Below are 115,343 nucleotides of genomic sequence, written 5' to 3' on the forward strand. Positions count from 1 at the left end.
CGTAAGTAATGCGTAATTATGACAACTTTATGAACGTAAATATTACAGTTTTGTTACAAATGCACTTCGATATATGTATTTTAGGGCGTTAGTTACACTATATAGTGACGGATAAAATTTTTTCGCAAGATACTTACCTTTTATGACCGTTTGTATCCTATATAGTAGAAGGATTTGCGGAAATGTAAAAACCTTCGTTCCGATACGCAACGAGACGACCGTTAGCTATACTATTATATGAAGGTTTATCACAGATACACTAAATGGTATTTATTCAGCCTCTTAACGTGAGATGGCTGTAATTCCTCCCGTTCACGCAGATTATTTCTCCGTAGAACATTAATTAAGAAGAGTCGGCAGCGCGCCCGGCTCTTTTTTACTTTGGCGATTAATCAAGAATTATCAATACGGATAAAGGAGGTTCAACTGATGAACGCAAGACAACTAAAATTGATCCGTCTATTTAGCGGACTTACTCAAAAGGAATTCGCTCAAGAAATCGGAGTAGCCGAAAACACTCTCGCAAAATGTGAGGCGAGCATTATCGAAGTAAGTACGGCAACGAAGGCGAAGGTGCTCCGTAAGTACGACTTAAGTGATCCAGAGTTTATCGAATTTACTAAACGGATGACAGCAAGCGAAAAGTTGCCGGAGTAGAGTTAGCGTTAATAACGGTTGATAGCGTTCTATAGTAACGGGAATTGTTAACAATTCATGGGGCCTCGCCCTACATTTCGGGAAGAGCGCCCTCAATGCTAATAGTACTTTATGCATATTGCTTTATTGCATATGAATTTCCGATAGGAAGTGATTAGCGCCTTGTAATGAAACGAAGTGGAATGAAGAGGCGCAGGCTTCAGCCTTAAGGGTTTTAGGTATTTATGTAGAACGTATTAAGCGCGGAACTATCGTTCCTACGGAATACGTGACGGATAAATACTGTATTGATTCTTCGCTATAAAAACGTAAGTAAAGATGTACTGATAGGATAAACAAATAGTGACCAAAAGCAATGAGAACTACAATATGTAGTTAAAAAACGTTGGTTTGATGCGGTTTTTCGCTACATGTTGATAAAATTACAATAAAACACATAGGGACGTCAAAGCAGTATAAAGCGCCATATATGGGACGTCAAAGCAGTGTATTTTTTTGAGATGGGGGAATGTATGATGGCAAACGTAGATAGAATTGAAGAAGGAAAAGTATGGGGCGACCTGCACCCGAAAGTTAAACGAGGAGTTTTGGCGATCAAAGAGAACGCAGAATTTAAGGACGCAAACGGGAACGATGCCAGCCATATGTTTGACGTTATGATCCGTACAACGCCGAACCAAGTAAGAGCATTGAAGGCGGTTGACGCACTATCCGAACATGAAATAGAGAACGGAAAGTTTATCTTTGCATTCTTTCAACAGGCGCGGTCAATGGAAGAGCGATTCCCAACGCTTACTAAGCAAGACGTAGCTAGATTAATGTTTATCGGAACCTACGTATCATGGGGAACCAATCGCCTACAATCCGACAACGGAAAGAAACACTACACTAAAAAGGATTTACAGGAGTTAGTCGAAATGTCGGGGAAACGGTTTAACGAGTTGTTTAAACGGTTAAAGGATGAGAACGTCATAAGCGAAGCAGAAACAGGAGAGCTGTTCGTCAATCCTACAATATTTTATCGCGGAGACTTGAAGAAACATGAGTACGATATTAGTAACTTACAGCATACTCGTTTATTTAAGAAAACAGTTCGCGACTTGTACGAGCAGTTTAAAGGGCGTAGGTTAGGGCAGCTGTCAACAATCTACTCAATATTGCCGTTTCTAAACTTCAATACGAATATTGTTTGCTTTAATCCCGAAGAGACTGCCGAAGGTTTAATAAGACCTATGAACCTAGAAAACTTATCAGCGTTGTTAGGCTATCAAGATACGCACAAACTAAAGACAGCTTTAAACGGCATAAAAGTTGACGGGAAGCCAGTATTTACTTTCGTTGAGGATCCATGCGATAGACGCCAAAAAAGAATCATTGTTAATCCGAGAGTTGTTTACGGAGGGAATGGGGAATCGTTGAAAGCAATAAAAGCATTGTTTAATTAAGACGATGTACCCGAAAACCGACCTATTTTTATTTTAGGTGTAGTTTAATAGAACGATAGCAGAGCGCCAGCCAAACGGAAGGCGTTTTTATTATGTCCAAATACATATGAAAGGAGTGTATCGGAGTGGATAGATCGAACGTATTAGCGGTTTACCTCGTAGGCCTTGCAATTCTGCAGCAGAACGGCAAAACCTACGTTAACCGCGAGATTGAAATAGCTATGAAAGAGCTTCAGAAGGAATTGAAGCTAGTAAACTAAACTGAATGGAGCGGATTGGAATGGAATTGGTATTATCGGCAATTTACACTTACGTAACTATATCGATGGTGGTACGAATGGTAAAGGACTTAAAGCAAAGCCTTACTGAACTTGACTCTACGGTGAAGAAAGTGGGTGACGCTCTATGAGTAATGCACTAGAGACGAAGCGGTGTTCAAAATGCCAACAAGTATTAAGTGTTGAGGAGTTTTACGGACAAGAGCGCAGTCAGTGTAAAGCATGCGAGAAGTCGCAAAAGAAGGAATATAACGCAACCTTTAGAGGTAAGGCAGCGCAAGCATTAAACGACTCGCGGAAGGCAGTTCGCAGAGTAGAAGTCGAGTATGGTGTCAAGGTCGAAGACACGTTAACGTTACATGATGTTTTATGGGTACTCTCTGCAGACGAATGCGTGTATTGTGGTCGAGAAGTACCAGAGAGCGAGCGTAGTTTGGATCATATAACGCCGATTCGATACGGAGGTTCAAACAGCTTTAGCAATGTTACTTGCGCTTGTAGGGCGTGCAATAGCGCTAAATGCGATCTCCCAGCGATAACCTATATGCTCCAGTCATGTGACACGTTACAAGCTAGGACGTTAATAGAAGTTATTTCGAGCCGGAGTGTTAAGCCTTTTGAAGAGACGTTCAGAGAGTTGGCGGAGCATGCCAAGACGTACTATGAGACGAAAGCAGCCGAAGCAGTAGAGAGGGCGAAACAAAATGAGCAATAAGTTGTGGAAATTTGAAACGGGTTATATCTGCGGGTATACGGAGGATCGCGATTTAATCCGCCGTATTAAGCGATACAAGTTTAAAAACGATTGGTTGATCATGGCTGATTACTTTCGTGGTAATCGGCTTGTTGGCGTTCAGTTCAAAATACCGATTGAACAAAGACGCCCGGCTGAGCGTATGTTTCAAGTAGAACTAGAGTCGTAGTTTTGCAGATTTACTCGTCAAATACACGTATTTAAGCGCCTTTAATCCGTATGTGAGCAAACACTAGAGGATAGATAGAGAGGCGCCTATTTGGCGTGATTTAGAGCGAAAATCAGTCAAATACACACATAAAAACGAAACAAATTGGAGGAATTGAGATGAGATATAACCAAAATAAGCGGAATGGACGTACTAAACGAAATGACCGAGGTACTAGGAAGCCACGTCAATTAAATAAGAACGGGATTCGGATGGACAATGATAGGCCGCCAAAGGTATTCAGAGTAGCCGATAAAGATGAGTAACTAATCGGAGGTGGCGAGGTCTATGCAGAAGAAGTTTAAGGCGTATATGTTACGGAATGATGGAGATGAAACCGCCATAGGTATCGAGCAGTATGACGAAGAGAGCACGTATTTTATCGCCAGTATATATGTTAATCCGAAGCCGTCTAATAAGGATATATTCGACTTAATCGCCTTTTACGTTATGCAGCAATCGGATCACGGGGAGAACGCTTTACTTCGAATAACTATTCCGATTAGAGCTAAGTATCAATGGATACAGGCGTATAACGGGAGGATATTTGTTAAGCGAGAGTCTACCGCGAATATACCGTTTATGCAAACGAGATTACTGGCAGAGGATGCTTTAAGGCGTAAGACATCGATTATCGAAACGCTTGACGATGGGATTATATACCGGAACGAATAAAACAAAATTAGAGGAGCGATCAGAATGAATGAAATTAGCAGTATGGCGGATCAGCACAAAGTACACGCGTTGATTACGGTAACCGAAAATCCGGAGGCTAGAGGAACTACGGTAACCATAGAGGTAATGTTTGCGGACGACAACGAGTTGATCTTAAGAATGAATTACGAGAGCAGGCTTGCACCAAAGGCAGCTTACGTAGTTGCATCCGATCTGATTCAACGGTTTGTAGAAGTCGAGAATTACCAAATCGAAAATTACTAAGTGAGGCGATAATGATGAAGCTGTTCGGAAAAGGAATCGCTCCAGACGAACCGAGCCAAGACGGCAAAGTACTGGTAAGGATAAGCATCGATAGAGTCGATAGACAGACTCGGAAAGTAAAAATTATCGTTGTAGAGCGAAGCAGTGGGCGCACTATTTATAAACTGCGATATACAACTCAGAAAAGCGATCGACCGGCTTACTTTGAAGCTGAGAACTACGTCAAGCAGTTTGTTATCGATAATGATTACGTGATTGACGGAAGAATCTCGAGTAATGTACAGCTTCCAGTTATTCAGAATGTAAGTACAAGAATGCGCTAGGAATGGCGTAATTAAACTATAAAACTAACTAATGAAAAGGATGATTATTAATGGAACAATATTCGAAGCAAATTGAAGCAGAAGTAGCGAAATTTAGAAAAGGCGTGGAAAAAATCCGCACCAGTGATAACCCGTATTATGCTGATGTTAAAGTACAAGATTATGAGATTCGCAAACTTAGGGAGCAATTAGAGAAAAACGTCGAAGAAATCAAGGCAAAATTTACTACGGAGATTGACGCCAAGATCGCAGAAATGGAGCCAGTAGCAGCGAAAAGTTTCTTTAAGCCAACTGAATCGGATCGTAGATTGGTGGACGAGTACGTAAGCGAGTTCCTAGCCGATGCAAAACTAAGTTATTCCGATTCTGACAAGCTAGACGCCTTTGAACGATTCGAGTACAAGCTTGGGTACCTGGAAGAGAACGGCCTACATGAAGCACGTAAGAGACTGCCGGAAATTGCTGAGAAGCTAAAGGACGACGAGACCTTACAAAAGAAACTGCGAGGTATGAACGCGACTTTTAGAGAGTTACGGACATCTGAGCAATTTAAGCTGGACGAGTTGAAAGAAGCGAAAATTAACGGGGTAGATTCTGCATTCCGTAGGCTACGTCTAACCCACCCGGCCTATTCGGACTACAAGAATAACCGAGCAAATTTTAGATAAATAACGCTATCTCCCGTTCGGACTACGGTCAGCCACTGTAGGAGGGAGCACAGCACGTTTATCAACGAGTAATACTTGGTCTTTGAAGGAACGTCGAGCAATCGGCATATACCTACGGGCGGAGGTTTTATACTTCCGTCCATTTTTCTAATTAACAACGGAGGTTACAGCAGCATGAGCGATTACAACAGAGAGTTTAAGCAATATAACGCCATAGCAAATAGTATCGAAGAGTACCGTCTTTTGGTCGATCAGATTAAAGCCCAGGGCGGGCATGTGATCCATACCTTTACTTTACGTGATAAGGATCGAGGCATATCCGTACAATTTATGATTCCAGTAAAGAGCAATTAGACGAATGAGAACATCAAGGTGTTCCTTAACGAGAGCACCTTTATTGTTTATACATTTTTAATTCTTAGACTCCACTTCAATTTTATAAGTATGTACGAAACCACTAGTTACAACTGAACCGTTTGATTCCCCACAATATGGACAGTTTATTTCCTCACGCTCTTTGCCTCCAGGAACGCGCATATCTGTAACCTCATAATGAAAATCTTTACCACATTTTTTACAAGTTGTTTTGTCCATAAAAATATCCCTCCCAATGTATATTATTTGATAATTTATGAATGAATACGCCTAGTCGTAGTACGACTCCATGCCCAATATAACTATACTATACATTTTGCCTATGCAGTAAGGAATAACGATGTCGCTTAGGGCGATTCTGAGCGAATTAACTTTGATTAGTAAAGTAATTGGTCATTCGATGCAAATTACGAGCGATTCGCAATCAGCTTCCGATAGATGTTCGGCGAACACTTTTCGGAATACTTACGCATTAAGCCAATCGTAAAATAGTCCGTTAGTCTTTGCCTTACGACGTAAAACAGTATGAGTCGCACGTTGCCAGCTGACGAATAAGTAATTACTCATATTTTTAATCTTACCGCGCTTGGCCATTAATACAGTCGCGTTTAATGCCTCGATAAATGGCTCCGGATCGTCCTCAATCATTACGTTACGGTCAACTCGCGTCTTTGCACGTAAGAGAATCCCGTAATACTTATACATATCATCCGCGTTGAAATAGCGAGCCAGTGCGTCATAAATAGGCTTAGGCAACGCATCCTTTAATGCGTTAGAAGGTACGACCGTCTCTAGATATGTATTATTATTATTTGAGTTTAAAGACGGAGTTTCTTCGGTGTGACATTCGGGTGTGACATGCTTGGAACGTTGGTCTGAATCGCTAGTAACTGCTGGCTGAATAATAATTAAATTACTAGTTTGCGCACGGTCGCCTGTAAGACGCATCCGAACACGTTGCGAGATGATTCCGAGTGATTCAAGGCGATTACATACGCGAATAATAGTACGGCGTGACTTGCCTACTAGTTCCGCGATAGTTGACTTTGATAGCCATGAACGGCCGATCTCCTTAACGGAATATTGCGCCAGTACGTCGAGGACAGCTAATTCTGTTGCGTTAAGTTGGTGATGTGATTTATGGGCTTGAACTACTTCATTTAATTCTACGACTGTTTTCATATTTATTTGCTCCTTATAGAAGCGCAGCCCTAAACAAACGTATGTTCGATTAAAAGTGTATGCAGGAACAAACTATTGCATTACGTCCTTTTTTTCGATACAATAGCGTTAAGTTGAGTTTTTGTCGTACTTATCGTGCGACCGGGGCGTTCGGTTGTTGGTAGCAACCGGCGCTTTTTTACTTTGTATTAATTAGTTCTTTCTATTTCGTAAATACTTGCGGATCGGCGAATATTTATTATGCTGCTGTCGTATGTGTTCTTCGTCCATCTGAATATATTTCCGCGTTGTATTGATGTCCGCATGATCGACTATTTTCTGTAAAGTGAATAAATCTCCGCCGTTTAAGATATAGTTACGGCAAAAAGTATGACGGAACATATGTGGGTGAAGCCGAGGTATATCTAGATCCTTCTTCATCCGATTTAATCGCCGTCTAAATGCTTCCGCGGTATAAGGATCGCCGTAAGCATTCATAAATACCTCGTCACATTCTCCGAAATAAAGTCGGCTTTCATCCTGCAGTTTTATTAAGCGTTTAGCTACTTCGCGACTGACTGGAACCTCACGACCCTTCCGATTCTTTGCTTTATTAGGGGGGACATTAATCTCGCAATATCTTAAATTAATCCGATCAATCGTTAGACTAACGGCTTCTTCAATGCGAAGTCCTGTGTCTAATAAAAGTAGACATAATGTCTTATCTCTCCATTGAGCGAATTGTCGTTCGTCATAGTAGTTGAGAATGCGTTCTACTTCTATGTCAGTTAGTCCTGGAACCTCGTCGACCTCATCCGATTTAACCTTCTTAACCTTTTCCGCTGGATTGCTAGAAAGCATTCCTTCTTCATACCAAAACGCGCACATCGTCTTTAATGACCTTAAACGTAGATTGATTGTGTACGGTGATAGTCCTTTTGATTCTCGCGCACGGTTTCCGAACTCCTCGTAAGCTATGCGATCCTTAGAAAGATAAGATATATACTCGCGAATTAATTTCGACGTCAATTCGTCAATACAGAAGGGATCACGGTCGATATATCGCATTAAGTGTCTTGTATGCTCGCGATAGTTTTCAATGCTTCGCGGTCGCAGGCCTTCCGCTTCTTTTGATTGGATAAATACGTCAAGGGCCTCGTCAATGGTATAGCGTTTGTTTACATTTTTAGTTCTCGGGGACGTAGGACTATTTTTAACGTTTCTTTCACCGATAAAGCCTCGTTTCATCGCAATAATCACCTCCGATAAAGTCTTACAAACGCGGAAATTTAGTCTTACATACCTTTTTCGGAATAACGCAAAAAAACCCGTCATATCAGCGCTTATGTCACCGTTGGTTTAACGGCTTAAAACGTTGATATGACGGGTTTTCCCGTGTGTTCTAACGAATATTTTACGTCCCAGAAGGGATTCGAACCCCCGACCTACAGTTTAGGAAACTGTTGCTCTATCCTGCTGAGCTACTGGGACATCGTATGACATTTATATATTATAATCGTTTCTGCTATTTTGGTCAATTCTTTTGAAGGGATTGTGGAAGAAGTTCCTATAATGAAATTAATCTGATATTTCTAACGTCGAAACAATAAAGGAGAGGGAGAATACCTCCCAATCCTCATCGCTTAACAGAAATTAATTTTTCCTGTTTTTCAACAACTTGACCGATAATCCAAGATTCCTGACCGGCTTTTTTTAAGGCTTGGACATATTTTTCAGCATCCTCAGCGTTTATGGCTATCAGCAATCCGCCTGATGTAATCGCATCGCAAAGAATGATTTGTTCTTCAGGTTGAATGTCTTGATAGTCGACATCCTTGTCAAGCCACTTATGATTGGACTTAGATCCTCCTGGCACGACGCCATCCTTCGCTAACTGTAAGGTACCATCTAAGATAGGTACTTTATGATAGTGAATCACAAGTGATACATTGCTTCCGGATGCCATTTCACTGCCATGTCCTAAAAGACCGAATCCAGTTACATCGGTAACAGCACTTGGTGTAAAATCACTAAGTACTTCAGCAGCGCACTTATTTAACATCGCCATTGTTTCAGTCACCAATTTTTCCTGCTCAGGTGTAACAGCGCCGCGTTTGATTCCGGTGGTGAGGATTCCCACTCCAATCGGCTTCGTTAAGACAAGGACTTCTCCAGGTTTTGCACCGACATTTTTCCAGAACTTATCTGGATGGACAATTCCCGTTACAGATAAACCGTACTTTGGTTCCTGATCATCAATGGAATGTCCGCCAACCAGGACCGCTCCAGCCTCTTTTATTTTATCGTTACCACCGCGTAAAATCTCAGCCAGCATGTCGCCGCCAAGCTTTTTCACTGGATAACCGACCATATTCAAGGCAGTTTTTGGCTTGCCGCCCATCGCGTACACATCGCTTAGGGCATTGGCCGCTGCGATTTGACCAAACATATATGGATCGTCTACCACAGGGGTAAAATAGTCAATCGTTTGTATTAATGCAATAGAATCTGTCAATTGATAGACACCTGCATCATCAGATGTTTCACGTCCGACTAAGAGCTCAGGTACTTCCTCTTGTTCAGGTAATAAGCGCAAAACTTGCGCTAAGTCCTCAGGACCAATTTTGCAGCCTCAGCCAGCTTTTGTTGATAATGAAGTAAGACGAATTTTCTCTTGCTCACTCACAGGGCTCACCTCCAAGCTTCAGTATACAAGTTTTTTATATTGTTTGCACATGAATAACGATTATGTAAAAAAATCCTCTTCATGCTAAGAGGATGTTCTTACTTACTATTACGATGAAAGTTCGACAACACGATTTTCGCCTTTACATACAGTATGTTTGGAGATGAAAACTTCCAGAATTCCACTTGAAAAACTGGCAGTTACTTCGTGATTTATGATGGGAAAGGGAAAAGGAATTTTTCGACTTTTCGATTCAACCTTTGGGTTGCTTTTACCAGCCTGAATCCAAACGGCATCTTCTTTGAGAAGTACTTCGATTTCCTCTGCATGATAATTCTGAAGCAAAGCCTCAACAATAAATTCCTCAGCTGTTTCAAAAAGATCGATTCGAAATGTTGTCTCATCTAAATAGGAAGTTAAAGGATCTAAAAAAAATGTTTCAAGCCATTTGTCTATGACACTAAGGTCAAGCGGCTTTTCATCTTTTTCTTGTACCATCATTCTCTGATCCCCCTTACGATATTTTACTGTATGCACGGGCTAATGAAAGGTGAAAAATGCTATAATAAAGAAGCTGCTTAGAAGCGACTTACGTTTTGGAGGGATCTCTTGTGAGACAGTTATTAAAAGCTTTACCTCCCGTTCATGAACTGCAAAAAAATGAGCGGTTTACCCTGATGATGGAGCAATATGGGATTGACAAGCTAAATTTGACTTCCATTTTATCAAGTGTATTAAATGAAATAAGACAGTCAATTTTACAAAATGAATGGTTAGGTCCTGAACTGGGGGATGAACGATTTTTAGAAGACATTTTTTCTAGAATGGAACAAAGTATTGACCGACAATATAGCTACACTTTAAAGAATGTCATTAATGCGACAGGGACTATTTTACATACTAATTTAGGAAGAGCCCGCTTGAGCGAACAAGCAGTACAGCATGTTACGGAGATTGCAAGTCAGTATTCAAACTTAGAATATAAGCTCGATGAAGGTGAACGCGGGTCAAGACATACCCATGTAGAAGAGCTTATTAAGCGGATTACTGGTGCTGAAGCAGCAATGGTTGTAAATAATAATGCGGCAGCCGTTTACATAATATTACGTGCATTAGCCAATGAAAAAGAAGTGATTGTTTCAAGGGGTCAGCTTGTTGAAATTGGCGGTTCTTTCCGGATTTCTTCTATTATGGAAGAAAGCGGCGCTCGTCTTATTGAAGTTGGGACAACCAATAAAACGCATCTGTACGATTATGAACGGGCACTTAATGAAGAAACAAGAATGATTTTAAAGGTACATACGAGTAATTTTAAAGTAATGGGATTTACTGAATCAGTAGGAACTGTGGAATTGGCAGAGCTGGCAGGCAAACATGAACAGGTTATTTTCTACGAGGATTTGGGAAGCGGAGTTTTATATGACTTCCGTAAACATGGCATTGGAGATGAACCAGTTGTCGGTGAAGTATTAAAAATGGGTCCTGATCTTGTTTCGTTCAGCGGAGATAAGCTGCTTGGCGGACCACAGGCAGGCATTATCGCAGGTAAAAAGAAGCTTATTGATCAATTGAAAAAACATCAGCTTGCCCGTGTATTACGAGTCGATAAAATGACACTTGCAGCATTAGAAGGGACTTTGATGCATTACGCAAAAGGAAAAAATGAGCTGACAAACATTCCAGTTGTTAGAGATTTATTAGCCGGCAAAGAAGAATTAAAGCAGCGTACCGAAACTTTCACCGAAAAGCTTGCAAAAGTAAGTGACTCCTATCAATATTCAATTATTGAAAGTACGAGTCAGGTAGGCGGAGGGACGATGCCTGAAGTGGAGCTGCCAACCTATGTAGCTGCGCTAACGCATAAAGAGTTCTCTGCTGAGAAAGTAGCAACATTATTAAGAACGAAGTCAATGCCTTCCATTGTTGTACGAATTCAAAGGGAAGAAATCCAAATCGATTTACGAACAATAAGTCGAGAGGAAGAAGACTTACTTATTAATGCACTGGCAGAGTTAACTTAAGGTAAAGATCTTATTATTATAAAAGGTGTTGGAGTTCCTTATGTGAATTACCAACACCTTTTTTAAATGAAAGGAAAATAGCCTATTGTTAAAGAATATAATATTAATTATTCGTTAGTACAGGGGTGAGGGAGTTGGCTGTTTTTCCTTATAAAGAATATGACGGAATAGGATTAGCTGAGTTAATTAGAAACCGGGAAGTGACAGCAGAAGAAGTCATAGATGCGGCCATTGCAGAAATAGAAAAGAAAAACCATGATGTAAACGCTGTGATTAATAAAATGTATGACAAAGCAAAAGGGAAGGCAGAACAATTTGATTTATCCGGGGAATTCAGTGGTGTCCCGATTCTGTTAAAGAATATTGCTCAAGAAATAAAAGACGGGCCTATTACGAACGGATCTAGAGCGTATTGTCATTATAAGGCAGCAGAGGATTCTACATTTGTTGAAAGAATTAGGAAAACAGGGACTATTTTTATTGGACAAACTAATATCCCTGAGCTCGCTTTAATGGGGATAACCGAACCTGCATTTTACGGTCCAACCAGAAATCCTTGGAATCTGAATTACACTCCCGGAGGTTCGAGCGGTGGATCAGCGGCAGCTGTTGCCTCTGGAATGGTTCCTATTGCTGGAGCGAATGATGGTGGAGGTTCCATTCGTATTCCTGCTGCTTTCACCGGTTTATTTGGATTAAAGCCTACGAGAGGAAGAACACCAGTTGGTAAAAAGGAAGGAAGACATTGGCAAGGGGCAGCAGTTGATCATGTTCTTACGCGAACTGTACGTGATAGTGCTTTGATGCTCGATTTAATTAAGGGCTATGAGAGAAGTGCTGCTTTTCATACTGGCCCATATGAAGTAAATTATTTCGAGGCTGTAAAAACACCTTTTCCCAGACCAATGCGAATAGCCTTTTCAACCATCTCTCCCATTGGTACAGAAGTGGACCCCGAATGTAAGGAAGCAGTATATAAGGCAGTAAAAATATTGGAATCTTTCGGTCATATTGTTGAGGAAAAAAATGCCCCAGTTGATGGAAAAAAATTAGCCAAGAGCTTCATGACTTTGTATTTTGGTGAAGTAGCAGCTTCTCTTAAGGAGATAGAAGAAATGCTTGGCCGAAAGGTGAGAATCGGTGATGTTGAACCATCTACATATATTTTAGGTTTACTTGGAAAAGCTACGACAGCCGAAGATTTTGTCCTTAGTATAAGGGAATGGGATAAAGCTGCCATTCAAATGGAAACATTTCATGATACCTATGATTTTTACGTTACCCCAACTACAGCATATCCACCTTCAAAAATTGGCGAACTTGACATCACTTCATTTGAAAATTATTTAATTCATATTATTGGAACATTACATTTACAAAGGGCTGTGAAGAAATTAGGAATTGTTGATCAAATGATTGAAAACAACTTAAAACGTACTCCGTTTACCCAGATGGCAAACTTAACCGGGCAACCGGCAATGAGTGTTCCTCTTCATGTAACGAATAAAGGACTGCCTGTTGGTGTACAATTTTTATCGGCAAAAGGTAGAGAGGATCTTTTATTTCAAATGGCCGGATTGTTGGAACAAACTGATGCTTGGATAGATGTGAAAAAGAATGAGATGTTCTAATTCGAAACTCAAAAACAGTGTAGACTACAGTATTAGCCTGTAGTCTACTTAAAGTCATTTTATTTTCATTACATATCATGATGTGACTTGCTTTTTTGTCCCGTATGGTTGCGGTTTTTTACTTTATGCGATCCGCTTAACGGTTCAGGCTGACCTGAAGTTTTTGGCTGGTTTCTACGCATATCTTTCCCGTCGTTTTTATTTACCATCTGTCATCCCTCCTCACTGATTAGGATGAGAAATTGGACCGTTTTTATGCTGAATATTTTTCATTATGTTTGCGCAATTTAACGTTACATAATGGGCAAAGGGGGGATTATTCAATATGCCATATCATAAAAACAAGCAGCAGGCATTTCAAGCTGCACAACAGGGTGTAGAACATGCACAAGAGACCTATTTTGACATTGTGAAGGATTCAGCCAGCTATGGAAGCCAGCTAAAGCATTTACAGAAGGAAGTAAATGAAGCTTATCAGCAAATTGAAAATGCAATGGAAGTCGCTTCTGAACATCAGCGAGAACAGTTGGAAAGATTTCAAAATGACTTGCGGAGCATGGTAGATGAAGTAAATGGAACTCTTTAAGAAAACAGAAAACCCCTGCACTGAGGGGTTTTTTTGTTATTGATTTTTCTTTCGCTTTTTATTATTCATTTTTTGCGCTTCTGTCAGCGGTTCATTTGAAAATTCTTCATTATACCCAGTCCCTTTTCCTTGAGCACTAGCAGCATTAGCACCGGGAATGATATGATTTGCCCTTCTTTTCGCCATTGTCTTCACCTCCATGTTTCATTATTATCCCTGCAATTTTTGTCGTTATTCAAAAGAGGACATGCGATTCAGTCTACATAATTAGATAATATTTACATTTTTCCCACAAATCTTAAAAAACTGATATATTATATTAAATAATAATTTAATCTGATTAAAAACATCACTTTCTTGTTATTTACTTATATCGAAGCTTATATTAAAATAAAATCGTTAGAGAAGTTTGGGACAAAAGAAAAAATTCAAACTTTTCGACAAAAGTGCGAAAATTGTATAAAATATTTACGAACAGAATAAAGAAGAGGGGGAAATACATAATGTCAAATAATGATGTTTTTCAAGCCCGTAAGTCATTTGAATTAGACGGGAAGCGCTATAATTTTTATGATCTAAGCGCGTTAGAAAAAGCTGGATTAGGCAATGTATCTAAGTTGCCTTATTCTATTAAAGTATTATTAGAATCTGTACTTCGTCAGTATGATGGACGAGTTATTACGAAAGAGCATGTTGAGAATTTAGCTAAATGGGGAACGGATGAAGTTAAAGAAATCGATGTTCCATTTAAACCTTCACGTGTTATCCTTCAAGACTTTACAGGTGTACCTGCTGTTGTTGACCTTGCATCACTTCGTAAGGCTATGGCAGATTTAGGCGGAGACCCTGACAAAATCAATCCGCTTAAACCAGTTGATCTAGTTATTGACCACTCTGTACAAGTTGATAAATACGGAACTCCAGAAGCTTTAGGACTAAACATGGAGTTAGAATTTGAACGCAATGCTGAGCGCTACCAATTCCTAAGCTGGGCACAAAAAGCATTTAATAACTATCGTGCTGTTCCACCAGCAACTGGTATCGTACACCAAGTTAACTTAGAATATCTTGCTAACGTGGTACATGCTATAGAAAATGAAGACGGCGAATACGAAGCATTCCCAGATACACTAGTTGGTACTGACTCTCATACTACTATGATTAACGGTATTGGTGTACTTGGATGGGGTGTAGGCGGTATTGAAGCAGAAGCAGGAATGCTTGGACAACCTTCATACTTCCCGGTTCCTGAAGTTGTAGGGGTTAAGCTAGTTGGAGAACTTCCAGACGGAGCAACAGCTACTGACCTTGCCTTAAAAGTAACACAAGTTCTTCGCAGCCATGGTGTTGTAGGTAAATTCGTTGAATTCTTCGGTCCTGGAGTACCAGCTTTACCACTTGCAGACCGTGCTACAATTGCCAACATGGCTCCTGAATATGGTGCAACTTGCGGATTCTTCCCAGTTGATGGTGAATCTCTAGAATACATGCGCCTATCAGGACGTTCTGAAGAGCAAATTAAAATTGTTGAAACATACAGTAAAGAAAATGGATTATTCTTTGATCCAGCTTTAGAACCAGTATATACAAATGTCGTTGAAATTAACCTTGCTGAAATCGAAGCAAATCTTTCTGGCCCTAAGCGTCCGCAAGATTTAATACCGCTTTCACAAATGAAGACAGAATTCAACAAAGCGATTACTGCTCCTCAAGGAAACCAAGGTTTCGGCTTAAATGCAGATGAAATTAACAAAGAAGCAGTTGTTACATTTGCTAATGGCGATGAAGTAACAATGAAAACTGGTGCGATTGCGATTGCGGCCATCACTAGCTGTACAAATACATCCAATCCATATGTATTAGTAGGTGCAGGTTTAGTAGCTAAGAAAGCGATAGAATTAGGCTTAGAAGTTCCTAAGTTTGTTAAAACTTCATTAGCACCAGGATCAAAGGTTGTTACAGGATACCTTCGTGATTCAGGTCTTCTTCCATACCTTGAGAAGCTTGGATTTAACACAGTTGGATATGGCTGTACAACATGTATCGGTAACTCTGGTCCGCTATTAGATGAAATTGAAAAAGCAGTATCAGACAGCGATTTACTTGTTACATCTGTTCTTTCTGGTAACCGTAACTTTGAAGGCCGTATCCATCCGCTTGTAAAAGCTAACTACTTGGCTTCACCGCCGCTTGTTGTTGCTTATGCATTAGCTGGTACAGTGAATATCGATCTTCAAAATGAAGCACTTGGTAAAGATAAAGATGGAAATGATGTATTCTTCAAGGATATTTGGCCAACTACTGCTGAAATCAATGAAGTGGTTAAACAAACGGTTACACCGGAATTATTCCGTGCTGAATATGAGAATGTATTTGGTGATAACGCGCTTTGGAATAAAATTCAAACAAGCAATGATGCTTTATATACTTTTGATGAAAAATCAACTTATATTCAAAACCCGCCATTCTTTGAAGGCTTAAAGCCTGATCCAGACGAAGTTAAACCATTATCTGGTTTACGTGTTGTTGGTAAGTTCGGCGATTCTGTAACAACTGACCATATTTCTCCAGCAGGTGCTATTGGCGTAAATACACCAGCAGGTAAATACTTACGTGAAAACGGTGTAGAACCTCGTGATTTCAACTCTTATGGTTCTCGTCGTGGTAACCATGAGGTTATGATGCGCGGTACATTTGCAAACATCCGTATCCGCAACCAAATCGCTCCTGGTACAGAAGGTGGTTTCACAACTTATTGGCCAACTGGTGAAGTAACATCTATCTTTGATGCATGCATGAAGTATAAAGAAGATGGAACTGGGCTAGTTGTTCTAGCTGGTAAAGATTATGGAATGGGATCTTCTCGTGACTGGGCAGCAAAAGGTACGAACTTACTTGGAATCAAGACTGTTATTGCTGAAAGCTATGAGCGTATTCACCGTTCTAACCTAGTTCTTATGGGGGTTCTTCCATTACAATTCAAGGATGGGGAAAGCGCTGAAACACTTGGTTTAACTGGTAAAGAAGTAATCGATGTTCAAATCGATGAAAACGTTCGTCCTCGTGACATACTGAAAGTAACAGCTACTGATGAAGCAGGCAACAAGAAGGAATTCGAAGTGCTTGTTCGTTTTGACTCAGAAGTAGAAATTGATTACTATCGCCACGGTGGAATTCTACAAATGGTTCTACGTGAAAAATTAAAATAAGAATCTTTAAGAAACACCATACAATTCTTTTGTATGGTGTTTTGTTTCATGTACAGGAATAATAATTTCATAATATTTTAATTTTGGGTTACAATATACATAATAATGGCTGGAAAACAAGGGGGATTTTTCATGGTTAAAAAGGTTGCAGCAGCTGTGCTCTTACTAGCAATGATGACTGTTGCGATTGTGCAGGCAATGGAAAAAGAAGAAAAGCCGGACAACCTTCCAGGGTTAAAAATTGGTGTCAAGGCACCTGATTTTGAAGTGAAAAATTTAGCTGGTGAAACCGTCAAACTATCAGATTTTCAAGGAAAAAAAGTCCTGTTAAACTTTTGGGCGACATGGTGTCCGCCTTGTAAGGAAGAAATGCCGGATATGGAAAAGTTTCATAAGCAAGCAGGAGACGATGTTGTGATCCTAGCTGTCAATATCGATCCTCAATACAATGTAAATAAATTTGTAACCGAGATGGGAATCACTTTCCCAATATTGCTTGATGAAAAGGATGAAGTGAATTCGATGTATCAGGTATTAACAATACCAACAACTTATTTTATTGATGAAAAAGGAATCATTCGCCATAAATATATTTCAGCTATGACTGAGGATATTATGAAACAATATGTTGATGAGATGTGAGGTTAAGAACACTGATTGATTGGATCAGTGTTTTTTTTTGCTAACTATTAATAGAATCTTCAAAAAAGGCGGTTGATAATAAAATAATTTTTCAGAAAATACTTTATTTTAAATAAACTTTTCGGAAGAAACATGTTATAATAAAAACAGAAAGAAAATTGTCGAAATCGCTCGTAAAAAGACTAATTTTCGAAAATTTGTAATAATTAGTCCGGATTCAGGACATAATAACCTTTACAATAGTAAATAAGGAGTGTGAAATATAATGAGAAAACCAAGAAAACGTTCTTTTTCAGAACTTGTTAATGAGAATAAACTTCAATTATTACGTGATCAAGCAGCGATCGAGAAAATTGAAGAAAGATTAGAAAAGAAACACTTGAGTAAAGCTGAATAGATTTCGACAAATACTGCTAACAGTCATTACCATTAATGAAACCTTTCATAGAGGGGATACTTTAACATGAGGAGCAACAGCAAATGAAGCGGCTGGTAATAGCATACTCATGAAAGAAAAGCTTCGAGGAGGGAATTCAAATGGGTAATCCAAAAAAAGATAGTAAACATCATGTTCCAGAGGCTTTAGGTACACAGCCAAGAGGCTTTGGTGGAAATAAAGGAAAGAAAATGCAAGATACATCTGGACAACATGCTCAAGTGATTCAAACTAAGGGTGAATAAATAAAAAGAAAAGAGAAATGCCTAAAAAGGTATTTCTCTTTTCTTTTGTTTACATAATAAATTTATGATAAACAAAATTTTGTTCGTTTATTTTGTTTATTTTTTCGTTAAGGAGACAAACTAACTCTGTACTTTTTAATCTTAAGATATGGAGGAATAAAAAATGACGTACAATAACCAACCAAAACCAGACGATCGCAGTGATAATGTCGAAAAACTTCAAGAAATGATTGTAAATACAATTGATAATATGCAAGAGGCTGAGGAAACGATGCAGAATGTAAGCGGCGAGGAGCGTGCGCAAATTGAAGCAAAAAATGATCGCCGCCGTGAAAGCATTGATGCCATGCGCTCAGAAATAAAGGATGAAAATGCTTCTCGTTAATTAGAGATATTAGTTTCTACAAAGTTCCACTGAAAGAGTTGATTCTTTCAGTGGAACTTAAATTTTATCCCCCAATTAAAACACCCGCTGACTATTCCCTTAAAAAAATATGGTAGAATAAGAAGGATTATTTTCAATCAAAATTATATAGATGAAAAAGAAGTGATGTAGATGGAAAGACTGCTGCAGCAGGAACGAGAACAGCTAGTACAGAAGGTACAAATCTGGGAACAAGAACTTCAGGAACGTGGATATACAGAAAATGAAGGCGATATTTTAAAATACCTGCAAAATATGGATTTGAAGGAAGCAAATAATCGGCTGCTGGCTTCACAACTGCTCACAATTCTGGCTTTGTCCGCATTTTCTAAAGGTAAAAAAGGCTCTGTTGTTCTGAATTGGATAGAAAAAGCGAAAGAATTGAACCCGGCAAATACCAGAGCTAACGAGTTTTTAGCCGCTTACGAATGGAAAAAAAGTAAATATTTATTAGAGCCATTAACCTTTCCTCCAATTAGGGAAACGGATAATCGTCAAGCAAAGAAACAAACAATAGAGATATATAAAGACATATGCGGGCAGTTTTTAACGATAGCAGAAGAGGCAATCGAAAAAATCACCTATTATACGCAGTCTGCGAAATACATAACAAATGCTGATACCCTTGATTTGTATGAAAAAATGAAGGATATTTTGGAGGAAGCGATCAAGGAAAGTGCCTCTTTATTAAAGGCAACAAACGAATATGATAGTTCTTTGGTGGGTACCTTTCATACAGCTGTGCATTTAGATGAAATGAAACAGCATCTTTCTGCTATTGAAGAAATAAAACGACAATGGTCTGCCTTGTTTATGGAAGAAGTAGAAGATAATAAAGAGGAAAACAGTTCATTAGAAGAGTTAAATAATATGATTGGACTTGAGGCTGTTAAAAGGAAACTAAATGATTTTTATCAGTTTTTTAAATACCAAAAAATCCGCAAGGAAAAAGGATTTCAGACTAAAGATGAGGTAAGTCTGAATATGATTCTGACGGGCAACCCAGGTACAGGGAAAACAACGCTTGCACGGTTATTTGCAAAAATCTATCATGAACTTCATGTTCTGCCCGGTAAAGAAGTGGTGGAAGTTGACCGCTCACAATTAGTCGGATCCTATGTAGGACAAACAGAGGAAAATGTGCGGAAGGCTGTTGAAAGAGCTCTCGGCGGCGTGCTGTTTATCGATGAAGCTTATAATTTAAAGAGAGAGGGCCAATCAGGGAATGATTATGGCCAAACGGCGATTGATACACTTGTTTCGTTAATGACCGGCAATGAATATGGCGGAAAGTTTGCGGTTATTCTTGCTGGTTATCCGGATGAAATGAGGCAATTCCTTGATGCCAATCCGGGTTTACGGAGCCGTTTTCCTATGTCGAATCATATCTCCTTACCAGACTATTCAAATGAAGAATTAATTATGATTGGAGAAATGATGGCCTCTGATAATGATTATATTCTTACGGACGAAGCGAAAATCGCTCTTGAGGAGCGGATTGAAAAAGAACGGGTGGATGATTCATTTGGGAATGCACGGACTGTTCGTCATTTGATTCTTGATGCGATTTTTCAAAAAGGATCCAGTCAGCCTGTCGAAGAAAAGGATGATATCCTACAGTTTTCATTATTAGACAAACATGATTTTCTGCAGCCAGAGTCAGAATTTAAGGAAGATCCAGAGCAAAAATTAACCGGCTTAGTGGGATTAGAAAATGTAAAGGATGAAGTTCGTTCAATTATTTCGTTTGTGAAAATGCAAAAACTGAGACGAGATCATGGTTTACCTGTTATACCCATTCAACTTCATTCTGTTTTTACCGGTAACCCAGGAACAGGAAAAACGACGGTAGCGAAAATCTATGCAGAACTCCTTAAAAATTGTGGTTTATTAAAAAGAGGTCATTTAATCGTAACAAGCCGTGCTGATTTTGTTGCTGGTTATGTTGGACAAACCGCTATAAAAACGAAACGAAAGATTAAAGATGCCCTTGGCGGGGTCTTGTTTATTGATGAAGCTTATTCGTTGCTGGGACAATCAAGCGGTGATTTTGGTAAAGAAGTGATTGATACTTTAGTAGACGAAATGACCAAGCATAATGAAAACCTTGTTGTTGTCCTTGCGGGTTATCCAAATGAAATGAATCTCCTCTTAGAAAGTAATCCGGGCTTACAATCACGATTTAAAAAATTTCTTCACTTTGAGGATTATTCAATAGAAGAATTATTGCAAATCATGAAATTATATGGAAAGCAATTTGATTTTCACCTGACAAAGGAAGCAGAACAATTTGTCCTTTCAGAGCTTCGTAATCATGTAATTGATGGAAATGGACGATTTGCAACTAATTTAATGAATGAGGCGATACAAGCTCAAGCACGTCGTTTAATTAGCCATGCTTCTCTTCCAAAACTTGAGGAAGCGATTGTGATTGAAAAGGAAGATGTAGAAACAGCGTTGGGTAAGTTAAGTAAAGAATAAAACATAAAACGAAGAAATGGAGAGGTAGAGATGTTTATTTCCACAAAAGAAATTCAACTTTTATATGCAGATACAGATATGATGGGTGTGATTTACCATGCGAATTATTTGAAGTGGTTTGAACTTGGGAGAACACAACTAATTGAAGATCTTGGCTTTAGCTATGTCGGAATGGAGGAGGCAGGGTATTTTGCACCTGTCTATGATGTGAACTGCACATACAAAAAGGCGATTAGATATGGTGAAAGAGCGTTTGTACACACATGGGTGGAATTAAATGATGGTTTAAAAACCGTATATGGATATTCAATTGTTAATGGCAATGATGAAGTATGTGCCGAAGGGAAAACAACACATATTGTTGTCAAAAAAGACAATTTCCGACCTGTTCAGTTTAAAAAGGCATTTCCTGAATGGTTTAAAAAATACGAGGAAGTAAAGAAATAGGTAAGAATAAATGAGGCCAGGGAGGAAGGGGAATGGCTTTTGGAATCAAGCGTCATGAGCTACTTGAATGGAAAAGGAATGTTGATAGAGGGGAGATTGCTTTTCTAACTCACTATTGGCTTGATAGCCGTTTCCCAGGATGTAAAACGGTCACAAAAGTAGGATGTAAGGATATTGAAAAGCTAATCAATTGGGGAAAACAGTACGGGCTGAAGGCGGAATGGATTGATAGACGAAAGAATCGCTACCCGCATTTTGATTTATTAGGTCAAAAGCAAAAAGAAATTTTAGAAAAAGAGGGATTAACAGAGCATCTTTGGTTGTAGGTGTTTAATAAATAATAAAGCAGGTGAGTGATCTCGCCTGCTTATTTACTATACTTAAATTTTTGCTTAAAAGAGTGAAAATGGTATGATTCCACTGACTATCATCCCGATAAAAATAAAAAAGTGACAGATGATGGATGGAACAAGCCTCTTATAGTAAATTGTTATCCATCCATATAAGAAACCGGATAATGCAAACACCAAACAAATTTCAATTGAATAGCCATACATGAGATAGGAACAACCATAAGCAATGCTTGAGAGGGTCAAGGCCATCCAATTATTCGTCAGACTTTGCATTGACTGCATCAATAGACTTCGCCATAGGATTTCTTCTATCATACTGCTGATTGCTGCATATAAAAGCATATAACCTACATACGAAAATGAAAAATGGTATAGGGCTAGTAAAAGAATCAATAGGGAAAGAGCCAGGATAATTAGTAAAAGAAAGATAGCTCTCCTATGTTTGTTTGAAACTTGTAAAATGGAAGTAGAATGGTGAAAGATGGTTATATTCTGCTTGAATTTATAACGAACATATATAATGCACAAAATAGGAAACAATAATAAAAGTTTTTCTGCTATATACACTGCATGTACAGGAAAGTTCATCTCGTTCAAAAAACGATTGGCATATAAATGAAGAAATTCACCGAAAAAATAAGCAATAGAAATCCAAACAAATACTCTTTGTTTTTCTTTCAAAAATGCAACAACAATAAGTAATGTGAATAGTATGAAAAATTCGATTGTAAGACGATTTAATTGAAAACTAACTAGTGCCACCATAAAAAGTAAGATAAAATAAAGATTACTTTGAAACAGTCTGAATTGCAGCAATGGGGGAGATCACCTCAACCTACTATTCTTAATCCATATTTTACCGTTGGATTGAAGGGATTAAAACCCCATATAAGGATAATTATTTTAAAACATGGCAGATAAAATTAAAAAAGGAGATGTTATTACATTGTTTAAAGTTACGGCAGCTGCTCTAACAGTATTGAATCAAGCAATAAAACAAGAACAAGAAGAAGAACAGGAAAAACTGTATGTCCGACTCTCCATGGGTATTGGCTGAGGCGGACCTCAACTTAAGCTGTCTCTGGAAGAGCGGCCTATTACTGGCGATCAAGTACAAACATTTGATCCTGTTGACATTCTAATCAATGAGAAAGACTTTATTTATTTTGATCATACAAAGCTGGACTACACAAAAGATGTATTAGGCAATGGGAAATTTCAGTTAATTAAGATATAGAGTGAGTTACTTCTCATTTGCTGAAAGAGACTGTTCCTGTTCCATGTTTTCAAAAAATGATATTAATTCATCAAAGTTATGAATGGTCGTTTCCGGTACTTGGTCTTCATTATTGTCTGAGCAGGAAAACAATTCTAGTAAAAATTCATCCTGTTCATCTGTTGTGTCTACTGATGTATAAAAAATATAATTTTTATCTTCTTTAATCATATGGATTACCTCCAATTGGTTTAAGTTGTATTTTTATTGTATATCAATTTTTCTTGATTTCTTTCCGAAATTATGGACATTTTTTAACATCAGCATTTTCATGACAATTAATTGAACAGTTAATGGAACGAAAAAAGAGAGTGTCTGAGGACACTCTCTTTTTTCGTTCCATTATTCAATGTAAAGGCAGTGCGATCGAAACTTTACTTCCTTTGTTCTGATCTGTGGAAATGGAAATATGACCTTGATAATGATCGATAATTTCTTTACAGACAGCTAGACCAATCCCCGTCCCCATTGTTTTTGTTGTATAAAAAGGCATAAAAAGCTGATTGATTGTATCATATGACATGCCACAGCCATTATCGATAATATGGATAAAAGCCTGATGATCCTTTATTTCTGTTCGAATATCAATATAACCTGCAGGATTATCACTTTCTTCGATTGCTTCGATGGCATTTTTTACGAGATTTATCAGAACTTGTTTTAATTCGTTTTTATCAATATACACTTGAATGTTCTCTTCTGATAAATGAGTATGCAGCTGTATATTTTTTACCTTTGATTCACTTTCGAAAAATTTAACAAGGGCCATGAGTTGTTCATTTAAAGAAAGTAATTCTTTCTTATGATGAATAGGCTTCATATCGTTCAAGAATTGATTAATAATGTCATTTACTCTATCAATCTCATCTAACGCAATCTCAGCATATTCTCCTCTGCCCATTTCACTTAGACTAGGCTTCAGCAGCTCAAGAAACCCTTTTATCGTTGTCAGCGGGTTGCGTATTTCATGTGCCAATCCGGCAGCATGCTTTCTTACATCAAATAACTGCTCTTTATCTAAGTTGGTTTCACCGATTTCAATTGTCAAAGATTCACGTTGGAAATCATTCGTCCTTATCATTGTTCAATCGCATCCTTTTTAAAAGAATTAATCCATTAGCTAAAAATCGATTAATAAACAGTATGACGAATACTGACAATTTATGATTAAAATATGTAGAATATAGTCAAAATAAGTCAAATTGATTACTTTTCTATAATGATACTAAATGACTGCATCATTATCAAATAGATAAAATGAATTATTTATCGGAAATAATGGTCGTAGATTATAGGGGAAATTAACTGTTTTTAGAAAAAGAAAAGTAAGTACATATATGTACTTACTTGATTTCTTTATTATCCAAGCCATTTTACTTTTGGCTCTGTTTTGTCCATAATTCGTTTAATATTGGCTCTATGTCGATAAACGACAAAAGAGACAAGGATGGCCACTACAATAATGAGTGGAATATCTTGTACAAAAATGGAATAAATCAACGCTACCAGCCCGCCAAACATAGAGGACAATGAAACATATTTTGTTATGTATAAACAAATGAAGAAACCGATGATCAAAATGATAAACATGAGTGGTGCATACCATAGTAAGACACCTGCAGAAGTCGCTACTGCTTTTCCGCCCCTAAAGCCTGCAAAGATAGGGTAGGTATGACCGATAACAGCAAAAATTCCAGCCAGTAAATAATGCATATCAGGCTGAATATAAAGAGGTAATGAAGCAGCAAGCGTTCCTTTTAAAATATCAGCGATCGTCACCATAAGGCCTGCTTTTACGCCTAAGACACGAAACGTATTAGTGCCTCCTAAATTACCGCTCCCATGCTGACGGATATCGACTCCATAAAACTTCTTTCCGATGATCAAGCCTGACGGAATGGATCCGATCAAATATGCAAGAATGACAATGATTCCGTATTCAAACATTCAAACTCTCCTTTTTTTCCGATGAATCAATACTAACAATAACAATGATGAATGCACATAGTTCATACCTATTTTACCATGTAATAATTAAAAGATTCCATTTACCAAATTATTTTATTTTTTTATTACATTTTCCTGCTTTTCAAGCTGGTGACATTTCGCTAGGATAATGATGAGGAGGAACGGCAAAATGTCAAATATCGTCTATAAAACTCGAAAAAATAACACGAAGAAAAGAATACTCCTAGGTTTAATAGGTATCATGCTGCTTATTATTTCTAGTAGTCTAATCATTTTATACCCTTTTGCATCAAAAGAAAAAGTGAATTATTTTAAAGGTGAAAACCCCATTTTATATAATGGGCAGCAGGAAGGTAATGCATTACGTGATGCTGAGGCGGTCTATATCCCGCTTACTTTTTTGAAGGAAAAAATAGATGACGATCTAATGTATGATGAAAAGTCTCATTCAGCCATTGTCACGACAAAGAGCAAAGTGATTCAAGTACCAATAGATTCCCTTGTCTATTATATTAATCAAAAGCCTGTTCCGTTGTCTTTGCCTGCTTTGAAGGAAAGTAATGGAGAGCTGTATGTGGCATTGACTCTTATTCTTGAACTCTATGAAGTCCAATCCTCCATATTACCGGAAACAAATGCCATCGAAATTGTGAGAAATGGGCAAAAGTTTGTGGAAGGCTTCATACAGTCAGGGAATGAAAATGAGGAAAAGCTGCGATTGAGAACAGAGCCAAAACTGCAGTCTCCTTATACAGGACAGGTAAATGATCAGGAAAACGTCAAAATAGAAAATGAGGATGAAGATTATTATTTTATCCGTAAGGAAAACGGAATTGCCGGCTATATTCCGAAACAATATGTAGAAAAAGGGCAAATAAATACAATCAAAATTGAAAAAGATTCTTCTGAAGCCGTAATCCCTATGTTTGATGGCCCGATTCACTTAACATGGGAAGCTGTATACACGAAAAATCCTAATCCTGCAATGATTCCTGAGATGCCGGGGGTAAATGTTGTTTCGCCAACCTGGTTTGAGTTAAGCGGAGCGGATGGGACCGTAAAAAATTTAGGTTCACAAGATTATGTCAACTGGGCAAAAAATAGAGGGTATCAGGTATGGGGGTTATTTTCGAACGCGTTTGATCCTGATCTTACGCATGAAGCTCTGCAACATTATGAAACTCGTCAAATCATCATACAGCAGCTGCTAGAGTACAGTAAAATGTATCATTTAGATGGGATCAACATTGATATTGAAAATGTTCGTGAAGAAGACGGGCCGATTGTTACGCAATTTGTACGGGAGGCAGCACCTTATTTCCATGAAGCAGGTTTAATTGTGTCCATGGATATTACGTTTATCACGACGGGAAATTGGTCTGCTTTTTATGAACGGGAAAGATTAGCTGAAGTCGTAGATTACTTGATAGTTATGGCCTATGATGAGCATTGGGGCTCTTCTCAAAAAGCTGGGAGTGTTGCGAGTCTTCCGTGGGTAGAAGAAAATCTCCAAAGACTTTTGCAAGAAGTGCCTAATGAAAAATTAATCCTTGGTGTACCATTATATACTCGGTTATGGGAAGAGAAAGCAACCGGTGAAGTTACATCCAAGGCTATGTCAATGTCTGAGGTAAAGGAATGGCTGTCATTAAATAGTGTGACTCCAAGCTATGATGAATCGAGCGGGCAAAACTATGCAGAAGTGATCGATCCTGCTACGAACTCTACCTATCGTATTTGGCTCGAAGACGATCTCTCGTTGAACAAGCGTGCGGATCTTGCCTTAAAATATGACTTAAAAGGGGTTGCCAGCTGGTCAAGAACATTTGCAGACGAGACAGCATGGTTATCACTATCTTTAGAAACGAAACCAATTGTACAAAATCAATAGCTTATGGAACAAGGGGAATTCGATTAAGTGAATTCCCTTATTAATTGCATATAATTATTGAATATTTCTATATTATGGTACACTTATAGAAGATTTGGAAATACTGTAATGGTGATTATGACTATTTAAAATCTGGAGGGATTATAATGGCAATTGAAAATCCAACAAGAGATGAAATCCGTGAAATTTTGAAAAAAGCAAAGCGTATTGCAGTAGTAGGATTAAGTGACAACCCAGAACGTACGTCCTATATGGTTTCGAAAGCGATGCAGGATGCTGGATATGAAATTATTCCAGTAAACCCAAAAGGGGTTGAGATCCTTGGGGTTCAATCTGTTAAAAGCTTAAAAGAGATCGAGGGACATGTGGATATCGTCAATGTATTTCGCCGTTCAGAGCATTTACCTGAAGTGGCAAGAGAATTTGATGAAATTGATGCAGATGTTTTTTGGGCTCAGCTGGGTCTTGAAAATGAGGAAGCCTATCAGTTTTTAAAAGAAAAAGGCTATACAGTAGTGATGGACCGCTGTATAAAAGTCGAGCATGCAATGACTAAATGATATTACTAAAAAGCATATACCAGTTAGCATTTCGGTGTATGCTTTTTTATTTTTGAAGTTTTTCTCTTCCTTCGTAAACCCCTTTAATATCAATATCTTGCAAAGGATTTTTCGCAGTCATTTTCCCCTCTTGTTTAAAAATCTAATTTGCCAAATTAAAATAAATCGATACAATAATACGTAGACTCTATGTTTAGATATGTTATGATAATGAAAGGAACGTTTGTTCTTTATGGGTCATTTACCATTGATTTAAGAGGTTATTTGGAATAAGTATGCATTTTTTTACATGATATGGTATATGTAAAAGTAATATCCTAGAATGATGAATAATAATCTTTTCTTGATTAGAAGAGGAAAATCCATTTTAAAAGAGAATACCATTAAAACAAACGTCTGAGATCAACAAACGTATATAAAGTAATTATATATCACACGTTAATCGGTCTTTGAATTGAAATGAAAGGGGAATGTTCGTGGCAAGAAATCAAGCGGCATTTGACTATAATGATGATGCCATTCAAGTCCTAGAAGGGCTTGAGGCTGTCCGTAAACGTCCGGGAATGTACATAGGAAGCACGGATTCCAGAGGGCTGCATCATCTAGTATATGAAATTGTAGATAATTCAGTAGATGAAGTGTTAGCCGGATATGGTGATCATATTATTGTCAAAATACACAAGGATAATTCGATCAGTGTCCAAGATAAAGGACGGGGAATGCCGACTGGTATGCATAAAATTGGCAAACCTACGCCTGAAGTCATTTTAACCATTCTCCATGCAGGCGGTAAGTTTGGTCAAGGAGGATATAAGACGAGCGGCGGTTTACACGGTGTGGGAGCATCCGTGGTAAATGCTCTATCAGAATGGCTCGTTGTGAAAATAAAGCGTGATGGTTTTATTTATGAACAGCGTTTTGAAAATGGGGGAAAGCCTGTTACAACATTAGAGAAAATGGGAAAAACCAATCAAACGGGTACGACTATCCACTTCAAACCAGATCCATTGATCTTTTCAACCACCACCTATAATTATGAAACACTCTGCGAACGCCTTCGAGAATCAGCTTTTCTATTAAAAGGTGTAAAAATAGAAGTTATTGATGAACGCAACGATTTCCATGATGTATTTCATTATGAAAATGGACTGGAAGCATTTGTCCAATATTTGAATGAGGAAAAAGATGTACTGCATCCAGTAATTAGTTTTGAAGGTGAGCAAAACGGAATTGAAGTCGATTTTGCCTTCCAATTTAATGATGGATACTCCGAAAATGTTCTGTCATTTGTTAATAATGTCCGGACAAAAGATGGAGGTACACACGAAGTTGGTTTACGGACTGCATTAACCCGCTCTGTTAATGACTATGCTCGGAAAGTAAATCTATTAAAAGAAAAAGATAAGAATTTAGACGGCTCCGATATAAGAGAAGGATTATCAGCGATCATTTCTGTCCGTATTCCAGAGGAAATGCTTCAATTTGAAGGACAGACAAAGGGAAAGCTTGGAACCAGTGAAGCCCGTTCTGCTGTAGATGCAGTTATTTCCGAGAATCTGACTTATTTTCTCGAAGAAAACCCTGATATTAGTACATTATTAGTCAAAAAATCAGTTAAAGCATTTCAAGCACGTGAAGCTGCACGTAAAGCGCGTGAAGAAGCACGAAGCGGAAAGAAACGGAAACGCTCAGAAGCGCTGCTTTCTGGAAAATTGACTCCTGCCCAATCTAGAAATCCACAAAAAAATGAATTGTATCTAGTTGAGGGAGATTCTGCAGGAGGATCGGCAAAACAAGGCCGTGACCGACGGTTCCAGGCTATATTGCCATTACGTGGAAAAGTCATTAACACGGAAAAAGCAAAGCTTTCCGATATCTTCAAAAATGAAGAAATTAATACCATTATTCATACGATTGGTGCCGGTGTCGGGGCAGACTTTCAAATTGAAGATGTGAACTACGATAAAGTGATTATTATGACCGATGCCGATACAGACGGTGCACATATTCAGGTACTGCTATTAACTTTCTTTTACCGTTATATGAAACCTTTAATTGAGGCTGGTAAGGTATATATCGCTTTACCGCCGCTCTATAAAGTAAGTAAGGGTGCCGGAAAGAAAGAAGTCATTGAATATGCCTGGAGTGATGATGACCTTCAAGATACCATCAAAAAGGTCGGAAAAGGGTATATCTTACAGCGTTATAAAGGGCTTGGGGAAATGAATGCCGATCAGCTGTGGGATACAACAATGAATCCAGAGACGAGAACATTAATCCGCGTTCGGATAGACGATTTGGCCCGTGCAGAGCGGAGAGTGACAACGCTGATGGGTGATAAAGTTGAACCGCGGCGTAAATGGATTGAATCCAATGTAGCGTTTGGTTTGGAAGAAGACGGCAGCATACTTGAAAATGAGAACATCTCGGTTTTAGAGGAGGTTGATCCCTCGTGAGTTCAGTAGAAAAATTTCATGATTTGCCATTAGAAGAGGTAATTGGTGATCGCTTCGGCCGATATAGTAAATATATCATTCAAGATCGCGCACTACCTGATGCACGTGATGGATTGAAACCTGTTCAGCGTCGTATTCTTTATGCTATGCATGTCGAAGGAAATACACATGAAAAAAACTTCCGGAAATCAGCCAAAACTGTCGGAAATGTTATTGGTAACTATCACCCGCATGGTGATTCATCTGTATATGATGCAATGGTTCGGATGAGCCAGGATTGGAAGGTTCGAAATGTACTGATTGAAATGCATGGAAATAACGGAAGTGTTGACGGTGACCCGCCGGCTGCGATGCGTTATACAGAAGCAAGGCTGTCAGCCATTTCTTCTGAGCTTTTACGTGATATCGATAAAAGAACCGTTGATTTAGTGCCAAACTTTGATGACACATCAAATGAACCAACTGTATTACCGGCAGCATTTCCGAATCTGCTTGTAAATGGGTCAACAGGTATTTCTGCCGGTTATGCAACAGAAATACCTCCTCATCACCTTGGTGAAGTCATTGATGCGGTCATTTATCGCATGGATAAGCCTGCTTGTTCAGTAGATGAATTAATGGAATTTGTAAAAGGTCCCGATTTTCCAACAGGTGGAATTATTCAAGGTATTGATGGAATTAAAAAAGCCTATGAAACAGGAAAAGGGAAGGTCATTGTCCGTGGTAAAACAGAGTTTGAAACGATTCGCGGCGGTAAGCAGCAGATTGTCATTACCGAGATTCCTTATGAAGTGAACAAGGCAAATTTAGTTAAGAGAATTGATGAGTTTCGTCTAGATCGAAAGGTTGAGGGAATTGCAGAGGTCCGTGATGAAACCGATCGAACAGGCCTGCGAATTGTGATTGAACTGAAAAAAGAAGCGGATGGGGAAGGCGTATTAAATTATCTGTTTAAAAATAGTGATTTACAGATCACCTACAATTTCAATATGGTTGCCATTCATAATAAGCGGCCAAAATTAATGGGCCTCCGCGAAATGCTTGATGCATATATAGGCCACCGTAAAGAGATTGTAACAAGACGTTCAGAATATGATCTCTTAAAAGCAAGAGACCGTTCCCATATTGTAGAAGGTTTAATGAAGGCCCTATCTATTTTAGATGAAGTGATTGCTACCATCCGGGCATCAAAGGATAAACGTGATGCCAAGAATAATTTGATGGAAAAATTTCAATTCAGTGAGCCTCAGGCTGAAGCAATTGTTTCTCTACAACTCTATCGTTTAACGAACACAGATATTACTGCATTAAGAGCAGAAGCTGAAGAATTAGCTAAGCAAATTGAGGAATTAACAGCTATTCTTAGCAGCGAGAGAAAGCTCTTGTCTGTTATTAAAAAAGAATTAAAGGATGTCCAAAAACGATTTATCGATCCTAGAAGAACGAAAATCGAAGCAGAAATTGAAGAAATTAAAATTAATCTTGAAGTGCTGATTGCCAGTGAAGATGTGATCGTAACCGTTACAAAAGAAGGTTATGTGAAGCGAACAAGTCAGCGTTCATATGCTGCATCAAATGGGCAGGATTTTGGCATGAAGGATTCAGACAGGCTTATCGCCCAGCTCGATATGAATACGACAAATGTGTTATTACTATTCACAAACAAAGGGAATTACCTATTCTGTCCTGTACATGAGCTTCCAGATATTCGCTGGAAGGATGTTGGCCAGCATGTTGCTAATATTATTCCGATTGAACGGGATGAGTTCATTATTGCGGCTATTCCGGTAAAGGATTTTGAATCAGAAGACTATCTGTTATTTGTTACGAAAAATGGAATGGTTAAGAAAACAGAGTTAAAGCAATATCATGCCCAGCGCCGTTCTAAGTCACTCGTAGCAATTAATTTAAAAGGTGACGATGAGGTCATCGATGTGCATGTAACGGATGGTATAAAAGAGCTTTTCTTAACGACCTATTATGGTTATGCACTATGGTTTAATGAAGAGGAAGTTAGCCCAATTGGTGTCCGTGCAGCAGGTGTCAAAGGGATTAATTTAAAAGACGGTGATTATGTTACCGGCGGGAAAATAAAGTCCAGTGAAGAACAGCCTGCCGTTGTCATTGTGACTCAGCGTGGTTCCGTTAAAAAAATGAAATTGAGTGAGTTTGAATTAACTTCACGAGCAAAACGTGGCGTGGTTATTTTACGAGAGCTTAAAACAAATCCACATTATGTAATTGGTTTTGTGTTTGTCAACGAGCAAGACATCATTCTGATTGAAACAGAAAAAGGAAGCATTGAGCAAACGAATACGTCAACTCTTCGTTTCAATGACCGTTATTCAAATGGTTCCTTCTTATTTGACGTAGAGAAAGAAGGAAAGGCAATAAATATTTGGAAACTTGAGCACAAGGAAGAAACAGCACCTGAAGAGCAATAAAATAAATATTTATTCCTGAGAACCCTCCTGTAAAATTGCAGGAGGGTTTTCTACATCTTTTTACCAGTTTTGGACACAATAGCTAATAGAATCCATCGCGAAGGAGGACCAATAGATGAAAAAAGAATTCGGATTGGTTTTATTAGCATTGTTCTTTTTGTCATTGAATGCCATAACTGGTGCGTATGCTGTTGAGGGGGAAAAAGAACAAGCCCCGGTTGGAACTAGTTCTGTCGATAAACCAATGAATTTATTGAAAGAAGAAATGGATGTTTCAGGTGATGGGAAGCCAGATTCCATTGAAATAAACGGAATACCGTATGAAGAAGGAAGTTCTTTTTTGAAGGAAATCAATTTGGAAATCACGGGTTCAAATGGAAAAAACTACAAAGCGGAATTGGACAGTGGCTTTGATCCAGAATTAAAGTTTGTTGATCTTAACCATGATGGAATACAAGATATGTATATTGCCATTCCAACCGGCAGCAGTGGTGGAATTGCCAATCACTTTTTATATACCTTAAAAGACTTTACATTAACGGATATTGGTGTCCCTGATCCGCTGATGATTACAAGCGGGTTCCAGGATGGTTATAAAGCGATCATGACGATTGATAATACCGGTCAAACGTACAATTTTAATTTAATCAGCCGGAAAAAGGATTATGATCGATTAGGCCTTTATGTTAGCGGGAAATTAAATGAGCCTAGAGAGCTGATGGTTGATCCATACAGTTCATTAAAGCCATCCATAGTAAAGGATAAATTATTTGGATTAAAAGGAGTTCAGCAAATAAGCGGGGCATACCATGCAGACGGCATAGCATTTGTGGAATCGAAGTGGATATTCGAAAATGGAAAATGGACCTTGCTTGATACAAAGGTCATAGAGAGAAGTAAAAAGGCAAAAAAGAGCAAGTAAATAAACGGTTTTATAAGAAGTAGTATCTTTGCAATAAGGATATTACTTCTTGGTTTATTTAGAAGAGAAGAATGAAAGGAAATGGGAGAGTCTATGAAAATATTATTTATGATTCGTGATCCCTTTATGAATGCCTATCCAAAGCTGATTGAAGAGGCAAAAGCTATAGCAGAACAAGTAAAGGTATTATGTACTGACAATGGAATCAGCAAAGAGGAGCTATTAAAGGAAGTTAGGGATGTAGCCATCATTGTCGTTGCCATAGTGAAAATAGACCGTGAAGTAATTGATGCAGCACCTCAATTAAAGTATATCATCAAGTTTGGAGCGGGCTATGATAATATCGATGTCGAATATGCATATCAAAAGGGCATTCCCGTCACAAATGCACCAGGACTTAATGCAGAATCTGTTGCCGATCATGCTTTTGGACTGATGCTGGCTGCATCACGAAACATCCCGCAGAAAGATCAGGAAATCAAATCCCATCATTGGGAACTTTCCGTTGGTCATGAAATCTATGGAAAACAGCTTGGAATTGTCGGTTTTGGCTCGATCGGAAAAGCTATTGCGAAACGAGCAGTTGGCTTCGATATGGAAATCCTTGCTTTTGGACATTACAAGGATTTGGATGCCGCCCAAAAATGGAATGTGACGTTTGTAGAGAAAGAGGAGCTTTTTGCAGCCTGCGATTACATTATTATTTGTACTTCACTGACCGATCAGAATCGTAAAATGGTGAATAAAGGGCTGTTAGACCTAATGAAACCAACCGCTTTTATCATCAATATTTCCCGTGGCGGGCTGATTAATGAAGAAGATCTGATTCAAGCCTTGAAACAACAAAAGATAAAAGGTGCAGCATTGGATGTATTCGCTTTAGAACCGCCCAAAAATGAATTAACCTTGCTGCCTAATGTTGTGGCTACTTCCCATATTGGTGGATCAACCTATGAGTCTATTGAAAGAATTGGAATCCTAACGATACAAAACATAAAAAGATTTTTAGTAAATGAAGCATTAGAATATGTTGTAACACCTATTACCAAAAAATAATCTATTCTATTTATAAAAGGCTTCCTTATATAAGGGTGCTTTTTTTATTCAAAAATATAGGAAATAGAAATTGTGTCAATATTTCTCAGTATTTTTACATAATAAATCAAAAACTGTGAAAGATATGCAAGGATAGGGAAATTCTACCATGAGGGAAGTAAAAAGATGCGTAAAAAAATTCTCGCAGTTACTGAAGAAGCTGACGTACTTTGGCAAAACGCAGGATTTAACAGAACACAGTGTTCTTCAGGGAGCAAGTCGGGAAACAGAAAAATACTACCGAAATCGGTGGCAGCACGATAAAATTGTTCGCTCTACGCATGGGGTAAACTGTACCGGTTCATGCAGCTGGAAAATCCATGTGTAGGATGGCATTATCACATGGGAAACCCAGCAAACCGATTACCCTACAACAGGCCCTGATATGCCGGAATATGAACCGCGGGGCTGTCAGCGCGGGGCAACATTCTCTTGGTATACATACAGTCCTCTTCGTGTCAGATACCCATATGTCAGAGGGGATTTGATGCGAATCTGGAAAGAAGTACGAAATAAAATAAATGATCCCGTTCAAGCCTTGGAAATCGATTATGGAGGATCAGGAGAAACGTAAAGAATATAAAAGAGCTAGAGGAAAAGGCGGATTTGTCCGTTCAAATTGGGATGAAGTGTATGAGCTGATCTGCGCCAAATTAATCAATACCCTTCAGGAATATGGACCAGACCGAATTGCCGGTTTTTCACCGATTCCAGCCATGTCGATGGTCAGTCATGCAAGCGGATCCCGTTTCATTAATTTACTCGGCGGAACGATGCTCAGCTTCTATGATTGGTATGCAGATTTGCCACCATCATTACCATAGGTTTGGGGTGAACAGACCGACGTACCAGAGACATCTGACTGGTATAACTCATCTTATTTACTTGTTTGGGGATCAAACGTACCACAAACCAGGACACCTGATGCACATTTCCTTACAGAGGTTCGCTACAAAGGAACGAAGGTTGTCTGCATCGCTCCTGATTATGCGGAATATGTTAAATTCGCTGATCAATGGCTACCGGTACAAGCTGAAATGGATGGAGCGCTGGCAATGGGGATGACCCATGTCATATTGAAAGAATTTTATGTTGACCAGCAAACACCGTTTTTTGAGGAATATGTTAAGCAGTACACAGACCTGCCATACTTGATTACCTTAAAGAAAGACGGAGTGCATTATACTGCCGCCCGGTTTTTACGTGCAAGTGACATTGGAATGGAGCTTGAGTACAAGGATTGGAAGACGAACGTTTATGATAAACAATCAGGGTAGCTAGCTGCTCCTAATGGCAGTATCAGCCATCGCTGGGAAAATAAAGGCCAATGGAATCTTGAAATGAAAGATTCTGATAACAGCTTACAGGGATTGGACCCAGCTCTAACCATGCTCGGAATGGAAGATGAAACAGGTATTTTACAAGTACCTTATTTTGGTACTGAGACCAATGAAATTTTAAAGCGCGGGGTACCGATTAAAAAACTTGAACATAATGGTGAAACCATTTATGTAACGACTGTATTTGATGTCCTGATGGCACAGACCGGTGTGAAACGCGGAAATTTACCTAGTGATTATCCCCTGGATTATGATGATCCAAAACCGCATACCCCAGCCTGGCAGGAAACCATCAGTGGAATTGACAGGAAAGTTTGTGCACAAATTGCCCGCGAATTTGCCCAAAATGCGATTGATTCAGGTGGAAGATCGATGATTATTATGGGGGCCGGGATCAACCATTGGTATCATTCTGATAGCGATTAGTCGTGCCATTCTAAATATGGTTCTCCTTACAGGCTGTGAAGGGGTAAACGGAGGAGGCTGGGCCCATTATGTCGGTCAGGAGAAGGTGCGCCCGCTTGAAGGCTGGCAGACGATTGCCATGGCCAGGGATTGGGGCGGACCGCCGCGGCTTCAAAATGCAACCTCTTTCTTTTATTTTGTAACGGAGCAGTGGAGCTACGATGATCAGCGCCCAGCTGAGCATATTTCACCACTTTATGAGAAGCCGCGCTTGAACAATATGGCAGACTATAATGCATTAGCCGTAAGACTTGGCTAGGTGGCTGCCTATCCACAGTTTAATGCTAATTCATTAAAACTGTATGATCAGGCAAATGCCCAAAATAATGATGAGGCCATAAACTATGTAGTTAATCAGATAAAAAATGGCTCCTTAAAGTTTTCTGTTGAGGAACCAAGTAATCCTGTGAATTTCCCTCGGACCATTTTCGTATGGAGAGCCAATCTAATCAGCAGTTCAGCAAAAGGACATGAATATTTTCTAAAGTACATGCTTGGAACACATAATGGTTTATTGGCTGAGCCTTATAAAGATCTTGGCTGTACAGAAGTAGATGAGAGTATTCCGATTCCTGATGAAGGGAAGCTCGATCTTTTAATTGATTTGAATTTCCGTATGTCCGGAACAGGTATGTATGCAGATATCATTCCAGCTGCAACATGGTATGAAAAGTATGAAATCTGTTCATCTGATACACATCCGTTTATACATCCATTTAATCCGGCTTTTACACCGCCATGGGAAAGCCGAACAGATTGGAATATTTTCAAAAAATTAGCCCACACCTTTAGTCCCGTAATAGCGATAAAAGCAGGATTGACCCTTTGGATTTTACCAGCTCAATCTGTTACCATGATTCCTTCAATCGTTCCTTCAATTGTACGGTCCGATACCGTTAGTTTATCTTGATAATAAAGGCCGATAACAATCACAAGACAGGCTAGAGAAAATTCTGAAAGGGCCATAAATCCAATCGCATAATGACCAGTTAAATCAAACAAGGTTGTTAGAATCAAAAGAGGGAAGAAGCCACCAAGACCTCCCATTGCCGCCACAATGCCGTTAACAATTCCAGACTGCTTAGAAAAATATAAAGGAACAAGTTTAAAAACCGTACCATTCCCAATTCCAGCACAAAAGGCAATCAATATACAGCCAATGGTATAAATAGTTAAGAAGGTTTAAATGACAGAATAAAACCACCAAAAGTGATGCCGCTAAAGACAATGATTAAGATGATATAGGAATTAATTTTATCTGCCAGAAATCCTCCAATTGGACGCATGATCGTAGCCACAACGATAAATCCGGCTGTACGCATGCCAGCATCTACACTTGATAATTGAAATTGATTGACAAGAAATGACGGTAAAAAAACGGTAAACGCGACAAATGATCCGAAGGTAATAAAATAAAAAAGACAGAGAAACCAAAGCTTATAGTTATTATAAACCTCTCTAATTTGCTCGGAGAGGGCTACCTTCACTCGATTTTCTTTTCGATCACCAAAAGGAAACGTAAGGGCCGCAAATACCAAAAGTAAAATGATATATAATTGAATGGATCTTCGCCAACCAAATGTATTGGCCAAAACGGGAGCTGAAAAAGTAGTAATCGCTGTCCCAATATTCCCGGCAACGTAGATCCCATTCACAAACCCTTGCTTTTCTTTCGGGTAATATTTAGGCAGGGCCATTACACCGACAGAAAGTATGGCACCGCTAAGGCCCAATGCTAAACCTCCAATGATTAAATCCATAACAGAATCTGCAACACTGATATAAAACACCGGCAGGATTAAAAACAAAAGACTGATAAAAATACCCACCTTGCTCCATAGCGGTTCGTCCAATAGCCAATTGGAACCCTTAAAATGGATCCTAAAATAACCGGAACTGCTGTTATCATGGCCGTTTCACTTGGAGTAATATCAATATCCGCTTTTATGAAAGAAATGAGTGATGATAAAATAACCCAAACCATAAATCCTAAGATGAGATTTCCAGTCTGCAAAATTAGTTGTGAATTGGCTCGTGCCATCAGTTATGCACCTTCCTACTATATAAAACATGTTCTTTAATAGCATGAACTAATCACTTATAAAACAAAGGGACCAATTTTTAGAAGTTCACCCAAATAAAAGGAACCCTAGATATTTAGGGTTCCTCTAACATATATCGAAATTAACGTTAATTATAGGATTCAATCGCGTGCTCCAACGCATTAAATGCTTGACCAAAAGCAGCAGAAGAGGATACATCACCGGCGTTTTCCAGTGCAATCATTGAATTTTTAGCCTGCGTTAAAGCGGTAATAGCATTCTCAATCATCGTACCCTTATCCCCATATTGGTCTAAGGCAGACTGAAGCTGTTGAATACAGTGGTCTAAATCAATCGCCCCTGGATGATCATATGCTTTTTCTAGCTGCTCTTTCACTTGCTGTAAAATTTCCTTCATTCATTCATCCCTCATTTACATATATTTTTTCCAAATTCTAGTTTGACCAAGAATGAGGATAGTATTCATCCTTATATTTATTGCTGAATGTTTACTTGTTCTCCCGTCCTCTGTACATTAGAGCTAAGCGTCTTCTTGTTGCGCCGCTAAAATCCGCTGTGGGTCTGCCTTTCAAACGGTCTCTGATTGGATTTTGATCCGGCATACCTGTCATGTGTTTTGGATCATAAAAGTTTTCAGTCACGAAAAAATCCCTCCTTTATGACAATAGTATTGCCATTGATATCTATTTAAAAAAAGGATTGCTATACGATTTGTTATTAATATTTAATCCAATTGTCCAAACGAACTTAAGTATACTAAAAATACTTTAAATAGAAACTATTATTATTAACATATTAAAAAACGGATCGAAATGGATGAAAAGGGGAGAACAAAAAAAGGGGACAGCGCACGATGAACATTATGAAAGCTGAAAATTATGTTGAAATGAGTGTACAGGCTTCGGAGTACATCTCGAAAAAAATAGAGTCCAAACCAAACATAACATTGGGACTTGCCACAGGCAGCACCCCTAAAGGGCTGTATGCTAAACTAATAAAAAATTATCTCAGGCACGAAATATCCTTTCAACAGGTTTCAACGATTAATCTGGATGAGCACATCGGCATAAACCAAACAGATCCGAACAGTTATCATTTTTACATGAAGACTCAATTATTCGATCATATTGATATCCGAGAAACACAAACACATCTTCCTTATGGAAATGCCCAAGATTTAGCCAAGGAATGTGACCGTTATGATCTGCTGATTAATCGGTTAGGGGGGATTGATTTACAGATTCTCGGAATCGGACATAACGGTCATATTGGCTTTAATGAACCGGGAAGTTCAGTTAATAGCCGAACCCAAGTTGTTAGACTTACGGAAAGTACAAGAAAGGCAAATGCAAAATTTTTTAAGTCATTTGATGATGTTCCGACCCATGCCATTACGATGGGAATCGCCTCTATATTAGAAAGCAAAGAGATTCTCCTCCTTGCCTCGGGTAGATTAAAAGCAAAAGTGATTGAAAGACTGGTGAAAGGCAAATTGACGAAGCGTTTCCGGCATCAGCCCTAAAATTGCACAAGCACGTTACCATTATTGCCGATAAAGAGGCGTTAAAGTTGTTAGAAAAATGATGCGGTGATGTGATTTTGTCCCTGCTTTACTATTAGCTGTGGTCTTTCTTCAAACTCCATTACTGGCACCAATTTGATGATCTGGTGCCAGATAAACAAATTCCTTCTATATTATATTATTTACTCGTAACGGTTTCATCATGTAAGGCACTCCAAAAAGAAACAACAATCGAAGCGATTACCACAATTACTGGTGCATAAAATATGAGAAACATATCCATAGCTTTCCACCTCACGCATAATCATTTCGTTTTCCTTCTACATATTCCTTATTAAATAAAAAGAGATTAAGCAGAAGATACAAGGACGGAATTAAAAGACATAAGCCTGCAATAAAGGCAATAATTAATGCAGTAGCCATTGCTGCATTGGTAAAGCCATCATAAAGTGTTAGAAATGGATAAAGTAAGTACGGATAATGGGATATCCCATAGGCAAAAAAGGCCAGAAGGAATTGACAGATTAATAATCCTAGTGCAGTCCCATATGACTTCTTTTTCCATAATAAATAAAACGTTCCGACAAATAAAACAAATGATAGACCAAACATCCACCATAAATTCATTAATCTTTCATAGTGTTCAAAATTGTGCGACCGCATTTCGACAATAATCCCAGAAGCTGTCAGGATCATTGGTATAGCCGTAATCAACGCGTACAGTCTCATTAAACTGGTTGCTGCTTCATCTTTAGCTTTATGGGCATACCATGTCAGGAATACAGCAGAAATATATAAAACCGCCGTTAAACTTAACAGCACAATACTCCATGTCAGCGGACTAAAAAAAAGGGCGCCATAATCCAGGACAGGCCCTGCATCTTCCATGCTGATAAAGCCGCCTTCTGAAATGGTCAATACAATCGAAAGGGAGGCGGGGATAAATAAACCGGTTAATCCATAAAGGTATACATATCGCTTGTGGCGGAGTTTTCCATACGTGGTAAATGCATAATATGCACCGCGTATGGCTAACAGAACGATCGCAATGCTGACTGGAACGAGCAGCGTTGTACCATAGTAGTAGGCTGTTTTTGGAAAAAAGCCGACGATTCCAACAAAGAAAAAGACTAAAAATACATTCGTTACTTCCCACACAGGGGATAAATAGCGGTTGATAATTCTCGTTAAAATATGTTCTTTCCCTCTAAACGTACTGAAAGCATTAAAAAAACCAGCGCCAAAATCGATCGAAGCGACCATGACATAGCCGAAGAGAAAAATCCATAATACGGAGATACCGATTATTTCAAGTGTCATACATAATCACCAGCTTTCTCAATACCTTGATCAGCCAACTCTTGTTCAATCGTATTTTTACGAAACATTCTTATCAGGACGACAATGCTGCCTATACCTAAAACGATATATAATCCGGAAAATAAAAGCAGCATTAAATCAACTTGACCGCTTGTTGTTGCTGCAGCTGTTGTTTTCATGATACCCCTTAAAATCCAAGGCTGCCTTCCAACTTCATCAAGCCACCAGCCAGCTTCAATAGCAAGGATTGAAAGTGGACCAGTCAGAAAAATAAGCCATTTGAACCATTTAGTCTGAATCAATTTCCAGTTTTTTATTGTCCCAATCCAATAAATAAGGCCAATTAAAACCGTGATCATGCCGATTGTGACCATTGAATCAAATAAATAATGAATATAGAGCGGTGGTATTTCATCCTTAGGAAATTGGTCAAGCCCAATTACTTCTGCTGTTGGACTGCTATGAGCTAATATACTAAGAGCGTAAGGAATCTTGATAGCATATTTAACTTCCTCCTGATCAAGAATTCCATATAAAATAAGCGGGGCATTACCTTCCGTTTCTAAATGCCATTCAGCAGCAGCTAATTTTTCAGGCTGATATTCTGCCAGGAATTTACCCGAAAAATCACCAATCACGGCTGTGGCAATTGAAAAGATCAAGCCAAGCTTCATCGTGAGAAAAAGAGCTTTTTTATGATAAACATGCTGCGAGCCCCTGAGCAGCCGAAAAGCAGCAATGGAGGCAAGCACAAATGCGCAAGTCATATAGGCAGAAACAAGAACATGTGACACTTTAGTCGGGACGGCCGGATTAAACATGGCCAATAATGGTCTAATATTCACAAGCTGTCCGTCTTGAATATCAAACCCCTGTGGCGCATTCATGAGACCATTCACAATGGTAATGAATACAGCAGAGAAAGAAGCACCGACAGCAACAGGAATCAAAAGCATTAGGTGTTTTTTCTGATTTTCAAATCGATCCCAAGTATACAAATAAATACCTAAAAAAATAGCTTCGAAGAAAAAGGCGAAGGTCTCCATAAACAAGGGGAGAGCAATGATGTGACCTGCAAGTTCCATAAATCTTGGCCACAATAATGACAGCTGCAACCCGATGGCAGTACCTGTAACAACGCCGACAGCAACCGTTATCACGAATCCACGGGCCCATCTCCTTGCTAAAAGGATGTAGTGAGGATCGTTTTTTTTGATCCCAATCCATTGTGCAATCATAATCATCAGTGGAATGCCAACACCTATGGTTGCATAAATGATATGAAAAGATAATGTTAATTCTGTTAAAACACGGCTGTAAAACACAGCCTTTTCATTAACCATATTTCAAATCTCCTTATCCTGAAAAAATACGACCTAAAATAGACAATCCCATAATAAAAGCGACAATAAAACTCAGCCAAATTAATTTACATTCTTGTTTTTTATACACGGAAGTAACTCCTTTACGTTCATAAAATCACAAATATTTTGCGGAATTTTAGCAGTCTTTGTTAGGATATCCGAAACGAATCCTTTTATTCTTTTTAAGAGGGAGGGTAATGTTTTGGCGGATGTGTAGATAAAAAAAGATAAAGTAAGAGGGATGGCTTGTCCTGCAAATTAGTTCCCCGCAAATTGGGGAAGCGGGTAAAAGAGAATTCTTGGTAATCAGGACATAAAATGTGATTATTTTGTAAATCGATTTGCATAGCATGAAGCAACAAAGGAATTCGGTTTAATCTTAGGTTCGATTCCCATCGATTCGATCCTTTCAACCATTTCTGCTACAAATATTCTTGTCTTATTCCGATTTCCTGCTCCGATATCAAGGTGACCTTCCATCGTAAAAGAAGCACCTCTATATATATTCGGAAGAACGATATCGATCATTTTATTTTTTCTTTCTTCGGTAAACATTGAAACAATTTCTTCGGTCAATGAGGTTTCCTTTGAGATTCTTTCATGCAGCATTTTCATTCTTTTTGGAATCACAATCTTTCGAATACAAGCCCATGCACCTTTACCCTCATTTAGAATGACAATCCCTGTAATAAACCTTGTATATTTATCATGTACTTGGGAGTCAGTGCCAATCATTAATCGAAAATTGCCATTTCTGTCTAAATTCATAAATTTAATAATCCTTTCGAACGCTTGTTCAAATGTCATCTTATTTTCCTGTGAATTTTGAAACAATTCATTCCTTTCAATTTCAAACTTCATCCTATCACCTTCACTTTCATTTATTGAAATTCACTAAAAAACATGCCTTAGACATGCCATAATCATAATTTATGCAGCCTTGACCCAAAAAAATGATCTGGTTTAATAAAATTTTTAAATAAATGAAAACTGGTAGTTGAATTGAATACATTTACACTTGAATGAAAATAACTCACAATCGAAACAGTTCACGAGCCACAACATTGCAAGTCCTCATTTTATTGGCATACAATGATTATAGGTAGAAATATACTTGACTGGAAAAAAGCATTTGTTTACTATGAACTTGACATTTCTGTGTCATGAAGTATAATGATAATCATTCTGCTCCTACATAAGAGTAACTAAAATCTCTCTTATGCCTATAGACAGATTTTAGTTTTCATGATATGAAATAATAGATTATTAGATTGATTATTTTTTCACTAAAATAAAAGAAGATCGTGTATAATAGTTTGTTAGAAAGTAGGTGTAACAATGAATAAAGGCTTCCTTAAAGGTACAAGTATTCTCAATAAATACATCGGATTTTTCTTATTGACAGTATTGTTCCTATGGATCAAAACATACCTTATTCAACTCACACAATTTAATTTAGGCATTGAAAATGGAATTCAAAAATTTTTGTTGTTCTTAAATCCTTTAGGATCAGCTTTATTATTCCTAAGCTTTGCATCCCTTTTTAAAGGTCGTAGAAAGTATATCTGGTTAATGATCGTCCATTTCTTAATGACATTCCTTTTATACGCTAATGTTTTGTATTATCGATTCTTTAATGATTTTATTACGCTGCCAACGATTTTTCAGACACAAAACTTTGGTGATGTAAGCAGCAGTGTAACTTCTCTATTAAGGCCATATGATTTCTTATTCTTTGTTGATAATGTTTTGTTAATAGGTTTACTTGTATTTAAATTTGCCAAAATAGAAATGAAGAATATAAGCAAAAGAAAAGTAGCTGCAATCGTTTCCTTTTCTTTGGGTATTTCATGCCTTAATTTAGCCTTAGCTGAAGCAGATCGTCCTCAGTTGTTAACACGAGGTTTTGATCGGGCATATGTGGTAAAATATTTAGGAACGTATAACTACACAATCTATGATGCCGTTCAAAGTACAAAAGCATCTGCACAAAGGGTTACAGCAGACAGCAGTGATATTACAGAAGTGATTAACTTTACACAATCCAATTATGCTGAACCAAATCCAGCGACATTTGGTATTGGTAAAGGAATGAATGTGATTTTCTTCCATCTTGAATCCATGCAAAACTTTTTAATCAATTATCAATTAAATGGGGAAGAGGTAACACCATTTTTAAACTCTTTAACAAGAGACCCAAATACGATGTATTTTGATAACTTCTTCCATCAAACAGCTCAAGGGAAAACAGCTGATGCTGAATTTTTAATTGAAAACTCACTATATGGATTACCGCAGGGATCTGCCTTTACAACAAAAGGCTTAAACACATACCAGGCTACACCAGCCATACTAGGTCAGCAAGGTTATACATCTGCCGTATTCCATCCAAACTCAGGTACATTCTGGAACCGTAATGAAATTTATAAGTCATTTGGCTATACAAAGTTTTTTGACTCAAACTATTATGAAATGAAGGAAGAAGATCTTGCTGATTATGGATTAATGGATAAGCCATTCTTTGAAGAATCAAAGCCATTGCTTGAAACATTACCGCAGCCATTCATGGCTAAATTTATCACTGTATCAAATCATTATCCATATCCGATTGATGAAGAGGATGCAACAATAGCACCTCATACAACGGGCGATAAATCAGTTGATTCTTATTTCCAGACGGCCCGCTATGCAGATGAAGCATTAGAGCAATTCTTTACGTATTTGAAGGAAACTGGTTTATATGATAATTCTATAATTATTATGTATGGTGACCACTATGGTATCTCTCAAAACCATAATAAAGCAATGGAGCAAGTTCTTGGCAAAGAAATTACACCTTTTGAAAGTGCCGGATTGCAACGTGTACCATTCTTTATTCGTGTTCCAGGAATGCAAGGTGGAATCAACCATGAATATGGTGGTCAAATTGACATCATGCCAACACTTCTACACTTGCTTGGAATTGATACAAAGAATTATGTACAGCTTGGAACAGACCTTTTATCGGAAGGACATGATGAACTAATTCCTTTCCGTAATGGTGATTACGTAAGTCCAACAATTACATCAATCAGTGATAAATTTTATGATTCTACTACAGGATTAGAAATAGATGAGAGCCGAATAGAAGAGGCTAAGCAAGATCAGGAAATTGTCCGTCATAAATTAGCCTTATCTGATAAAGTGGTCAATGGTGATTTATTACGATTCTACGCTCCTGAAAACTTTACTCCAATCGATCGCTCTGATTATGATTATACAAAATCAGATGATGAATCAAATGAAGAATAAGTAAAGAAATCATTAATTTTTAAAAGGGACTGCCGATTTGGCAGTCCCTTTTTGCTTGATAGTTTTAGATAAAAAAATCAGCACTATTTGACAGTGCTGATTTTTAACTTCCAAAAATCAATTTGAAAAAGTTTTTCTTTTTTCGAGGCTTTTTATTCTCGTTTTCACTGCTAGCAGCGATTTCTGATTTTTCTTTCAATACATTCTCAAGTTGTGTAACCCGCTCTGTTAATAAGGAAATTTGCTCTTGCAACTCTTCCATTTCGCGTCGATGCTGTAGAATTTGATATGAGACAACTGCATCGGCTTTCTGATTTAGGCTGTTTTCTATACTCTTCAATTTATGAGTTAATTCAAAGATATTTTCATTTGCCTGCGTTTGTTTTACGATTCCCGTACGTTTTGGCAGTTGAATGGAAATATCCTGAAGAAGTACACCTTCTTGGAGCTGCTGTTTGACTTGTTTTAACAGCTCAATATCTTCTTCAGAGAAAATAAAATGTCCTAACTCATTTCTTTCCATCTCTAAATTTAACTGTTTTACCCATCTTTGTACAGTACTGGTCGAGATTCCTAGCAATTTAGCAACTGCCTTTGTATTCAATAAAAATCCCTCCTTTATCAACTATTTCTCCTTTCTTTAATACATTCCTTCAAGGATGACAAAACAAGAAGTAATTCGTCAATAAAAATTATAATTCTATCATTTGTCGCATGAATGACGGGCAATTGTTTAGACATCATTGATTTACCTGCTGATTCATTGAAAAAGTTCTTTCAAGAAAATAAGAATCATAGGATGTTAATAGTAAATAAAAATCGTTGTAATATAAGGGAGGGATCCTATGATACAGGAATTGGCACATGCCATTAAAAATAAAGATGTTATCCTTTTTGTCGGATCTGGTGTTCCCAAAAATTTAGGATTACCCGTTTATTCTGAATTAATCAATCAAATGGCTGAAAATCTAGGCTATGATCCAGCTCAATTCAATTCCTGGGGAAATGGTGATTTTTTGATCATGGCCGAATATTATTATAATCAAAAAGGCACATTAGGAGCATTGAGAAGCTGGATGGACCGGTTATGGCATCATTCAAAGATTGATATTGGAAAATCGGAAATATATAAAATGATTATTGAATTGGATTTCCCTGTCATCTATACAACGAATTTTGATCGCTGGCTGGAGTATGCTTATGATTATTATAAAAAGGAATATATCAAGATCACAAATGTAGCGGACATTGCCAGAATCAAAATGAATAAAACCCAGATAATTAAATTTCATGGCGACTTTGATGATGATTCATCCCTTGTTTTAACGGAATCAAGCTTTTTTAAGCGGCTCGATTTTGAATCATCGTTAGATATAAAATTACGTTCAGATTCTCTCGAAAAATCAATTTTATTTATTGGCTATAGCTTGTCAGATATCAATATTCGCTATATGTTATACAAACTGCATAAACAATGGAAAGAATCTAATTATGAACATATTCGTCCAAAATCATATATTTTATTAGTCGAGCCTAATCCTATCAAAGAAAGTATATTAAAAGAAAGGGGAATTATTCCTATTGTATCGGTAAACGAAGAACCTGGGACTGCCTTAATGAACTTTCTTAAAAGCTTAAAAGATAGAATATAGGACAGCTTGAAATATTACATGCATATATCTTTCATCATACCATATAGGAAACCAAAAATGGTGAATCGTTACTGATAAATCCATTTATTCTGAATATTAACTGCATCTAAAGATACATGGAATAAAACCCCCTTTGCAGTGGCAAAGAGGGTTCATTTCATGGTACATTTGTTATAAGCATACATTACTCTCTATCAAAGAAAAGATAAGTGATTGAATCTATTCGTTTTCATCCTTACTTACATTTTTGTTTTCAAGCGCCTGAATTCTCCGTTCAAGTTCCCGAAATTCTTCTTTTGTGACAAGATTTAAATTCATTAAAGCCTGATTTACTCTTGTTTTTACGATATCATCTATTTCCTGCTTCGCTTGTTCTCCTTTTTCAACCCACTGCTGGATAAGCTCTTTTGATTCATTTCTGCTCACTTCACCTTTTTGAACTAGTGTGTCAACCACTTTTTCAATTTGTTCTTTTGTTACAACTGCAGCACCTAAACCGAGTGTAAAAACTTGTTTAAAAAGATCCATTTCCAAATCCCTCCAGTTGTCATAATTACTTTTTATGGGTACGGTGATTAAAAAGGAGCAAAAAATAGAATCTTCTCCTTACTATTGAACACCTCAAACTTTATACTTTTATCATACACTATTTGTAAAAAATTGCGTAATAAATATGCAGGATATCAGCAAGAATAAAGCAAAAAGGATTTGTTTTTACTCGGACAAAAACGAGAAGTAGATAGAAAGGTAAGTCTATTCTAAAATAAAAAAATAGTATAAAATCCGACTATTGTCGTCATAAAATTTGAAGAAATAATTACCATTCGATACAATAAATGTAGTCATAACTATGGTAATTCTTGGTTTATGGCAAAAAATAAAACTACTACATATTATTTTCTTGGGAGGAATGGAGAATGGCAGATTTAAAAGGAACAAAAACAGCAGACAACTTAAGAGCAGGTTTTGCAGGGGAATCACAAGCAAACCGCCGCTATCTTTATTTTGCTGAGAAAGCAGATTTAGAGGGTGCTGAAGAAGTAGCAAGCTTATTCCGCAGCATCGCCAACGGTGAAACAAAACATGCTTTTGGTCACTTTGATCACCTTCGCTCTAACGGAGAAGGAGATCCTGCAACAGGTCTTCCGGTAGGTAGCGTAAAAGAAATGCTTGCATCTGCAATTGCTGGTGAAACATATGAATATACTGAAATGTACCCTGGTTTTGCAGCTACAGCTCGAAAAGAAGGCTTTGACCAAATCGGTGAGTGGATGGAAGTAATGGCAAAAGCAGAACGTGTACATGCGCAGCGCTTCCAAAAGTTACTAGATTCTTTAGAAGATTAATATGAAATGGGGTTGTCCCAGAAGCACCAAATGGGACAACCTTTATTTTTACTATTACATATGAGGTGAACTAAACATGACAAGTACAATTACTAAACAAGATATAGTTTCACTATCTACATATCGCCAGGGCAGGGAAGAATATCTAGAAAAAATGATTGCCTACAAAAGTAACCGTCGAATTCAAATAGGTGAAAACATTTCCTTATTATTTGAAAATCGAAATACTGTTCTATTTCAAATTCAGGAATTACTTCATAGCGAAGACTTAGAAGATCCGAACGAAATTGAGGAATATATTGAAATATACTCCGGAATGCTGCCAAACGAGAATGAATTGTCAGCAACTCTTTTTATTGAATTAGACAATCAATCAAGACTACAGGATTTATTAAAGAAACTAAAGGGCATTGAACATCATTTATCATTAGTGATTAATAATCAGCCCGTAAAAGCTGTTTTTGAAGAAGAACATGATGACCGTGAATTCACAACAAGTGTCCATTATCTAAAGTTCCCATTCAGTGAAGCGATTAAAAATCTCCTTGTAAACGAATCTGCTGATACCATTAACGTGACATTACAGCTTGATCATCCTAACCTACAAGAGAAAGTTTCCCTGCCGCCAATCACGATTAAAAGTCTGCAAAAAGATTTATCTTAATTTAAAACTAAATTACTTTAATAGAAGGCTAAAAACAAGATCTCTCTTATCTAAAGAGGGATTTTTTTGGGCCTTTGGTCCGTCAATGGCAGGAATTGTTTTATCATGGCCGCTACTCATCCGTCAAGATGTCATCACCAGACTTTACAGCACTCGCTGCAGCGTATGGAATAGAAGGGGCATTAGCAAATAACCTTGACGAGGCAGACAGCATCATTCAACAAGTATTTCAACAAAACAAGCCATTATTAATGGTATTCGATAGTACTGAGGAAGAGAATGTATATCCAAGCTCTTTTTCAAAGTGTATAAACTTTTGATCACGACCATTATTTGATATTCTAATAATATATGAATTTTAATGGAACGAGGGGACGCTGGTGAAAAAAATTAAAAAAGTAACGTTAGTCGGTCTGGGGGCAATTGGAACGGCTTATGGAAGTTTACTGCAGGATACTTTAAAAGACTCATTTCAAGTGGTTGCCAACGAAGAACGTATTAAACGATATAAGGAAAAGGGAATACTTATCAATAATCAACCATACCATTTTCATTACATAACTCCTGAAACGAATACAGATCCGGCAGATCTTGTTATTTTCGCTGTAAAAAATGCCGAACTTCCGCAAGCGATTGAAGATGTTCAGCATCACGTCGGTCCAGATACGATCATTCTCTCCTTACTAAATGGCATTTCGAGTGAAGAAGAGATTTATGCTGCCTTTAAAAATGAACATATACTATATAGTATGAGTGTTGAAATCGACGCCGTAAGAACCTTTAATGAAGTTCGCTTCACGACTCGCGGAAGAATTGTATATGGCGAAATGGAAAATTCCTTATCCGAGGATGTCCTTGCTGTTAAGGAATTATTTGAAAAAGTCGGGATAGATTATGAAATTTCCCGTAATATCTCGCATACAATGTGGTGGAAGTTTATGATCAATGTCGGCATCAACCAAACATCAGCTGTATTAAAAGCCCCATATGGAGTTTTTCAGTCATTACCGATTGCCTATGAGTGGGTTGAATCTGCGATGCGGGAAGTCGTTGCTTTATCGGTAAAAGCTGGAACAGGTTTAATAGAGGAAGATGTGAAAAAATTCTGGCCGATCATCAATAAACTATCCCCAGAAGGAAAAACATCCATGCTGCAGGATGTTGAAGCAGGCCGAAAAACAGAGGTAGAATATTTTGCCGGAAAAGTATGTGAACTTGGAAAAAAATACGAAGTTCCTACTCCGATAAATGAACAGCTCTATAAAATGATTCGAATCATTGAGGAAATGGAAAAACTTAATAAATAAATGCACAACAATACCCACCACAATTAAATATGCCGGTGGGTATTTTGGATTTTATTCACGTGAAAAATTATTGTATGGAAAGTTGATGCAAAGTTTTTGGAGAATTAAGAGGTCTTAACTAGATTATAGGAAGAATCTTCTTCATCCCATTGAAAAATACCCTCTTGCAAACGTATTATTGTATCGAAAGGACATTGAATCGTACGATTTCCTTCAGATGACATTGGTTGGAGTTCTTCTTCATACTGCTTTTTTAATTGAAGCAAATCAATTTTAGATGCAACCCGAACAATCATTTCAAGTGTTATTTCGTTTTCCATCACTCCAAAATATTTACAAATCGAAGTCTGGAAATTCTTATTATATTGGATCATCATTGGTAAATCATGAATACTTGCAACACCAAAAACATCCTTAATGATATCTTCGTATCTTAACTGACTGCCTGTTGCAAAGGCAATTTGATCGGTTTCCGGATTGGCTAAATAATAAATGGTTTCAACTTCATAACTCAACGAAAACATCCTTTCTGACACATCATATACTGTCGTTTTTCATAACATTATTTAATTATAACATAATTTATCGAAAATTGTTGTCGTTTTTTGTCGTTTTATAAAATAACAAGAGGTGCACGAGTCAACCGGTTAAATGAACAAAGATACACCACTTTATTGTTATTTAAGTTTATAATAGTAATAATATTAGACTCCTTATGAAATAGGTGATTCCCATTAAAAATTGGATTAAATCACTCACGTTCCTTTTCATCCTTTCAATCATGATCTATTTCTTGTTTCATGCCGAATGGTTTCAGGCGATTAGAAACGGAGATATAAGTGAAAATATTCAAGAAAATTTATGGATTACTTTGCTCATTACATTAGTATTCATGATCATTCAAAATACTTTTACCATTATTCCCTTAATTCTCGTCATTACCGTCAATTATACATTGTTTGGTTTTTTTAACGGATTTCTCTGGAGCTGGTTGTCAAGTATCATTGGTGCAGCGCTTATGTTTTTTGGAAGCAGGTATTTATTTCAAGACTGGGTTCTTCCAAGAATAAAAAAGCAATTCGTTGAAAAAATTGAAAGGAAAGGATTTTTATTTGTCTTTCAAGCGAGAGTTATGCCGTTTATCCCAACCAGTTTGATTAATATTCTCGGCGGGATCAGTTCCATTCACTTTAATTCCTTTATTATGGCAACGATATTAGGAAATTTTATTTATTTTTTTCTTCTTATCTTAATTCCTGCCGGATTAATGAATTCGCAAATAAATGATTTTCTAATCGAAGCTTTTGTTCTTCTTGCTGTCATCTTGTTCCTACTTTATAAATGGAAAAAAAGAAAGGGAGAAAAGGGGACGTTTTCGGATCACTCCAAAGGCGTATAGCACAAATAAGAAGGGGCCAAAAAAGCCCCTTTTTTAATTTGCTAAAAAATTTTCCGTATAATAGGGTCTTGATTCAGAATCAAATGCAACCCCGACTCCTAAAGCTTCAAAATCCTGCTGAAGGATATTTTCACGATGCCCAAGAGAATTCATTAACCCTTCATGGGCAAAAATACTGCTTAACTGCCCAGCGGCAAGATTTTCACCTGCTGCCCGAAATGAAATATGATCCTCTTTCATTCGGTCAAAAGGGGACAGTCCTTCGAGGTTTGTATGGTTAAAATAATGATTTACCACCATATCTGTACTATGATTACGTGCTGTTACTTTCACAGCTGCATCCCAGGATAAAACAGGCAGACCATGGACAACTCTTGCAGCATTCGTTAAATCAAATAGCTGATATTCAAAGCCTTCCATCAGCTCTTGGCTCTCTTTAGAATAATAAGCATCCTTTTGCTGCTCCAAATCATTACGAATGATTTGGATGGCCGTTACTGAGTTTTCCTCATGTTTATCGTAGAAAACGGTCACATAGCTGTCATCTAATTCAAATAAATTAAATTCATCGTTATTTTCAATTTGGTAGGAAATAAATCCCTTTCGAATGTTCGTACTCGGATCGCCAAGCTGATCAAGAACGGCTTCTTTAGGGGATCCTATTTTGATGCCTTGTTTCGAGGTTAGTAAGTCTTGGTTCGTATACAGCCCAGCCACTTTATCCTCCTCATCATATGCGACCATGAAGAAATTTTGATAATTTTCATGGTAAGCGAACCACTTCACACCATATTCATTGTAAGAAGAACGCTTTGCTTCACCTGCGATACGTTCTACATCCGCTTTCGAATCACCAAGTTCAATATTATGAATGGAGAAAGAATGCGAAATTGGATCCTCTAAGTCAGGTTTTGCTATTTTTTCATTCTCCTGCTCCCGACCTTTCTGATTCTTTAACGCCTCATCTATTTCATTTAACAGGGAATCTAACCCGGTATCTAACGTATTAAGCGCAGTTGTAACATTTGGATGTTCCTTAAATGCTTCAAGCTTCATTTTGATATTTTCAAATCCAGACTGTCCATTCAGCCCTGTCTGGTCTTTTCCAATGAGGTACCAAATGCTGCTAACCAGTAATATGGTGGTCAAAAGTCTAAAGAGTAATCTCAAATCATTACCTCCCTGCAAAAAATGATCTTATTAAGCTGTTAAAATAATAGACCATTTTATGATGGAATAAACCCTTTTCATCTCTTTTGAATTTTGGATGGATTATTAATTTTGTAAGGGACCGGAACATCTACGATAAACTCTTCCTCTGCATCTTTGCCTTTCGGCAGTTTCTTTTTTACAATCTTGCCGTCAAATTCAAGATTGTCACCGGGAGCAAGCTCAAATTTCTTTAATGTTTTCGAATGGGAACACCAGGCAAGGCCTATCTCTAGCGGATTTTCCTGTTGAATCACAACATTTTCTAAGACAACCACTTCATCATTTTCTTCATTGAAGTTATTCCAGCTTAAAGCAAATTGTTTAACAGCTGCTGTAAAATGGACCTTTTCAGCCGGTAGTTCCAGTTTTGCTGTTTTCACTTTTTTTTCTGTTTTCTTCTCTAGTTTCTTTTCAACCGTAAGTTTCTGCTCGGATTCTTCATTTTGCTCTTTTGCAGTGGAAGTAGTTTTTTTATCTTGAGTGCTTGTAGGAGCAGTTTTATCCTTATCTTTTTCTATTTCCGTTACATTCGCTTTTTCAAAGCTGGGTGATTGCATTTCCTTTAGGTAGGCAGGGTGGATACAGGTAAGGTTTCCATCCTTAAACTCAAGGACAATCGTATTAAACTCACCAGTAACTCCATAAACTTCATAGCCTATAATTGTAACAAGCCTTTGAAAGGTTCTTTCTTTATACCAGAATGCTTCCTTGGTCGTTGACAGACCCCATTCCTTAAGCTTTTCTATGTAATGTGCATCATTTTCGAATGTCACAAAATCTCCTTTAGGAGGAAAATATGTTGTGTTGCTTGAATCTTCAATATGTGGCAAAGTAGCAGCCATTTCTTCCACATCCTTTCTAGACCATTGTACACTATATCAAATAGCTGATAAAGAATTGGAAGGGAGCAGCTTTCTTTAAATTTCCCTGCGAAAGGGTTTAGAGGAGGGGATTGAGAATATATTAGGTATAATGATTAATAAGGTTAAAAATAAAAATATGTTTATCAATGAAAAGAGGGGGAATATTTGTGACTACCTATAAAACACGGCAGGAAGTACCTGAGCAGGAAAAATGGAATTTAGACGATCTCTATTCGGATCTTAATCGTTGGGAACAAGATTATCAACAGATTGAGGTAATGGCAGAGAAATTAAAAACATTTGACGGTCAGATTCATGATGGTCACTCACTCTATCAATACTTAAAACAAAGCGAAGATCTTTCCTATCTTTTTAATAAACTCTATGCTTATGCAATGTTAAAAGTTGATGAAGATACAAGGGAGACTTCCTCTCAATCTTTATTGGACAAGGCAAAACAATTAAGTGTCAAAGTGAGTTCATCTACATCGTTTTTTATGCCTTACTTATTGAGTCTGAAAGAAGAGACATTACAATCTTATATTAATGAAGAAAAGGGATTAGACTATTTCGCTGAGGACTTGATGGAATCTTTTCGTTATAAACTACATGTGTTAAGCAAGGAGCAAGAGGAGGTACTTTCTCAATTAGGTGAAGCCTTGTCGGTACCAAGTCACACATTTGGGATGATTAATAATGCTGATATTAAATTTGGCGAAGTAACCGATGATAACGGAGAGCCTGTTGAACTTACAAGAGGAATGTATGCAAAATTAATCGAGGATGAAAACCGAGAAAAAAGAAAAGAAGCATATTTTGCTTATTACAAGCCTTATCTGCAACTAAAAAATTCAATTGCTGCAACACTTTCTGGCGCGATTAAAAATAACGTGACAATGGCGAAAATACGCAATTATCCATCCGTATTAGAAAAAGGTTTATTTGGTGATAGAGTCCCAAAAGAGGTCTATGAGAACCTAATTGCAACGACAAAGAAAAATATTGCTCCACTTCATCGTTATACAAAAATACGTAAAGATAAATTAAATCTGGATGAACTTCATCAATATGACATGAGTGTCCCATTGATCAGCGGAGTCAAGCCAGTCATTTCATATGAGGAAGCCTACGATACAATGCTAAAAGCCTTATCGCCGCTCGGGGAGGACTATATTCAAAATTTAAAGGAATTCAAAGAGGCCCGTTATATAGATGTTCGGGAAACACCAGGAAAAAGGTCTGGAGCCTATAATCTAGGTGTATACGGTGTGCATCCATTTATTCTCTTAAATCATCAGGATGATTTAGATAGTTTATTTACCCTGGTCCATGAATGCGGACATGGGGTACACAGTATGCTAAGTTCAAAATACCAGCCGCAAATAACAGCCAGGTATAGTATATTTGTTGCGGAAGTTGCCTCGACCGTTAATGAAGTATTGTTAATTAACTACTTATTAAAGCATGAACAGGACCCTAATGTCCGAAAGCATCTACTTAATCATTTTATTGACCAATATAAAGGGACATTCTTTACTCAAGTCATGTTTGCTGAATTTGAAAAGAAAACACATGAAATGGCAGAAAAGAGTATGCCGCTAAATGTAGAAGTCTTTAATCAAACCTATGAAACCTTATTTAGAGAATACAATGGGGATGAAATCGTTTTTGATGAACAAGTAAAATATGGCTGGTCAAGAATCCCTCACTTTTATCGTCCTTTTTATGTATATAAATATGCGACTGGCTACGCATCTGCCATTCATTTGGCTACAAGGATCTTTGAAGGCGATGAGGAAACGATCCGAACCTATTTAGAATTTTTAAAGAGCGGCAGCTCAGATTATCCGCTTGAATTATTAAAAAAGACGGGTGTAGATTTAACGTCACCTGAACCTATTGAAAATGCCCTAAAACGCTTTGAAGACTTGATAGAAGAATTCTCCGAACTATAATAGAAAAAGGTGTCAATACCATGCACTATGGGACCTGACACCTTTTTTAAATTAGTGCTTATTATTCTTATGATTAATAATTGACTCAATAATATTTTCAATATACTGATCTATAAGTAAATTTTTTCGATATTGTATATAGATTTTATTAGGAATATGCTGGAATTCCTTTATTTCTTTAACCATTAGCTGCTCCCGGTCCTTTTGGTCAATCCCGATTAATGGTGTAATTCCAATCCCAATTCCACTAGCAACTACTTTTTTTAACATTTCATTATTACCAACTTCAATATGCTTAATATTCGGGATGCCGACTAAACGTTGATCCACACTTGAATTAAAAGGGGAGTTTCTCCGGTGCCAAATAATGGTTTCATCATGTAAATCATCCATTTTTATATCTTCCATTTCGGCAAGCCGATGATGTTTGCCACAAATGAGAACGAGCTTGTCATCAAACAAATATTCCGAAATGAGATTTGGATTATACGCTACATCATTTCTAGTAAGGACCAAATCTAATTCACCTGTGATGATCTGTTCATTTAATTTGTTGGAATCCTCACCCTCAATAACTGTAATATTCAAATCATCAATCAAAATAATTGATCTTATTAGCTCTGTTATAAAAGAATAAGAAAACCCAGGAGGGAACCCTACTTTTAAATTTGGAAATTTAGAAGACAAGGTTTCTTCTTTTGAATACTTAACATATGAAAGGATTGTAGTTGCATACTTAAGAAAAACTTTTCCTTCTCTTGTCAATGCTACATTTTTACCTGATCGTTCAAATAATTTGCATGAGAGTTCGCTTTCTAAGTTTTTCATTCGCGCCGTAACAGTAGGCTGCGTTACATTTAGATGTTCAGCCGCTTTTGAATAATTATTATACTCATAAATGGCTAGAAATGTTTCAAGTTGACTTGTGTCCACGAGTATACCTCCTATAATAATGAAACCATTTATATATTTTTCCAAATTTCGTCATAACTACACAATAACATGGTTATATCACTCACTCCATATAGGTGCTATCATAATTTGTCGAATGATGAAATTTTATTAAGAAAATTTCTATTGAAATATTAAAAAAATTTATAACTATTTAAATAGTAATAAAAAAATTTTCATTTGTCCATTAACATTACTTTTTTAAACAACATAATGATAGTAAAAACTATATTAATATTGATAGTAGACGGTTTTTTCAATAGATATATTTAAAAATATAGAGCAAATAAACAGATTTGAAAATAGGTCTATAAAAAAAATATTGAATAACTCATGTAAAAAGAAGATATTTTTAATTAGATTTTGACGAATTTTGCATATATAATGTGAATATAGTGAAAAACAGAGAAAAGTTAAAATCTTTCTCACTTAAAAAAAGCAAAAAAATATTTTTGTTAGAGCAGGAGTTTGGGATATAATATAATCGTGTGTATCCGGTTTCACTCTAACGGTAGGGAGGAATGCGCAAAACGTATCATAATATTTATTATTGTGTAATAATTATAAAGTTATGATATAATGATATAGTAAATTAATAATAACCTTGTTTTAGTATTAGTTTTTATGTCTTTCAATATAAAACCTAATAAACTACAAAATGCTATTATTCATTTACTCAAATTGTAAGCGCGTTCAAGCAAGAATTTTCACTCTATCCACGCAATAAAAATAATCTCGAAAGATTATTTTTATATAAAATTTCTAAGTATATAGTATTCTAGGAGGGACATTGATGGGGAAATATATTAGAGAAGACAAAGAGAAGTTGTCTTTCAAAGTCAATCGACAAGCATTTGTTAATCCAGAGATTTTAGAAACAGAGAGAGACGCTATTTTCAATAAGTGCTGGCTTTATATTGGACATGAATCTGAACTACCAAACAAAGGTGATTTCCATAGAAGAAAAGTTGGCGGACGTAACTTAATCTTTACTCGCAGCCAAGATGGCGAAATTCGCGCGTTCTATAACAGCTGTCCACACCGTGGAGCATTAGTTACTCGTGAAGCTTGTGGTAACTCTAAAGTATTCCGTTGCTTCTACCATGCATGGAGCTTTAATAACCAAGGTGAATTAGTTGGTATGCCTGATAAAGCAGGTTTCCCAAATGACCATAACTGTGATGGATCTAAAAACCTTGCTACAGTAAAGCGTCTTGAAAACTATCGCGGATTTATGTTTGTTAACTTCGACGATAACGCTATTTCTTTAGAAGATTACTTAGGAAACGCTAAAGAATATTTAGATTTAGTTGCTGACCAAGCATATGCTGCTGAAGATCCATCTCTTGGAATGGAAGTTCTAACAGATCCTCAACAATACAGCGTACGTGCTAACTGGAAGCTTCTAGGCGAAAACAGTGTTGACTTATACCATGGTGTACCAACACACAAAACTTATTTTGATATTGTTGCTACTCGTGGCGGTACAATGGAAAAAGACAGTCTTATTGGTGAAGGTAAAGACCTTGGCGGCGGACATGCTGTTATGGAATACTACTCTGCATGGCCAAGACCAGTAGGTAAATGGATCGAAGGTTACGGAGAAGAAGCAAAAGAAGTTATCGAAAAGAACATTGAAAGATTAGAAGCAAAATTCGGTAAAGAAAGAGCACACCGTATTGCTAAGAAAAACCGTAATATCTGGATTTTCCCTAACCTAATCATCAATGATATCATGGCTATCACAATCAGAACTTTCTATCCAATCGAACCTGGATATATTGAAGTAACTGGTTATGCATTAGCACCAAAAGCAGAAGGAGAAAACTTCAGACAAGTTCGTAACGATAGCTTCCTAGAATTCTTAGGACCATCAGGTTTCGCAACTCCAGACGACAACGAAGCACTTGAACTTTGTCAAGAAGGTTTCTTAAATGCTAAAGAAGTTGGCTGGAATGATATCTCTAAAGGTATGAACAGAGAAGTACCTCAAGCAACAGACGAAGCACAAATGCGTGCATTCTGGCGTAGATGGAATGAATTAATGTTAGCTGAAGAAGCAAAAAGAGAAGGCAAAGAAGCTGAGGGGGTTAACGCATGAATATAACACGTCAAGAAGTTGAAGATTTTTTATACCGTGAGGCAGAATTACTTGATGAATGGAAAATGCAAGAATGGGCAAATTTATTTGCTAAAGAAGGAACATATGCAATTCCTCCTATCGGCAGCCCAAATGCAGATTTCAGAACAGCTTTATTCCTAGTACATGATGATAGAGCACGTCTTGAGCAAAGAGCATTGCGTTTGTTAAAGAAAGAAGCTCACGTTGAATTTCCACACTCAAAAACAACACATACTGTGTCTAACGTAAGAATCGTAAGCAATGAAGATGGAGTTGTCACTGTAAAAGCGAACTTCATCACATACCGTGCTAAGCGTGACTTCCTAGATCCATATGTTGGTGTTAATGAGTACAAATTGGTAAATGAAGACGGCGAATTGAAAATTCTTTCTAAGAAAGTAATTCTTAACCTTGAAGCTTTACGCCCACAAGGTAAAGTAAGTATTATTCTATAATTTCGCAAAACACGCTTGGAACATCCAAGCGTGTTTTTTACTCTAATTTATTTGTTCATTACATATTTTATTTATTTGACTTTTATCGGATGAATGGATTATGTATAATATATTTTGTGAATAAATAAGTGAGTATCCAGCATTATCAATATCTAAAGGATGTTTAAGCTTATTTAATGATTTATTACATAAATTGTCGAAAGAGAGTGGGACTTTATGGGTCGTAAGTGGAACAATATTAAGGAAAAAAAGGCTTCAAAAGATGCTAATACAAGTCGTATCTATGCCAAATTTGGAAAGGAAATATATGTAGCTGCGAAGCAGGGGGAACCAGACCCAGAATCAAATCAGTCTTTACGCTTTGTTTTAGAGCGTGCAAAAACATATAATGTACCAAGACATATTATTGATCGTGCGATTGAAAAGGCAAAGGGCGGTTCTGAAGAAAACTACGACGAGCTTCGCTATGAAGGCTTCGGTCCAAACGGATCAATGATTATTGTTGATGCCTTAACAAATAATGTGAACCGTACAGCATCTGAAGTACGTGCTGCCTTTGGTAAAAACGGCGGAAACATGGGGGTAAGCGGATCGGTTGCTTATATGTTTGATGAAACAGCTGTAATCGGAGTTGAAGGAAAATCTTCGGATGAAGTGCTGGAGCTTTTAATGGAAGCCGACCTGGATGTCCGTGATATTCTTGAAGAAGATGATTCCGTTATTGTATATGCTGAACCGGATCAATTCCATGCTGTACAGGAAGCTTTTAAAACTGCAGGTGTAAGTGAATTTACCGTTGCAGAGCTCACCATGCTTGCCAAAAATGATGTGACATTACCAGAAGATGCAGTAGCGCAATTTGAAAAATTAATAGATGTTTTAGAAGATTTAGATGATGTTCAACAAGTGTATCACAATGTTGATTTAGGGGAATAATCAGTCGTTCCAAGGGTTTGAAGGCGATTATTAAACCTTAAAATTTAACTAACTGTGATATACTACTAAAAAATAACAGAAATTTATATTGATAAACGTTTAACCCACTTTTTGTATGAAAAATCATATGAAAGGTGGGTTTTTTCTGTGTTCTTAGAGGATATTTATAAAGAATTTTTTTATGAATTAGAAATTAAAAATTACAGTTCGCAAACAATTAAAGGGTACAAAAATAATAACTTAGCATTCATCAATTATTTAAAAAATGAATTTAACATTGAAGAAGTGGAGGATATTACAACAAAACATATTAAATCCTATCTTATGAATTTAAAAAAATAAAGGACTAACTGAATTGTATGTAAACACTATTCTCAAGAATATGCTCTCATTTTTTCGATTTATAGTTGAGGAAGGCTATATTGCAGAAAAGAGAAATCCGATTCTATCTGTAAAATTTATGCGTGAACCTAAAACAATAATTAAAATATTCACTGATGAAGAAATAAAACGAATGATAAATGTATACGGTACTCAAACCTATCTAGATATGAGAAATCGACTTATCTTAATGTTTCTCGTTGACTTGGGCATTAGAAACCTTGAATTATGTTCACTGACCCATATCGATATTTTACAAACCACAATCAAGATAAAGGGTAAGGGTAATAAAGAAAGACAACTTTACATTTCCCCTCTGCTAAAAAAGTACATGATCTAATATGAGAGAATTAAAGAGATGAATTTTAAGGATAAGATTATGACAGATTCTAATTACTTTTTATCAAGAAACGGTAAAGTGTTGACGGTTAATACAATTGAGATTATTTTAAAAAAAGCGGGGAAAAAAGCAAAAGCAAGAGAATTGATACGTTGTCCTCCGTATACCATTCGTCATTATTATGCTCAGAAACAATTGAAATTAGGCTTAGATGTGTACTCACTTTCGTGGTTATTAGGACATGAATCAACCCACATTATAACAAGATACTTACAATCATTGAAAGATGAAAACTTTGTAGAATTAGCGAAATCTACAAATCCGCTTTCAAACTTATGATTTAACCTGATGGTTCAACAAATTACTAAATAATCTTAAACATAGCAATGCTAATATTGCTGTAAAGAAACGAGAAGTAAAGGGAACGATATTAAAAACAACTTGAGGAGGTGTTTTAAATGAATGCAGAAGAAAAACTCGAAGAAATAAAAAATATATGCCAATCCATCACTCAACTAGATTTTGATCAATTTACTTCTAATGATGATCAAATTGAACTAGCCGAAGTTATTTTAGCGATTATTGGAAAATAAACGATTTTTGCTTCGGAACAATTCAAGGAGATAAATTATCACAGTATTCACCATTAAAATTAATTGATGATGATAAAGAACGAAGGAAAACGAGAACTAAAAGGAACTATAAATAATATTTTAAATAATGAAGCTCAGCCAATATGGCTAGGGCTTTTTTTATATATAAAAGTACGAAAAAGATATTATTGTATTTACATTTGCTAACGATAACCTTGGATTAGCCACTCGTGATATTTACGAAATATTATTGATTCAACGTCCAAATCAATATCCTATCTTGAATAAGGAGTTTGCTTATAGTGAGACCGATATCGAATAAACTGCATTACAAAATCGCCTTTATTAAAAGATAAAGAAAAAACTCAAAAGCGTAAAGGGTTAACGATTGTAACAATGAGGTTAACGCTTAAAGTTTCCTGAGCTTTTAACAATAGATATTCCCAAAATGACTGTTCTTGATTGGGAGATTATTGTAAAAGATTCACAAGGTAAACCTGATTTCGAGACAATGATGGAGAGGTTTCAATCAAAGAAATCCAATCATTTAATTCAGTTTTGTGTATTCGATGTAATTTATTATAAAGGCAAAAGAGTTAATTTACCTTAATTAGAGAGAAAAGAGCTGCTTGAAGGTATTCTCAACCAGAAAGAAAATATTGTGAAAGTACAATGGATGGTCGGTAATGGTGAATCATACTTCGATGTAGTTCGAAAAAATAACCTTAAAGGAATTGTCCTTAAAAAAGCTGATTCAAAATACAAAATTGGAAGCCGTTCACACGATTGGTTGAAAGTGATTAACTATCAGTATGTTGATACGTATATTACTGGCTTAAGTAAGAATCTATTTGGACTTTTACTGGCTGTAGAACAGGATGGTAAATCAAAGCCGGGTGGGATTTATGGAGTTCATGAAACCTGACGCTAAAAAAGAGTTTTATAAACAATATCATAATTATATTGTGGAGGAGAATAAGATTTTTATTTTTCTAGAACCTAAGATTAAATGCCGTGTGAAATTTAGAAACTATACAAAAGCTGGATTGTTAAGGATTCCTTCTTTTGTTGAATATATATCGTAAATCAATCAAGCATCCATTAGGGTGTCTTTATATATTTGATGTAAAAAAACAAAAATAATTGAAAAGGGATATGGAGTTAATTAGAAAAATATTGATGGAAATTGAACAAAAGGAAAGTCCATCTTCTTGGATAGAGTTGTCATATGATGATTATTCTAATGATGAAATAAACTACCATGTAAAATTATTATCAGAGGCACGCTTAATAGTAGCTGATTTTTATATCGGTGGACATTCAACTCAAAGACTAACATGGGAAGGACATGAGTTTTTAGAATCAATTAAAAAGTTTGGAACAAGGTTAAAGATACAGTTAAAGAAAAAGGTGGAGGTATTTCATTTGAAGTACTTAAATCTCTTGCAGTTCAATTATTGAAACAGTTATTTTTAGGATGAAAATTTAGGCACTCCCATTTTGAGGGTGTATTTTATTAATTAATTTCATTAAAAAAATCAATCAAAAAACTAATTGTAACGCTAATTTAATCTATTAACCTTTATTTTAATTATCATATAGAAGTAACAGGGGAAGTTACAAAGAATAGAGGGCTATGATGATGAATACAGACCTGTTTTATTATACAATATAAGGTGAAGCAAATTTCTATTCCTTCCATTATAGATAATAAGTCAATTTCAGGCACTCAATTATTGTTGGCTGATATTAATTCTATAGCTGTGATAGTGGATAAATGAATGATGATATACTGTTTCTAAGATATTGTAAAATTCAACCATATAAATTATAATAAATGTGTAAAATCTCATACTTAAAGTGCGTGTTAAAACGTTGTTATATCAATGTTCACTGTTAAATTTTAGATGATGTTCAACAAGTGTATCACAATGTTGATTTAGGGGAATAATTCCCGTAAGAGCAGACTTTTTATAAAAAAGATCTGCTCTTTTTAATAACTTTTTCCAGTTCAAATGTTTTCAATCTTCCCTTCATGCATGATAATGAAAATAGTTAGATTAGCAGAAGGAAGTGAGGAGTTTGTATCGATTTCGAAAGGGAATCGTAATTATTTGGATTATTTTAACACTTTTTATGGGGTATTTTGCGTTTCAGCTCCCTGGTATTCTTTCCGGAAGTGGTTTCGAAATGGAAGGGAGTTATGCAAGAACACAGAAAGTATTAGAAGAAGAATTTAATCAGGATCCAAGACCGTTGATTCTATTATTTGAAAAGGAAAAAGGCGCATCAAAGAGTAAATTTGAGGAGTTTATCTATGAAACGGTAAATCATTTATTGGAAGAGTATGATGGGGAAGCGGCACCGCCACAGTATAAAAATGATTACGCATATGTCTCCCTTTCTCTTAAGGATGACACTAATATCGATAAAATAAAGTCTCATTTACCGAAGCATGAAGAATTTGCAGTCTTTCTTACAGGAAGTAAGGTCATTGAAGAAGAAATGAGCCAAGGTTCACAAACGGATTTAAAAAATGCCGAAATGATTGGACTTCCCATTGCACTGATTGTACTGCTTATCGCTTTTGGAGGTTTGGTTGCTGCAGGCATACCGATTGTGATCGGGATAATTGCTGTCTTGTCAACGATGGGGATTGTCTATTTATTGGGCCATTATATAAATCTCTCCATTTTTGTTTTAAATGTCGTCCCAATGATCGGGCTTGCGCTTAGCATTGATTTTGCCCTACTTTATATTAATCGCTTCCGCGAAGAATTGACTAAACATCCTGTCAAGCAGGCCATTGCAAATACAACGAAAACAGCTGGACGTTCCATTGCTTTTTCTGGTATCTGCGTCGCTTTGGGCTTATCTGGGATGTTATTCATTGAAGTAGATATTTTCCGTTCGGTCGCTATTGGCGGGATTGCTGTTGTCATCGTTTCGGTATTATCAGCATTAACCTTTTTACCTGCCTTTTTATCGTTAATTGGCCATAAAATAAATAAAGCCATGATTATAAAGGGAACTCAGAATCAACAAGCAAAGTGGAAAAAATTTGCATCCTTTGTGATGAAGCGTCCGATTTTGATGACACTTGCTTCTCTCATTCTTTTAACCATTGCTTTATTACCGATAAAGGATATGGAGCTGGAAATTCCAGATGCTACCGCATTACCAGCAGACAGTGAAACGAGAATTGCCTATGAAATATTCGAAGATAACTTTCTACCAAGTGATGAGTCCAATGTCATCTTTGTCCTTCAAACAAAGGATAATCTGTTAACGAAAAAATCCCTCCTCAAGGTTGAAGACTTTATTTCAAAGCTTGAAGAAGAAGGCCTTGTTAACAAAGTAGATTCTATTTTTTCTGCTGCCGGCGTTCATACGGAAGAGTTTCTTGCAATAATACAGAATACACAGATGAAAACACAGGTTCAGCCTTTATTAGACTCATTTACAACAAATAATAAGACACTTTTATATGTGACGATCGATGCACCCGCTACATCAGAAAAGGCAAAGGATTGGGTACGTGATATAGAAGGGGAAGATATGCCATTAAGTTTTACTGTCGGGGGATTTTCAAAGTTTAATCAGGAAATATTTGATGAAATTTATGAAAAAGTCCCGCTCGGACTCTTATTGATTATAGGCTCGACTTACTTGATTTTACTCGTTGCCTTCCGCTCTGTATTGATTCCTTTAAAAGCGATCTTGATGAATATGTTTTCATTAGGCGCAGCATTTGGAATTGTTGTGTGGATATTCCAAGAAGGACATTTAGGCAACGCCCCTACGGCCATCGGGCTAATGATACCGGTTATTGCATTTGCAGTCGTTTTTGGTCTCAGTATGGATTATGAGGTATTTTTAATTTCACGGATTCAAGAAGAATATCTTCGTACAAAAGATAATAATTTAGCGACATTGCAAGGACTGACTATCACAAGCAAAATTATCACGGCTGCCGCAGCAATTATGATTGTCGTAACGGGAGCATTTGCCTTCACTGAAATAGTTCCTGTCAAACAAATAGGAATAGCCGTAGCGTTATCTATCTTAATTGATGCAACCATCGTACGGATGATTCTCGTACCTTCCTTAATGAAGTTATTAGGGGATTGGAACTGGTGGGTGCCTTTTAAAAGGGAAAAGGTTAGAAAACCCGGAAAATAATTCCGGGTTTTCTATTTGTATCCACAAATCATTTTGACTGCATTTATCTGACTTCCTGAAAATATTTTTGCTCCTTTAAAACTGAATTGGCAATATTGGCAGCATGATTCCCAATCCGTCCTAAGTTGCTAATAAGATCAATAAAGACAATTCCGGACTGGGGACTGCATTCTCCAGATTGTAATTGCAATACATGCTGCGTACGAAGATCTTCGATCATGTGATCAATAAGGACATTCTTTTTGATTACTTCATTGGCCAAATCCTTATTATTTTGATCTAATGAAATCATAGCAGATTTAACAGTACCAATAGTTATTTCAAACATTTCATCCAAGTTCACTAATGCTTGGTCGGAAAAGTTCACCTTCATTGCTATGTGATATTCAGTATGTTCGATGATATTTTCAAAAAGCTCTCCGATACTTTTAATATCGCGTACTGTATTGATCAGCTTCTTTTGTTCTTCAGACTCATACTCTGATAACGAGAATAACCCAATATCAACAAGATAATTTGTAATTTTTCGATCTAAATTGCTCAACAATTCCTCAGCCTGCTTTGAATTTTTAGCGAGCTTCTCCTTCCTTGTTTTTAAAAAAAGATGTGATTCTTCAAGTCCTTTAATGGCTAAATTCCCCATAAAGATGACCTCTTCTTTTGCCTGGCCTATTGCAATAGCCGTAGATTGTTCAATTAAACGGGGATTAAGCCTTTTTGAACGATACTCCATGAGAGAATCCTTACCAGGAATCAACTTCTGAATTAAAAGGATTAGTACATTTATAAAAGGAAGAAAGAGAAGACTGCTCAAAATATTATAAATACCGTGTGCAAATGCAATAGCCATCTCAGGGCTTAAATGAAAAGCTGAGGTTAACGATAAAATAACAGCAGCAAATGGCTTCAATAGAATTAAAAAGATAATCATACCAACGACATTGACAAGTACATGAATACCCGCTGTTCTTTTAGCTGCGATCGATGCACCTATCGAAACAATAACAGCAGTAACGGTTGTTCCGATATTATCACCATATAAAATAGGTAAAGCCGCTTCAAGCGAGATAAATGATTCTGCATAAAATCCTTGTAAAATTCCAATCGTTGCACTGGAACTATGGATCAGCATCGTGGAGATTGTACCTAATAGAACCCCCAATAATGGAGTCGAACTTAACTGTAAGGTAAGCTCCTGAAAGGCATCCAGCCTACTGACAGGCTCCATTCCCTGGTTGATCAAATCCATACCATAAAAAAGTGACCCAAGCCCAAAGAAAATTTGTCCAATATTTTTGAGCATTTGTTTTCTAAAGAAAAACAAAAGAAATGCTCCAATGGCAATAATGGGCAAAGCGTATTCTTCAATATTGATTCCGATAATAAAAGCTGTGACGGTTGTACCAATATTGGCACCAAGGATCACCCCAATGGCCTGGCGCAAGGTCATAAAACCTGCACTTACTAGGCCGACTGTAATGACAGTCGTTGCGGTACTGCTTTGAATCATCCCCGTTACAACTATACCTGCTAAAAATCCGATTAGTGGATTTGATGTAAATCGATCAAGTATATCCTTTATTTTATTACCGGCGCATTTTTGAAGTCCCGTCCGCATGATTGTTATGCCGTATAGAAAGATCCCCAGACCCCCGAGCAATTCAAATATCATTCGTTGAACATCTATTTCCACATTTTCAACCCCTGACTACATTGTTCGACAAAAAAATACATATCTATTAAATTATGCAGTAAAGCTTGCGGTAAAGCAATTGTAACGATAATTTTTTTTACAAATTCTTAATAATTTCTATATTTTTTTTTAATAATTAAGTGGTACTAGACCCTTTCTTATTAATAATTGAAACAGATTAATAGGACAGCCATATATGAAATGATGATGTAACGTTTTGTTATAATTGAGGTTATTTATTCCATTTCAGTTTAAAAGTGGTTTCCAATTTTATTTGGGTTTATTTTCCACGGGAAAGGATAATAGTTTTGCAGCAAGGTTTATCCTTTCTATTAATCTATTACCAATTTTTAGCTCATGAATCATTATGTTACAACTGATAGCCTAGTAATAGACAAACAATGCAGATTACTAGGAGGTATTCATGAAGAAGTTTAAAAAGTTAAAAATCGCAGCATTAGCATTGGTGACAACAGTATCATTATTTACATTTCAACCGCCGGCTGAAACTGAAGCGGCAAGTACCACACACACGGTATATTCAGGAGATACTCTATGGAAAATCAGTAATCGATATGGTGTAGGATTAAATGCATTAAGAGAAGCAAATAACCAGTCTGGTAATATGATTTATGTTGGTCAGAAGCTGGTAATTCCACAATCTATCATTTCTGAAAGTGATAAGGATCTGCTTGCTCGTTTAGTTTCTGCTGAAGCTAAGGGTGAGCCATATGCAGGTAAAGTAGCAGTCGCAACCGTTATTCTTAACCGTTTAGACCATCCTGATTTTCCTAATACGGTAAAAGAGGTTATTTATCAAATTGATCAAGGTCATTATGCATTTACACCTGTTCAAAACGGAACAATCTATCAACCTGCTGATGCAGAATCCAAAAAAGCAGTCTATGAAGCTCTTGCTTTTAGAGGCCAAGGAAACGGCTCCATATATTTCTATAATCCAAACACGTCTACAAGCAGTTGGATCTATTCAAGAACCACAACAGTTACAATTGGCAACCACCGATTTGCAAAGTAAACAATAAAAAAGGCTGACTCCATGAAAGGAGCCGGCCTTTTTTTTGTTGTTTACTCTACAAAGCGAAAAAATTTTGATAGAATAAATGCTGGCAAAAAATTGATTGTTAAAACGAAAAGGGAGGAATCTTGAAAGGATGGACCTACCTTTTTTATTTACTACATAGATGATTATGATAATTGGAGTGAGCGCAGTGAGTCAAACATTCGCTAAATGGTATGATTTCTTCATGTATCCTTTGGAGCAAGGAAAATTCAAACAGATTCGTGGAGAATTACTAAAGAAAGCACATGGAAAAGTCATTGAAATCGGGGCTGGAACAGGGATTAATTTTCCTCTATATAAGAGGGTAGAAAGCGTGACCGCCATTGAACCTAGTTCCTTTATGATTGAACGATCGAAAAAGAATCTACATGCAGCTTCTGTTCCAATCGATATCATTCAATCGGGGGCAGAAAAATTGCCCTTTAGTGATCACACATTTGATACCGTCGTTGCAACGTTAGTATTTTGTACCATCCCTGATACAGAAAAGTCTTTACAGGAAATCAAAAGAATTTGTAAACCGAATGGAAAAATACTTCTATTTGAACATGTCAAAATGGACAATCCCTATTTGGCACGGCTGCAGAAACAATTAACCCCCTATTGGAGTAAAATTTGTGATGGCTGCCAATTAGATCGGGAAACGGTTCAGACTGTCACAGCAAATGGTTTCCATCTTATAGAATTAAAAAAGTATTATCACGGTCTTTTTGTCACTATGGAGCTGGAAATCAAATAACGGAAAAATTTTCAAGGAATGGTTGCATATTCATATTCCTTACTTACACAGTGTGCTATAATATATTCAGAAAAGTCAAATAGTGGACGGTGTGTGAATAATGAGCAGCCGAAAAAGGGAAAGTACTGGATTTCTACTTAAACAGAGGGCGTTTTTAAAGTTATACCTCATCACCAATATTGAAAATGGTAGATGGTATGGCCTGCAGCTGTTAGATGAAATGCGAAAGGAATTTCAACCATTTGGCTTTGAACCGCAGCATTCAGAAATATACCGGGCCTTACATGATTTATTAGAAGACGGCATACTGACAAGAGGAAAAATAAAAAAAGGCGACTCCAAGTATCAAGAGGTTGCGGTTTATTCCATCAAGGACAAAGAAAAAGCAAAAACTTATAAAAAAATGGTTAAAGCTGATTTAGATCGCTCATCACAAATACTTAGAAAAGCACTGGAAGATAATTATTCATAGTTATTGCAGTAATAGATTAGAGGACTTTTAGCCGGCAGGTTTGTACTGCCGGTTATTTTATTTACTGTCTTGTGATTCTGTCGTATTTTGTCTATATTTATATAGTAAAGACAAATGTCATGACAACATGATGGAGGCTGCAATATGACAGAAAAAACAATTTCACAGAAAAAGCTATTAGGGGTAGCAGGGGTAGGATGGATGTTCGATGCTATGGATGTTGGGATGCTATCATTTGTAATTGCTGCTTTAGCAGCCGACTGGAGTTTAACACCTGGGCAAATGGGCATGATTGGCAGTATTAATTCAATTGGAATGGCTGTTGGAGCCTTTCTATTTGGCGTTATGTCTGACCGGATCGGGCGGAAAAATATTTTCATCATTACATTGCTCATGTTTTCACTCGCAGGAGGTCTATCCGCATTTTCGACAACCCTTACCGTATTCCTCATTTTACGTTTCTTCGTCGGTATGGGGCTTGGCGGTGAATTACCCGTTGCATCAACGCTTGTTTCGGAAAGTGTTCCTGCTCAAGACCGCGGGCGTGTAATTGTATTACTGGAAAGTTTTTGGGCATTCGGCTGGCTGCTTTCTGCACTCATCTCATATTTTGTAATTCCATCCTACGGGTGGCAGATTGCGCTTATTATCAGCGCGATTCCAGCAATTTATGCTTTATATTTACGTTTACAATTACCCGATTCACCGGCTTTTTCACCAAATAAGATGAAAAAGCGGACTGCTTGGCAAAATATTAAGGAAGTGTGGTCTAAGGAATATGCCCGTTCTACCTTGGTATTATGGGTACTTTGGTTTACAGTTGTCTTTTCATACTATGGTATGTTCCTATGGCTTCCAAGTGTGATGGTAATGAAAGGCTTTAGTATGATCCAAAGCTTTGAATACGTACTGATTATGACATTAGCACAGTTGCCTGGATATTATTCTGCTGCTTGGCTGATTGAACGAATGGGGCGTAAATTTGTCCTTGTTACTTATTTATTAGGGACTGCAGCATCGGCTCTTGCTTTTGGAAACGCAGAAGCGACTTGGTTATTGTTGTTATCAGGTATTCTATTGTCATTTTTTAATCTTGGTGCTTGGGGAGCACTTTATGCTTATAGCCCTGAGCAGTATCCGGCTGTCATTCGCGGAACCGGCTCAGGTATGGCAGCGGCAGTCGGCAGAGTTGGCGGAATACTCGGGCCGCTGCTTGTAGGCTCTCTAGTCAGCGCTGAATATTCTATTTCATTTATTTTCACGCTATTTTGTATCAGTATCGTTATTGGCGTGGTAGCCGTAGCCTTCTTTGGTAGAGAAACTCGACAGCTGGAATTAACATAAAAAATCGCTCAATAGGTGCTTGCCATCTATTGAGCGATTTTTTATTCATTATCCTTTATCTTGATTGGATGGGTCATGCGTTACAATGTCGCCAACCATATAAGCGTCACTTACTTGTTCATGAGTATCTGCTAAACCTTTTGACTCTTGATTATTTTTTTCATAATCACTTGAATCATAAATTTTGTTAACTGGTTTAAAATTATTTCCTTGATTTTTACCCATATCCAGTACCTCCTTTATGCCTTTAGCTTTCTTCAAAATAATGAGAACCATTCCTTTGATTATAGAAAAACAAATATACGGACATTATACAAAGAGATTTGTTACAATAGACAGTATCAACACATTGCATATTCCATCAAGAAAATAGAATGATCTAAAGGCTGTGAAAAATATGTGTTTAATTTTATTTGCCTACCATGCACATCCAACCTATAAGCTAATCGTCGCAGCGAACAGAGACGAATTTTATCAAAGACCGACTGCACCAGCACAGTATTGGGAAGACATCCCAGACATTCTCGCCGGCCGTGATTTAGAAAAAATGGGTACCTGGATGGGTGTAACGTCAAATGGACGATTCTCTGCATTAACCAACTATAGGGACCCAAGCGAGTTTTCATTGAAGAAACGTTCGCGCGGAGAATTGGTGGCAGATGCATTACAGTACAAAGGCGATTTAAATGCTTATATGGAAATGTTGGCAGACAAAAAAGACGAGTATCCCGGATATAATTTACTAGCTGGAGAGGCCAATCAACTGTACTATTATTCGAACAAAAGTGATCATTTACAAAGACTGATGCCGGGAATTTATGGTGTAAGCAATCATTTACTGGATACCGAATGGCCTAAGGTACAAAAGGGGAAGGCAGGCTTATCTTCCATTATTAAAGAAACAAACGACGATATGGTTGAGAAGCTTTTTACGCTGCTCCAAAACTCGGACCCCGCCCCAGAACAACTCCTGCCAAATACAGGTGTTCCACTTGAAATGGAAAGAATGCTTTCACCTTTGTTTATTAAAAGCCCTGATTATGGGACAAGAAGCTCTACCGTAATTAGAATGACAGATGATGAGATTCTATTTCATGAGCGTATCTTTACTAACAATGAGAGGAAAGATCAGGAATTTACGATTCATCTCAAGAATGAATACTAAAATTGTATACATATCCGGAAAAACGAAGCAATAGGGGGTGCCAGCTTTGTTAGCTGTAATCGAAAAATCAGGGAATGGGTATCTTGCACAGTTTGAACGCCATCTTAAACATTCAATTGAGGATGTATGGGCGTATTTAACAGAAAATGATTTATTGTGTAAATGGTTTTCCGAGCTTCATGTTGAAGAGCTCAAAAAAGGCGGGCTTATCAAATTTGATATGGGCGATGGAACTTTTGAAGAGATAACCATTCTGGATCTTGAGCATCATGCTATATTGGAATATACATGGGGTGACGATACCGTTCGTTTTGAATTACAAAAAGAAGCCGGCGGATGCCAGTTAATTTTAAAAGAAAGCATAAAAACATTAACAAAACACACTCCAAAAGATCTTGCAGGATGGCATGTTTGTCTTGATGTGATTCAGGCCTTGCTTGATGGCAAGACAATTGATAGCCGGGAAGAAGAATGGAAGAAGTGGTATGAACAGTATGTTAAGAATGTCGAAGTATATAATGAAATGAAATAGCGGACAGAATACTGTCCGCTATTTATCACGTATCATTTAAAGCTAGATCACCATTAATTTAATGATTTTTTTGGTCAAGCTCCACCAATAGTTCCCCAATTTTCTTATCTTGAATGACTTCGTCTGCATACATATCAAAATCAGTTTTTTCCATGTTGACAATAACTAGCTTTGCTCCGTTTTCCTTCGCAATTAAGGGAAATTGATTGGCAGGCGTAACGCTAAGAGAGGAGCCTAACACAACAAACAGCTCTGCCTTTGTTGCTTCCTCATAAGCTGTTTGAAACGCTTTTTCCGGCAGTGATTCGCCAAATAAGACAATGGACGGGCGCAAAACCCCACCGCAAGTACAGTAATATTCTTGATGAATGTATTCTTCACTGCTGTATTCCTTCCCGCATGACTGGCAGTGCAGCTTTTGCAAAGTACCATGTAATTCCGCAACCTGTTGACTTCCTGCTTGCTGATGAAAACCATCTACATTTTGTGTAATAATGTGTTTGACAATCTTTTGCTTTTCCCAGTCAGCCAGAATAAAGTGTCCTTTATGCGGTTTATATTCTTTTACGCCTAAGACTCTTTCACGATAAAAAGCAATAAATTCATGGACATTTTCATTTAAGGCTTTAGTACTCGCAATCTTGCTTGGATCCTTTTTCTTCCACATTCCTTGATTAGAGGAACGGAAATCAGGCAGCCCGCTTTCCGTTGACATACCAGCACCAGTAAAAACAACCGTATAATCGGATTCCTGTAACCATTTTTTCAACATCATGATTAATTACCCCTTACCATTCTTTACTTGATTTCATTTTAAGACAACAAAATTAGATTCACAATCAATATGACAGATAAGATACAAATAGCAGGGAGAGTTAAATAGAACTCTGCTTTTTTTCGTGCGGAAAAAAATGCATCATGATTCCTATATTGTTTGCCAATTGGGTTTGACAGTATCACCTTATCCCATAAATACCCGACCCAGATCCAGATAAAGAACGAAAACCCGATCAGGATAAATAGTTTCAAGTACAAAGGAGGTACAGTCATAATCGCAAATGCAGTAACGCCTAAAAGCTTAAAGTATCCTCCAAAGTAAGTTGTATTACGTAAGATGATTTTAATAAATAGTTCATAAAATCCAAACGGGGCAAGATTCTTCATAAATATTTTCTGTGATTGCGGGAATAGTAACGGTTGTTTTCTTTTAATGATTTTTTGTTTTTCAAACCCTGGACTTGCACCAAAAATTAAATTGATAAAACGCAGTCTTTCTTCATTTTCTTTCGTTATTTCTTGTAAGAAGTAACGTGTTGTATGAAATCTTCGATTGACTAATATAAATGCCATAGCGGTAAAAAGGAAGGATATTCCAATAAAATAAACTGGCACAAAAACATAATTAGAAAAGAGAATAATCGTACCAACTAAAAATAAAACAAAAATACCAAACAATAACAGTTTTTCTATCCAACCGGTCCAGTACGATGAAAGAATCATTTTTATTGCCATGATACAGAATGAAAAGCCGACAAATAACAGCATAAAACAAATAATTTCTGAAAAGGAGAGTGAGTATTTACTAGTTAGAAAGGGTAACGCTACAATAACGGCGATTATAATAGAGATCGTACTTTTTATTAACGAATAGAGATAGGACCATTTCTTAAGATTAAAATATTTCAGCTTATGTTTCAGTAGAAACACCTCATCAGCTTCTTTTACAAATGTTCGATAACGGCTTGTCCACGAAATAAAATAAATAAAGACTGCTATAATAGGAAGATATACAAATTCACCCCATGCAGGCAGGTCTACCCACCAGGAGCGATAAATAAATCCCGCTATTACGAGACCGGGAACGACAATATATAGCAGAACCGTCCAGTCCAAAACCATTTTCACCACTTTATATTGAAAGCGAAAATCCTGTAACAGACGATTAAACAGTATCGCGAGACTACTCATGGCCTTTGTCCGCAATCAAATGATGGTAGCAGTCAAATAGTGAAGCTCCAGGCAGACTGCAGGTTCCACGGAAATCCTCTAACGTACCATAGGCAAGCTGTTGTCCATGGTCAATCAATACAAACTGATCACAAACCTTTTCAGCAGTATCCAGTACATGAGTACACATTAATATTCCAACCCCGCGATTGCGTTCCTCCATAATCATTTCCAACACGATTTTCGTGGCAATTGGGTCCAATCCCATGAATGGTTCATCAATAATCAGCAGGTCAGGCTTAATCATTAAGGCTAAGATGAACATTGCCTTTTGCTGCATTCCTTTCGAATAGGTACCAGGTAATTCATGAATATGGTTTGTCAGCTGAAATTTTTTCAATAGAGGAGTCACACGGTTATTTAAAACCTCGACTGAAAGCTCCTCAACAGCTGCGATAAAATTGATATGTTCTTGTAGTGTAAGTTCATCGTAAAAAACAGGACGCTCTGGAAGGTAAGCCGTCGCAATCCCTTCCTTGAATAGTATTTCACCCTCTAAAAAGGGAATATGGCCAAGAATACTTTTAATCGTCGTACTTTTCCCGGCGCCGTTAGCTCCTATTAATCCGATTAATTCACCTTTATGTATAGAAAAATCGAGATGATGGATTTTTGCTTCACCGGGATCATATCCTGCTTCATTGATTTTTATTGATATAAGTGACATAATCATTCCCTCCCGTAATATACTACGAAAGCTTATTGTGAAAAGATTCAAATTTCTCCCAATACAAAAAGGTCAGCCATACAGGATTTGTGCATGGCTGACCTTTTATATTTATACCGACACTTGTGATTGAGTATTTTTCTGTTGCTCTTTTCGGTTTAATAATCTAAACAGCGGTGGCAGGACAAGGATCACAAAGACAATCCGCAGCACTTGAACGGCTACAACAAAGGTAGAGTCTGCCCCGAGAATAACTGCTGTTGTAGACATTTCCGCCACTCCTCCAGGTGCGAAGGCCAAAATAGAGGTAATAAGAGAAATGCCTGTAACCTTCGAAACGATAAACGCACATAGAAACATCGCAATGATTAAACCGATCGTACCTAATAATGCTACAACGACCGTTCTTGCAACCCCAATAAACATACTTCTTTGGAAGCGGGATCCCACACTGGCTGCTATTAATACCTGTGAAAGAATCATAATGATTTCCGGCCACCAGATAGCTAAATCATGGCCAGTAACAAAGGAATAAACACTTTGAAAACTAGCAACAAAGATCATTCCGCCCACAAGCCACGGTGCAGGAATTTTTAAAAACTTACCAACAAAATAACCGGCCCAGGCCGCTAATCCTAATACTACAGTCCCCAACAGCTGGCTCAGTGAAAATCCGGTTGTCGTAAGAGTATTACTGGCTGTCACCGAGGAATCCACAGGAGAGACCAGCCAGGCTGAAACTATAATGGGAATGGTTAGTACGGTTAAAAATACACGCATGGTCTGTACAATACTAACAATGGCTGTATTTGCACCAACCTCATCGGCAATACCGGGCAATGTTGCCACCCCTCCCGGCGCAGTAGCAAAAAAGCTTGTAATCATATCGGTCTTACTGAACTTCCAAAGAAGTAACCCGGAAAGAAGGGAAAAACCAATCGAGAGTAATAGCATAATAGAAATGGTGATCCAGTTTTCACTAAAAATATGCAAAACGGAATAATTGATTTGTTTCCCAAGCTCAATCGCTAACAGCCATTGACCCATATTCAGCCAGTAGGTTGGAAGCCCTTTTGGCGAGCTAGTTATATTTAGCCACCCAGGCTGCCGAAAACAAAGAAAAGCAGCTAATATGATCGTCCCCAGCATCCAGCCAATTCCCAGACCTGTTAACGAGAAAAAGAACCCGCCAATACTGCTGACTAAAATAAACATTATACTGTGATAAAGGGTTTGATTTCGTTTCATAACATTCCTTCTTTAATCGTATTATTGGGTAACAATTATAATAATAAATATAGTACATTTTTACAAAGAAAGAAAATATATTGTTCGTTTTTTGCCTCCATTTCAAAGTTTGCTAAATATTCATGTTACTATAGTATAAAGGGGGAGATTTATAGATGAGAAGGAAAATAACCATAATAGCGATAAGCTGTTTGCTGCTTCTGAGCGGATGTTCATTAATCAGCGAGGTTAACAGTACAGTCGAGTATGCAAACGATGCTACTGAATACATTGAAACCGTGCAAAAATTTTCCAATCAATTACCAACACTGGCAAAAGATGCAGTCAGGGATGAAGCTGGAAGGGAAAGTCTTGAAAGCGAATTAATGGCCATGAAAGAGGAAATTGGGAAATTTAATCAGATTAAGCCGCCTACCATAGCAGAGGATCTTCACAATCAAATAATGGACTCGAATAAAAAATTTGAAGAGGCAATAGACCTATATTTAACAGATATGGAGAATGGCATCATAAGACCATTGGAGGAAACGGGAATTTTAACAACCATTACTGACATTTCAACTTTGCTGGAGAATATCCAACAGCTTGTGAATTAGTTATCATTGTAAGCGCGAAAATTTCAAATTAACTTTACATTTTGCCAATACCATATTATGATGATATAAGAATATGAATATAGCTTCATCTACTAGGGGTGCCATCATAAGGCTGAGAGAAAACATCTGTTTTCAACCCTTCGGACCTGATCCGGATAATTCCGGCGTAGGAAAGTAGGATTTAATTTAACTTTCTTTTTGATAACAATGCCGGGTCCTTACTAAGGGATCCGGCTTTTTATATTACCAATTTCAACTAAAGAGAGGAGAAACAGAATGAACAAAACATTGAAACTGACAATGACAGCGATGTTTGTTGCAATTGGAACACTTACAAGCCATCTGATTTACATCCCAATTGGATTTACTAAAGTTTTCCCGATACAACATTTTTTAAATGTATTGTCTGCTGTCTTATTAGGTCCAGCTTATGCTGTTCTACAGGCATTTACTGTTTCATTATTAAGAAATATCATGGGAACCGGCTCTGTCTTTGCGTTCCCAGGAAGTATGATTGGTGCCTTTTTGGCTGCTTACTTATTTATGAAAACAAAGAAGCTGTCCTTTGCATTTGCCGGAGAGATTGTTGGTACAGGCATATTAGGCGGGTTAGCGTGCTATCCTATTGCAACTCTTCTTTTAGGCCAGGATGCCGCTCTGTTTGGCTTTATCCCAGCATTTATTATCAGTTCTTTTGCCGGAAGCTTCATTGGCTTTATCATGTTAAGTATCATGCTAAAAAACCCTGCAATTAAATCTTTTCAGCAAAGAAATCTATAAATAGATTCTAGTGTGAAGATGAAAAAAATAAAAGAACAGCTTTGATTTTGATTAGATAAGCTGTTCTTTTTCTATGTCTATTATAAACGATTCGATAAGGCCAATAAAAGCTTTGAAATTTCCTCAAACCTTGATATACGTGAATTTATTTCTTTTGCTTTTTCCAGTTGGTTAATGACTGTTGCATTGATCGCTGTGACTTCTTCTGTAATATTCTGCAAATTGATTTGAAGCTCTCGTAATGTCTTTTCGATTTCTACACTCGCATCATTACTATGTCCAGATAATTTTCTAATCTCATTCGCTACGACCCCGAACCCTTTTCCCACTTCACCAATTCTGGCAGCCTCAATAGCTGCATTTAATCCAATTAACCTTGTTTGCGATGAAATGGACTTAATAGAATCAAGAATTTGGTTGGTAGTCTTAAATTTATTATTAATTTCATCCGCCTTGCCTTGCAGCATAATACTGTCATTATTCAATTGAGAGGCCACTTTTATAAATTCATCAATAATATGTCCAACCTCATTACTAGATTCTGCAAGCTCGAACGCACTTTTGTTTAAACCTGTCCACGTTTCTATATTTTTCGCTATGCCGACAGATCCAATGACATTTCTATATTCATCTAAAAGAGGATACCCATAGATTCTGACAGGAATGCCATATAAAGAAGCATCCATGTTCTTAGCCGCAGGTTTCTTCGTCCTCATGGCATCTGCCATTGCTGATTTTGGATTTACAGGATCACCGGGAGAAATATTTAATTTAACCGTTTTGCCATCCTTTTGTATGATAAATTTTTCTTTATCAGTAACAGCAAAGCCCATATCAGTCTGCATAATTTCTGCAATCCAAGGAGTAATCGTAATTAATGCCTGCATTAATTCCTTTCCAGTTGCTCTGATTTCCATTGGTTTCTCCTTTCTCTATGTACGAATGAATAAAACAATAAGGAAATATTTTCTTCAAATAATATTATACATAAATATTATGGGGGAATATGTGATAAAAAAGGATTCCATAACATTATAAATAATCTTAGCAATGAAAGAGTCATAAAATTGACATATTTTTTCTGTTTATTTTACGTTGACAATATACCATAATGGGTATATTGTATGACGTTTAAGGGATATTAAAATAACTAGTCCAAAAAACATTTGATTTTTTTTAGAATAATTCATACCCTTGTGGGTATAGAGTTTTTTTGAAAGGAAGTCCCTTAAAAATAGTTGAAATGAATAACAGGGAGGAAAATGACATGGCAAAACGAGTAGCAATTATCGCAAGTAACGGAGGTTTATTCGACGCATACAAGGTATTTAATATTGCGACAGCAGCAGCCTCTTTAGATCAGGAAGTTTCCATCTTTTTCACATTCGAAGGATTAAATTTAGTTCATAAGGAAGCTAATAAACAACTGCCTATTCCAGAAGGAAAAGAGCATTTTGCAGAAGGTTTTGCCAAGGCAAATGTACCGCCAATCCCTGATATGGTTGCCTTGGCTCAAGAGTTGGGTGTTAAACTAATCGGTTGTCAAATGACTATGGATGTAATGGAACTTGATAAAAGTGTATTTGTTGATGGGATTGAAGTTGGCGGTGCTGTTACGTTTTTAGAATTTGCAAAAGACGCTGACGTAACTCTAACTTTTTAATGAAAAGATAACTACTTATTATCATTCAAAATGAACCTACCATTAGGAGGAAAACTCATGACACAGAAAGTAATCATCGTTGGTGGAGTTGCCGGGGGTGCTACAGCAGCAGCTAAATTAAGAAGAATAAGTGAAAACGTTGAGATTATCTAGTTGAACGCGGTGAATACGTTTCATTTGCTAACTGTGGTCTCCCTTACTATATGGAGGATTATAAATTGATGTCCGTGAACCAATGGAGAGGGAATTTGGTTATATTAAAGGTTCCGTTAATATTCCGTTAGACGAACTAAGAAACCGTTTGTCAGAAATCCCAACTGACAAGACGATTTATGTCAGCTGTCAAGTTGGATTACGAGGCTCTTTAGCATCCTGAATTCTAAAGAGCCATGGCTATAACGTGAAAAATGTTGATGGCGGCTGGAAAACGTATTCTTCTGTGTATGGTAGTAATATCGAGGTTAATGTAGACACGACAACAAACGACTTAGGTGAGACTGTTATCGATCATACCGAAGTTCCAACAAATATGGAAGTAGAGGAAATAACAGTTGATTCAGTTGTAGATGTTACCGGATTAGCCTGTCCAATGCAAATTGTTAAGCTCAAAAAGGGAATTGAAATCGATAGATAGTAATCAAATCCTAGAACTTCATGCCATAGATAAAGGAACGTCAAATGACCTGCCTGCATGGTCAAAAAATGCCGGTCATACTCTCTTAAAAACAGAGCAAGAAGGGAACGTTAGTAAGTTCTGGATTAAAAAAAACTAACCTTTGACTCAAACTCCTGTTAGCATCATTTTCACTGACAGGAGTTTTTTCTCTTTCATTGAATTCTTATAAAATTTTATTGATAATTATAGATATATGGATATGGACTTATATCTCAATAAATAATTAATCGAAGGGATTGGTAAGGATGAGTTTTTCCAATAAAACAGTAATCGTAACAGGAGCAGGGAAAGGAATCGGAAAGGGAATCGCTCTGGCTTATGCAGAAAATGGAGCAAATGTCATTGTAGCTGAAATGGATGAAAAAACAGGCTCCCAGACCGTACATACCATTAAAGAGCAGGGAGGAGAAGCCCTTTTCGTTCAAACAGACGTTCGAAAAGAAACAGAAATCATCTCCTTAATGGAAACTGTCAACCAAGCATATGGAAGAATCGATATTTTAATCAACAATGCAGGAAAAGGAGTTTTTAAACCTCTTTTTGATTTATCAATTGAAGAATGGGATGATGTCATCCAAACAAATCTAAGAAGTGTGTTCTTAGGCTCTCGTGAGGCAGCTAAGTACATGATGCAAAACGAGGAGGGAGGGGCAATTGTAAATATTGCCTCTACTAGGGCGATCATGTCAGAGCCTAATTCCGAATCATACGCCGCTACAAAAGGCGGAATTGTAGCGATTACCCATGCACTTGCCGCTTCATTGAGCAATGAACGGATTACGGTGAATGCTATTTCTCCAGGATGGATTGAAACAGGAGATTACGCAAAGCTAAGTAAAACGGATCATGAACAGCATTTTTCAAAGAGGGTAGGGAAGCCTGAGGATATTGCAAGGGCATGTCTCTATTTAACAGCAAAAGAGAATGACTTTGTGACCGGAATCAACCTTGTCGTTGATGGAGGTATGACAAGGAAAATGATTTATGAGGAATAGATTACATAGTTAAAAACCCTCTTGGAATTCCAAGAGGGTTTCATCCTTATCTTATAGATATGGACTTTCGTGTTTTGCTTTAAGTTGATTCCAACGACGTTCTACTTCGCGTTCAAACTCTTGTAGCATTTCTTTATTTTCTTCTTTTAACATGTGTTTTGTTTTACCCATGTGTTTTAACCAGTCACTAAGTTCAATGCGTTTCTTCTTATCTTCTGGGTTATAAGTAATTTTTGTAACACCTTTTTCCACTTCATAAAGAGGGAAGAAGCAAGAATTAACAGCAGCATCTACAATCTCTTGCCCTAATGTTTCATTTGATTTCCAGTTCAACGGACAAGCAATTAGGATTTTACCATAAACCATACCTACATTATTTGCATACCATTGCGCTTTCGCAGCTTTTTTCACAAGATCTTGAGGGAATGCCTCAGAACCAGTGAATACGTATGAGATATTTGTTGCAGCCATGATTTGAGCTGTGTCTTTATGGTGGAACGCTTTACCTGCTTGATATGGTCCAACACCAGATGTACTTGTCATATGTCCAAGCGGAGTTGAATAAGACAATTGGCTTCCTGTGTTCATATATCCTTCATTATCGTACTCAACGATAATCATTTTGTGGTTACGTAAAGCAGTACCGATTGCAGGTCCCATACCGATATCCATACCACCGTCACCAGTAACCATAACGAATGTGAAGTCATCACTTAAGCCAAGCTCTTCAAACTCACCACGGCGTTTTCTTTCATGGAACATTTCTACAACACCAGATAATGTTGCTGCACCATTTTGGAAAAGGTTATGGATATACGTTTGTTTATGTGAGCTGTAAGGGTATCCTGTTGTAACGATCATTCCACATCCAGTATGGAATAGGGCAACAATATCGCCTTCAATCCCTTTAAAGAATGTCTCTAATCCAGAGAAGATACCACAGCCAGGGCATGCTCCATGTCCTGAAGAAATACGTTTAGGTTTTTTCGTTAAGGCTCTTAGAGGTGGAATCTTAACTTTTAATTCACCTGTTTCTTCGTTAGGAGTAACAGTAATAAGACCTGTACGTAAATCTTCTTTTTTCAATGGTTCTACACGACGTTTTGGTGCTAATTCTGGGTTACCAGGTGTATGACCAAAATAATCAAATGGTACTTCAACTTTATCAGCTTCAACAGCATCGATTGCTAGTTGGAAAAACTTTTCTGCATCATCTGCATAGAAGTCTTTACCGCCCAAACCATAAACACGGTTGATAACTTTTGTATCATGGTTTCCATAAGTTTGTAATGCTGCTCTAACTTCTAGAGCCATGTTACCGCCATGTGCACCGTAAGAATCTCCACGGTCACCAACAGTAATAGCTTTTACATTCTTTAACGCTTCAGCAATTTGCTTTTGCGGGAAAGGACGAAGAATGTTAGGAGAGATAACTCCTGCTTTAATTCCTTTTGCACGTAATTGGTCAACAACATCCTTACATACTTCAGTGGCTGAGTTAAGCATGAATACTGCTACTTCAGCATCTTCCATTTTGTATAGGTCAAGGATTGGATACTCACGACCAGTTAATTCAGCATATTCTTTTGCAATTCTTTCGAATACTTTTTCTGCATTATACATGGCTTCAGACTGCTGATAACGGTTGTTGATTGTATCAGGCTCATTCATATAAGCACCGATTGATACTGGGTTATCACGGTCTAATGCATGCGGATAGTTCGTTGGAACAGGACCAATGAATTTTTGAACTTCATTGTTATCCTTAACAACTTGTACACGTCTCTTTTGGTGAGAAGTGAAGTAGCCATCATATGAAACGATTACAGGAAGACGTACTTCTGGATCTTCTGCTAATTTAATTGCCATAATATTCATATCGTAAACAACTTGTGGATCACGAGCCATTAAAATAGGCCAGCCGATATTTAAAGCAAAATAAAGGTCAGAGTGGTCGCCATGGATGTTTAACGGTCCAGAAACTGAACGGTTTACTAAGTTTAATACCATTGGCATACGAGTTCCTGATTGAACTGGTAATTGCTCAAGCATGTATAAGAATCCGTTGGCACTTGTTGCGTTGAATACACGACCGCCGCCTGCTGCCGCACCATAACAAATCCCTGCAGAACCGTGTTCACCGTCAGCAGCGATTAATTTAATATCATGTTGTCCTCTTGCTTTCATTCCATCAAGGAACTGTGCTACTTCAGTAGAAGGGGAGATAGGATAATATCCCATGATATGATAGTTAATTTGATGTGCTGCATATGCAGCCATTTCATTTCCTGATTCAAATACTATTGCTTGTTCAACAGATCCTTCTGATAGACCAGCTTTTTCTTTATCTATAACAATCTCTTTAGACATGTACGTAATCACCTTTCACTATGAAAATTATTTTACTAATTCAAATAAATGTGGTACGCGGTTCGCTTCAGCATAACCATCATTTGTTTCTACTTCATTGGTTAATGCTTCAACAGGGCAGGCATGTACACATTTTAAGCAGCCTTTACAGTATTGATAGTCAATACCTTTTAAGAACATTTGCGGACGGCCTTTTTTATCAGGAGCCTCTTCCCAAACAAAACAGAAGTCAGGGCAAGCTGTATCACAGGCAGCACAGTGGATACATTTATCTTCATGATAATGAGGAAGTACGCCTGAACGTGAAATACTTAAATCTTTGAAAATACTATTTCCTGGATCAATTACAAGTCCGCCAATTGGCTGTGTTTCATATCCAAGAGTTGCCTCTTCACGAACAAATGGCTTAGCTTGTGCATCTGGACTTGCTTCAAATGTTTTAAATACTACTTCGTTATATCCACGGTCGAATGTACGAAGATTGGATTCTACTAAATGCGGATATTTTTTCTCAAATGTACGACGAATAGTATCTCTCATAGAGTCAGCATCTAAGAAATCAAGAATGCGGTATAGTGCTCCAAGCATCGCAGTGTTTACTTTTGTTTTCTCTTCTAAAGCAATTTTAGTTGCATCGACAACAGCCATAATTCCGCCGTCAATATTCATTAACGTCTTAAGCTCGTCTGGAGTTTTCATTGAGTTTACTAGAACCGTACTATCTGGATAAATTCCACTAGTACAATCTAGTGTTTTATATAGTGCATCATGGAAAATAGCTACTACGTGTGGACGTTCTACAGGAGTAGTGTCGCGAATATTTGTATAAGGTTCACAGAAACGAATATGTCCTTTTACTGGAGAACCTTTTTTCTCAGATCCATAAGATGAAAAGCTTAGTCCATTAAATCCATTTCCAACAACACCTGCTTCAGAAAGCAATTTACCTGCAAGGTTGGCTCCCAATCCGCCAATGGATTCAAGACGAATTTCAAAAAAACCTAATTCATTTACTCTAGGTAACTTAGTCAACAGAATTTCCTCCGATCAAACCAAAATAATTTCTTGCGTTTAAAATTGTGAATATTCATAAATATGCTCTCATTATAACAGCGGTTTTTTTTTTATGCAACAGATTTTTTGATTATTTATAAAACGTTCTTCAATCACCATAATTACTGGATTAGAAGTAATTTTCTGTACATTTATTTGGAATTGTACCATTAAATTTCCATTCTTGTTTCATACATATTCACATTGTTAAGTTTATTATCTATTCGATAAAAAGTATAAATATACGAGCGATTTCTGTTTTATTCGACAAGAATTGCATAAATATTTTTTATAAATTAATAAAGGAAATTTATATATTAATGATAAGTCTAGAATTATTCTATTTCTCAATACCTGTTCTGAATTTGTTTTCTTAATTAGTAAAGTGTAAGGATTTGTAGGAGAATATCCTTCTAAACAACAAGAATGCATCAAAAGAATAAAGGGAACTGTAAGTAAGGATCTAATTTTTGAGGAGGCAGCAAAAATGGAAAATGATTCACTTCGTGACCTTGTAACTGTTGAAGATGAGAGCGGACGTCAGCTATCTTATGAGGTTGATGCCTTATTTGAAATGCAGGGAGAATCCTATGCTCTATTACGAAACGAGAATGATACGGTTTTAATGAGAGTCGAAGAAGATGAAAAAGGACAGCATTTAGTTAACATCACCAATCAAACAGAAAAAGAATCACTTCTCGATGCCTATCAAATTGCTGTAGATGCCGCTCCTGCAGAGGAATGAAGTACTAAATAACTTCATAACAATCTTTTTACGAGGAGGTATTGGCAGAATGAAGCTCGGCCTACAACTTGAGATTTTCGATGAGGTGAATCAAAAAGTAAAACGTTAGCAGTAAAAGAAAAGAAGCAGCACGCTAAGTGATGCTTCTTTTTAGTCCGATTTACTTTTTGTTTTCAGATCTTTCTTTTTGTCCATACTTTAGCTGGTCGTGGTTCATCGCTTTTTCTTTATTCACTTTACCACCTAGACTTACATTTGAGAAATTTTTATTTTGATCGTTCATTTTTCACACCTCCAGGATATTAGTCTGTGCATTTTGCTGAAAAATATGATTTTGAATCAAATTAAACCCTATAGATGTATGATGGTCTGCTTTTGTATGTTAAAAATATATAGTGAAGTGAGCGTTTTTTATCAAAAAAAAGAAAGAAGGGATATTGTGCTAAAAAAATTCACCTTACATACAAACAACCGCGATGAAATGATCGAGATCACAGAAAAAGTTCAGAATTATGTAAATGAAAATAACCTTAAAAATGGAGCCATTATTGTCTATTGTCCTCATACAACTGTGGTATTACCATCAATGAAAATGCAGACCCTGATGTAAAACGTGATATGATTCGCCGCTTTGACGAAATATACCCATGGGATCATGAGCTTGACTGCCATATGGAAGGTAATACGGCAGCCCATATGAAAGCAAGTACCGTTGGCGCTTCGCAGCATGTAATCGTAACGGACGACCGTTTACTATTAGGGACATGGCAGGGGATTTATTTTTGTGAGTTTGATGGTCCGCGAACGAGATCCTTTTACGTAAAGACAATGTAATACAGTTAAACAAAACCGTTTGGATAAGGCTTTTCTGAATTTTTCTAACATGATAAAAACAGCACCAATTCGTTGAAAAAGGTTTATAATAAACCTTTAATGGTTATAAGACCTATAGGAGATGAATTGGGTTGAAGAGTGTGTTTCAAAATAAGTGGGCTGTCATTGGTATCGCCATTTTTTGTTCTATTTTGTGGGGAAGTGCCTTTCCAGTTCTTAAAATTAGCTATGTTGAATTGCAAATAGCAGCAAATGATACGATGGCGCAGATTGTATTTGCCGGTCTTCGTTTTCTGCTTGCTGGATTGATTCTTTTGTTGTTTCTGTTTTTTACAAATCGAAGCCAGCTGCCTGTGAAAAGTTCACATCTTTTTATCTTAATATTATTTGGTATTATCCAAACGGCCGTACAGTATTTTTTCTTTTACAACGGTCTTTCAAAAGTATCTGGAATGCAAGGCGCTATTCTTTCATCAAGCGGTACGTTTCTTGCCGTGATTTTAGCGCATTTTTATTATCAGGATGACCATATGAATTGGAAAAAGGCAATTGGAATGATCGCTGGATTTGCTGGAATTATTGCTGCAAACTGGGGCCAGGAATTTCAATTTCAATTCCAATGGAGCGGGGAAGGGTTTATGATTATGTCAGGACTTACAAGTGCCATAACCACGATTATGACAAAAGAATTGGCATCAGATATTCCTCCGGTTACACTTACAGGATGGCAGCTGACAATCGGTTCTTTTGCTTTATTGTTAGTCGGTTTCCCTCAGCTTAGCGAATCCTCGATTACTTTCACACCATTTGGATGGGGATTGCTTATCTATGCTGCCCTAATATCTTCAGTAGCGTTTGCTCTCTGGACTACAGTGCTGAAATTTAACAAAGCAGGGGAAATGAGCATTTATAGTTTTCTAACTCCCGTTTTCGGAGCCATTTTATCAGCGATGTTTATCCCGGGAGAAAGCTTTAACCTATTTATTTTAGCTGCGCTGTCATTAGTAGCTGTTGGAATTATCGCTATTAACTATCGAGGAAAACCACAATTAGGTCGTTCCAGACAAATGAAGAGGAATGTTGGTTAAGCACATTCTTCTTTCCATTATAGTAAAATAACGGTTACAATAAAGGTAGGGGGTGAACACATGGATCTTTCACAATTGCTAGGAGAAAAATACTTTAGCTTGGATGCTGCACAGGTTGATAAAAGTCCTGAAGAGCTTGTAGTTACAAATAACGATGAAGCCTATTACATAGTTTCAAGTGAAGCTTATGAACAAACATTGAAAGACTTAGAATACAAAATAGTCGTTGGCTTAGGAGAGTAATACAACCAATTAAAAGCAGAAAAAGCACTTGTTGATCAGGTGCTTTTTCTGCTTTTTTCCATTCTAATCTCTTAATAAGTATTTTTATTGTATTAATAATGTAAATGATATAATTATAATATTCAGAAAGAAGGTGTAATGAATCACTAAATAATATAATATCAAAACTTATCGAGGTGAATTTATATTGAATCAGCCTAATAATCGTACGTCTATTTTACAATCAGTCCAAAAAGGCCTCAGGGTTCTGCAGCTTTTTACACGTGAAAAGCCAGTATGGGGGACGACAGAAATTGCGGCGGCACTTGAGTTGAATAAAAGCACTGTATCCCGATTAATAAGTGATTTATTAGCTGAAGGCTATTTACAAAAAGAACAGAACAAATATTCTCTTGGCTATTCACTCCTTTATCTAAGCGGGGTTATTACATCCCATTTAGAAATTCAAAGAGAATCAAAAGATATCATAAAAGAGTTAGTGGACCATATAGGTGAAGCTGTACATATAGCCGTTTTAGAAGGAACAGGCATCACTTATGTACATAAGGCAGAATGTCAAAATCCTGTTGAATTACTATCATTTATCGGAAGAAAAAATCCCGTCTCTTGTACCAGCTCAGGTCAAGTTTTACTTGCTTTTCACAAAGATAATGTGATTGATTATGTTATTGGGGCAGGTCTCCCACGAATGGGGCCAAACAGCGTTACAGATCCTGAGCAATTTAGAAGTCGTTTACAGCAGGTGAAACTGCAGGGCTATTCCATCTGTATTGATGAAATGCATGAGGATGTTGTCAGTATCGCTGCACCTATTCGAGATTACACAGGTGAGGTTGTGGCTGCCATAAGTATGGTAGGAACAAGCCAAAGAATTAGCTTAGATAAAATAGATCCTTTCAAAGAAGCGATTATACAGGCAGGAAAGGAAATATCGCTGCAATTAGGTTATATTCCTGCTGCTTATGAAAAGGAGCTGACTGTTAAATGAGGTACCCAACCGTAAACAACAAGCATTTCTCATCGTTAAGAAATGCTCTTAGACTCTTAAACTTATTTTCCAAGGATGAACCAGAATTTAACTTAAGTGAATTCGCAGAACGATTAGAAATAGGCCTCAGTACAGCATTTCGCTTAACCAACACATTGGTGGAAGAGGGCTTCATCGTCCGGGATCCGCATACAAAACTGTACCGCCCGGCAGCATCGATATTAGCTATGGGTAATACGATTATTTCCAAAATTGATCTTTGCCAAATTTCTAAGCCTATTTTAGAAAAATTAGTTGAGGATACTGGGGAAACTTCTCATATTGCCGTAATCAGAGATTATCAGGTTCTATACCTTCTAAAAATCGATAATTCTCACCCTGTTCATCTTTTATCACATGCAGGTAAATCAAACCCACTACATTGCACGAGTACAGGTCAGGTGCTTCTCGCATATCAACCTGAATCTGTCATTAATCAGGTCATTGACAGAGGCCTAAAATCTTACACACCAAAAACGATTACGGATCCAATAAGACTTAGAGAGATTTTATACAATATACGTAAACAAGGATTCTCTGTAAGCCTGGAGGAACTGCATAACATGGGGGCATCCATTGCAGCTCCCGTAAAAAATCGCAATGGGGAAGTAATTGCCTCCATCAGTATAGCCGGACCCACTTCACGGATTAATCTCAAAACGATTCCGAGATTAACCAAGCTAGTCCAGACTGCTGCTGAGAGGATTTCTAAAGAATTGCCTAACAACTAAGTTTATCAGCTTCCCATTCATCTAATAATAGCCGATTATTATTTACATAAATTTGTGGAATCCTAGATACTAATAAATCGTAACAGAGGGTGAAGCAAGATTGAATGGGAAGATTCTTGTAAAGAAAATTTTTATGAAGAGGTTATGGATAATTACTATGATCCTATTGTTCGTTCCAATGGATGCTGTTTACGCTGTACAAGCTTCAAAAACAGATCTTACTTTAGAATCAAAAATAGACAATATCTTAAAGGACGAACGACTCAAAGGGGCTATTACAGGTATAAGCATCAGAAATGCTGACAGCGGAGAGATTATCTATTCATCTAACGGTGATATTCGATTACACCCAGCCTCTAATATGAAGCTATTAACTGCAGCCGCTGCATTAGAAAAGCTTGGACCCGACTATCAGTTTTCAACCGAAATTTGGACTGACGGCAGGACACAAGGAAATATCCTTAAAGGAAATTTGTATTTAAAAGGGAAGGGCGATCCGACGGTAATGAAGGAAGACCTCGACCGCTTTGCAAAAAAATTGAAAACAAAAGGAATTACTAAAATTAATGGGGATCTTGTAGCTGATGACAGCTGGTATGATGATATCCGGCTCTCACAGGATTTGAACTGGTCTGATGAACCGTTTCATACAGGGGCCCAGGTTTCAGCATTAACACTATCGTCAACTAACGATTATGATGCTGGCACCATTCTTCTTGAAATCATACCTGCTGCTAAGAAAGGAGAAAAAGCCAGCATCCAACTAACACCAGAAACCGATTATGTTAACATCGTTAACAAAACAACAACAGTTGAACGTGACCATGCAAGTAATGTAACCATTGACAGAGTTCATGGAACCAACACAATCATTGTTAGGGGGACTATACCTAACAACAACAGCACGATTAAAAAGTGGGCAGCTGTGTGGGAACCGACTGAGTTCGCTATGAATGTATTTAAGAAATCACTAATAGCTCATGGAATCACATTCGCAACGAACTCTAAATCAACCACAGGTGTAACACTGGAAAAAGCTACAAGACTTGGGATTAAAAAGTCAATGCCGCTAAAACAACTCCTGATTCCATTTATGAAGCTTAGCAATAACGGACATGCAGAGGTGTTAACAAAAGAAATGGGGAAGATTGTTTACGGAGAAGGAAGCTGGGATGCAGGCTTAAAGGTTCTCCACGAAACAGTAACAGAATTAGGGCTTAACGGAACCAGCCTTCAGCTGCGCGACGGGTCAGGCATGTCCCATAAAAACATGATTCCGGCTAATGAACTGTCCAATTTACTATTTATTGCCCAATCTAAAAGCTGGTTTCCCGAATTTGAAAAGTCTTTACCAATTGCCGGTCAACCTGACAAGCTGATAGGAGGAACTTTACGAAGCCGCTTGAAGAATGAATCGACAAACGCTAACGTCAAAGCGAAAACAGGCTCGATATCAGGTGTTTCCACCCTTAGTGGGTATATCACATCAAGAAGCGGAGAAGATTTTATTTTCTCTATCATGATTAATAATTATCTAGCCCGATCAGTAACTGAGATTGAAGACAATATTGTAAAGATTATTGATGAATACTAAACCAAAAGGAGGGGGCACCCTCCTTTTATATACTGCTAGATTATTCACTATTAGATACACCCGTTGGTATTTTATCAATGAATTGCTCTACTGGTATTGCCAGGCCTGTACCATCCTCTGTTGTTTTTGCATAAACCACGCCTATTACATCCCCATGTAAATCAATAACCGGGCTTCCGCTGTTTCCTTTATATATTGGTGCCGATATCATTAATAAATAGTATTTATCTGATCCGGTTAATATATCTCCTTCATTGGCAATCTGATTATGAAATAGGGGGTTTCCAATCACATAAATATGATCTTCTACACTCCATTTATTTGGATTACTTAACGTTAAAGACGGTAAATTTTCTCCATCAACATTTAAGAAAGCAAGATCTAAAACTGGATCTATATGTACGATAGATGCTTCGAAGATATCCCCTTGCGGAAAAATGACAGTAATAGGATTCATATTCTCTACAACATGTCGATTTGTTATGATGAACCCATTTTCGGATACATTAAAACCAGTTCCTTTTGTATACTGGTCTTGTAGGGTAACAACAGCTTCTTTATACACCTGGATGTCTTCTTGTTTTGAAAGCTCCTTTGACTTCTGTAAAAATTTAATCGAAGGGAGATTAATCATCTGGGGCCATATTTGATTAACACTAATCAGCATGGCTAAAACCAATCCAACGGAAATCATTTTAACAAAAAAGGATTTCCGTTTTTTCTGTTTTTCTCTTAATATTTGATCTTCTTCATTAGGCAAAAAATCCTCAATTGGAGGTTCATCTAAATAATCATTCTGTTCATCCTGTTCATCCTGTTCATGTCGATCCATTTGGTTTTTACCTCTCATTTACCTGATTGTTTCTTCAATTATACTATCTAAACATATAAATAAGATAAAAATACCCTAATCCTTTTAAGGAGTTAGGGCATTTTTATCTTATTAAGTTTATCTCTTTTTCTTTTTCTTATCGCTTACTACCGCCTGTTTTTTAACAATCTTTTCAAATTCCACCTGTACATGGACAACGTTTTCTTTAATCTCATTTATACTCAAAACTTTTGCCTTGCGTCCTTTAATTTTAATATTCTCATCTACTACAGGAACTTGCTGCCGGCACTGGCTTAGAACTAAATTTCTTCTCTCATAAAAATGAACAGCAACCATATTTGACTTCTCCTTTTTATAAAATTTTCACAAAAAAGGGGAGTTCGGAAAGATTTATCATCTTTAATAAAGTATTTAGGAAAACACCATATTAGACCAAAATGGGTTGTATTCATTAATTGATTTTTAAAAATCGAGCGGGGAGGGGGATAACGTACAGAAAACTGTCACTAAATGTGTGACTTTTGCTATATGGCTGTTAATTTCACTATGCTATTCTTTATTTGTTAAAAATCGAGCAAGTTAGTTACAGAGAAATGGGGGTATAAAAATGAGCTGTGGTTGTACAACAAACTTACACGATGGAAAAGCGATTGTAGATCATGTTAAAAGTAAAGGAAAAGCTGATTTAGCACCAACTATTGCACATGAGATTGCATGTGATTGTGGTGAAACCTTTACATTAGAAAAAGTTATTATGAATTGTCCAAAATGTGAGATGACCTATGCTGTAACACCGTGTGGTTCAAATGACATAAATAATATCAAGCAGGCTGGAAATAAATAAGCATAAAAATAAAAAAGGGAAATCCCTCCATGTGGATTTTCCTTTTTTATTTCAATTTATTTAATCCTCTCTAAACCAGGTAAGTGCAATGGTTCCAGATCCAGCATGAACACCAATTGCTGAGCCTAGCGGACCAATAACAATCTCAATTTCTGAAGAAAGGGAGCGAACCTGTTCTTGAATGCTAAGTGCTTCTTGTTTAGCGCTGCCTTCTAAAATATATACTGTTTTAATATTCAACCCTTGCTCTAAATCCTCTTTTAAACGAGCAACCATATAGGCTAAGGCTTTCTTTTGCGAACGGACCTTATCATAGGGAATTAATTTCCCTTCTTCAAACGTAAGAATTGGCTTTATTTGCAGAAGACTGCCCATCATCATTTGAATCGCACTGACACGCCCACTTTTATGCAGTTGATCCATTGAACCAATCATGACATAAAGTTTATTGGATCGGTACATCGTTCTTAGTTTACTTGCTGTATCTTCAGGCGAAAACCCTTCACGAATCATTTCCTGGCCTTTTTGAATTAGATGCGCTACAGGCAAAGAAATCAATCTTGAATCAACTAGTTCAAGAGGAAAGTCTGCTATATCTGCCGCTTGTTTTGTAGCGTTAGCAGTTCCGCTTAGCTCAGTTGATAAATGAACAGCAATTGCTAAATCATATTCTTTTTTCAGCTCTTCAAAAAGAGTTGCTAATTCACCAATTACAGGCTGAGAGGTTTTTGGCAGGGAGCGGGAGGTAGCGAGCCTTTGATATAATTCATCTTCCGTAATATCAATCCCATCTTTATACGTCTCATTTTCAAAAGTAATCCCAATCGGTACAATAAAAATATCGTTTTGTTTAGCATATTCAGGCTCAATATAACACGTACTGTCCGTAATCCATGCAATTTTCTTCAAATAATTTCCCCCTCATCAAGAGTTATTTATTTACGTAAATTGATACATATTTATACCCTTATCTTAATACCAGATACTAAATTAGTATATATGAAAAATCATCATTTACCTTAAAAAAAGAGTTCTTGCTTACAAAAAGGATTTAGCACTTATTGCGAGAAATATTTCAGAGTTATATTCTTATATAAGAATAGCTATATATAAATTTCTAAAGGAATGAAAGGGGAAACAATCCTGAAAAAATACTATTATATCATTAATGAAGCAGCAGGGAACGGAAGAGCGAAGCAAACGTGGGAAAAGATTAAGCGTTTACTGGATAATTACAATATCCAATACCAATCTTACTTTTCCAAATATCCCAGTCACCCTGAAGTAATTGCAAAAGAAATTGCTCAATCTGTTCCAGGTAAAATCGCAGCAATCATTGCAGTGGGAGGGGACGGCACGATACATGAAGTCATTAATGGCCTTAAAGAGTATTCAAATGTTAAATTCGGTTTCATTCCAACCGGTTCCGGAAATGATTTTGCCCGGGGATTTTTAATTCCGAGGGACCCGGAAAAAGCACTTGAGTTTATTTTATCGTTTGACGAACAATTACCACGAATTGATGTAGGATCTTACCATTTAAATCATAATCAAGAAAAATCTCTTTTTATAAATAATTTAGGTGTAGGTTTTGATGCAGAAGTATCACTTGAAGCGAATAAATCAAGAATAAAAAAATGGCTCAATCGTATTGGAATTGGCAGTTTAACCTATGTTGCAGCGCTTCTTGAAAAAGCCATTACCTTTAGGCCATCTGATGTTATGTTAACTATCGATGATCGTGAACACCACTTTCCTAATGTCTGGTTCATTACGATTTCAAATCAAGCTTATTATGGCGGCGGCATGAAAATATCTCCATCTGCAATACCAATTGATGGGCTTTTAAATATAACTGTCGTTCATCAGCTATCCAAACTTAAACTGCTGCTGGTTTTTATCAGTGTGTTTTTTGGTAAACATACAAAACTGAAAGAAGTTCGGACACTGACCGGTAAGAAAATAACCATTACAAGTAAAGAACCAATGAAAGTTCATGCAGATGGAGAAATCGTAGGTGAATCACCGGTAGATATTGAAGTATTGCCATCATATATGCATATCTATTCAAAAATATGGCAATAAAATGAAAATAAAATAAAGGATTATTAAGCCTCTTATCGCATTAACGAACATTTGTTCTGTAATAGGATTATATGATGATATTTAAGGAGGTCATAATAGTGCCAAGGAATCTTGGAATTACCGACGATATGATCATCCAGATGTACAAAAGCGATATGTCGTATAAAGAAATGATACCAATCGTTGATTGTCTAGTCGTGCTATTCTCAATGTATTGCACAAGCATGGGGTAGCTAGTAAACATTCTGGTCAACCAGGTAAGCATAAAGTTAATGAAGACTTTTTAAAGTATGGTCACATGACATGGCGTGGGTACTTGGATTATTCATTACAGATGGTCATATACATAAACAAACACACATCATCTCGTTTTCTTAAAAAGACGAAAGTATTCTTCATCAGATAGCAAATGTTATGGGGGCTGATTACGTATTAGCTCCATTTGGTGCAACAATGCAAACTCCGACTTTAATTATTAACTCAAAAGAAATCAAATAAGATTTAACCCTCTATAATGAAAAAGCAAGCAGACTTTCAATATAGGTATCATGCATATGATTTCGACATGATTTGGTTTACAATCCAAACCCAAAAACTGAGTGACTTTGGAATCCAATTTAAGGTGACTCCATATACGAATATGATTGCGATTCCCAGTTCTCCGACGAAGCCGCAAATCGGCTTTACCTTGAAAAAAGGAGAATGGGATAAGATCAAAGATAAGGGGATTCAGTAGTAAGAAACCAACTAATCGAGGCCTATCCTTTTTTACAACATGCATTCCTGCAGTTAGAGGATTTCCGATCATTCGTCCCTTTACAAGGAAAAACCTATTTCGTTGATCAATGGCATAAAGAAGGCTGCCTCTTAATAGGGGATGCTGCCCATTGTTCGTCTCCTTTGGGGGCGGTTGGACTTTCATTAGGCGTTGAATCAGCGGTAGTGGCTGCGTGCATCATTTCCGAATGTATTCGAAATCAGGATGTAGAGTTTAAAAAATTAGATACATTAACACAGGTTCGTTCGAGTGACATCATGCTGGTTCACCGCATGCAAAAGATGTTAACACTGCTATTAATCAATCGCCCATCCTTGTTTAAAAAAGGTGTATTGGGTGTGATGCCGATGGCTTCAAGAACCGTCTTTTCGAAGCTGGCAAAGTGAAGATTTTTGTTAGGATCCAAGAATATATTTATTGAAAAATATCTTATTTTTACAGACAAAGAATTAACATGTATGGAGAAAAAGGAATGACAAATCCATTGATAACATCTCTAGAACCAATTGTAAATCACGAGGCAAAAGTACTAATCCTTGGCTCGATTCCAGGAGTGGAATCCCTCAAAAAACAGCAATACTATGGCAACCCGCGAAATCATTTCTGGAGCATTATGTACAAACTATTTGAGCAGGAGGAACTGCAGGATTATCGAGAGAAAATCACATTTATCCAAAACCATCATATTGCACTTTGGGATGTGATTTATTCCTGTTTACGGGAAGGAAGTCTTGATTCCAATATAAAGGGTGAACAGCCAAACGAGATTTTGGGGCTGCTTAAGCGATACCCAAACATCCAATTTATCGGTTTCAACGGCGGAAAAGCCTATGATGTTTTTAAAAAGAAAATCGGCTTCCATCAACTTGACAACTTACAATATAAGAAACTGCCCTCAACAAGCCCTGTACCGGGAAGAAATGTAAAATCCTTTGAAGAAAAACTGCAGGACTGGACAATTATTAAAGAATATTTATAGAGATTCGCAGGCAAACAGCCTGTGATATTTTTTTGCGTAGCTATTTGATGCTTTTACATAAATTTTGTTAATACTATGTATCATAGACGTTTATCGGCAAGCAGAATAATATAAAGCTCATAATTGGAGGTAAGCAGTATGGACTTCCCGACCATCCACACAAATTTCTGGGACGCAGTGATCGCAGTACCTGCAATAATGATTCTAACACAGGTGACGAAAAAGGTTTTTAAAGTGCCAAAGAAATATGTCCCATTTGTTGCTGTCGTTTTAGGATATGTCATCTCAATCTTTATCAGTCATCGACATAATCTGTTATCTGGAATCTTTATGGGATATTTTTATGGTTATGCAGCAATAGGAAGTTACGCTTCTTTAAAGACTTCAATAATAGCATTTAAAAATAAGTCCAAACAAAGAGAGCTACATCATCAACCTGTTAAGGAATGATTTACCTCCTTTCTGTAACCATTCAAAAGATCTTCTAATGTTTACTATAACTAACTTTCAGTGGAGGCAATGATGATTTACATTTATCACGATTATGCTGGAACTCATTCAACAGCACTCGCAGCTGCACATCATTTAAAAATTCTAACTTCGCCCACTCGGAAACTGACAAAAGAAGAGATATTATCCGTACCTTATTTCAATAAATTGACAAAACAAGATGTAGGCAAGTTCATTTTTCATGGCAAGGATGAAGAAGAAAATCTTGTTTTTACACTTGCTAGAAAAAGAGACAAATTAGTTGTACCAGCGCTACAAGACTTCTGCTTACATTTAGAGGAGAGAAATTATTTTAACAACAAAATTATTTTCTCAAATACGTCTCCTACGGTTCCCCTTGCTATGACATTAGGGGGGTTTTTTTCGAGAGGGTTAGGAATTGATGTTATCGGTGTTCCATTGCTTGTAAAAGGCGCCCAACAAAGTAATGAAGCCATTTTTAAGTTGGTTGAAAAAACAAAAGGTATGGCACGTGAAAAGAATATGGAAAAGGTTATCTTGATAGAAAATAAAGAATTTCAGGCTTAAATGAGCTTCCAATTTATAAAAACAATGGATTATTCCTGAAATGTACACAATTTACTTGAGCAATCGCTTTCAAAATCAGTTATGCTTAAGTAGAAAACATTTAGGGGGTGCTGTTCTTGTATAAATTGCAAATTCAAAATGCTGAGACCCAAGAAATCCTTCGTGAAAAGACATATAAAAAGCCTGATCTGATTTTTAGTCTGTTAGAGTCTGCAGAAAAGGGTCTGGAATGTTTTCTATTTGATGAACAATGTAAAACCTATAAAGGAGATTATGTATCACATTCAACATTTACTGAAGAAGATACGGAGGTTTATAAAATCCTTTTCCAAGTGGAATTATCTGATATACAAGCAAGAGTAGCCCATTTATAAACACAAAAAGTACAACTATATTAAACAATAGATAAAATAATATGCAACGAAATCGTTAACTAAAAAAACCTTCCTGATTTCTGACAAATCAGGAAGGTTTTTTTATAGCCTATATTAAATATGACGTACACTTCTCTTAGCGCTTCGTTGAGCTTCTTTTTCACTCTTTAATCCCTTCAATAAGGAGTAACACATCACTATCAAAATAATAGTAAAAGGGAGGGCAGCTGCGATGGAAGCGGTTTGCAGTACATCCAAACCGCCGGCTAACAACAATACTGCTGCTACGGCCGATTGAAATACACCCCAGGTCATTTTTATTTTATTAGATGGATTTAACGTTCCTCCTTCACTTAGCATTCCTAATACAAAGGTGGCAGTATCAGCAACAGTTATGTAATATATGGCTACGACGGCAAAACCTAAAATGCTTAAGAAGGCACTTAATGGAAGATAATCAAAGAAAGTGAAAATGGCTAATGACACATTTTCGGTTATATAGGTTGCAAGCTCATGGTTACCAGTGTTTTGAACAATTTGCAGGGCAGTACCCCCAAAAATAGACATCCAAAGACATGTTCCAAGCGTGGGAACAAGTAACACACCAATCACAAATTCCTTTATTGTTCTTCCTTTGGATACGCGAGCAATAAACATACCGACAAAAGGTGCCCAAGCAATCCACCATGCCCAATAAAATAAGGTCCATGATGCAATCCATTCCCCTTTACCGAAAGGATTTAACCTTAAACTCATATGGATAAAGTCACTAATATAAAGTCCTGTTGTATTAAAGAGAACTTTAATGATTGTCATCGTAGGACCAACAATCATAATCAGCAGCATGATTGCAAAAGACAAAATCATCGCCGCATTAGATAAAAATTGAATTCCTCTCTCTAATCCGCTGTTGATGGAAATGATAAAAAGAACGGTAGCGACGGCAATGATGATCAGCTGAACAACCAATGCATTAGGAACGCCAAATAAATCATGCATGCCAGCATTCACCTGCATGGCACCAAGTCCTAAAGATGTAGCAATTCCAAAGACAGTTGCAAAAATCGACAGAACATCGATTGTTTTTCCAATCGGTCCATAAATTCTGTCTCCAAGTATCGGATAGAACGCAGAACTGATAGCAGCAGGCAGCTTTTTATTATATTGAAAAAAAGCCAGCGCTAAACCGATCACGGTATAAATGGCCCATGGGTCCAAGCCCCAATGAAAAAAAGTATATTTCATCGCCGTATTGGCTGCGTCAATTGTATAGCCTTCCCCAATGGGAGGGTTGGTGTAGTGGGTAACAGGCTCTGCGACACTCCAGTACACAATTCCTATTCCCATGCCGGCACCAAACAACATGGCAAGCCAGGACCCGGTGTTAAAATCAGGACGGTCGGTATTCTTACCAAGCCGGATATCACCATATTTCGAGAACAGCAAATAAATAGAGAAGATGACAAAGAATAGGGTAGCACCAAGATAAACCCATCCAAGATAATCAATCGAACCATTATAAATGGAATTGGTCACTTTTGCCAGATTATCTGTAAAAAAAACTCCCCAAACAATAAAAATAAGCGTAAGTATGACAGAGATGATAAAAACACTATTATTTCCCGTACTTTGACTTCTATCCATTGGAACCTCCTAAAAGGTAGAGTTTGTGTGAATCTTTCAAATTCCTCATCATAAAGTGAACATCATTTTTCAAGGAGATTATAAAGAAATTCCCAGTTCTCGGTGTTAAGCAGTTCTTCCTGTGACAACACGGAACCATCTCCTAAGTATACCGTTTGGCCTTTAATGGCAACGATCATCGCTTCATCTATTGCAACACTGTCCTTTTTTTTATACACGTCTCCAATTACAGGTATTTCACCGATAAGCTGATTAGCAGGGAAATCTCCCTCGGATAAATGATCTGCTTCAATACCCTCCAGATTTTGATAATCAATGGGGTGACTGTCTTTGGCTCGGCCTGGTACCATCAGCAAATACTCATGATGTTTTACTCCATGGGAATTACTAGTAATGACCCCTTTTCTATCAGACTTTTCCACCAGTTCAATTTCATTCAAGGAATATGTATCCAGAGAATCTGGCATTGGATTGTTAATTAGGATATAGTCTCCTTCTTCAGCATTCCGATCTTTATTGAGCGTATATGCCTTTTGATTGAAAATAAAGCTGTCACGTTCCTTCGGTTTGTATCTTTCCACGCTTGCAGCATTAGTCAGATGCTGGGATACATCCCTCAGCCGTATAAGATGTACGGATTGTTTATACATTGGTTTAACCCCATATACCTTATGTAACTCATTGTTAAAATAAACAAATTGTCCCTTTCTAACTTGATACAATTTCACAAGAAAATCTCCTTTCAACACATATGAAAATAAATATAGTAAAAATTGCAAATAACACAAATAAAGCGGGGCACCAGTTTCAAAATGATCAGTTATTTCTTAGATTGCTTTTCTTAGGATATCTCAATTTAGAAAAAACATGTTGTAACATTTTCAGGTTTGCTAGGGTTTGCTAATAGGGGAAAGAATATTTTCTATTTGATGAAGAATATGATTATGTTTCACATGTAAAAATTAAATGGAGAAGATACGGAGGTTTATAAAATCTCTTTTCCATGTGGAATTATCTGATATCTGGTAAGAGCAGTGCAGTAAAAAATACGAAGGAGCAGCGTGGGCTGCTCCTTCGTATTTTTTACTCTGTCTCTTCTTCGCCAGGACGACTCGTTTGTGTTGGCAGTGTATCCCAGAAACTAGTGTCTGCTTGTTCAATAGAACCATCAGCAATAGCTCTTACTGCAGCATCAAGTGTAGTAATCGTCTGCTTAATTAAATAGCCATTGCTTTTTTGCCCAATAACAGAAGATTCATTATAGTGATCAGACATACCACGCATTTCAAATAGAAGGGTGGAAATCCCGTATTCTACAGCTGCACCGTTACGTCCGATTCTTGTTTCCGAACCGCCGTTGTATTTGCCGAGATGTCCCCAACCTGTTGAATCAACCGCATTAAAGATAACTGCCCCAAGCTTCTTTGATCTTTCCAGTACTTCAGTGTTTACTTCAGGGTTTGTAGGATAAAGAATAGAGCCTGAAACTAATTGCCCATCACGCTGAGACCGAGTTCCTTGATGATGAAGGTCAATCATATAATCAATCTTGTATTGTCGCAGAACATTATTATGGAGAGCCTGCGTTTCAGGCTGTGCTTTTGCATCATGATCACGATTTAAATCTATCTCATTAGCATTATATCGTGTTAAATGTCGTCCGCCATCAGCAATATAGTTATCAAGAGAGAAGTTAACATCACCCATAGCGCCGTCAGCATTTAACATCGGAACCACGAGGATATTCACATTTTCAAGAATGCCCTTTGTTTTTTGTGTTCCAAGATGCTTAATAAATTCTAATGCTCCTTCCGTTGTTAGTTGTTCATTTCCATGTTGTTGGGTTAAAAAGAGGATAGTGGGATTATCTTCGTTTGAGATGTACTTTGCAAGGTAGATATCTCGGCCTTTCACCGTTTGGCCAATCACTTCAAGCTCCATAGCCTCTTGCTTGGCGTCTTGTTTTTTGAGATAATCTACCATTGAATCGTAAGTATGCAGGATAGAGGTTTGAATGGATTCATTACCGCCATAGTTTGGTCCTTCACCGACAGCGAAGACTGGTAATGAGGCAGTAGTAACAGCTCCGAATGTCATTAAGCCAGTTAATGATAGTGCGAAAAGTTTCTTCTTCATTAAATCCCTCCATATTTAGTATTTGGAATATTTTGTATTATATAGAAAAAATCTATTAAAGTATATAGTTTATGAAGACTAAATCTATAAATAGGTTCTATTCAGTCTTTTTTCATGTTTTAATACCATCTATATAACAATTCTCCTTAATAATGGAGGATAAATTCCGCTTCCTTTTTACCTTAATTGAATCAGGAGAATCAGTGTCTCCTTACCTTATACATTTTCTCAATGCACAAAAGGTATGACAAGACAAACTACCCAGTGTTCGTGTTATAATAATAGAAGTCTCCTCATATACGTACCGTAAAAGAGAGTGTAAGATAGTTGATCTTTGGGTAGTATACTGTATATCTTCCATAATTATCCAGAATCACACTACCAAAATATCGGTTGTTCTTCACTAAGATGTAAAGCTTCCTCGTTATTTGCCCAATGTAGACAGCTATTATCCTCATGCTATTGTTTCGTTGTGTTCAAAGGCAGGGGGAGAAACAATCCGATAGAAACTATTCCTTTCTCTGTCATATCACCATAATAGAAACAAGGTTTTGATTGATGATTCGTTAACTAGCCGAATTTGTTATTTGTTTACGGGAGGATTTTTATGAGTGAATTAGCAGTAGAAAATAAGAAAATCGGTCACAAAAGATTAGCGCTAAGAAGCGTGATTAAAAGAGCTTTATTTATCACGATCGGAGCCGTAATAATGGGTTACGGATTAGAAGCTATCCTAATTCCAAACAATATGATTGACGGCGGGGTAACAGGTTTATCCATGCTTTTAAGTCATATTACGCCAATTAACTTGAGTATTTTTCTAGTCGTTTTAAACCTGCCGTTCTTTTTCTTAGGGTATAAGCAAATTGGTAAGACCTTTGCTTTTAGTATGTTATATGGCATCGTAGCCTTATCTATTGCGACTTCTTTTATGCATCATGTTAAGCCGATTGTCCATGATGAATTATTGGCGGTTGTTTTTGGCGGTTTAGCATTAGGTGTCGGAGTAGGGTTAACGCTTCGAAATGGAGGCGTGCTGGACGGAACAGAAACATTAGCGATCCTGGTTGAGAAACGATTGCCGTTTTCTGTCGGTGAAATCATCATGTTTGTTAACGTGATTATATTCGCGATTGCAGCTTTTGTATTCGGATTAGAAAATGCTTTATTTTCCATGCTTACATACTTTATTGCCTTTAAAACGATTGATGTAGTCGTAAAAGGATTAGAAGACATGAAATCCATGTATATCATAAGTGACAATACCACTGAAATTGCAGAAGCCATTACTGAGCGGCTAGGCCGTGGTGTCACTTACCTGCATGGTGAGGGGTCATACAGCGGTGAAGATAAACGTGTCATTCTATGTGTGTTTACAAGACTAGAGGAAGCGAAAATGAAGGATATTATCAAAGAACTTGATCCAGGAGCATTTATCATTTCGAGCGATGTATCTGAAGTCCGAGGCGGCCGATTTAAGAAAAGAGACATCCATTAATCAAGAAATTTTTTGCACATAAAGAGTAATCAGGAGCATTGACCTTCTTCTTATTACGAAAGAGGGATATTGGGGAAAACTTTTCAGCGGTATGACATTGAATGAGAATGAATAATTTATAATAATATGACTCGGCTATATAACGAATCATTGAGTATTCAGGAATGGATATTCTTTCAATGCAAAGTATGTTAGGAAATCTGAATAAAAAATAGCTTGGAAGCACATTCCAAGCTATTTTTTATTGGGCATTTTCATCATTTGATCACATAGACTCTATTAGGTGGTGTGGATATTATCATTCATACAGCCTGAATTTTTATTGTTCTTTTCTTTCTTAATATTGAGAAAAAATCTTAACGACTAATCAATTGGGAATACAGTCTTGTACTATATAGTGTTTTCCTTTTTTATTGGTTTCACCATTATTAATCTTTGAAATCAAAGAGGAGGCATGTGATGAAAGCCGTTATTTGTACCAAATATGGGCCACCGGAGGTTCTGGAACTCAAAGAAGTAGAAAAACCTGTTCCCGAGGACAATGAAATTCTGGTGAAAATTCATGCAACAACAGTTGCATCAGGAGATATAAGAGTTCGAAGCTTCAATAGTCCGCTCTTGTTATGGCTGCCGATGCGATTGGTCTTAGGCTTGAGAAAACCTAGAAAACCTATTCTAGGTGTCGAGTTAGCAGGTGAGATTGAAGAGGTAGGTAAGTACGTAAAAAAGTTCAAAAAAGGTGACCAAGTTTTTGCCATGACCGGTATGAATTTTGGTGCTTATGCAGAATACATAAGCTTGCACGAGGACACAACTGTGGCATTAAAACCTGATAATTTGTCTTACAATGAAGCAGCAGCCATTGCTTTTGGAGGAACATCAGCACTGTATTTTCTTAGAAAAGGAAACATCCAGGAAGGTCAAAAGATTTTAATATACGGGGCTTCTGGTTCAGTAGGAACTTCTGCCGTTCAGCTGGCAAAATATTTTGGTGCAGATGTGACGGCTGTGTGCAGTACCGGAAATGTTGATTTGGTAAAATCACTTGGAGCTGATCAGGTAATTGATTATTTGAAAGAAGATTTTACATCAAGCGCAGAGCGTTATGATCTCATTTTTGATGCAGTTGGAAAATGTTCAAGAAAAGATGGAATAAAGGCGCTCACACCAAAAGGGAAATTCGTGTCAGTCGAGGGACAGGGGATTGCAAAGGTGCATACAGAAGACTTACTTTTTTTAAGTGGGCTAATTGAAAAGGAATTGTACAGACCAGTTATTGATAAACGTTATCCTCTTGAAGAAATTTGCGAGGCTCATAGATATGTAGAAAAAGGCCATAAAAAAGGAAATGTAGTCATCACGTTTGGTCAGGATGACTAATCCAAACAAATACTAGACACTGTTATTCCAATTGTGTCGTCTGATTTAACTAATAATAAGCAGGGGCATGGTTCTTAGTTTCATTGGGATTTTTGAACCGGCCCTTGCTTATTCTAATTAAAATTGCTCATTCAATTCCCATGATTCCATTGTTTTATGAGCTGTAGGCGTACAAAACTGCCAAAGTATTATAAAAGGCCTAGACTTATGGCTCATTGACGAAACAGTATTTCTATTTCAAAATAAAGTTTTGGATATCCATGAAGGTGGGAAATAGACATGGGAAGAATGGAAAGAAGGCAGAAGCAGCAAGCATCAAAACGGTCTATGTGGGAAAAGTTTCGATCCAACAGTTTGTTTAAAAAGCTTCTATGGATTGGTTTATCCGTAATGCTCATTGGCTTATTGGTTTTTAATATCTTCATCTGGACAAGCGATGTCAGTAAGCTAGAGACACCCGTGCCGCAGCCAACAACGATTTATGACCAACACGGAGAAGTAGCCAGTAAGATTTCTAATTCCAGTATTGAGGGAGTTACGATAAAGCAAATTCCAAAGGACGTTATACATGCTGTTATCTCGGTAGAAGATCAACGTTTTTATAAGCATAATGGAGTGAATTATTTCGGGATTATCCGGGCCCTGTTCCAAAACGCTGCAAGTGGAGAGGTCGTGGCTGGAGGAAGCACGATTACGCAGCAATTAGCGAAAAACGTTTTCTTAACACATGAAAGAACATACACCCGAAAGGTTAAGGAGTTAGTATTAACGAAAAAAATTGAACGCACATATACGAAAGATGAGATTATTGAACGATACTTAAATCAAATTTATTTCGGTGAAGGCGCCTGGGGAATTCAACGGGCAGCACAGGTTTATTTTGGTAAAAATGCAAGTGAATTGACGTTAAGCGAATCAGCCATGCTTGCAGGATTGATAAAAGCTCCATCAGCTTATTCACCGCTTAAACATTTCGAAAAGGCCGTTGAACGAAGAGACGTTGTCTTACGGTTGATGAAGGATGAGGGCTATATTGACCAAACCGATATTGACAAGGCGATGGAGCAGGAAATTGTATTAGAAGGCAGAAAAATCGATGACAAATACAAAGGAAAATATCCATATTATGTTGATCATATCATTGAAGAGGCAATTGAAAAATATGGCTTAACAGAAAACGAAGTTCTGTCCGGGGGTCTACATATATATACAGAACTAAATCCTGTTATACAAAATAATCTTGAAGAAGTTTATCAGAATGAAAATATGTTCCCAAAAGGTCAATCGGATCAAATCGTCCAAAGCGGTGGAATTTTTATCAATTCGTCAACTGGTGGAATTCAGGCACTTGTAGGAGGAAGAGGAGAACACACCTTCCGCGGCTTCAATCGCGCGACCCAATTAGTACGCCAGCCTGGTTCGACAATGAAACCATTGGCGGTTTATACGCCGGCACTGGAGCAGGGTTATGAGGCGTTTGATATGTTAGAGGATAAGCCGCTTAATATCAATGGATATCAACCGCAAAATTATGATAAGAAATATCGCGGTCAAGTGACTATGTATAATGCCGTGATCCATTCCTATAATGTACCGGCTGTATGGTTATTGGATGAAATGGGCTTGAAATACGGAATAAATGCCGTCGAACGTTTTGGCATCCCATTACACGAGGATGATCAATCGCTCGGATTAGCTCTCGGGGGAATGGCAGAAGGAACATCGCCATTATTAATGGCCCAGGCCTACACGACTTTTGCGAATGATGGATTAATGGTGGATGCCCATGCGATTCAGAGAATTGAGGATGCGAATGGGGAATTGCTAAGTAAATGGCAGAAACATGCGAAAAGGGTAACGGAAAAAGAAGTTGCTCAGAAAATGACCTATTTACTGAGAGGCGTCATTAATGAAGGTACCGGGACCAAAGCGAAGGTTAGCGGCTATGAAATAGCTGGAAAAACCGGGACGACACAGCTTCCATCACAACAAGATGGTGCGAAGGATCATTGGTTTGTCGGCTTTACGCCTGAAATTACAGGAGCCATCTGGCTCGGTTATGATCAAACAGATGAGACACATTTTCTTTCTTCCTCCAGCGGCGGTACGACAACGGCCATCTTCCAAAAGGTCATTTCGATGTCTGCATCGGAGCTGCAAGAAAAATCCTTTGATTTGTCCTTGATTGAAAAAAAATATAATCAAGAGTGGAGTAACATGAAAAAGGAAGAAGAAAAGAAACGAATTGAAGAAGAAAAACGCAAAAAAGAGGAAGAAGAGAAAAAGAAGGAAGCGGAAGAGAAACTGAAAAAAGTGGAAGAAGAGAAAAAGAAGGAAGCGGAAGAGAAACTGAAAAAAGTGGAAGAAGAGAAAAAGAAGGAAGCGGAAGAGAAACTGAAAAAAGTGGAGAAGGAAAAGGAAAAAGCGCAGAAAGAGAAAGAAAAGCAAGAGAAGAAAGATAAGAAAGAAAAAGATGAGGATGAGTAAAATCAACTTATAGAAAGTATGACTTATATTAAGATGATCTTGTATATTTAGAATGGCATTCACTTTTAGAATGCCATTCTTTTTTCTTGCCCGTTCCAAGAAAGTTACAGCTATAATGGGAACGAATCCACCCTATTCTTGCCCGTTCCAAGAGAACAAATGGTACAACTGTCTGAAAAAAGGTATCTTTTCTCCATTCATCAAAAAAGTATAATTAACCTATAGTATCAAACACTAAAAAATAGCTGATTTTATCTAAAATGTTGAAATAAAGCATCTTTTAATACTTTTAAATAAATAAATGTTAAAGTAAACACAAATGTAAAAAGAAAAAGGGGATATAATGACAAAACAAAACGCATCAATCAAAACTGGTTGGAATTTTGACAATAGTTATGCTCGTCTGCCGGAGTACTTTTATCATAGGCAAAATCCGGTCCCAGTACATTCTCCAAAGTTAGTGATTCTAAATGAGCAGCTGGCTGCTTCACTAGGACTTGATGCTAAAGCTTTAAAAAGCGAGGAAAGTGTAGAGGTGTTTGCCGGCAACCGAATTCCCGAAGGAGCAGCGCCGCTTGCTCAAGCTTATGCAGGACACCAATTCGGACATTTTACTATGCTCGGCGACGGGCGGGCCGTTCTGTTAGGTGAGCAGATAGATCCCGAGGGCAATCGATTTGATATCCAGCTTAAGGGGTCTGGCAGAACGCCATTCTCACGCGGGGGTGATGGCAGGGCTGCACTTGGACCGATGCTTCGTGAATATATTATCAGTGAAGCGATGCATGCCCTAGGCATTCCTACTACCCGCAGCTTAGCGGTTGTGACAACAGGTGAAACCATCATTCGTGAAACGGAACTCCCAGGAGCTATTCTAACTCGAGTGGCTTCAAGTCACATCCGTGTGGGTACCTTCCAATATGCTGCGGCATGGGGCAAAGATGAGGAAATTAAAGCATTAGCAGATTATACAATCAAACGCCATTATCCAGACATTGAAATCGATGATGACCGCTATCGTACATTGCTCCGCGATGTGATTAAACGTCAGGCTGCACTCATTGCTAAATGGATGCATACCGGTTTTATCCATGGAGTCATGAATACAGACAATATGGCCATTAGCGGTGAAACAATCGATTATGGTCCATGCGCCTTCATGGACACGTATGACCCTGCAACCGTATTCAGTTCCATTGACAGAGAGGGTCGTTATGCCTATGGAAATCAACCGATCATTGGCGGCTGGAATCTCGCCCGTTTTGCCGAAACCTTAATACCGCTTCTGCATGAAGATGAAGAGAAGGCAGTAGAAATAGCCCAAGAGGAGATCTCGGGCTATATGGGAATTTATCAGACCCACTGGCTTAGCGGCATGAGGGCAAAACTTGGCATCACGACTGAAGAACAGGAGGATCAAGCGCTTATCGAAGATCTCCTAAATATGATGCAAAAGCATCGAGCCGATTTTACAAATACCTTCCGCGCCTTGACCTATGATAAGCCGGAGGATACGGCCATGAAAGGGATTAAATCATTTGATGATTGGTATGCAAAATGGAAGGCACGATTAGATAGGCAGAAGGGAACAAAGGAATCAGCACAACAGCTGATGCGTAACTCCAATCCATCAGTCATCCCACGTAACCACCGTGTAGAAGAGGCACTAAAGGCTGCCGTAGAACAGAGTGATTTCAGTGTGATGGAGAAACTTGTGGATGTACTGTCAAAGCCATACGCATACACACCGGAACAAGAGGAATACTGTAAACCTCCTGAGCCGACAAACCTACCTTACCGAACATTTTGTGGCACATGATAAAAAAAGGCTGCTAAGCAAAGCAGCCTTTTTGAAAACCTTTATTTTAAAATTTCGAACTACTAGCACGCCATATGGGACAATAAAGCTCATTAATTGCAGAAATTGCATTATTTTTTTACAGCATGAACATAATGAATCGTTTCAAATGCAGACAAATAATCCGTCCGATTTTGAAAAAACTGCTCATGAACCATGGCTGGAGTTAGATGTTCATAGATGAGTAAATTTGATTTTTCCAGCATTTTCTCGATTTCCAGATATGTGAAACAGGATTTCATTGGTTCACCGCCGATTAAAGCCATTTTGATGATATTTTCAACTCTATTTGACAATCCTTTTTCCGCAAAAAACGTCTCATCAGCATAATCAAAGACAATCGAGCTTCCTGCTGGAAGTTCGGAAAATAAGTGATCAATTAAGCGTGCTAAATCTTCTTTCTCTAAATAATAGGATACACCCAAAAGACTAAAGAAGGTTTTGTCGTTAGTAAACCCGTTATCTAGTAAATGACGGATCGAGAACTGATCAGCAAAGTCCATCGGAACAAAATGGAGATGGTTAGGGATAGCATATTCGGCATCAGCTAATCGTTTCTTTTTAAATTCTTGTGTAGCAGGATGGTCAATTTCAAAGATTTCTAGGTTTTTTTTTAATTCTGGGTGACGGAAACAAAAAGTATCGAGGCCTGCTCCAAGAATCACGTACTGTTTTACACCTAAAAGAATTTCATGAAGCAATACTTTTTCGCAAAAAGCTGCACGGGCTAAAGGAGTGGGGGAAAGTTGGACCTGTGTAATCCATCTTAAAATTTCATCAGGGTCATCCTTAAATTTTTGAGCTACCTCTTTGTTAAAAAACTCGATTCCTTGAATCATATTGTTACTGATATCTGAAAACTCTTGTTGGGAAATGAGATCCTTGGCTAAAAAATCATTAAAGATAATCGGGGTATCATATCGACTGTGGTAAGCTCTGCTAAAAGCTGATACCAAGGATGTTACACTGGACTCATTCTGCTTCATCAAAACGTCCTCCCTCAAAAAAAATAAGATTCCCCTGGCCAGGAGAATCTTATAATACAACATAATAACTTAAAAATAAAATTATAGCACAAAAATAATCATTTGTCAATACCCTTTATTTTTTGTGTCAGGCACCCTTAAAGACAAAACAGCTTAAAGGTCCTTTTAAGGTACCTGACACCATTGCCTCTTTATTTAGTTGGAAGAAACGATTAAAATAGTACACAGTAATGTTAGAAAGGTTTGTTGAAATGGCTCAATTATTCTTTAAATATGGTGCGATGAATAGCGGTAAATCGATTGAAATTATCAAGGTTGCTCATAACTATGAGGAACAAAATAAGAATGTCCTGATTTTCACTTCAGCTCTTGATGATCGAGATAAAATAGGTTATGTGTCATCGAGGATTGGCTTGAAGCGGAATGCCATCCCGATTGATACTGATACCAATATTTTTGCTATTGTTAGTGAGTCTCCCTTATCATTAAGCTGTGTTCTCGTTGATGAAGTGCAGTTCGTATCGAAAGCTCATGTACTGCAAATGGCCAGAATTGTGGATGAACTTGATATTCCAGTCATGGGATTTGGTTTAAAAAACGATTTTCAAAACGAGCTTTTTGAAGGAAGCAAGTACATGTTGCTATATGCAGATAAAATTGAAGAAATGAAAACAATTTGTTGGTTCTGTGAGAAAAAAGCGATCATGGCACTAAGGGTAGATGAAAACAAAAAGCCAGTTCGAGAGGGCAGCCAAATCCAAATTGGCGGAAATGACAACTACTATCCAGTATGCCGCAAACATCACAAAGAACCATTGTTATAAACCGAACTTCTGCGGCTTCTTACATTAATTAATTCAGTTACTATGATTAACAGGAAGGTTGGAAAGAAATATGTTCGTACGTTTAAAGCTGTTTTACTTTGTCATTACAATGATACTTGCTGGCATTTTGTTGACAGGTTGTGGAACCCAAGCCGAAAATGAACAGTCAAGTAAAAAAGCTGAGAAGACATCAGAAGAAAGAAATGACTACTCTTCTGAAGTAAAAGAAAAACCAATTGTGACCATTACGATGGAGAATGATGAAAAAATCGTTCTTGAATTGGATCCAACAGCTGCTCCTAATACAGTGGCTAATTTTATTTCGTTAGTAAAAAAGGGATTTTATGATGGACTTATTTTCCATCGGGTCATCCCTGATTTTATGATACAAGGGGGAGACCCGGAAGGAACTGGAGGCGGCGGCCCTGGTTATGCCATTGAAGGTGAATTTTCCTCAAACGGATTTGAAAATAACATGAAACATGAACGAGGCGTTATTTCCATGGCGCGGACCAACGATCCTAATTCCGCTGGATCGCAATTTTTCATAATGGTAAAAGAAGCCCCGCATCTCGATGGTGAATATGCTGCTTTCGGTAAAGTCATCGAGGGAATGGAAACAGTTGATAAGATTGTTTCTGTAGAACGTAACAGTGCGGACAAGCCCTTGAAAGATCAGAAAATGAAATCCGTAACAGTCGACACAAAGGGGTTTGATTATCCGGAACCAGTGAAGCAATAATGCATAACACCAGACCATAGGACATTCATTAGAATATCCTGTGGTCTGGTGTTATTTTATTAAAAAAAGACAAAGTACACAAACAAACACTCCAGCGTATAGTAACTTCTGTGTGAGATGTATTTTGAAAGGATGGAAGTACGATGGAAAATCTTCAAATCAAGAAAAACATGAAAGTTGGCTCTGAAAACGAATTTAAAGTAGTTAAAGTTAATTTAACAAATCCAACAGAAAGTATTTATGCAGTATGCACACCAATCAAATTGAAGTAATTTGTGTTCATGTAGAAAAACCATCTCTTCCAATCCTTTTTTGTTGGCGAGATGGTTATTTTTTTGACTCAGAATTCTTTTTCCGTTCAAAAGCTTTTTCAGCTAAAAATAAACCTACATTCTTATTCCTTTCCCAAATGTCAGGAAACTCCTCAAGAGGGAGGCTGCTGTCCTCTATTAATTGACCAATTTCAACCGTAAAGGCAGGTTTTTCAAACTCTTCTATGAAACAATCCGTATAGCCTCCTCCTTGTTGGTAGGATTCTGGTTCATCTATCGGATACTTGGTTAATTCAGAGATTGTTTCCGCAATGGCGTAATAATCACGTGTAAACTTCGTTGTATGGGTTAATCCCCATTGATGATATCCCCAAAAAATCATATTTCCGGCTGAATGGTAGGAAACAGAATAACCCCGTTCTAATAATTAGTCCGGGGTTAAAAAAATGTTGTTTAATTATTGATGGATCGCAAAGCTTTAACAATTAAGTCGTTTAAAAATCTAAGCTTGATTCAACAATAGCGTCCTTTAATGGAATAACTAAAATATGGCCTCAATCCTATCTTGATTACAAATTGCTTTTAATAATGGGACATATTTAAAATCAGATGTTTTGCAGCATAGAGAAAATCTATGAGTTTTATATGTAACTTCTTCATCATCCTCTAGGTATATATAAGGTATTGCTTGATGTTTCAGCCTAAACAATAATGATTTTTCAACATAGCGAGAAAAGTTCTTTAACTGATGTCTAATGTTTTTGCCCCTATCAAAATCATCTACATCCATCACGACAAAAATATCTTCCATTGGAGAATGCAAAGCTTCAAATAACGTAATTGCCCTTTTATAACATCCCAGTATATAGGGGGTGTTGGGGTAGTCATATTCCCTTTTCCACTCCACCCCTAGTTCAAACCGTATACCAATATACCAACAATAAAACAAGGGTGGTCTAAGTTCTAAGTTTGGAAAATTCTCATTCATAAAATTGTTTAAAAGCATTTTGCACCTCTTTTCTACCATTATATCACCGTTATTGAAATATCCAGACTCGTTAGAATTCCTGTAGACAGCTATTTATCAACTTTGAAAAAAATTAGGTCCCTCAGTAAGATATGAATATAGACACCACTCTAACTCAAAACCTTAAGGAGGAACCCTAATATGAAGTTTAAGATGCAAGACAAACAAAATCAACTAATTGAGAGAATTTCAGATAAACACCTTGTGGTTGGTGTGGATATCGCCCAAGAATTACACGTAGCTAGAGCTGTAAATTTCTGTGGAATAATAGTCGGTGATCCTCTTACATTTGAAAATAATGAAGAGGGTTTTGCTAGATTACTACAATGGATTAACCAGTTAAAAACCTTAAAAGGTTTTGCCTCTACTATAATCGGCATGGAACCTACAGGACATTACTGGGTTAACCTATCAAAATGGCTATATGACCAAGATATTGAAGCAGTAACTGTTAACCCACACCTTGTAAAAAAGAATAAGGAAAACCGTGATAATAGCCGTTCAAAAAGTGATAAAAAAGATGCTCTTGTTATTGCTGATATGGTCAAGAATGGTTACTATTCCTTTATTCGACCTACTTCTGAGGCCTTTGAAAAATTAAGAGTTTTAATGTCTAACCGTGACATGTCGGTTAAACGACTTGTCAGTGCTATTAATCAAATAAACCGTTGGGTTGATATTGTTTTTCCCGAACTTCGTCAGGTATTCAAAGATGTTAAAGGCAAAGGGGCAATGGCAACTCTACGCTTATTCCCTACACCACTTGAACTAAGTTCAATGAAAGCACAAGATATCGTTTTAGGCTGGAAAACCCAAATGAAGAGACAACCTGGTTTAAGAAAAGCACAGGTATTAATTGAATTAGCTATGCATACAGTCGGAACTCGACAAGCACTTGACGCTTATAAGCTACACCTGGAACAATTGATTCAAGAGTTTGATCTAGTAACCGCGCAGCTTGAGCGAGTTGAAAAGGAAGTCACTGATGTCCTTAAACATATACCTTTCGTAAGAAAGGTACTTGGCATTAAAGGAATTAGCGAAATTTCCCTTGCAGGCATTCTAGGAGAATCAGGAGATTTAAGTGGATTTGCACACGGCAATTCTTTATTGCGTCATGCTGGATTGCATCTTGCAGAGGCAAGTTCAGGAAAATGGAAAGGTCAAATTGTTCTCTCTAAACGTGGGAGATCTCGTTTACGGCGCTTCTTGTATTTAGCGACTATGAGTCTTGTCATGAACAACCCTGATTTTAAAGAACTACACGCTAACAATGTTAAAGTGAAAAAGATGAAGAAAATGAAATCAATTATGAAATTAATTAATAAACTCGCAAGAGTTTTAGTTGGAATGGCCAAAAAAAATGAATCTTATTGTCCCCACAAAGTAAAACCAATTGCACCAATGGCTGCTTAACTAAATAAACTAAAAAATATTTTTTATATTAATATTATAATTATTTACTTTAAGATTAATAACTTTCGAATATTGGCTTATTCGTAGGATTTCAAAGAAAGTACGAAGTACCGGATTTATTGTGCAAAAGGGCTCTGACCCGTTCCGTTAGAAAGACCGGCATCTACCACTTGGATAGGTATGACGAAGGAATGAGAGGGCATTTGACCCGTTGAGACATGGGAGCGAAAACCTCCAGGGGTGGCGTGAAGTATACGTACATTATATGGAAAATAATGGAGATGCCACTACCTCCTTTATTTAAGTACGCCTTCATGTAGCCAAAATGCTAACAACGCCTTTCATCCGTCCCCTAAGGTTATTTCAAGTGATTTGAAATCCTGCGAATAAGTGAGTATTTGAGAGCTAATCTTATCTAACTGAGGGAGCACAATAAGAAAAAGGCTGCTGAAGCAACGATCTTAAAGTAAAGCCCCCGTTACTTAAAGTGTAATCA

The 115,343-nt window shown here is 37.3% G+C and carries 121 protein-coding genes, 1 tRNA gene, 5 pseudogenes and 1 riboswitch; of the genes and pseudogenes, 83 read left to right on the forward strand and 44 right to left on the reverse strand.

Going from position 1 to position 115,343, the window contains the following annotated elements:
• Positions 1 to 429: 429 nt before the first annotated feature.
• The 11 genes from R4Z09_RS10795 to R4Z09_RS10840 all read left to right on the forward strand — a co-directional run bounded on the left by R4Z09_RS10795 (position 430) and on the right by R4Z09_RS10840 (position 5,626).
• Positions 430 to 657: a helix-turn-helix transcriptional regulator gene (locus R4Z09_RS10795; protein ID WP_338452318.1), complete on the forward strand. Its 228-nt coding sequence runs from the start codon at positions 430 to 432 to the stop codon at positions 655 to 657.
• 515 nt (positions 658 to 1,172) lie between these two features.
• Positions 1,173 to 2,102, forward strand: coding sequence for a hypothetical protein (locus tag R4Z09_RS10800; RefSeq protein WP_338452319.1), 930 nt, complete (start codon positions 1,173 to 1,175; stop codon positions 2,100 to 2,102).
• 125 nt (positions 2,103 to 2,227) lie between these two features.
• Positions 2,228 to 2,362 carry a hypothetical protein gene (locus R4Z09_RS10805; protein ID WP_338452320.1) on the forward strand — a complete coding sequence of 45 codons (135 nt, stop codon included), beginning with the start codon at positions 2,228 to 2,230 and terminating at the stop codon, positions 2,360 to 2,362.
• A gap of 145 nt (positions 2,363 to 2,507) precedes the next feature.
• Positions 2,508 to 3,095 carry an HNH endonuclease gene (locus tag R4Z09_RS31025; protein ID WP_422392259.1) on the forward strand — a complete coding sequence of 196 codons (588 nt, stop codon included), beginning with the start codon at positions 2,508 to 2,510 and terminating at the stop codon, positions 3,093 to 3,095.
• Positions 3,085 to 3,303 carry a hypothetical protein gene (locus tag R4Z09_RS10810; protein WP_338452321.1) on the forward strand — a complete coding sequence of 73 codons (219 nt, stop codon included), beginning with the start codon at positions 3,085 to 3,087 and terminating at the stop codon, positions 3,301 to 3,303. Before R4Z09_RS31025 ends, R4Z09_RS10810 begins: the two co-directional genes overlap by 11 nt.
• A 158-nt stretch (positions 3,304 to 3,461) precedes the next feature.
• Positions 3,462 to 3,608, forward strand: coding sequence for a hypothetical protein (locus R4Z09_RS10815; RefSeq protein WP_338452322.1), 147 nt, complete (start codon positions 3,462 to 3,464; stop codon positions 3,606 to 3,608).
• A 22-nt stretch (positions 3,609 to 3,630) separates the two neighbouring features.
• Complete coding sequence (locus tag R4Z09_RS10820) at positions 3,631 to 4,017, forward strand: hypothetical protein (RefSeq protein ID WP_338452323.1); 387 nt, start codon at positions 3,631 to 3,633, stop codon at positions 4,015 to 4,017.
• A 42-nt stretch (positions 4,018 to 4,059) separates the two neighbouring features.
• Positions 4,060 to 4,281, forward strand: a complete 222-nt coding sequence (locus R4Z09_RS10825) for a hypothetical protein (protein WP_338452324.1) — start codon at positions 4,060 to 4,062, stop codon at positions 4,279 to 4,281.
• An 11-nt stretch (positions 4,282 to 4,292) separates the two neighbouring features.
• Positions 4,293 to 4,604, forward strand: a complete 312-nt coding sequence (locus R4Z09_RS10830; protein WP_338452325.1) for a hypothetical protein — start codon at positions 4,293 to 4,295, stop codon at positions 4,602 to 4,604.
• Positions 4,605 to 4,654: 50 nt separating this feature from the next.
• A complete protein-coding gene (locus R4Z09_RS10835) occupies positions 4,655 to 5,272 on the forward strand; it encodes a hypothetical protein (RefSeq protein ID WP_338452326.1) in 618 nt (205 codons plus the stop codon).
• Positions 5,273 to 5,446: 174 nt separating this feature from the next.
• The gene (locus R4Z09_RS10840) at positions 5,447 to 5,626 is read left to right on the forward strand and encodes a hypothetical protein (protein WP_338452327.1); all 180 of its coding nucleotides are present in this window, start codon (positions 5,447 to 5,449) and stop codon (positions 5,624 to 5,626) included.
• Between the two features lie 57 nt (positions 5,627 to 5,683).
• Here the strand turns inward: R4Z09_RS10840 and R4Z09_RS10845 are convergent, their stop codons facing one another.
• The 6 genes from R4Z09_RS10845 to R4Z09_RS10870 form a co-directional block, all read right to left on the reverse strand.
• Positions 5,684 to 5,866 (reverse strand): hypothetical protein, encoded by a 183-nt coding sequence (locus R4Z09_RS10845; protein ID WP_338452328.1) that lies wholly within the window; start codon positions 5,864 to 5,866, stop codon positions 5,684 to 5,686.
• 246 nt (positions 5,867 to 6,112) lie between these two features.
• Entirely contained in the window at positions 6,113 to 6,829 is a 717-nt protein-coding gene (locus tag R4Z09_RS10850; protein ID WP_338452329.1) for a helix-turn-helix domain-containing protein, read from the reverse strand.
• Between the two features lie 192 nt (positions 6,830 to 7,021).
• Positions 7,022 to 8,056: a tyrosine-type recombinase/integrase gene (locus R4Z09_RS10855; protein WP_338452330.1), complete on the reverse strand. Its 1,035-nt coding sequence runs from the start codon at positions 8,054 to 8,056 to the stop codon at positions 7,022 to 7,024.
• A gap of 169 nt (positions 8,057 to 8,225) precedes the next feature.
• A tRNA-Arg gene (locus R4Z09_RS10860) sits at positions 8,226 to 8,299 on the reverse strand.
• 145 nt (positions 8,300 to 8,444) lie between these two features.
• A complete protein-coding gene (selD, locus tag R4Z09_RS10865) occupies positions 8,445 to 9,494 on the reverse strand; it encodes a selenide, water dikinase SelD (protein WP_338452331.1) in 1,050 nt (349 codons plus the stop codon).
• Positions 9,495 to 9,602: 108 nt separating this feature from the next.
• Positions 9,603 to 9,995, reverse strand: coding sequence for an Hsp20/alpha crystallin family protein (locus tag R4Z09_RS10870; protein WP_338452332.1), 393 nt, complete (start codon positions 9,993 to 9,995; stop codon positions 9,603 to 9,605).
• Between the two features lie 110 nt (positions 9,996 to 10,105).
• Here R4Z09_RS10870 and selA point away from each other — a divergent pair, with 110 nt between their 5' ends.
• Together selA and R4Z09_RS10880 are read left to right on the forward strand one after the other, a co-directional pair.
• A complete protein-coding gene (selA, locus tag R4Z09_RS10875) occupies positions 10,106 to 11,515 on the forward strand; it encodes an L-seryl-tRNA(Sec) selenium transferase (RefSeq protein ID WP_338452333.1) in 1,410 nt (469 codons plus the stop codon).
• A gap of 134 nt (positions 11,516 to 11,649) precedes the next feature.
• Positions 11,650 to 13,146: an amidase gene (locus R4Z09_RS10880; RefSeq protein WP_338452334.1), complete on the forward strand. Its 1,497-nt coding sequence runs from the start codon at positions 11,650 to 11,652 to the stop codon at positions 13,144 to 13,146.
• 68 nt (positions 13,147 to 13,214) lie between these two features.
• Here R4Z09_RS10880 and R4Z09_RS10885 read toward each other — a convergent pair whose 3' ends face one another.
• Positions 13,215 to 13,355 (reverse strand): small acid-soluble spore protein P, encoded by a 141-nt coding sequence (locus tag R4Z09_RS10885; protein WP_338452335.1) that lies wholly within the window; start codon positions 13,353 to 13,355, stop codon positions 13,215 to 13,217.
• Positions 13,356 to 13,471: 116 nt separating this feature from the next.
• Here R4Z09_RS10885 and R4Z09_RS10890 point away from each other — a divergent pair, with 116 nt between their 5' ends.
• A complete protein-coding gene (locus R4Z09_RS10890) occupies positions 13,472 to 13,732 on the forward strand; it encodes a DUF2524 family protein (RefSeq protein ID WP_338452336.1) in 261 nt (86 codons plus the stop codon).
• Between the two features lie 36 nt (positions 13,733 to 13,768).
• Here R4Z09_RS10890 and sspO read toward each other — a convergent pair whose 3' ends face one another.
• Positions 13,769 to 13,918 (reverse strand): small acid-soluble spore protein O, encoded by a 150-nt coding sequence (sspO, locus tag R4Z09_RS10895; protein WP_338452337.1) that lies wholly within the window; start codon positions 13,916 to 13,918, stop codon positions 13,769 to 13,771.
• A 317-nt stretch (positions 13,919 to 14,235) separates the two neighbouring features.
• On the opposite strand from sspO, the gene acnA reads away from it, so the two are divergent.
• The 8 genes from acnA (at position 14,236) to R4Z09_RS10935 (ending at position 21,942) form a co-directional block, all read left to right on the forward strand.
• A complete protein-coding gene (gene acnA, locus R4Z09_RS10900) occupies positions 14,236 to 16,941 on the forward strand; it encodes an aconitate hydratase AcnA (protein WP_338452338.1) in 2,706 nt (901 codons plus the stop codon).
• Between the two features lie 132 nt (positions 16,942 to 17,073).
• Positions 17,074 to 17,583, forward strand: coding sequence for a TlpA disulfide reductase family protein (locus R4Z09_RS10905; protein ID WP_338452339.1), 510 nt, complete (start codon positions 17,074 to 17,076; stop codon positions 17,581 to 17,583).
• Between the two features lie 265 nt (positions 17,584 to 17,848).
• Positions 17,849 to 17,980: an FbpB family small basic protein gene (locus R4Z09_RS10910; RefSeq protein ID WP_338452340.1), complete on the forward strand. Its 132-nt coding sequence runs from the start codon at positions 17,849 to 17,851 to the stop codon at positions 17,978 to 17,980.
• A 140-nt stretch (positions 17,981 to 18,120) separates the two neighbouring features.
• Positions 18,121 to 18,264, forward strand: a complete 144-nt coding sequence (locus R4Z09_RS10915) for an acid-soluble spore protein N (RefSeq protein ID WP_338452341.1) — start codon at positions 18,121 to 18,123, stop codon at positions 18,262 to 18,264.
• A 163-nt stretch (positions 18,265 to 18,427) separates the two neighbouring features.
• The gene (tlp, locus tag R4Z09_RS10920) at positions 18,428 to 18,649 is read left to right on the forward strand and encodes a small acid-soluble spore protein Tlp (protein WP_338452342.1); all 222 of its coding nucleotides are present in this window, start codon (positions 18,428 to 18,430) and stop codon (positions 18,647 to 18,649) included.
• A gap of 171 nt (positions 18,650 to 18,820) precedes the next feature.
• Entirely contained in the window at positions 18,821 to 21,169 is a 2,349-nt protein-coding gene (locus R4Z09_RS10925) for an AAA family ATPase (protein WP_338452343.1), read from the forward strand.
• 30 nt (positions 21,170 to 21,199) lie between these two features.
• Entirely contained in the window at positions 21,200 to 21,616 is a 417-nt protein-coding gene (locus R4Z09_RS10930) for a thioesterase family protein (RefSeq protein WP_338452344.1), read from the forward strand.
• A gap of 32 nt (positions 21,617 to 21,648) precedes the next feature.
• The gene (locus R4Z09_RS10935; protein ID WP_338452345.1) at positions 21,649 to 21,942 is read left to right on the forward strand and encodes a hypothetical protein; all 294 of its coding nucleotides are present in this window, start codon (positions 21,649 to 21,651) and stop codon (positions 21,940 to 21,942) included.
• Positions 21,943 to 22,008: 66 nt separating this feature from the next.
• Here R4Z09_RS10935 and R4Z09_RS10940 read toward each other — a convergent pair whose 3' ends face one another.
• The 4 genes from R4Z09_RS10940 to plsY all read right to left on the reverse strand — a co-directional run bounded on the left by R4Z09_RS10940 (position 22,009) and on the right by plsY (position 25,192).
• The gene (locus R4Z09_RS10940; protein ID WP_338452346.1) at positions 22,009 to 22,785 is read right to left on the reverse strand and encodes a CPBP family intramembrane glutamic endopeptidase; all 777 of its coding nucleotides are present in this window, start codon (positions 22,783 to 22,785) and stop codon (positions 22,009 to 22,011) included.
• 427 nt (positions 22,786 to 23,212) lie between these two features.
• Complete coding sequence (locus R4Z09_RS10945) at positions 23,213 to 23,416, reverse strand: hypothetical protein (RefSeq protein ID WP_338452347.1); 204 nt, start codon at positions 23,414 to 23,416, stop codon at positions 23,213 to 23,215.
• Positions 23,417 to 23,591: 175 nt separating this feature from the next.
• A complete protein-coding gene (locus R4Z09_RS10950) occupies positions 23,592 to 24,326 on the reverse strand; it encodes an ATP-binding protein (protein WP_338452348.1) in 735 nt (244 codons plus the stop codon).
• A gap of 278 nt (positions 24,327 to 24,604) precedes the next feature.
• Positions 24,605 to 25,192, reverse strand: a complete 588-nt coding sequence (gene plsY, locus R4Z09_RS10955; protein ID WP_338452349.1) for a glycerol-3-phosphate 1-O-acyltransferase PlsY — start codon at positions 25,190 to 25,192, stop codon at positions 24,605 to 24,607.
• A 190-nt stretch (positions 25,193 to 25,382) separates the two neighbouring features.
• On the opposite strand from plsY, the gene R4Z09_RS10960 reads away from it, so the two are divergent.
• The 7 genes and pseudogenes from R4Z09_RS10960 to R4Z09_RS10990 all read left to right on the forward strand — a co-directional run.
• Positions 25,383 to 27,104, forward strand: coding sequence for a glycosyl hydrolase family 18 protein (locus R4Z09_RS10960; protein ID WP_338452350.1), 1,722 nt, complete (start codon positions 25,383 to 25,385; stop codon positions 27,102 to 27,104).
• Between the two features lie 146 nt (positions 27,105 to 27,250).
• Positions 27,251 to 27,664, forward strand: coding sequence for a CoA-binding protein (locus tag R4Z09_RS10965; RefSeq protein WP_338452351.1), 414 nt, complete (start codon positions 27,251 to 27,253; stop codon positions 27,662 to 27,664).
• Between the two features lie 476 nt (positions 27,665 to 28,140).
• The gene (gene parE / locus R4Z09_RS10970; protein WP_338452352.1) at positions 28,141 to 30,120 is read left to right on the forward strand and encodes a DNA topoisomerase IV subunit B; all 1,980 of its coding nucleotides are present in this window, start codon (positions 28,141 to 28,143) and stop codon (positions 30,118 to 30,120) included.
• Positions 30,117 to 32,564: a DNA topoisomerase IV subunit A gene (gene parC, locus R4Z09_RS10975; RefSeq protein WP_338452353.1), complete on the forward strand. Its 2,448-nt coding sequence runs from the start codon at positions 30,117 to 30,119 to the stop codon at positions 32,562 to 32,564. Before parE ends, parC begins: the two co-directional genes overlap by 4 nt.
• Positions 32,565 to 32,679: 115 nt before the next feature.
• On the forward strand, positions 32,680 to 33,486 hold the full coding sequence (locus R4Z09_RS10980) for a hypothetical protein (RefSeq protein WP_338452354.1): 807 nt from the start codon (positions 32,680 to 32,682) through the stop codon (positions 33,484 to 33,486).
• A gap of 93 nt (positions 33,487 to 33,579) precedes the next feature.
• On the forward strand, positions 33,580 to 34,542 hold the full coding sequence (locus R4Z09_RS10985) for a phosphoglycerate dehydrogenase (RefSeq protein WP_338452355.1): 963 nt from the start codon (positions 33,580 to 33,582) through the stop codon (positions 34,540 to 34,542).
• 148 nt (positions 34,543 to 34,690) lie between these two features.
• Positions 34,691 to 37,119: pseudogene (locus R4Z09_RS10990) on the forward strand (nitrate reductase subunit alpha); the annotation flags it as partial.
• A 107-nt stretch (positions 37,120 to 37,226) separates the two neighbouring features.
• Here R4Z09_RS10990 and R4Z09_RS10995 read toward each other — a convergent pair.
• The 3 genes and pseudogenes from R4Z09_RS10995 to R4Z09_RS11005 all read right to left on the reverse strand — a co-directional run bounded on the left by R4Z09_RS10995 (position 37,227) and on the right by R4Z09_RS11005 (position 39,090).
• Positions 37,227 to 38,427: pseudogene (locus R4Z09_RS10995) on the reverse strand (nitrate/nitrite transporter).
• 149 nt (positions 38,428 to 38,576) lie between these two features.
• Positions 38,577 to 38,846, reverse strand: coding sequence for a hypothetical protein (locus R4Z09_RS11000; RefSeq protein ID WP_338452356.1), 270 nt, complete (start codon positions 38,844 to 38,846; stop codon positions 38,577 to 38,579).
• Between the two features lie 91 nt (positions 38,847 to 38,937).
• Positions 38,938 to 39,090: a hypothetical protein gene (locus tag R4Z09_RS11005; protein WP_338452357.1), complete on the reverse strand. Its 153-nt coding sequence runs from the start codon at positions 39,088 to 39,090 to the stop codon at positions 38,938 to 38,940.
• A gap of 212 nt (positions 39,091 to 39,302) precedes the next feature.
• Here R4Z09_RS11005 and nagB point away from each other — a divergent pair.
• Positions 39,303 to 40,033: pseudogene (gene nagB / locus R4Z09_RS11010) on the forward strand (glucosamine-6-phosphate deaminase).
• A gap of 116 nt (positions 40,034 to 40,149) precedes the next feature.
• Here the strand turns inward: nagB and cydS are convergent.
• From cydS to R4Z09_RS11025, 4 genes are all read right to left on the reverse strand, one after another.
• On the reverse strand, positions 40,150 to 40,254 hold the full coding sequence (gene cydS / locus R4Z09_RS31030) for a cytochrome bd oxidase small subunit CydS (RefSeq protein WP_422392260.1): 105 nt from the start codon (positions 40,252 to 40,254) through the stop codon (positions 40,150 to 40,152).
• Positions 40,255 to 40,265: 11 nt separating this feature from the next.
• Positions 40,266 to 41,291: a cytochrome d ubiquinol oxidase subunit II gene (locus tag R4Z09_RS11015; RefSeq protein ID WP_338452358.1), complete on the reverse strand. Its 1,026-nt coding sequence runs from the start codon at positions 41,289 to 41,291 to the stop codon at positions 40,266 to 40,268.
• Complete coding sequence (locus R4Z09_RS11020; RefSeq protein ID WP_338452359.1) at positions 41,288 to 42,634, reverse strand: cytochrome ubiquinol oxidase subunit I; 1,347 nt, start codon at positions 42,632 to 42,634, stop codon at positions 41,288 to 41,290. Before R4Z09_RS11020 ends, R4Z09_RS11015 begins: the two co-directional genes overlap by 4 nt.
• Positions 42,635 to 42,979: 345 nt before the next feature.
• The gene (locus tag R4Z09_RS11025) at positions 42,980 to 43,516 is read right to left on the reverse strand and encodes a ribonuclease H-like YkuK family protein (protein ID WP_338452360.1); all 537 of its coding nucleotides are present in this window, start codon (positions 43,514 to 43,516) and stop codon (positions 42,980 to 42,982) included.
• Between the two features lie 477 nt (positions 43,517 to 43,993).
• On the opposite strand from R4Z09_RS11025, the gene R4Z09_RS11030 reads away from it, so the two are divergent.
• Entirely contained in the window at positions 43,994 to 45,946 is a 1,953-nt protein-coding gene (locus R4Z09_RS11030) for an LTA synthase family protein (protein ID WP_338452361.1), read from the forward strand.
• Between the two features lie 103 nt (positions 45,947 to 46,049).
• Here the strand turns inward: R4Z09_RS11030 and R4Z09_RS11035 are convergent, their stop codons facing one another.
• Positions 46,050 to 46,550, reverse strand: a complete 501-nt coding sequence (locus R4Z09_RS11035) for a MerR family transcriptional regulator (RefSeq protein WP_338452362.1) — start codon at positions 46,548 to 46,550, stop codon at positions 46,050 to 46,052.
• Positions 46,551 to 46,791: 241 nt separating this feature from the next.
• Between R4Z09_RS11035 and R4Z09_RS11040 the strand changes: the two genes are divergently transcribed.
• Positions 46,792 to 47,598 carry an SIR2 family protein gene (locus R4Z09_RS11040; protein ID WP_338452363.1) on the forward strand — a complete coding sequence of 269 codons (807 nt, stop codon included), beginning with the start codon at positions 46,792 to 46,794 and terminating at the stop codon, positions 47,596 to 47,598.
• 219 nt (positions 47,599 to 47,817) lie between these two features.
• On the opposite strand, the gene R4Z09_RS11045 is transcribed toward R4Z09_RS11040, so the two are convergent.
• Complete coding sequence (locus tag R4Z09_RS11045) at positions 47,818 to 48,126, reverse strand: phasin family protein (RefSeq protein WP_338452364.1); 309 nt, start codon at positions 48,124 to 48,126, stop codon at positions 47,818 to 47,820.
• 389 nt (positions 48,127 to 48,515) lie between these two features.
• On the opposite strand from R4Z09_RS11045, the gene R4Z09_RS11050 reads away from it, so the two are divergent.
• The 4 genes from R4Z09_RS11050 (at position 48,516) to R4Z09_RS11065 (ending at position 50,915) form a co-directional block, all read left to right on the forward strand.
• Complete coding sequence (locus R4Z09_RS11050) at positions 48,516 to 48,944, forward strand: rubrerythrin family protein (protein ID WP_338452365.1); 429 nt, start codon at positions 48,516 to 48,518, stop codon at positions 48,942 to 48,944.
• A 76-nt stretch (positions 48,945 to 49,020) separates the two neighbouring features.
• The gene (locus tag R4Z09_RS11055; RefSeq protein WP_338452366.1) at positions 49,021 to 49,608 is read left to right on the forward strand and encodes a DUF3501 family protein; all 588 of its coding nucleotides are present in this window, start codon (positions 49,021 to 49,023) and stop codon (positions 49,606 to 49,608) included.
• 74 nt (positions 49,609 to 49,682) lie between these two features.
• Positions 49,683 to 49,928 (forward strand): thiamine pyrophosphate-dependent enzyme, encoded by a 246-nt coding sequence (locus R4Z09_RS11060; RefSeq protein ID WP_338452367.1) that lies wholly within the window; start codon positions 49,683 to 49,685, stop codon positions 49,926 to 49,928.
• Positions 49,929 to 49,988: 60 nt separating this feature from the next.
• Complete coding sequence (locus R4Z09_RS11065; protein ID WP_338452368.1) at positions 49,989 to 50,915, forward strand: ketopantoate reductase family protein; 927 nt, start codon at positions 49,989 to 49,991, stop codon at positions 50,913 to 50,915.
• Between the two features lie 104 nt (positions 50,916 to 51,019).
• Here the strand turns inward: R4Z09_RS11065 and R4Z09_RS11070 are convergent, their stop codons facing one another.
• Positions 51,020 to 51,430, reverse strand: a complete 411-nt coding sequence (locus tag R4Z09_RS11070) for a hypothetical protein (RefSeq protein ID WP_338452369.1) — start codon at positions 51,428 to 51,430, stop codon at positions 51,020 to 51,022.
• 278 nt (positions 51,431 to 51,708) lie between these two features.
• Here R4Z09_RS11070 and R4Z09_RS11075 point away from each other — a divergent pair, with 278 nt between their 5' ends.
• A complete protein-coding gene (locus R4Z09_RS11075) occupies positions 51,709 to 52,314 on the forward strand; it encodes a TVP38/TMEM64 family protein (protein ID WP_338452370.1) in 606 nt (201 codons plus the stop codon).
• A 33-nt stretch (positions 52,315 to 52,347) separates the two neighbouring features.
• On the opposite strand, the gene R4Z09_RS11080 is transcribed toward R4Z09_RS11075, so the two are convergent.
• Both R4Z09_RS11080 and R4Z09_RS11085 read right to left on the reverse strand, forming a co-directional pair.
• Positions 52,348 to 53,484, reverse strand: coding sequence for a CAP domain-containing protein (locus R4Z09_RS11080; protein ID WP_338452371.1), 1,137 nt, complete (start codon positions 53,482 to 53,484; stop codon positions 52,348 to 52,350).
• Positions 53,485 to 53,561: 77 nt separating this feature from the next.
• A complete protein-coding gene (locus tag R4Z09_RS11085) occupies positions 53,562 to 54,368 on the reverse strand; it encodes a hypothetical protein (protein ID WP_338452372.1) in 807 nt (268 codons plus the stop codon).
• 167 nt (positions 54,369 to 54,535) lie between these two features.
• On the opposite strand from R4Z09_RS11085, the gene pepF reads away from it, so the two are divergent.
• Complete coding sequence (pepF, locus tag R4Z09_RS11090) at positions 54,536 to 56,344, forward strand: oligoendopeptidase F (protein WP_422392261.1); 1,809 nt, start codon at positions 54,536 to 54,538, stop codon at positions 56,342 to 56,344.
• Positions 56,345 to 56,395: 51 nt separating this feature from the next.
• On the opposite strand, the gene R4Z09_RS11095 is transcribed toward pepF, so the two are convergent.
• The gene (locus tag R4Z09_RS11095) at positions 56,396 to 57,277 is read right to left on the reverse strand and encodes a LysR family transcriptional regulator (protein ID WP_338452374.1); all 882 of its coding nucleotides are present in this window, start codon (positions 57,275 to 57,277) and stop codon (positions 56,396 to 56,398) included.
• Positions 57,278 to 58,121: 844 nt separating this feature from the next.
• Here R4Z09_RS11095 and R4Z09_RS11100 point away from each other — a divergent pair.
• From R4Z09_RS11100 to R4Z09_RS11140, 10 genes are all read left to right on the forward strand, one after another.
• Positions 58,122 to 59,396: an aromatic ring-hydroxylating dioxygenase subunit alpha gene (locus R4Z09_RS11100; protein ID WP_338452375.1), complete on the forward strand. Its 1,275-nt coding sequence runs from the start codon at positions 58,122 to 58,124 to the stop codon at positions 59,394 to 59,396.
• Entirely contained in the window at positions 59,393 to 59,872 is a 480-nt protein-coding gene (locus tag R4Z09_RS11105) for an aromatic-ring-hydroxylating dioxygenase subunit beta (RefSeq protein ID WP_338452376.1), read from the forward strand. The genes R4Z09_RS11100 and R4Z09_RS11105 overlap by 4 nt, the downstream gene beginning before the upstream one ends.
• Before the next feature lie 216 nt (positions 59,873 to 60,088).
• Positions 60,089 to 60,808 (forward strand): YebC/PmpR family DNA-binding transcriptional regulator, encoded by a 720-nt coding sequence (locus R4Z09_RS11110; protein WP_338452377.1) that lies wholly within the window; start codon positions 60,089 to 60,091, stop codon positions 60,806 to 60,808.
• A gap of 147 nt (positions 60,809 to 60,955) precedes the next feature.
• Positions 60,956 to 61,150 carry a phage integrase N-terminal SAM-like domain-containing protein gene (locus R4Z09_RS11115; protein ID WP_338452378.1) on the forward strand — a complete coding sequence of 65 codons (195 nt, stop codon included), beginning with the start codon at positions 60,956 to 60,958 and terminating at the stop codon, positions 61,148 to 61,150.
• A 208-nt stretch (positions 61,151 to 61,358) separates the two neighbouring features.
• A complete protein-coding gene (locus tag R4Z09_RS31035) occupies positions 61,359 to 61,529 on the forward strand; it encodes a tyrosine-type recombinase/integrase (RefSeq protein WP_422392296.1) in 171 nt (56 codons plus the stop codon).
• An 18-nt stretch (positions 61,530 to 61,547) separates the two neighbouring features.
• Positions 61,548 to 61,868: a tyrosine-type recombinase/integrase gene (locus R4Z09_RS11120; protein WP_338452379.1), complete on the forward strand. Its 321-nt coding sequence runs from the start codon at positions 61,548 to 61,550 to the stop codon at positions 61,866 to 61,868.
• A gap of 119 nt (positions 61,869 to 61,987) precedes the next feature.
• Positions 61,988 to 62,122 (forward strand): hypothetical protein, encoded by a 135-nt coding sequence (locus tag R4Z09_RS11125; protein ID WP_338452380.1) that lies wholly within the window; start codon positions 61,988 to 61,990, stop codon positions 62,120 to 62,122.
• Between the two features lie 661 nt (positions 62,123 to 62,783).
• Positions 62,784 to 63,047 (forward strand): hypothetical protein, encoded by a 264-nt coding sequence (locus R4Z09_RS11130; protein ID WP_338452381.1) that lies wholly within the window; start codon positions 62,784 to 62,786, stop codon positions 63,045 to 63,047.
• Between the two features lie 230 nt (positions 63,048 to 63,277).
• Positions 63,278 to 63,583, forward strand: coding sequence for a DUF2513 domain-containing protein (locus R4Z09_RS11135; RefSeq protein WP_338452382.1), 306 nt, complete (start codon positions 63,278 to 63,280; stop codon positions 63,581 to 63,583).
• A gap of 612 nt (positions 63,584 to 64,195) precedes the next feature.
• On the forward strand, positions 64,196 to 66,304 hold the full coding sequence (locus tag R4Z09_RS11140) for an MMPL family transporter (RefSeq protein ID WP_338452383.1): 2,109 nt from the start codon (positions 64,196 to 64,198) through the stop codon (positions 66,302 to 66,304).
• Between the two features lie 43 nt (positions 66,305 to 66,347).
• On the opposite strand, the gene R4Z09_RS11145 is transcribed toward R4Z09_RS11140, so the two are convergent.
• Positions 66,348 to 67,997: a Na/Pi cotransporter family protein gene (locus R4Z09_RS11145; protein ID WP_338452384.1), complete on the reverse strand. Its 1,650-nt coding sequence runs from the start codon at positions 67,995 to 67,997 to the stop codon at positions 66,348 to 66,350.
• Positions 67,998 to 68,421: 424 nt separating this feature from the next.
• On the opposite strand from R4Z09_RS11145, the gene R4Z09_RS11150 reads away from it, so the two are divergent.
• The 4 genes from R4Z09_RS11150 to R4Z09_RS11165 all read left to right on the forward strand — a co-directional run bounded on the left by R4Z09_RS11150 (position 68,422) and on the right by R4Z09_RS11165 (position 71,633).
• A complete protein-coding gene (locus R4Z09_RS11150) occupies positions 68,422 to 69,033 on the forward strand; it encodes a cell wall hydrolase (protein ID WP_338452385.1) in 612 nt (203 codons plus the stop codon).
• Positions 69,034 to 69,226: 193 nt separating this feature from the next.
• Positions 69,227 to 69,817 carry a class I SAM-dependent methyltransferase gene (locus R4Z09_RS11155; RefSeq protein ID WP_338452386.1) on the forward strand — a complete coding sequence of 197 codons (591 nt, stop codon included), beginning with the start codon at positions 69,227 to 69,229 and terminating at the stop codon, positions 69,815 to 69,817.
• A gap of 100 nt (positions 69,818 to 69,917) precedes the next feature.
• Entirely contained in the window at positions 69,918 to 70,289 is a 372-nt protein-coding gene (locus R4Z09_RS11160; RefSeq protein WP_338452387.1) for a Replication termination protein, read from the forward strand.
• A 144-nt stretch (positions 70,290 to 70,433) separates the two neighbouring features.
• The gene (locus R4Z09_RS11165; protein ID WP_338452388.1) at positions 70,434 to 71,633 is read left to right on the forward strand and encodes an MFS transporter; all 1,200 of its coding nucleotides are present in this window, start codon (positions 70,434 to 70,436) and stop codon (positions 71,631 to 71,633) included.
• A 48-nt stretch (positions 71,634 to 71,681) separates the two neighbouring features.
• On the opposite strand, the gene R4Z09_RS11170 is transcribed toward R4Z09_RS11165, so the two are convergent.
• Positions 71,682 to 71,858 carry a YozQ family protein gene (locus tag R4Z09_RS11170; RefSeq protein WP_338452389.1) on the reverse strand — a complete coding sequence of 59 codons (177 nt, stop codon included), beginning with the start codon at positions 71,856 to 71,858 and terminating at the stop codon, positions 71,682 to 71,684.
• 172 nt (positions 71,859 to 72,030) lie between these two features.
• Between R4Z09_RS11170 and R4Z09_RS11175 the strand changes: the two genes are divergently transcribed.
• Positions 72,031 to 72,798, forward strand: a complete 768-nt coding sequence (locus R4Z09_RS11175; protein WP_338452390.1) for an NRDE family protein — start codon at positions 72,031 to 72,033, stop codon at positions 72,796 to 72,798.
• 46 nt (positions 72,799 to 72,844) lie between these two features.
• Positions 72,845 to 73,330: an SRPBCC family protein gene (locus R4Z09_RS11180; RefSeq protein WP_338452391.1), complete on the forward strand. Its 486-nt coding sequence runs from the start codon at positions 72,845 to 72,847 to the stop codon at positions 73,328 to 73,330.
• A gap of 58 nt (positions 73,331 to 73,388) precedes the next feature.
• Here R4Z09_RS11180 and R4Z09_RS11185 read toward each other — a convergent pair whose 3' ends face one another.
• The 4 genes from R4Z09_RS11185 to R4Z09_RS11200 form a co-directional block, all read right to left on the reverse strand.
• On the reverse strand, positions 73,389 to 74,102 hold the full coding sequence (locus R4Z09_RS11185) for an NAD-dependent protein deacylase (RefSeq protein WP_338453250.1): 714 nt from the start codon (positions 74,100 to 74,102) through the stop codon (positions 73,389 to 73,391).
• Between the two features lie 41 nt (positions 74,103 to 74,143).
• Positions 74,144 to 75,298, reverse strand: a complete 1,155-nt coding sequence (locus R4Z09_RS11190) for an ABC transporter permease (RefSeq protein ID WP_338452392.1) — start codon at positions 75,296 to 75,298, stop codon at positions 74,144 to 74,146.
• Positions 75,291 to 76,004: an ABC transporter ATP-binding protein gene (locus R4Z09_RS11195; protein WP_338452393.1), complete on the reverse strand. Its 714-nt coding sequence runs from the start codon at positions 76,002 to 76,004 to the stop codon at positions 75,291 to 75,293. The genes R4Z09_RS11190 and R4Z09_RS11195 overlap by 8 nt, the downstream gene beginning before the upstream one ends.
• Positions 76,005 to 76,115: 111 nt before the next feature.
• Positions 76,116 to 77,252, reverse strand: a complete 1,137-nt coding sequence (locus R4Z09_RS11200) for an AbrB family transcriptional regulator (protein ID WP_338452394.1) — start codon at positions 77,250 to 77,252, stop codon at positions 76,116 to 76,118.
• Positions 77,253 to 77,407: 155 nt separating this feature from the next.
• Between R4Z09_RS11200 and R4Z09_RS11205 the strand changes: the two genes are divergently transcribed.
• Both R4Z09_RS11205 and thiW read left to right on the forward strand, forming a co-directional pair.
• Positions 77,408 to 77,848: a DUF6376 family protein gene (locus R4Z09_RS11205; RefSeq protein ID WP_338452395.1), complete on the forward strand. Its 441-nt coding sequence runs from the start codon at positions 77,408 to 77,410 to the stop codon at positions 77,846 to 77,848.
• 84 nt (positions 77,849 to 77,932) lie between these two features.
• Positions 77,933 to 78,038, forward strand: a riboswitch (TPP riboswitch).
• A gap of 86 nt (positions 78,039 to 78,124) precedes the next feature.
• Positions 78,125 to 78,628 (forward strand): energy coupling factor transporter S component ThiW, encoded by a 504-nt coding sequence (gene thiW / locus R4Z09_RS11210; RefSeq protein ID WP_338452396.1) that lies wholly within the window; start codon positions 78,125 to 78,127, stop codon positions 78,626 to 78,628.
• A gap of 80 nt (positions 78,629 to 78,708) precedes the next feature.
• On the opposite strand, the gene R4Z09_RS11215 is transcribed toward thiW, so the two are convergent.
• On the reverse strand, positions 78,709 to 79,545 hold the full coding sequence (locus R4Z09_RS11215; protein WP_338452397.1) for a methyl-accepting chemotaxis protein: 837 nt from the start codon (positions 79,543 to 79,545) through the stop codon (positions 78,709 to 78,711).
• A 350-nt stretch (positions 79,546 to 79,895) separates the two neighbouring features.
• Here R4Z09_RS11215 and R4Z09_RS11220 point away from each other — a divergent pair, with 350 nt between their 5' ends.
• From R4Z09_RS11220 to R4Z09_RS11230, 3 genes and pseudogenes are all read left to right on the forward strand, one after another.
• Positions 79,896 to 80,291, forward strand: a complete 396-nt coding sequence (locus tag R4Z09_RS11220) for a DsrE/DsrF/DrsH-like family protein (protein WP_338452398.1) — start codon at positions 79,896 to 79,898, stop codon at positions 80,289 to 80,291.
• Positions 80,292 to 80,508: 217 nt separating this feature from the next.
• Positions 80,509 to 81,064, forward strand: a pseudogene (locus R4Z09_RS11225) (sulfurtransferase TusA family protein); the annotation flags it as partial.
• 148 nt (positions 81,065 to 81,212) lie between these two features.
• Positions 81,213 to 81,962 (forward strand): glucose 1-dehydrogenase, encoded by a 750-nt coding sequence (locus tag R4Z09_RS11230; RefSeq protein WP_338452399.1) that lies wholly within the window; start codon positions 81,213 to 81,215, stop codon positions 81,960 to 81,962.
• 51 nt (positions 81,963 to 82,013) lie between these two features.
• Here the strand turns inward: R4Z09_RS11230 and R4Z09_RS11235 are convergent, their stop codons facing one another.
• Positions 82,014 to 84,332, reverse strand: a complete 2,319-nt coding sequence (locus tag R4Z09_RS11235) for a thiamine pyrophosphate-dependent enzyme (protein ID WP_338452400.1) — start codon at positions 84,330 to 84,332, stop codon at positions 82,014 to 82,016.
• 27 nt (positions 84,333 to 84,359) lie between these two features.
• Entirely contained in the window at positions 84,360 to 85,364 is a 1,005-nt protein-coding gene (locus R4Z09_RS11240; protein ID WP_338452401.1) for a 2-oxoacid:acceptor oxidoreductase family protein, read from the reverse strand.
• Between the two features lie 508 nt (positions 85,365 to 85,872).
• Here R4Z09_RS11240 and R4Z09_RS11245 point away from each other — a divergent pair.
• Positions 85,873 to 86,130, forward strand: coding sequence for a DUF1292 domain-containing protein (locus tag R4Z09_RS11245; RefSeq protein WP_338452402.1), 258 nt, complete (start codon positions 85,873 to 85,875; stop codon positions 86,128 to 86,130).
• A 160-nt stretch (positions 86,131 to 86,290) separates the two neighbouring features.
• Here the strand turns inward: R4Z09_RS11245 and R4Z09_RS11250 are convergent, their stop codons facing one another.
• Positions 86,291 to 86,413, reverse strand: a complete 123-nt coding sequence (locus tag R4Z09_RS11250; protein ID WP_338452403.1) for a hypothetical protein — start codon at positions 86,411 to 86,413, stop codon at positions 86,291 to 86,293.
• Between the two features lie 156 nt (positions 86,414 to 86,569).
• Here R4Z09_RS11250 and R4Z09_RS11255 point away from each other — a divergent pair.
• From R4Z09_RS11255 to dacB, 6 genes and pseudogenes are all read left to right on the forward strand, one after another.
• Positions 86,570 to 86,964, forward strand: a pseudogene (locus R4Z09_RS11255) (secondary thiamine-phosphate synthase enzyme YjbQ).
• Between the two features lie 140 nt (positions 86,965 to 87,104).
• Positions 87,105 to 88,052, forward strand: coding sequence for a DMT family transporter (locus R4Z09_RS11260; RefSeq protein ID WP_338453251.1), 948 nt, complete (start codon positions 87,105 to 87,107; stop codon positions 88,050 to 88,052).
• A 60-nt stretch (positions 88,053 to 88,112) separates the two neighbouring features.
• Positions 88,113 to 88,295, forward strand: coding sequence for a hypothetical protein (locus R4Z09_RS11265; RefSeq protein ID WP_338452404.1), 183 nt, complete (start codon positions 88,113 to 88,115; stop codon positions 88,293 to 88,295).
• A 187-nt stretch (positions 88,296 to 88,482) separates the two neighbouring features.
• Positions 88,483 to 89,283, forward strand: a complete 801-nt coding sequence (locus tag R4Z09_RS11270; protein WP_338452405.1) for an IclR family transcriptional regulator — start codon at positions 88,483 to 88,485, stop codon at positions 89,281 to 89,283.
• The gene (locus R4Z09_RS11275; protein ID WP_338452406.1) at positions 89,280 to 90,053 is read left to right on the forward strand and encodes an IclR family transcriptional regulator; all 774 of its coding nucleotides are present in this window, start codon (positions 89,280 to 89,282) and stop codon (positions 90,051 to 90,053) included. Before R4Z09_RS11270 ends, R4Z09_RS11275 begins: the two co-directional genes overlap by 4 nt.
• A 100-nt stretch (positions 90,054 to 90,153) precedes the next feature.
• The gene (gene dacB / locus R4Z09_RS11280; protein ID WP_338452407.1) at positions 90,154 to 91,647 is read left to right on the forward strand and encodes a D-alanyl-D-alanine carboxypeptidase/D-alanyl-D-alanine endopeptidase; all 1,494 of its coding nucleotides are present in this window, start codon (positions 90,154 to 90,156) and stop codon (positions 91,645 to 91,647) included.
• Positions 91,648 to 91,687: 40 nt separating this feature from the next.
• Here the strand turns inward: dacB and R4Z09_RS11285 are convergent, their stop codons facing one another.
• A complete protein-coding gene (locus tag R4Z09_RS11285; protein ID WP_338452408.1) occupies positions 91,688 to 92,479 on the reverse strand; it encodes a serine protease in 792 nt (263 codons plus the stop codon).
• 117 nt (positions 92,480 to 92,596) lie between these two features.
• Positions 92,597 to 92,815: a hypothetical protein gene (locus tag R4Z09_RS11290; protein WP_338452409.1), complete on the reverse strand. Its 219-nt coding sequence runs from the start codon at positions 92,813 to 92,815 to the stop codon at positions 92,597 to 92,599.
• A gap of 271 nt (positions 92,816 to 93,086) precedes the next feature.
• Here R4Z09_RS11290 and R4Z09_RS11295 point away from each other — a divergent pair, with 271 nt between their 5' ends.
• Positions 93,087 to 93,323, forward strand: coding sequence for a hypothetical protein (locus R4Z09_RS11295; RefSeq protein ID WP_338452410.1), 237 nt, complete (start codon positions 93,087 to 93,089; stop codon positions 93,321 to 93,323).
• A 60-nt stretch (positions 93,324 to 93,383) separates the two neighbouring features.
• Here R4Z09_RS11295 and R4Z09_RS11300 read toward each other — a convergent pair whose 3' ends face one another.
• Positions 93,384 to 94,232 (reverse strand): DegV family protein, encoded by an 849-nt coding sequence (locus tag R4Z09_RS11300; RefSeq protein WP_338452411.1) that lies wholly within the window; start codon positions 94,230 to 94,232, stop codon positions 93,384 to 93,386.
• Between the two features lie 216 nt (positions 94,233 to 94,448).
• On the opposite strand from R4Z09_RS11300, the gene R4Z09_RS11305 reads away from it, so the two are divergent.
• The 8 genes from R4Z09_RS11305 to R4Z09_RS11340 all read left to right on the forward strand — a co-directional run bounded on the left by R4Z09_RS11305 (position 94,449) and on the right by R4Z09_RS11340 (position 98,577).
• Positions 94,449 to 95,408, forward strand: coding sequence for a diacylglycerol kinase family protein (locus R4Z09_RS11305; protein WP_338452412.1), 960 nt, complete (start codon positions 94,449 to 94,451; stop codon positions 95,406 to 95,408).
• Positions 95,409 to 95,506: 98 nt separating this feature from the next.
• A complete protein-coding gene (locus tag R4Z09_RS11310) occupies positions 95,507 to 95,641 on the forward strand; it encodes a hypothetical protein (protein WP_338452413.1) in 135 nt (44 codons plus the stop codon).
• Between the two features lie 281 nt (positions 95,642 to 95,922).
• A complete protein-coding gene (locus R4Z09_RS11315) occupies positions 95,923 to 96,144 on the forward strand; it encodes a hypothetical protein (RefSeq protein WP_338452414.1) in 222 nt (73 codons plus the stop codon).
• Between the two features lie 47 nt (positions 96,145 to 96,191).
• Positions 96,192 to 96,572, forward strand: a complete 381-nt coding sequence (locus tag R4Z09_RS11320) for an FAD-dependent monooxygenase (protein ID WP_338453252.1) — start codon at positions 96,192 to 96,194, stop codon at positions 96,570 to 96,572.
• 86 nt (positions 96,573 to 96,658) lie between these two features.
• Positions 96,659 to 97,165, forward strand: coding sequence for a DNA-deoxyinosine glycosylase (locus R4Z09_RS11325; RefSeq protein WP_338452415.1), 507 nt, complete (start codon positions 96,659 to 96,661; stop codon positions 97,163 to 97,165).
• 138 nt (positions 97,166 to 97,303) lie between these two features.
• Positions 97,304 to 97,615, forward strand: a complete 312-nt coding sequence (locus tag R4Z09_RS11330; RefSeq protein ID WP_338452416.1) for a hypothetical protein — start codon at positions 97,304 to 97,306, stop codon at positions 97,613 to 97,615.
• Positions 97,616 to 97,684: 69 nt separating this feature from the next.
• A complete protein-coding gene (locus R4Z09_RS11335; RefSeq protein ID WP_338452417.1) occupies positions 97,685 to 98,203 on the forward strand; it encodes a DUF3189 family protein in 519 nt (172 codons plus the stop codon).
• Between the two features lie 116 nt (positions 98,204 to 98,319).
• The gene (locus R4Z09_RS11340) at positions 98,320 to 98,577 is read left to right on the forward strand and encodes a hypothetical protein (protein ID WP_338452418.1); all 258 of its coding nucleotides are present in this window, start codon (positions 98,320 to 98,322) and stop codon (positions 98,575 to 98,577) included.
• 114 nt (positions 98,578 to 98,691) lie between these two features.
• Here R4Z09_RS11340 and R4Z09_RS11345 read toward each other — a convergent pair whose 3' ends face one another.
• The 3 genes from R4Z09_RS11345 to R4Z09_RS11355 all read right to left on the reverse strand — a co-directional run bounded on the left by R4Z09_RS11345 (position 98,692) and on the right by R4Z09_RS11355 (position 102,357).
• On the reverse strand, positions 98,692 to 100,221 hold the full coding sequence (locus tag R4Z09_RS11345; protein ID WP_338452419.1) for a glycine betaine uptake BCCT transporter: 1,530 nt from the start codon (positions 100,219 to 100,221) through the stop codon (positions 98,692 to 98,694).
• A 62-nt stretch (positions 100,222 to 100,283) separates the two neighbouring features.
• Positions 100,284 to 100,949: a hypothetical protein gene (locus tag R4Z09_RS11350; protein WP_338452420.1), complete on the reverse strand. Its 666-nt coding sequence runs from the start codon at positions 100,947 to 100,949 to the stop codon at positions 100,284 to 100,286.
• Between the two features lie 355 nt (positions 100,950 to 101,304).
• Positions 101,305 to 102,357, reverse strand: coding sequence for a M14 family zinc carboxypeptidase (locus R4Z09_RS11355; RefSeq protein ID WP_338452421.1), 1,053 nt, complete (start codon positions 102,355 to 102,357; stop codon positions 101,305 to 101,307).
• Between the two features lie 607 nt (positions 102,358 to 102,964).
• On the opposite strand from R4Z09_RS11355, the gene R4Z09_RS11360 reads away from it, so the two are divergent.
• From R4Z09_RS11360 to R4Z09_RS11375, 4 genes are all read left to right on the forward strand, one after another.
• Positions 102,965 to 103,855 (forward strand): YitT family protein, encoded by an 891-nt coding sequence (locus R4Z09_RS11360; RefSeq protein WP_338452422.1) that lies wholly within the window; start codon positions 102,965 to 102,967, stop codon positions 103,853 to 103,855.
• Positions 103,856 to 104,314: 459 nt separating this feature from the next.
• Positions 104,315 to 105,235: an NAD(P)-dependent alcohol dehydrogenase gene (locus R4Z09_RS11365; RefSeq protein ID WP_338452423.1), complete on the forward strand. Its 921-nt coding sequence runs from the start codon at positions 104,315 to 104,317 to the stop codon at positions 105,233 to 105,235.
• Between the two features lie 279 nt (positions 105,236 to 105,514).
• Complete coding sequence (locus R4Z09_RS11370) at positions 105,515 to 107,722, forward strand: PBP1A family penicillin-binding protein (RefSeq protein WP_338452424.1); 2,208 nt, start codon at positions 105,515 to 105,517, stop codon at positions 107,720 to 107,722.
• Positions 107,723 to 108,065: 343 nt separating this feature from the next.
• Complete coding sequence (locus R4Z09_RS11375; RefSeq protein WP_338452425.1) at positions 108,066 to 109,541, forward strand: protein adenylyltransferase SelO; 1,476 nt, start codon at positions 108,066 to 108,068, stop codon at positions 109,539 to 109,541.
• 110 nt (positions 109,542 to 109,651) lie between these two features.
• Here the strand turns inward: R4Z09_RS11375 and R4Z09_RS11380 are convergent, their stop codons facing one another.
• Positions 109,652 to 110,566 carry a class I SAM-dependent methyltransferase gene (locus R4Z09_RS11380; RefSeq protein ID WP_338452426.1) on the reverse strand — a complete coding sequence of 305 codons (915 nt, stop codon included), beginning with the start codon at positions 110,564 to 110,566 and terminating at the stop codon, positions 109,652 to 109,654.
• A gap of 251 nt (positions 110,567 to 110,817) precedes the next feature.
• On the opposite strand from R4Z09_RS11380, the gene R4Z09_RS11385 reads away from it, so the two are divergent.
• The 3 genes from R4Z09_RS11385 (at position 110,818) to R4Z09_RS11395 (ending at position 112,404) form a co-directional block, all read left to right on the forward strand.
• A complete protein-coding gene (locus tag R4Z09_RS11385) occupies positions 110,818 to 111,390 on the forward strand; it encodes a thymidine kinase (RefSeq protein ID WP_338453253.1) in 573 nt (190 codons plus the stop codon).
• A gap of 70 nt (positions 111,391 to 111,460) precedes the next feature.
• Positions 111,461 to 112,132: a peptidylprolyl isomerase gene (locus R4Z09_RS11390; protein ID WP_338452427.1), complete on the forward strand. Its 672-nt coding sequence runs from the start codon at positions 111,461 to 111,463 to the stop codon at positions 112,130 to 112,132.
• A 143-nt stretch (positions 112,133 to 112,275) separates the two neighbouring features.
• Complete coding sequence (locus R4Z09_RS11395; RefSeq protein WP_338452428.1) at positions 112,276 to 112,404, forward strand: hypothetical protein; 129 nt, start codon at positions 112,276 to 112,278, stop codon at positions 112,402 to 112,404.
• Between the two features lie 55 nt (positions 112,405 to 112,459).
• Here R4Z09_RS11395 and R4Z09_RS11400 read toward each other — a convergent pair whose 3' ends face one another.
• Both R4Z09_RS11400 and R4Z09_RS11405 read right to left on the reverse strand, forming a co-directional pair.
• Entirely contained in the window at positions 112,460 to 112,786 is a 327-nt protein-coding gene (locus R4Z09_RS11400; protein ID WP_338452429.1) for a hypothetical protein, read from the reverse strand.
• Positions 112,787 to 112,945: 159 nt separating this feature from the next.
• The gene (locus tag R4Z09_RS11405; protein WP_338452430.1) at positions 112,946 to 113,410 is read right to left on the reverse strand and encodes a DUF3885 domain-containing protein; all 465 of its coding nucleotides are present in this window, start codon (positions 113,408 to 113,410) and stop codon (positions 112,946 to 112,948) included.
• A 162-nt stretch (positions 113,411 to 113,572) separates the two neighbouring features.
• Between R4Z09_RS11405 and R4Z09_RS11410 the strand changes: the two genes are divergently transcribed.
• The gene (locus R4Z09_RS11410; RefSeq protein WP_338452431.1) at positions 113,573 to 114,847 is read left to right on the forward strand and encodes an IS110 family transposase; all 1,275 of its coding nucleotides are present in this window, start codon (positions 113,573 to 113,575) and stop codon (positions 114,845 to 114,847) included.
• Positions 114,848 to 115,343: the final 496 nt, after the last annotated feature.

It is taken from the genome of Niallia oryzisoli (genome assembly GCF_036670025.1).
Taxonomy (GTDB): Bacteria; Bacillota; Bacilli; order Bacillales; family Cytobacillaceae; genus Bacillus_BD; species Bacillus_BD oryzisoli.

Bases quoted from the DNA above. Each gene is read 5' to 3' on its own strand.
- R4Z09_RS10795 (WP_338452318.1), top strand. From the start codon at position 430: ATGAACGCAAGACAACTAAAATTGATCCGTCTATTTAGCGGACTTACT.
- R4Z09_RS10800 (WP_338452319.1), top strand. From the start codon at position 1,173: ATGGCAAACGTAGATAGAATTGAAGAAGGAAAAGTATGGGGCGACCTG.
- R4Z09_RS31025 (WP_422392259.1), top strand. From the start codon at position 2,508: ATGAGTAATGCACTAGAGACGAAGCGGTGTTCAAAATGCCAACAAGTA.
- R4Z09_RS10810 (WP_338452321.1), top strand. From the start codon at position 3,085: ATGAGCAATAAGTTGTGGAAATTTGAAACGGGTTATATCTGCGGGTAT.
- R4Z09_RS10815 (WP_338452322.1), top strand. From the start codon at position 3,462: ATGAGATATAACCAAAATAAGCGGAATGGACGTACTAAACGAAATGAC.
- R4Z09_RS10820 (WP_338452323.1), top strand. From the start codon at position 3,631: ATGCAGAAGAAGTTTAAGGCGTATATGTTACGGAATGATGGAGATGAA.
- R4Z09_RS10825 (WP_338452324.1), top strand. From the start codon at position 4,060: ATGGCGGATCAGCACAAAGTACACGCGTTGATTACGGTAACCGAAAAT.
- R4Z09_RS10830 (WP_338452325.1), top strand. From the start codon at position 4,293: ATGATGAAGCTGTTCGGAAAAGGAATCGCTCCAGACGAACCGAGCCAA.
- R4Z09_RS10835 (WP_338452326.1), top strand. From the start codon at position 4,655: ATGGAACAATATTCGAAGCAAATTGAAGCAGAAGTAGCGAAATTTAGA.
- R4Z09_RS10840 (WP_338452327.1), top strand. From the start codon at position 5,447: ATGAGCGATTACAACAGAGAGTTTAAGCAATATAACGCCATAGCAAAT.
- R4Z09_RS10845 (WP_338452328.1), bottom strand. From the start codon at position 5,866: ATGGACAAAACAACTTGTAAAAAATGTGGTAAAGATTTTCATTATGAG.
- R4Z09_RS10850 (WP_338452329.1), bottom strand. From the start codon at position 6,829: ATGAAAACAGTCGTAGAATTAAATGAAGTAGTTCAAGCCCATAAATCA.
- R4Z09_RS10855 (WP_338452330.1), bottom strand. From the start codon at position 8,056: ATGAAACGAGGCTTTATCGGTGAAAGAAACGTTAAAAATAGTCCTACG.
- R4Z09_RS10870 (WP_338452332.1), bottom strand. From the start codon at position 9,995: ATGATGGTACAAGAAAAAGATGAAAAGCCGCTTGACCTTAGTGTCATA.
- R4Z09_RS10885 (WP_338452335.1), bottom strand. From the start codon at position 13,355: ATGGTAAATAAAAACGACGGGAAAGATATGCGTAGAAACCAGCCAAAA.
- R4Z09_RS10890 (WP_338452336.1), top strand. From the start codon at position 13,472: ATGCCATATCATAAAAACAAGCAGCAGGCATTTCAAGCTGCACAACAG.
- sspO (WP_338452337.1), bottom strand. From the start codon at position 13,918: ATGGCGAAAAGAAGGGCAAATCATATCATTCCCGGTGCTAATGCTGCT.
- acnA (WP_338452338.1), top strand. From the start codon at position 14,236: ATGTCAAATAATGATGTTTTTCAAGCCCGTAAGTCATTTGAATTAGAC.
- R4Z09_RS10905 (WP_338452339.1), top strand. From the start codon at position 17,074: ATGGTTAAAAAGGTTGCAGCAGCTGTGCTCTTACTAGCAATGATGACT.
- R4Z09_RS10910 (WP_338452340.1), top strand. From the start codon at position 17,849: ATGAGAAAACCAAGAAAACGTTCTTTTTCAGAACTTGTTAATGAGAAT.
- R4Z09_RS10915 (WP_338452341.1), top strand. From the start codon at position 18,121: ATGGGTAATCCAAAAAAAGATAGTAAACATCATGTTCCAGAGGCTTTA.
- tlp (WP_338452342.1), top strand. From the start codon at position 18,428: ATGACGTACAATAACCAACCAAAACCAGACGATCGCAGTGATAATGTC.
- R4Z09_RS10925 (WP_338452343.1), top strand. From the start codon at position 18,821: ATGGAAAGACTGCTGCAGCAGGAACGAGAACAGCTAGTACAGAAGGTA.
- R4Z09_RS10930 (WP_338452344.1), top strand. From the start codon at position 21,200: ATGTTTATTTCCACAAAAGAAATTCAACTTTTATATGCAGATACAGAT.
- R4Z09_RS10935 (WP_338452345.1), top strand. From the start codon at position 21,649: ATGGCTTTTGGAATCAAGCGTCATGAGCTACTTGAATGGAAAAGGAAT.
- R4Z09_RS10945 (WP_338452347.1), bottom strand. From the start codon at position 23,416: ATGATTAAAGAAGATAAAAATTATATTTTTTATACATCAGTAGACACA.
- R4Z09_RS10950 (WP_338452348.1), bottom strand. From the start codon at position 24,326: ATGATAAGGACGAATGATTTCCAACGTGAATCTTTGACAATTGAAATC.
- plsY (WP_338452349.1), bottom strand. From the start codon at position 25,192: ATGTTTGAATACGGAATCATTGTCATTCTTGCATATTTGATCGGATCC.
- R4Z09_RS10960 (WP_338452350.1), top strand. From the start codon at position 25,383: ATGTCAAATATCGTCTATAAAACTCGAAAAAATAACACGAAGAAAAGA.
- R4Z09_RS10965 (WP_338452351.1), top strand. From the start codon at position 27,251: ATGGCAATTGAAAATCCAACAAGAGATGAAATCCGTGAAATTTTGAAA.
- R4Z09_RS10980 (WP_338452354.1), top strand. From the start codon at position 32,680: ATGAAAAAAGAATTCGGATTGGTTTTATTAGCATTGTTCTTTTTGTCA.
- R4Z09_RS10985 (WP_338452355.1), top strand. From the start codon at position 33,580: ATGAAAATATTATTTATGATTCGTGATCCCTTTATGAATGCCTATCCA.
- R4Z09_RS11000 (WP_338452356.1), bottom strand. From the start codon at position 38,846: ATGAAGGAAATTTTACAGCAAGTGAAAGAGCAGCTAGAAAAAGCATAT.
- cydS (WP_422392260.1), bottom strand. From the start codon at position 40,254: ATGGATATGTTTCTCATATTTTATGCACCAGTAATTGTGGTAATCGCT.
- R4Z09_RS11015 (WP_338452358.1), bottom strand. From the start codon at position 41,291: ATGACACTTGAAATAATCGGTATCTCCGTATTATGGATTTTTCTCTTC.
- R4Z09_RS11020 (WP_338452359.1), bottom strand. From the start codon at position 42,634: ATGGTTAATGAAAAGGCTGTGTTTTACAGCCGTGTTTTAACAGAATTA.
- R4Z09_RS11025 (WP_338452360.1), bottom strand. From the start codon at position 43,516: ATGAAGTTTGAAATTGAAAGGAATGAATTGTTTCAAAATTCACAGGAA.
- R4Z09_RS11030 (WP_338452361.1), top strand. From the start codon at position 43,994: ATGAATAAAGGCTTCCTTAAAGGTACAAGTATTCTCAATAAATACATC.
- R4Z09_RS11040 (WP_338452363.1), top strand. From the start codon at position 46,792: ATGATACAGGAATTGGCACATGCCATTAAAAATAAAGATGTTATCCTT.
- R4Z09_RS11045 (WP_338452364.1), bottom strand. From the start codon at position 48,126: ATGGATCTTTTTAAACAAGTTTTTACACTCGGTTTAGGTGCTGCAGTT.
- R4Z09_RS11050 (WP_338452365.1), top strand. From the start codon at position 48,516: ATGGCAGATTTAAAAGGAACAAAAACAGCAGACAACTTAAGAGCAGGT.
- R4Z09_RS11055 (WP_338452366.1), top strand. From the start codon at position 49,021: ATGACAAGTACAATTACTAAACAAGATATAGTTTCACTATCTACATAT.
- R4Z09_RS11085 (WP_338452372.1), bottom strand. From the start codon at position 54,368: ATGGCTGCTACTTTGCCACATATTGAAGATTCAAGCAACACAACATAT.
- pepF (WP_422392261.1), top strand. From the start codon at position 54,536: ATGAAAAGAGGGGGAATATTTGTGACTACCTATAAAACACGGCAGGAA.
- R4Z09_RS11105 (WP_338452376.1), top strand. From the start codon at position 59,393: ATGAATATAACACGTCAAGAAGTTGAAGATTTTTTATACCGTGAGGCA.
- R4Z09_RS11110 (WP_338452377.1), top strand. From the start codon at position 60,089: ATGGGTCGTAAGTGGAACAATATTAAGGAAAAAAAGGCTTCAAAAGAT.
- R4Z09_RS31035 (WP_422392296.1), top strand. From the start codon at position 61,359: ATGAGAAATCGACTTATCTTAATGTTTCTCGTTGACTTGGGCATTAGA.
- R4Z09_RS11120 (WP_338452379.1), top strand. From the start codon at position 61,548: ATGAATTTTAAGGATAAGATTATGACAGATTCTAATTACTTTTTATCA.
- R4Z09_RS11125 (WP_338452380.1), top strand. From the start codon at position 61,988: ATGAATGCAGAAGAAAAACTCGAAGAAATAAAAAATATATGCCAATCC.
- R4Z09_RS11135 (WP_338452382.1), top strand. From the start codon at position 63,278: ATGGAGTTAATTAGAAAAATATTGATGGAAATTGAACAAAAGGAAAGT.
- R4Z09_RS11150 (WP_338452385.1), top strand. From the start codon at position 68,422: ATGAAGAAGTTTAAAAAGTTAAAAATCGCAGCATTAGCATTGGTGACA.
- R4Z09_RS11160 (WP_338452387.1), top strand. From the start codon at position 69,918: ATGAGCAGCCGAAAAAGGGAAAGTACTGGATTTCTACTTAAACAGAGG.
- R4Z09_RS11165 (WP_338452388.1), top strand. From the start codon at position 70,434: ATGACAGAAAAAACAATTTCACAGAAAAAGCTATTAGGGGTAGCAGGG.
- R4Z09_RS11170 (WP_338452389.1), bottom strand. From the start codon at position 71,858: ATGGGTAAAAATCAAGGAAATAATTTTAAACCAGTTAACAAAATTTAT.
- R4Z09_RS11175 (WP_338452390.1), top strand. From the start codon at position 72,031: ATGTGTTTAATTTTATTTGCCTACCATGCACATCCAACCTATAAGCTA.
- R4Z09_RS11185 (WP_338453250.1), bottom strand. From the start codon at position 74,102: ATGTTGAAAAAATGGTTACAGGAATCCGATTATACGGTTGTTTTTACT.
- R4Z09_RS11190 (WP_338452392.1), bottom strand. From the start codon at position 75,298: ATGAGTAGTCTCGCGATACTGTTTAATCGTCTGTTACAGGATTTTCGC.
- R4Z09_RS11195 (WP_338452393.1), bottom strand. From the start codon at position 76,004: ATGTCACTTATATCAATAAAAATCAATGAAGCAGGATATGATCCCGGT.
- R4Z09_RS11200 (WP_338452394.1), bottom strand. From the start codon at position 77,252: ATGAAACGAAATCAAACCCTTTATCACAGTATAATGTTTATTTTAGTC.
- R4Z09_RS11205 (WP_338452395.1), top strand. From the start codon at position 77,408: ATGAGAAGGAAAATAACCATAATAGCGATAAGCTGTTTGCTGCTTCTG.
- thiW (WP_338452396.1), top strand. From the start codon at position 78,125: ATGAACAAAACATTGAAACTGACAATGACAGCGATGTTTGTTGCAATT.
- R4Z09_RS11215 (WP_338452397.1), bottom strand. From the start codon at position 79,545: ATGGAAATCAGAGCAACTGGAAAGGAATTAATGCAGGCATTAATTACG.
- R4Z09_RS11220 (WP_338452398.1), top strand. From the start codon at position 79,896: ATGGCAAAACGAGTAGCAATTATCGCAAGTAACGGAGGTTTATTCGAC.
- R4Z09_RS11230 (WP_338452399.1), top strand. From the start codon at position 81,213: ATGAGTTTTTCCAATAAAACAGTAATCGTAACAGGAGCAGGGAAAGGA.
- R4Z09_RS11235 (WP_338452400.1), bottom strand. From the start codon at position 84,332: ATGTCTAAAGAGATTGTTATAGATAAAGAAAAAGCTGGTCTATCAGAA.
- R4Z09_RS11245 (WP_338452402.1), top strand. From the start codon at position 85,873: ATGGAAAATGATTCACTTCGTGACCTTGTAACTGTTGAAGATGAGAGC.
- R4Z09_RS11250 (WP_338452403.1), bottom strand. From the start codon at position 86,413: ATGAACGATCAAAATAAAAATTTCTCAAATGTAAGTCTAGGTGGTAAA.
- R4Z09_RS11265 (WP_338452404.1), top strand. From the start codon at position 88,113: ATGGATCTTTCACAATTGCTAGGAGAAAAATACTTTAGCTTGGATGCT.
- R4Z09_RS11275 (WP_338452406.1), top strand. From the start codon at position 89,280: ATGAGGTACCCAACCGTAAACAACAAGCATTTCTCATCGTTAAGAAAT.
- R4Z09_RS11285 (WP_338452408.1), bottom strand. From the start codon at position 92,479: ATGGATCGACATGAACAGGATGAACAGGATGAACAGAATGATTATTTA.
- R4Z09_RS11290 (WP_338452409.1), bottom strand. From the start codon at position 92,815: ATGGTTGCTGTTCATTTTTATGAGAGAAGAAATTTAGTTCTAAGCCAG.
- R4Z09_RS11295 (WP_338452410.1), top strand. From the start codon at position 93,087: ATGAGCTGTGGTTGTACAACAAACTTACACGATGGAAAAGCGATTGTA.
- R4Z09_RS11305 (WP_338452412.1), top strand. From the start codon at position 94,449: ATGAAAGGGGAAACAATCCTGAAAAAATACTATTATATCATTAATGAA.
- R4Z09_RS11315 (WP_338452414.1), top strand. From the start codon at position 95,923: ATGAAAAAGCAAGCAGACTTTCAATATAGGTATCATGCATATGATTTC.
- R4Z09_RS11325 (WP_338452415.1), top strand. From the start codon at position 96,659: ATGACAAATCCATTGATAACATCTCTAGAACCAATTGTAAATCACGAG.
- R4Z09_RS11330 (WP_338452416.1), top strand. From the start codon at position 97,304: ATGGACTTCCCGACCATCCACACAAATTTCTGGGACGCAGTGATCGCA.
- R4Z09_RS11335 (WP_338452417.1), top strand. From the start codon at position 97,685: ATGATGATTTACATTTATCACGATTATGCTGGAACTCATTCAACAGCA.
- R4Z09_RS11345 (WP_338452419.1), bottom strand. From the start codon at position 100,221: ATGGATAGAAGTCAAAGTACGGGAAATAATAGTGTTTTTATCATCTCT.
- R4Z09_RS11355 (WP_338452421.1), bottom strand. From the start codon at position 102,357: ATGAAGAAGAAACTTTTCGCACTATCATTAACTGGCTTAATGACATTC.
- R4Z09_RS11360 (WP_338452422.1), top strand. From the start codon at position 102,965: ATGAGTGAATTAGCAGTAGAAAATAAGAAAATCGGTCACAAAAGATTA.
- R4Z09_RS11365 (WP_338452423.1), top strand. From the start codon at position 104,315: ATGAAAGCCGTTATTTGTACCAAATATGGGCCACCGGAGGTTCTGGAA.
- R4Z09_RS11370 (WP_338452424.1), top strand. From the start codon at position 105,515: ATGGGAAGAATGGAAAGAAGGCAGAAGCAGCAAGCATCAAAACGGTCT.
- R4Z09_RS11375 (WP_338452425.1), top strand. From the start codon at position 108,066: ATGACAAAACAAAACGCATCAATCAAAACTGGTTGGAATTTTGACAAT.
- R4Z09_RS11380 (WP_338452426.1), bottom strand. From the start codon at position 110,566: ATGAAGCAGAATGAGTCCAGTGTAACATCCTTGGTATCAGCTTTTAGC.
- R4Z09_RS11385 (WP_338453253.1), top strand. From the start codon at position 110,818: ATGGCTCAATTATTCTTTAAATATGGTGCGATGAATAGCGGTAAATCG.
- R4Z09_RS11390 (WP_338452427.1), top strand. From the start codon at position 111,461: ATGTTCGTACGTTTAAAGCTGTTTTACTTTGTCATTACAATGATACTT.
- R4Z09_RS11395 (WP_338452428.1), top strand. From the start codon at position 112,276: ATGGAAAATCTTCAAATCAAGAAAAACATGAAAGTTGGCTCTGAAAAC.
- R4Z09_RS11400 (WP_338452429.1), bottom strand. From the start codon at position 112,786: ATGATTTTTTGGGGATATCATCAATGGGGATTAACCCATACAACGAAG.
- R4Z09_RS11405 (WP_338452430.1), bottom strand. From the start codon at position 113,410: ATGCTTTTAAACAATTTTATGAATGAGAATTTTCCAAACTTAGAACTT.
- R4Z09_RS11410 (WP_338452431.1), top strand. From the start codon at position 113,573: ATGAAGTTTAAGATGCAAGACAAACAAAATCAACTAATTGAGAGAATT.